Raw genomic sequence first — 115,343 nt, 5'->3', positions numbered from 1 at the left:
AAGACGAAGCCTTCACCGTGGCCGGCGTCCCGGTGGAGACGGTGGTTGATACCGTCGGCGCCGGGGATGGCTTCGCCGTGGGCTTCGTCAGCGCCATGCTCGATGGTCTCGATCCACGCCAGGCCCTCAAGCGCGCCAACCTTATCGGCGCCGAGCAGGTCCAGGTACCGGGCGACATGGAAGGACTCCCCGACCGCAGCCGCCTGAGCCAGCTCGAAGACGCCTGATCCGTAGACGCAACGATGGCCCACCGAAGGAAAGCCTGCGGTGGGCTCCGATCCTGGCCAGCCTCCTGCGCTGGCACTCCCACCTCCCTGGGCAGGTCAACAAGACAGACTCCCCCCTGTTGTGCGACAAAGGTCCATTCTCGTTACGACAATAGCGACAACGACAGATACAACGACAGCTACACCAACAAGAGCTCCCCATGACCAAACGCATCCTGGTATTTCGCGAGATCAACCAAGAGCAGCTCGACGCCCTGCGCGAGGAGTTCCACGTGGACTACCTGCCGGGCGTCTCGCATACCGAGGACCCGGCCTTTGTCGACGCCCTGTCACGGGCTCATGGCCTGGTTGGTTCAAGCCTCAAGATCACCTCTTCGCTGCTCGACAGGGCGCCGAACCTCGAGGCTATCGCCAGCATCTCGGTGGGCTACGACAACTATCCCGTCGACGAGCTGACCCGCCGCGGCATCCTGTTGTGCAACACCCCTGACGTCTTGACCGAGACCACCGCCGATACGGGCTTTCTGCTGATCATGAGCACCGCTCGGCGGGCCGTCGAACTGGCCGAGCTGGTCAAGCAGGGCAACTGGAAGGAAAGCATCGGCAAGCCGCTCTATGGCAGCGACGTCCACGGCAAGACCCTGGGCATGGTCGGCATGGGCCGTATCGGCGCCGCCATCGCCCGCCGCGGCGCCCTGGGCTTCGGCATGAAGATCCTCTATACCAAGGCCTCACCCAAGCCTGAGCTCGAGCGAGAACTCGGCGCCCAGCGCCGCGAGCTGGAAGAGCTGCTCGAGCAGGCCGATTTCGTCTGCGTCACGGTGCCGCTCTCCCGCGAGACCGAAAAGCTCTTTGGCGCCGCCGAGTTCCAGCGCATGAAGCCCGGCGCCATCTTCGTCAACCTGGCCCGCGGCAAGGTGGTAGACGAAGCCGCCATGATCGCGGCGCTGCAAGACGGCACCCTGCACGCCGCCGGCCTCGACGTCTACGAGCAGGAACCGCTGGCGGCGGACTCACCGTTGCCGCACATGGCCAATGTGGTCGCCCTGCCCCATATCGGCTCGGCCACCCACGAGACCCGCACCGCCATGGCCCAGCGCGCGGTGGACAATATCCGCCTGGCGCTCCAGGGTGAACGCCCGCTGAGCCCGGTCAATGACGAAGTGCTGAAGCGCTGATTTCCCCCTCTTCCCGCGAGGTATCCATGTCCGACACCACCGCCCCCCTCTGCCTGCTGTTCGACTCCGACGGCACCCTGGTCGACAGCGAGCCGCTGCTCGCCCGGGCAATGGCCGAGACCTTCCCCGACTTCGGCCTGCCGTTCACGCCCGAGCAGTACATGGAGGAGTTTCGCGGCGTGCGCTTTCTCGACATCGTGCTCGAACTCGAGCAACGCTTCGGCGTCCTCGATGACGCCCGGCGCGACGTCATGGAGGATCGCCTGCGGGACAACATGGCCGCGCGCATGAAGGCCGAGCTGACCCCGGTCCCGGGCATCCCGGAAGCCCTTGCAGCGCTTTCCGACCACCCCAAGGCGGTGGCCTCCAACGGCCCGCTGGCCAAGATCCGCCTGGCCATGGCAACCAGTGGACTGGCGCCGCACTTCGGCGACAACCTCTACAGCGCCTACGAGTTGCAGGTGTGGAAGCCGGACCCCGGGTTGTACCTCGCCGCCGCCGAAGGCATGGGCGCCGAACCGGAGAACTGCGTGGTGATCGACGACGCTGCGGTAGGGGTGGAAGCCGGACTCAAGGCCGGCATGCAGGTCATCCACATCAACCACTTTCCCGACGAGGAGCACACCCCGGAGGGCGCCATCGCCATCACCCACGCCAGCGAACTGGTGACAGCCATCGAGCGCTTGAATCTGGAGCGGCGAGGTCACCAGCGGGGCGTCGCCGCCACCGAGTAACCGGGCCAGGGCGCTGCGAGACACTCGTCCAGGCCCCCCCAGGCCAACCGGAGGTCTTTTCGCCACTCTTTGCTACTTTAGCGAGCGTCGGTGCTCTATGCGCGATTGACCACAACGGCTCGCGAATTGATCTTGATCGCTATACTAAAGTCCCCCGTCGAAACCGGGCATACAGGGATTGCCGCGTTGCACAAGGCTCCCTATGCTGACGGGACAGCCCCTTAAAGTCAGGAGACACTCCATGCAAGAAGTGGTGATCGTTGCTGCACGCCGTACCGCCGTTGGCGCCTTCGGTGGCTCCCTCGCCGGCATTCCCGCCAGCGACCTTGGCGCCGCCGTGATCAAGGACGTGCTGGCACAGACCGGCGTCAAGCCGGAACAGGTCGACGAGGTCCTGCTGGGGCAGGTGCTGACCGCAGGTGTCGGCCAGAACCCCGCCCGTCAGGCGTCCATCAAGGCAGGCCTGCCCGACGCCGTGCCCGCCATGACCATCAACAAGGTCTGCGGCTCCGGCCTCAAGGCCCTGCATCTGGGCGCCCAGGCGATCATGCTCGGCGACGCCGAGGTGATCATCGCCGGCGGTCAGGAAAACATGTCGGCTTCCCCGCACGTGCTGCCCAATTCACGCAACGGCCAGCGCATGGGTGACTGGAAGGCCATCGATACCATGGTCCATGACGGCCTGTGGGACGCCTTCAACAACTACCATATGGGCATCACCGCCGAGAACCTCGGCGAGAAGTACGGTGTCACCCGAGAGGAGATGGACGCCTTCGCCGCCGCCTCCCAGCAGAAGGCCGCCGCCGCGATCAAGGAAGGCCGCTTCAAGGGCCAGATCGTGCCGATCGAGATTCCCCAGCGCAAGGGCGACCCGGTGGTCTTCGACACCGACGAGAACCCGCGCGAAGTGTCCGCAGAAAAACTCGGCACCATGCGTCCTGCGTTCAAGAAGGACGGCAGCGTGACCGCCGGCAACGCCTCCTCGCTCAACGATGGCGCCGCCGTGGTCATGCTGTGTTCCGCCGAAAAGGCCAAGGAGCTCGGCCTGGAGCCGCTGGCACGCATCAAGGCCTACTCCAACGCCGGCGTCGACCCGGCGATCATGGGCATCGGCCCGGCCCCGGCCACCCGCCGCTGCCTCGAGAAGGCCGGCTGGAGCATCGATGAGCTGGATCTGGTCGAGGCCAACGAGGCCTTCGCCGCCCAGGCCATCTCGGTCAACAAGGAACTCGGCTGGGATACCGACAAGATCAACGTCAACGGCGGTGCCATCGCCCTTGGCCACCCGATCGGCGCCTCCGGCTGCCGCGTGCTGGTGACCCTGGTCCACGAGATGATCGCCCGCGACGCCAAGAAGGGCCTTGCTACCCTGTGTATCGGTGGCGGTCAGGGCGTGGCGCTCGCCATCGAGCGCTGATCGGCGCCTCGACGCCTCGACGCCTCGACGCCAGAGGGCGCTGACCGACAGGCCCTCGTCAATCAAGCACTTGCGAAGTAAGCACTGCCCAGGTAGGCCCCTGCCCAGCAGGGGCCTTTTTCATGCCACGTTGAGCGCCCCCCCATGACGCGCTCGCTGTCGCCTCGGGCGCCAGGGTTCATACCCCGTTGTCTACCGCCCTACCTCTTGTCCCTCGACCCTGACGCTCTTCCCGGTGGGCTCCCCACCGCTTTTCCGCCCAGACCGGCGCCGCCAGTCGGAAGAAGCGCTCGACCACGGCACGATCGGTGGGGGCGCTTGCAAGACTCGTCACGACGAACACCGGCAGGTTGACCAACAGCCCCCAGAAGCCGGCATGGATGCCCAACGGGTGCGGCCACAGGGTGATGCAGGCCACCGTCACCACAAAGCCCGCCAGGATGCCGGCGGTCACGCCGCGAGCGTTGGCCCGGGGCCAGAAGAACATGCCGATGAAGGCTGGCAGCACCTGGGAGGCGAAGCCGAGACCGATCAGCAGGATCATCACCAGGCTCCCCGGCTCGGCGATCGCCAGCGGCGCAATCACCAACGCCATCAAGGGCACGATCAAGCGCTTGGCCCAGCGCCCGGCACGCTCATCGCTGAAGCCTGCCCAGGGCCCGATCACGTCGCGGCTGAGGCTCAGCGCCACCGAGTGGATAAAGGGCTCGGACGAGGACATCGAGGCGGCCAGGGTGCCGGCGCCGAGCAGCCCTACCAGCAGCACCGGCAAGTTGGCCATGGCGTACTCGAGCACCACGGTATCGGCACGCTCGAGCCCCGGCAGGGCGAAGACGCCGATAAAGCCCACCGTGACCAGCGGCAGGATCACCAGATAGTAGCTGGGCAGCCAGGTGGCGGAGAGGCGCAGGGTGCGCGCCGAGGTAGCGCTCATCCACTGGGTCCACACCGGCGGCATGAACGACAGCATCGAGACGATGATCGAGGTGGTCCAGAAGGCAAAGCTCATGTCGCCACCGGCGCCGGGAAGGGTCAGAAACGCCGGGCGCTCGGCGAGGGCCTGACGGTACACCTCGTCAAAGCCCCACTGACCGGTGGCGCTGTGGGTGGCCCACAGACCGACGGACCAGGCCACCGCGAACATCAATATGCCCTGGAAGACATTGGTACGACCGATGGCCCGCTGTCCGCGCAGGGTGAGATAGACCGCAATGGCGCCCAGCACGATCACCACACCGAGCCAGATCGGGATGCGCCCACCACTCATTACATTGAGGATGTAGGCCGAGCCGATGGTCTGCAGCACCGCGTAGGCCAAGGAGCCGATCGCCATCACCAGCGCCGCCAGCGCACCGAGCCCCGGGCTCTGGTAACGGTCGGCGATGGCACTGGCCTGGGTAACATGGCCGAAGTGGGCACCGAAGGCCCACACCCGGGGGCCGAAGTACCAGGCCACCAGTGCCAGATAGCCCAGGTAGACCACCACGTAGAACACCGGCACGCCCTTGGCGTAGGCCCAGCCCGGCGCCCCCATGAAGGTGTAGGCACTGACGCTGCCGGCGGCGATCAACAGATACAGCGTCACCGGGCCCATGCTGCGCCCGGCCACGCCCCACTCCTCCAGCGCGTTCGACGAGCGCCCGGCGCGACCGCCCAGGCCGATGACCAGGGCCAGCAGGACGTAGCCCAGGGTCAGACTCAGCGGCAACCACTCACTCATCGTTGACCTCGCCCTCTCCCACCTTTCCGATCCTTGCGTGCGTATCGCCATTGCCAGCTTGCTCGCAGGCTTCGTCCCGGCGCCGATGGAGCAGACGATTGCCCAGCAGCATCGTCAGCGTACAGCCGACCAGGATCAGGTAGCTCCAGGCCACCAGCGCCGGCAGGCCCAGCACCAGTCGCGCCTGATTGACCAGCGCGATCACGGGCCAGATACCCGCAGCAAAGACGGCGACGGCCGCCACCAGCACCAGCCAGCCACGCAGGCTCGCTGGCACAACAAGGGAAGAAGACATCGAGGCTCCTCGACTCACGGTAAGTCCATCATCAAACAACAAGAACGAAAGCGAGCCGAGGTTACCCTCTGCCACGACTCGCCATAAGGGCTGACGCCCTGCGTCATGCCCGGGATCAAGTCCGCGGCGTCGACCCGGGCGGCCTGGTTTCCTGCCGGCTGACCACCCGCGCAGGGGTCACTGCGATCAGCAGCGCCGCTGCCACGAACAGCCCTCCCGCCGCCAGCAGCACCGCCGACAGTCCGAGCGCATCCACCACCTGGCCGCCGGACAAGGCGCCGAGGCCGATCGACAGGTTGAACACGAAGGCCATCATGGCGGTGGCCGCCTCGGGATTGGTGGCCGAGCGCAGGATCCAGGTCTGCAGGCTGACCGAGATACCGCCGAACACCAGCCCCCACAGCATCAGCAACACCGTGGCGCTGAACGGGCGGGTACCCAGCCAGGGAAAGGCCAGGGTCGTGGCCGCCAGCACCAAGGGTATCAGCAGCACCGTGAGGTAGGGCCGGCCACCGGCGAGGCTACCGGCAATGAAGTTGCCGGCGAGCCCCGCCGCGCCAAACAGCAGCAGCAGGCGAGAGACATCGCCCAGCGCTACCCCGCCAAGACGCTGCAGGATCGGGCTGACGAAGGTGTAGGCGCCAAAATGGCCGACCACGATAAGCGCGGTCGCCAGGGCGCCGATGCACACGCCGGGCACCCTGAGCTGGCCACCAAGACTCGCCAGCCGTACCGGCTTGCGGGCGGGCAGGCTCGGCAACAGGTGCCACAGGCCGATGCACACCACCACACTCAGGCCGCCGAGGGCGGCGAAGGCGGTGCGCCAGTCACTGACATCGCCCAGCCAGGTCCCCGCCGGCACCCCCAGCACCGTGGCAGCAGCGACACCGCTGAAGATCAGCGACATCGCCCGCGGCACCTGCTCGAGCGCCACCAGTCTGCCGGCGAGTCCGCCGGCGATGGCCCAGAAGCCACCGATGCAGCAGCCGATCAGCACCCGGGTGGCCAGCAGCCAGCCAAAGCTGTCCATCAATGCACCGAGGACACTGGCCAGGGCCATCAAGGCCATCAGCCCGGTCAGCAGGTAGCGGCGATCGAGGCGCCCCACCGCCACCGGCAACAGCGGCGCGGCGAACGCCGCCACGACGCCGGGCACGGTGATCATCAAACCCGCCTTGCCCTCGCTGACGTCCAGCGAGGAAGCGAGCTGGGACAACAGCCCGATGGGGAGCTGCTCGGCGGTCACCAGCAGAAAGATGCCGGCCATCACACTGACCACGGCCCACCAGTCGCGGCGACGGGTGGTGGCCTTGGCGGGCGCGGCCGAAGAGGAATCGAGTTGCGTCATGTCCATCTCATTACCGCCCGGTGATCGCGCCGACAGGCCGAGATCAGCGGGACACACACAAAAACGCCCCCGTGGCGTCAGCGACGGGGGCGTCAGACACCGAGTGCGATCAGATCTCGGTTTCGGCTTCCTCGGCTTCGAAGGCAGCCTTCTCTTCTTCGGTCATTTCCTTGATCGTCAGCTTGACGCGATTGCGGTTGTCGATGTCGAGCACCTTGACCACGATCTCGTCACCCTCATTGAGGTAGTCACGCACGTCATTGACGCGCTCGGGCACGATCTGGGAGATGTGCACCAGGCCGTCGGTACCCGGCATGATGTTGACGAAGGCGCCGAAGTCGGCGATACGCACCACCTTGCCACGGTACAGCTTGCCGATTTCCGCCTCGGCGGTGATCGCCAGCACGGTATCGATGGCCTTCTTGGCGGCCTTCTTGTCCTCGGCGTAGATGCGCACGGTGCCGTCGTCGTCCAGATCGATGGAGGCGCCGGTGTCGTCGCAGATCTTGCGGATGGTGGCGCCACCCTTGCCGATGACGTCGCGGATCTTGTCCGGGTCGATCTTGATGGTGGCCATGGAGGGCGCGTTGTCGGAGACCTCGGCACGGCTTTCGGCGATCACGGTGTTCATCTGCTCGAGGATGCTGATGCGCGCCTCATGGGCCTGGTTCAGGGCCGTTTCCATGATCTGCTCATCGATACCCTCGATCTTGATGTCCATCTGCAGGGCGGTGACACCCTCGGCGCTGCCGGCCACCTTGAAGTCCATGTCGCCGAGGTGATCCTCGTCGCCGAGGATGTCGGTCAGCACGGCGTAGCCGTCAGCGTCCTTGACCAGGCCCATGGCGATACCCGCTACCGGTGCCTTGATCGGCACGCCGGCGTCCATCAGTGCCAGCGAGGTGCCGCAGACAGAGGCCATGGAGCTGGAGCCGTTGGACTCGGTGATCTCGGAGACCACGCGAATGGTGTAGGGGAAGTCCTCTTCCGCCGGCAGCATGGCCTGGACACCACGACGGGCCAGACGACCGTGGCCGATCTCGCGACGCTTGGGACCGCCCATGAAGCCAGCCTCGCCCACCGAGTACGGAGGGAAGTTGTAGTGCAGCAGGAAGCGGTCCTTGCGCTCACCTTCCAGCGACTCGATCAGCTGGGAGTCACGCAGGGTGCCCAAGGTCGCGACGACCACCGCCTGGGTCTCGCCACGGGTGAAGATGGCGCTGCCGTGGGTCTTGGGCAGGGTGCCGGCCTCGATGGCCAGCGGACGCACGGTCTTGTGGTCACGGCCGTCGATACGCGGCTCGCCCTTGATCACGCGGGCACGTACCACGCGCTTCTCGAGACCGGCGAAGGCGCCTTCGACCTCGGAGGCCTCGAACTTGCCGTCTTCTTCACCGGCCAGCTTCTCGACGGCCTCGGCCTTGAGTGCGGACAGGGCATCCTGGCGCTGCATCTTGTCGGTGATGCGGTAGGCTTCGCCGACCTTGGCTTCGAAGCCCTGGGCCAGGGCTTCCTTGAGCGCGGTGTTCTCGGCGGCGGGCTGCCACTCCCACTTGGCCTTGCCGGCCTCGGCGGTCAGCTCGTTGATCGCCTGGATGACGGTCTGCATTTCCTGGTGGCCGAACAGCACGGCGCCCAGCATCTCGTCCTCGAGCAGCTCTTCGGCCTCGGACTCGACCATCAGCACGGCCTTCTCGGTACCGGCCACGACCATGTTCAGCTCGGAGCCGCCGAGCTCCTCGACGGTCGGGTTGAGGAAGTAGCCACGCTCTTCATTGAAGCCCACACGAGCGGCGCCGATGGGACCATTGAAGGGCACGCCGGAAATCGCCAGCGCCGCCGAGGTGCCGATCATCGCGGCGATGTCCGGATCGTGGTTGCGATCGGTGGACAGCACGGTACAGATGACCTGGACTTCGTTCATGAAGCCCTTGGGGAACAGCGGACGGATCGGACGGTCGATCAGTCGCGAGGTGAGGGTTTCCTTCTCGGTGGGACGCCCTTCACGCTTGAAGAAGCCGCCGGGAATCTTGCCGACCGCGTAGGTCTTTTCCTGGTAGTGGACAGACAACGGGAAGAAAGGCTGGCTCGGGTTGGCCTCCTTTCTGGCCACCACGGTGCACAGCACCACGGTGTCGTCCATGGTGACCATCACGGCACCGGTGGCCTGGCGGGCGATGCGCCCGGTTTCCAGGGTGACGGTGCTGCGACCGTACTGAAACGTCTTCTTGACCGGATTCACGGCGACTTCCTTTACTTTTCGATGTTTGGGTCGTTTTTGACTCGGCGACTATTTTAGGGGGTCAAGCCCGTGAGGGCCACCACAAAGGTCAAGGGAGTTTCAAGTGGCCGCCGCTGCCTGCCGCGACCGCGCACAACGCTGTACCACCAACGACAACGGGCAGCCCCGTGGGGCTGCCCGTTATCTGACGCCGCTTCCCGAAGGAAGCCTTGTCGCGCTTGCGTCTTAGCGACGCAGACCCAGACGCTGGATCAGGGACTGATAGCGCTCGAAGTCCTTGCGCTTGAGGTAGTCAAGCAGCTTGCGGCGCTGGTTGACCATGCGGATCAGGCCACGACGGGAGTGGTGATCCTGCTTGTTGGTCTTGAAGTGATCCTGCAGGCCGTTGATGTTGGCGCTGAGCAGGGCCACCTGAACCTCGGGGGAACCGGTGTCGCTGTCACCACGGCCGTATTCGTTGACGATTTCGGCCTTCTGTTCGGCGGTAAGTGCCATCTGTCTCTCCAGTAAGCAATATGCCTGAATGATGAATGTCGGAGACCACGCATATTTGCAGTCTCCAGCTGCCGCAACCCCTTGAGGGGGTCAGTCTTGCCCTGAGCCCGCGACGAACGTGCTCAGAAGGCGCCGGGGCACGATATCCCCGGTAGGCTCGACCAGACCGAGACCGATAAAGGACTCACCCTGATAGAGGCGATACAACGACTCCTCGGCCATGGCCGAATCGCCGCCCTCGAGCTCACCGCGTGCCGGGCGTCCAAAGCGCAGGGCCTGGACACCTGCCTCACTGAGGCGATGAGCCGGGAGGTGTTGAAGCAGACTGTCGATCGGTGCCAGGCGCGCCTGGCGCTGGCCGTCGTCCTGGGCCTCGAGCGTGTCGAAATCGACCATGCCATCGGCATCGAAGGGGCCGGTCTTCAGCCGTCTGAGCTGCGAGATATGCCCTTCGCAACCCAGCGCCTTGGCCATGTCCTCGGCCAGCGTACGCACATAGGTGCCTTTGCTGACCCGGACCTCCAGGTCGAATCCTGGGGACTCGCCCTCGAGGCTGGCGGAAAGTAGCCGAGCATCATACACCCTTATCCGCCGGGTTGCACGATCTACGCTTTTGCCCTCTCGCGCCAGTTCGTAGAGCTTGCGCCCCTGGTGCTTGAGCGCGGAATACATCGGCGGCAGTTGATCCTGCTCGCCGATGAAATCCGCCACTACCGACGCGACGTCGCTGCGCACCAGCGCCGGCACCGGCGCCTCGGCGATGACCTCGCCTTCGGCGTCACCGGTATCGGTGCTCTGCCCGAGCTCGACCCGGGTGCGGTACACCTTGTCGGCCTCGAGCAGCTGGTTGGAAAACTTGGTAGCCTCGCCGAACAGCACCGGCAGAAGCCCTGTCGCCATGGGGTCCAGGGTACCGGTATGACCGGCCTTCTGGGCCTGGTACAGGCGCCTCGCCCGCTGCAGTGCAAAGTTGCTGGACATGCCCTTGGGCTTGTCCAGCAGCAGTACACCATCGATCGGCAGTCCTCGACGACGACGGGCCATCAGTCCTTGGCCCCGTCCTCGCCGCTGTCGTTCTCGTCATCCCCCTCGGGGTGGCGAGAGCGATCGCTGGCCACCGCCTCTTCGATCAGCGATGACAGGTGCTGACCACGCACCACGCTTTCGTCATAGTGAAAGCGCAGTTCCGGCACGTGACGTAGTTTGATGCGACGCGCCACCTGGCTACGCAGGAAACCGCCGGCGCGCTTGAGCACCTTGAGGTTTTCCTTGATCCGTTCCGGGTCCTGCTCACCCAGCAGGGTGATGTGGACATCGGCGTAGCCGAGGTCACGACTGACCTCGACCCCGCTCACGGTGACCATCCCCAGGCGCGGGTCCTTGACCTCGCGCTGGATCAGGACCGCCAGCTCCTTCTGGAGCTGGTCGGCCACTCGGTCGGTACGCTTGAATTCGCGCATGGATGACGACTCCTCGAACGCTTACAGCGTGCGCTCGACCTTGACCTGGTCAAAGACCTCGATCTTGTCGTTGACCTGGACATCGTTGTAGTTCTTCACCCCGATGCCACACTCCATGCCGTTGCGCACTTCCTGGACGTCGTCCTTGAAGCGGCGCAGCGACTCGAGCTCGCCTTCGTAGATGACCACGTTGTCGCGCAGCACGCGGATCTTCTTGTTACGGAAGACCGTACCCTCGACCACCATGCAGCCAGCCACGGCACCGATCTTGGGCGCGCGGAAGACGTCACGGACCTCGGCAATACCGACGATCTCTTCCTTCCACTCGGGCTCGAGCATGCCGCTCATGGCCTGCTTGACCTCGTCGATCAGGTGGTAGATGACGCTGTAGTAGCGCAGCTCCAGACCTTCACGCTCGATGATCTCGCGGGCGGCCGCATCGGCACGCACGTTGAAGCCGACCACGATGGCCTCACTGGCCAGCGCCAGGTTGGCATCGGTACCGGTGATACCGCCAACGCCGGAGGACACCACGGACACCTGCACCTCGTCGGTGGACAGCTCCTCGAGGGCGCCCTTGATCGCTTCCAGGGAACCCTGGACGTCGGCCTTGAGCACGATGTTGACCTTGGCGGCCTCGCTCTGGCCCATCTGGGAGAACATGTTCTCCAGCTTGGCCTTCTGCTGGCGTGCCAGGCGAATCTCGCGGTACTTGCCCTGGCGGAAGTTGGCGACTTCACGCGCCTTCTTCTCGTCGGCCACGACCATGAAGTCGTCACCGGCTTCCGGGGTGCCATCGAGACCCTGGATCTCCACCGGCATGGCGGGACCCACGGCGTCGACCTGCTTGCCGAGTTCGTTGGTCAGGGCACGCACACGGCCGTAGTGCAGACCGGCCAGCACGATGTCGCCCTTCTTCAGGGTACCGTTCTGGACCAGCACGGTGGCCACCGGGCCGCGACCCTTGTCGAGGCGAGACTCGACCACCACACCCTTGCCGGGTGCGCTCGGGACCGCCTTGAGCTCGAGCACCTCGGAGACCAGGTGAACGGCTTCCAGCAGCTCCTCGATGCCTTCACCAGACTTGGCGGAGACGTGGACGAACTGGGTGTCGCCACCCCACTCCTCGGAGATCACGCCGTGCTGGGACAGCTCGTTCTTGACCCGGTCGGGATCGGCTTCCGGCTTGTCGATCTTGTTGACCGCGACCACCATCGGCACTTCGGCAGCCTTGGAGTGCTCCACCGCCTCGATGGTCTGGGGCATGACGCCGTCGTCGGCCGCCACCACCAGGATGACCACGTCGGTGGCCTTGGCACCACGGGCACGCATGGCGGTAAACGCCGCGTGACCAGGGGTGTCGAGGAAGGTCACACCGTCGCTGTCGTCCTCGACGTGATAGGCACCGATGTGCTGGGTGATACCGCCGGCTTCACCGGTGGCCACCTTGGCACGACGAATGTAGTCGAGCAGCGAGGTCTTGCCGTGGTCGACGTGACCCATGACCGTGACCACCGGAGAGCGGGTGATTTCCTCGCCCTCGTAGGAGATGGCTTCGAGCACTTCGGTCTCGAGGGCATCGTCCTTGACCAGCTTGGGCGTGTGGCCCATTTCTTCCACCACGATAGCCGCAGTGTCCTGGTCGATGGTCTGGTTGATGGTCACCGCAGCGCCCATGGTGAACATGGCCTTGATGACCTCGTTGGCCTTGATCGACATCTTGTCGGCCAGTTCGGCCACCGAGATGGACTCGGGAATCGAGACCTCACGCACGATCGGCTGGGTCGGCTTCTGGAAGCCATGCTTGCCGTTGCCCTGGCTGCCGCCACGACGGCTGCCACGGCGCTCGGCGCGCTTGGCCTTCTTGCCACCGCCACGACGACGCTCTTCGCGGTCGCTGCGATCGTCGTCGTCACGCTCGCCACGGCCTTTCTTGCCGGTCTTGGCGGCGGCCTTCTTGACGGCGGCACGACGCACGTCGCCACGACCTTCCTTGGGCGGCGCCGGCGGCTCGTCGCCAGCCGGGGCAGAGGTGTCGAGCTCGGGCACCGGAATGTCGGGCACGACGGCGGCCTCTTCGGCCTCGCGCTTGGCCTTGGCGGCCTGCTCGGCGTCCTGGCTCGCCTTCTGCTCGGCGCGCTGCTTGGCTTCTTCGGCCTCCTGAGCCTCGCGACGTGCACGGGAATCGGCCATGTCGCCGACCAGCTGACGCGGACCGTGGTCCTCGACCGGCGCCGGGGCCTCTTCCTGGGCCTCGTCACGCTTGACGTAGGTGCGCTTCTTGCGGACCTGGACCTCGATGGTCTTGCCGCGCTCGCTGGTCTTGATCTTGCTGCGCGTCTTGCGGGTCAGGGTGATGCGATTGCGCGCAGCCGCGCCCACACCGCTGCCACCGCCATGGCTCTTGGTCAGAAAGTCCAACAGCTTGCGCTTGTCTTCCTCGGACACGGCGTCGGCTTCCGACTTGTGCTCGAGTCCGGCTTCTTTCATCTGTTCCAGCAGACGGGGCACTTCACGCCCCACCTTCGCTGCAAAATCCTTAACGGTCATCTCTGACATTACGACCCTCCTCAGCCCGTGACCCTGTTACTGTTCGCTCTCGAACCAAGGCGCACGGGCGGTCATGATCAATGCCGCGGCGCGCTCTTCGTCCACCTCTTCGATGTCCACCAGATCATCGACAGACTGTTCAGCCAGATCTTCCATGGTCTTGATGCCACGGCTGGCCAGGATGAAGGCCAGATGGCGCTCCATTCCGTCCATCTCCAGCAGATCATCCGCCGGCTGGGCTCCGTCCAGTTCCTCCTCGGAGGCAATGGCCAGGTTCAAGAGCTCGTCCTTGGCGCGAGCTCGAAGCTCCTCGATGAGGTCTTCGTCGAACTCTTCGATTTCCAGCATTTCCTCGACCGGTACGTAGGCCACCTCTTCAAGCGAGGTGAAACCTTCCTCGACCAGCAGCCGAGCGACATCATCATCGATGTCCAGGTGCTGAACGAAGTGCTCGACCAGACTGTCGATTTCCTGGTCGCGCTTGGCCTCGGCGTCGGCTTCGGTCATGACGTTGATACGCCAGCCGGTCAGCTCGGACGCGAGACGCACGTTCTGGCCACTACGGCCGATGGCCTGGGCCAGGTTGTCCTCGGCGACGGCCACGTCCATGGCGTGGGCATCCTCATCCACCAGGATGGAGGCGACGTCGGCCGGGGCCATGGCGTTGATCACCAGCTGTGCGGGATTGTCGTCCCACAGCACGATGTCGACGCGTTCGTTCTGCAGCTCGGAGGACACCGCCTGCACGCGCGAACCGCGCATGCCGACGCAGGCGCCCACCGGGTCGATGCGACGGTCGTTGGTCTTGACCGCGATCTTGGCCCGGGAGCCCGGATCACGCGCCGCACCCTTGATCTCGATAAGCTGCTCGGCGATCTCGGGAACCTCGATCTTGAACAGCTCAATGATCATCTGCGGGTTGGTGCGCGACAGGATCAACTGGGCGCCACGCGCCTCGGCGTCGACCTTGACCAGCAGTGCGCGCACCCGCTCGTTCATGCGGTAGCGCTCACCGGGGATCATCTCGCTGCGTGGCAGGAAGGCCTCGGCGTTGTCGCCCAGGTCAATGATCAGGCCGTCACGTGTCGTCTTCTTGACGATACCCGCGACCAGTTCACCTTCACGCTCGGCATAGATGCGCACGACCTCGGCACGCTCGGCCTCGCGCACCTTCTGCACGATGACCTGCTTGGCGGTCTGGGCGGCGATACGACCGAAGGCCGCATTCTCGATGCGCTCCTCGACCACGTCACCCAGGCCCAGCGGCGGTTCCCGCTTTTCGGCGAAGGTCAGCTTGATCTCGGCGTCGGGTCCGTCGAAGTCATCGTCCTCGACCACCACCCAGCGGCGGAAGGTCTCGTACTCGCCGGTCATCCGGTCGATATGTACGCGGACGCTGGCCTCCTCATCCTCGAAGCGCTTGCGCGAGGCACTGGCCAGCGCCGCCTCGACGGCTTCGAAGATGACCTCGCGGGGGACACCCTTCTCGTTGGAGATCGCGTCAACGACCGCCAGAATTTCTTTACTCATGCCTTAAAGCCTCGCCAAAAAACCGATCCTTGTTCTCTCTTGTCGCGCATCAGTCGTCGCGCATCAGTGAGCGTCACTCGTCAAACTGAGGAACCACCCGCGCCTGATCGATGCCGTCGATCGGAAAGCAGTATTCCTCACCGTCGATCTGCACCAGCACCTCGTCACCCTCGGTTCCGGCGAGCACGCCCTGGAACTTGCGCCGACCCTCGAAGGGAGCGCGCAGCTTCAGAGCCACGTGATGGCCAGCGTAACGGGAGAACTGATCGAGACGGAACAGCGGACGATCCATCCCGGGCGAAGACACCTCGAGACGGTACTCCCCTGCGATGGGATCCTCGACATCCATGATGGCGCTGACCTGTCGACTGATATCGGCACAGTTGTCGACACTGACGCCATCGGCGTGATCGATGTAAATCACCAGACGGGAATGTTTTCCCTGGGACAGATAGTCGATACCCCAGAGCTCGAACCCCATGGCCGTTACCACCGGTTCGATCAACGCATTGAGCGCAGCATCTTTGGTCGCCACGAATGAAAGCTCCTACAGCCGTTGCATCAGCACCTGGCCGGGAGTGAACAGGAAAGTCAGGTGGCTGATTGGCGTTCGCGCCGCCGGGCGAGCCCCGGCAAGCTGCTAACAAAAAGCCCCTTCACAGGAAGGGGCTTTTTCCAAGAAACCTGTCACCATCTGGCAGAAGTTCGCATGCCCCTTGAGGATACCTGCATGCCTGCCAAGAAGATGGTAGCGGGGACCGGATTTGAACCGATGACCTTCGGGTTATGAGCCCGACGAGCTACCAGACTGCTCCACCCCGCATCAATCTAGGCCGGTGAGTATACTGCGCCTTGACCAGGGCGTCAAGGCATTTCACCGAACCGCCAACCCTGAGAGAAGATCACCGGTCATCACCGGGAGAGCTTGTCATCCACGCCGTCATTGCAGAAGACGAGGATGGTGCCGAAGGCGGGACTTGAACCCGCACGACCGTAAGGTCACTACCCCCTCAAGATAGCGTGTCTACCAATTCCACCACTTCGGCTAGGGGAGTTCCGGAGATCAGCCTTGACTGTCCTCCAGCACTGGCGCTGCATTATCCACGTCGCTTGAACCTTCGTCAAGCGTAGGCGCAGAATTTTCCTGACTTTCTTCCTCAAGCGCAGGCGCACTGTTCTGGGTGCTTTCGTCATCCAGGGTCGGCGCGCTGTTCTGCTGCTCGATCACCTCGGCGTCGGGAATACCCGCTTCTGGCGCGGAATTGCCCGCCTCGGAGGCGAAGTAGGCCAGGGTCAGGGAAGTGGCGAAGAAACACGCCGCCAGCGCCCCGGTCGCCTTGGACAGGAAACTGCCGCTGCCACGGGAACCGAAGACGGTCTGGGAGGCACCGCCACCGAAGGAGGCGCCGGCATCGGCGCCCTTGCCCTGCTGCAGCAGGATAAGAACGACCAGGGCGATGGCGATCGCCACATGGATCATGAGAATGGCAACTTGCATGGATTCAACCTGCTGACTGACAAATGGCTAGAAAATCGTCGACCTTCAGCGATGCTCCGCCGATCAGGCCGCCGTCGATGTCCGGTTGGGCCAGCAATTCCGCCGCGTTGTCGGGCTTCATGCTGCCGCCGTAGAGAACCTGCATGGACGCCGCCAGGGCGCCATCGTAACGTTCGAGTCGTGCACGAATCGCCGCATGCACCTGCTGCGCCTGCTCAGGCGTTGCGGTACGACCGGTGCCGATCGCCCAGACCGGCTCGTAGGCCAATACCAGGCGCGCGCGCTCGTCACCGTCGAGGGCTTCCATCACCGCCTCGAGCTGACCGAGCACCACCGCCTCGGTACGCTCGGCGTCGCGCTCTTCCAGGGTTTCCCCCAGGCACAGCACCGGCGTCAGCCCCTGACCCAGCGCGGCCTGCACCCGTGCCAGCACCGCCGCGTCGTCTTCTCCGAACAGGGTACGCCGTTCGGAGTGTCCGACCAGCACCATGTCGGCGCCGACGTCAGCAAGCATGGCGCCGCTCACCTCGCCGGTGAAGGCTCCGCTCGGCTGGTCGCTCAGGGTCTGGCCGGCCAGCCTGACGCTCTGCGGCAACCGTTCCCTGGCCACCCCGACATAGGGAAAGGGTACCGCCAGGGCCAGCGTCACCGCCTGCGGCAATTCGGCGCCGGACAGCGCCTCGGCGAAGGTATCGATCAGGCTCAGCGAGCCATTCATCTTCCAGTTGCCGGCGATCAGCGGTGCACGCATGGAACATCCTCTTTCAAGGTGGGCCGAAATGGTATAGGAGCGGCCCTGTCAAGACAAGATTTGCCGCGGGATCGAAGCCTTCGGTCCCGCGCTGGAGCAAGCCGACAAGGCGCTCTCGCCGGCATCAGGGTCCACCAGGCCTCGCGTCATGGCACCGCGAAACCGGGCGGTGAGATCAGGGTTCAGCCGACCAGCTCACGCACGTCATCGGCCAGACGCCTGGCCAGCCCTTCGACATCCAGATGAGGGCGCCCCTCGACCATGACGCGAATCAGCGGCTCGGTACCCGAGGGGCGCAGCAGCACGCGGCCCTCATCGCCAAGCTCGGCCTCGACCGCACGGGTGGCCTGTTCGAGACTCGGGTCGGCCATCACCGCCTTGGCGTCGACGCCCGCCGACAAGCGCACGTTGACCAGCGACTGGGGCGCCTTCTCGAAGCCGTGCAGCAGACGTGACAGCGGCTTTTCCTCACGCACCATGTAGGACAGCACCTGCAGCGCCGAGACGATACCGTCGCCGGTGGTCTGCACGTGGCGACAGACGATATGCCCCGAGGACTCGCCACCCAGCTGCCAGTCGTTGGCGGCCAGGCGCTCCATCACGTAGCGATCGCCGACCTTGGCACGCTCGAAGGGCACGCCCATGGACTCCAGCGCTGCAGCCAGCCCGAAGTTGCTCATCAGGGTACCGACCACCCCACCACCCAACTCGCCACGCTCGTGACGGTCCTTGGCGATCAGGTAGAGCATGTCGTCACCGTCGATCTCGTGACCGTCGGCGTCCACCATCAGTACTCGATCGCCGTCGCCATCGAAGGCGATACCCAGATCGGCGCCTTGCTGGATCACCGCCGCGCGCAGCGCCGCGGGATGGGTCGAGCCCACCTCCTGGTTGATATTGAGGCCGTCGGGCTCGGCCCCGACCAGGCTGACCTTGGCCCCGAGCTCCTTGAACACCGCCGGCGCGATGTGATACGTCGCGCCATGGGCGCAGTCCAGCACGATACGCAGGCCGTGCAGGTTGACCCGGTCGGGGATCGTCGACTTGCAGAACTCGATATAGCGCCCGGCGGCGTCGTCGACCCGGCTGGCCTTGCCCAACTCCCTCGGTGACACCGTGGTCAGGGTCTCATCCAGTGCGCGCTCGATGCGCTCCTCGATCTCATCGCCCAGCTTGGCGCCCTCGGCCGAGAAGAACTTGATGCCGTTGTCCTGGTAGGCGTTGTGGGAAGCGGAGATGACGATCCCCGCATCCGCGCGAAAGGTCCGCGTCAGGTAGGCGATACCCGGTGTCGGCATCGGACCGAGCAGCATCACGTCAACGCCCGCCGCCGACAGTCCCGCCTCGAGGGCCGACTCGAACATGTAGCCGGAGATCCGGGTGTCCTTGCCGATCAGTACCCGCGCCCGCTGACGGCGTGGCTCGAGCACGCGGCCGGTAGCCCAGCCCAGCTTGAGCATGAAGTCCGGCGTGATCGGCGCCTGACCGACAGTACCGCGAATGCCATCCGTGCCAAAATAGCGTCTAGCCATGGTGTTCTCCTTCCTCGAGAACGGCCCAGGTCATGTTCACCGCGTCCACATGGGGCCCCACATCGTGAACGCGTAGTATCCGTGCGCCTCGCTCCACCGCCAGTGCCGACAAGGCCAGACCGCCCGACAGGCGCTCCTCGACTGCCCGGTCAAGCACCTTGCCGATCATGCTCTTGCGCGACATCCCCACCAGCAGCGGAAGCCCCAGGGCTTCCAGGCGCTCCAGGCGATGCAACAGGCGAAGATTATGCTCCACGGTCTTGGCGAAGCCAAAACCTGGGTCAAGCAACAGGCGTTCTCGCTTGAGACCCGCCGCCTCGCACTCGGCGATGCGCCTTTCGAGAAAGTCTGCGACCTCTTCCTCCACCGGCCTGTCATAGCTGGGCGCATCCTGCATGTCGCCCGGCTCACCGAGCATGTGCATCAGCACCACCGGCAGCCCGGTACCGGTCGCCGCCGCGACGGCGCCCTCACGGCGCAGGTTGCGTACATCATTGATCATGCCAGCCCCGGCCTGGGCGCTCTCGCGCATGACCTCCGGCGTCGAGGTGTCCACCGACACCAGGGCATCCAGCTCCCGTACCAGCGCCTCGACCACCGGGATCACCCGGTCGAGCTCCTGCTGCGCGGTGACCGGCGTCGCACCAGGTCGCGTGGACTCGCCACCCACGTCGATGATGGCAGCACCCTCGGCGAGCATCTGTTCGGCATGGCGCAGGGCGTCGTCGATGACCACGTGATGGCCACCATCGGAAAAGGAGTCGGGAGTGACGTTGAGGATCCCCATGATGCGGGGAAAGGTCAGATCGAGGCGGTGTCGACCACAGGGCAGTACAGCGGGGTAACGAGCGTCCATCGAAGAGGATGTCCTGGGAAAATCTGGGTATTCACCAAAGAATACTAATACGAGAGGCGGGTCATGCAACGCCAGAGGCGCCCCGCGGGGCGCCTCTGTGAGCGGGCGGGCCGTCAGCTACCGGCGGGGCCGCCAAGGGGGTCGGAGGGGCGACGGCCGGAGCCTTTGTCATCCTCTTCCTCGTCCCCGTCGCTGGTGTCGGCGCTGGACTCCGGCTCCTTCGACGGCTCGGGATCACCGGTGACCGGGGAACCTCCGCCGGAACCGGGCTCATCCCAGTCCTTGGGCGGACGTGGATCGCGTCCGTCCATGATGTCCTTGAGCTGATCCGCGTCGATGGTCTCGTACTGCATCAGCGCTTCGGCCATGGCGTCGAGCTTGTCGCGATTGTCCTCGAGGATCTGACGCGCCTGCTCGTAGCAGCCGTCGATGATCTTGCGCACTTCCTTGTCCAGACGCGAGGTGGTTTCGCCCGACTTCAGCTTGCCACCGCCCTGGCCCGGGCCGCCGAGGAACTGGTGAGACTCGTCCTCGTCGTACATGATCGGCCCCATCTCCTCGGACAGGCCCCACTTCGCCACCATGTTGTGGGCAAGCTCGGTGGCACGCTTGATGTCGTTGGAGGCGCCGGTGGTGACACCGTTCGGCCCCAGCGTCATCTCCTCGGCGATGCGGCCGCCGAACAGCGAACAGATCTGACTGATGATCTGCTGGCGCGACAGGCTGTAACGATCCTGCTCCGGCAGGAACATGGTCACACCCAGGGCGCGGCCACGCGGAATGATGGTCACCTTGTAGACCGGGTCATGCTCCGGCATCACCAGACCGATGATGGCGTGGCCCGACTCGTGGTAGGCGGTGTTGAGCTTTTCCTTCTCGGTCATGACCATGGAGCGGCGCTCGGCCCCCATCATGATCTTGTCCTTGGCCAGCTCAAGCTCTTCCATGCCCACCAGACGCTTGTTACGACGAGCGGCGAACAACGCAGCCTCGTTGACCAGGTTGGCCAGGTCGGCACCAGAGAAGCCAGGGGTACCACGGGCGATAAAGGTCGGCTTGACGTCATCGGCCAGCGGCACCTTGCGCAGGTGCACGTTGAGGATATGCTCGCGACCACGGATATCGGGAAGCGGCACCACCACCTGACGGTCGAAGCGGCCCGGGCGCAGCAGCGCAGGGTCGAGCACGTCGGGACGGTTGGTGGCAGCGATGACGATGATGCCTTCATTGGCCTCGAAGCCGTCCATCTCGACCAGCAGCTGGTTCAACGTCTGCTCGCGCTCGTCGTTGCCGCCGCCCATGCCGGCGCCGCGCGAACGACCCACGGCGTCGATCTCGTCGATGAAGATGATGCAGGGTGCCTGCTTCTTGGCCTGCTCGAACATGTCGCGCACACGGGAAGCACCCACACCGACGAACATCTCGACGAAATCAGAGCCTGAGATCGAGAAGAACGGCACCTTGGCCTCGCCGGCGATGGACTTCGCCAGCAGGGTCTTGCCGGTACCGGGAGGCCCGACCATCAAGACACCGCGGGGGATGGTGCCACCCAGCCGCTGGAACTTGGTCGGATCACGCAGGAAGTCGACCAGTTCCTCGACTTCCTCCTTGGCCTCGTCACACCCCGCCACGTCGGCAAAGGTGGTCTTGATCTGATCCTGGGACAGCAGTTTGGCCTTGGACTTGCCGAAGCTCATGGGGCCGCCCTTGCCGGCACCACCGCCCTGCATCTGACGCATGAAGAACATGAAGATGGCCAGGATCAGCAGAATCGGGAAACTCGCGATCAATAGTCGCGTCCACAGACTCTGCTGTTCCGGCTTCTTGCCCACCACGGTGACATTGTTGGACAACAGATCGTCCATCAGCTTCGGGTCCTCCGCCGAGGGGCGGATGGTCTGGAAGCTGGAGCCATCGTTGCGCTCACCGCTGATCGTGTAACCGTCGATGGTTACACTGCGTACCTGCTCGTTTTGCACCTGCTCGACGAACTGGGAGTAGTTCATCTGGTTGGGTGCGTTCTCGACGCTGAAGTTGTTGAACACCGTCAGCAGCACCGCCGCGATGACCAACCACAGAATCAGGTTCTTCGCCATGTCGTTCAAGGGACCACCCTCAATTGCAAGAATCTGTCGGCCTAGGTGCCTAAGGGTTCGACACTACATGACCCGGCCTGGTTCAGCCAGCCTGATCGGATCCAACGAAGCGGCGCAAGCGCCCCTTCCGCCGGGACTCACCCTCGGAAAATGCCGAAAAAATGTCGATGCGATGACTGCCTGGCAGGCCATCGCACGCCATCATGTGTCCTTTCCTGCCTGTACCATGCCTCAAGACTGCCACAGCCAGGCCACTTTTGCCGGTATCGCTCCGGTAGGCGCGGTCTATCAGACGTCGACCGGCGCCGATGCTCAGCCCTTGAATCCCTGGGCCAGCAGGTAGACCTCGCGGGAGCGTGCCCGCGATGCCCCCGGCTTGCGCGTCACCACCTTTTGAAAGGCGCCGCGCAGCTCCTTGAGATATTCGTCGAAGCCTTCGCCCTGGAACACCTTGGCCAGGAAGGTACCCCCGGGACGCAGCGTCTGACGAGCCAGGTCGAGCGCCAGCTCCACCAGGTACATTGCCTGAGGCTGATCGATGGCCGCCATACCACTCATATTGGGGGCCATGTCCGACATCACAAGGTCCACCGGGCGATCACCGAGCCTTGCCAGCACCTCTTCCAGCACGCTTTCCTCGGTAAAGTCACCCTGTACGAAGTCGACCCCGGCCAGGGCGTCCATCTCGAGGATGTCCGAGGCGATGACCACGCCGGCGTCACCGACACGCTCTGCGGCGATCTGGCTCCAGCCGCCTGGCGCCGCACCCAGATCGATGACGGTCATGCCCGGCTTGAACAGCTTGTCCTTGTCGTCCAGCTCCACCAGCTTATAGCTGGCCCGGGAACGGTAGCCGTCCTGCCAGCTCTGCTGAACGTAGCGATCATCGAAGTGTTCCTTCAACCAGCTGGCGCTGGTCTTGCTCGCGCTGCTCTTGCCGGATGAGGGTTTTTTACCGGAGGGGGGACGGGATGCTGCCACTGAGCCACCTGAAAGAAGATTTCCTGAACAATTGCCGGACGGGCGTTGCTCGAAGTGCATTTGCTGCGGACACCCGGCATGGCCGCCGGAGCCGAACCGCGTGGCGGGGAGGCTCGCCGCAGGAACCGATGGGTGGGCTGCACGACGCATCGAGCACCTTTGCCACCGCCGACGAACGGCTGCCTGGAGATTGTCATGCACAAGCGCTTTCACCGCACGGGGAATCCCCGTACCATGTGCTGTCACGCGCCCTACGGCCAAAACGGAATGAAGCAAGATACCATGAGCTTGTCACAGGCACAAAAGAAAGCAATGCGCAGCATCGGCCACCACCTTGACCCGGTGGTGACGGCCTCGGAGAACGGTATTTCCGAGGGTATGCTGGCCGAGCTCGAACGAGCCCTGAACGACCACGAACTGGTCAAGGTGAAGCTCGCGATCCCCGATCGCGACGACCGCACCGCAGTGCTCGACGAACTCGTCGCCCAGAGCCGCTCCGAGCTGATCCAGAAGATCGGCAAGGTGGCCCTGCTGTACCGCAAGAACCCCAAGGCCAACCCGAAGCTGTCCAACATCACGCGCTTCGAGAACCACCACGGCCGCCACTGACGCACCGGCGTCGCTGCGCTACCACCGGGCGCCGACGAGCCTGTCGCCAGAAAAGACACCGCCCCGCCAGGAATCCTGGCGGGGCGGTGTCGTCTGGATCGACGGATCCGGGTCTAGATGTGCTCGACGCCGGTGATCTCGTACTCGACCTCACCACCTGGGGTGCGGACCAGCACGACCTCACCCTCTTCCTTGCCGATCAAGGCACGGGCGATGGGCGAGGTGACCGAGATGCGACGCTGCTTGATGTCGGCCTCGTCCTCACCGACGATGCGGTAGGTCACCTCTTCGTCGGTATCCAGATTCAGAAGCTCGACGGTCACGCCGAAGATCACCTTGCCGGTCTTGGGCAGCTTGGTGACGTCGATGACCTGGGCGTTGGACAGCTTGCCCTCGATCTCCTGGATACGCCCCTCGATGAAGCCCTGCTGCTCGCGCGCGGCGTGGTACTCGGCGTTCTCCTTGAGGTCGCCGTGCTCACGCGCTTCGGCGATGGCAGCGATCACTGTCGGGCGAGCCTCGCTCTTGAGCTGTTCGAGCTCTTCACGCAGGCGTTGCTCACCGGCGACGGTCATCGGGACCTTGTTCATGTATTCGCTCCTGCATGCAGTTCCTGTAGCCGCCGCACGGTCACGGCATTGCCGTACTCGAGCGCCAAACAAACGGCACTGGCCCCTGCCAGCGTCGTGGCATAGGGAACCTTGCGGGCGAGTGCGGTGCGGCGGATCACCGAGGAGTCATTGATGGCCTGGCGGCCCTCGGTGGTATTGACGATATAGGCGATCTCGTCGTTCTTGATGGAATCGACGATGTGTGGCCGGCCTTCGTAAACCTTGTTGACGACCTCGACGGGCAGACCAGCCTGTTCAAGGGCTGCCGCCGTTCCTCGGGTCGCACAGAGTGTGAAGCCCAATGTTACCAGAGAACGCGCCACTTCGATAACACCCGCCTTGTCCGGCTCGCGAACCGACAGGAACGCCTTGCGATCGCCGGTCAGCGCCGGAATCGCCTCACCTGCACCGAGCTGGGCCTTGTAGAAGGCCTCGGCGAAGGTGTCGCCGGACCCCATTACCTCGCCGGTGGACTTCATCTCCGGCGACAGGATCGGGTCGACGCCAGGGAACTTGTTGAACGGGAACACCGCCTCCTTGACGCTGTAGAAGTGCGGCACGATCTCGCGCTCGAAGCCCTGCTCCTTGAGGCTGACGCCGGCCATGCAACGGGCCGCCACCTGGGCCAGCGAGGTACCGATGCACTTGGACACGAAGGGCACGGTGCGCGAGGCGCGCGGGTTGACCTCGATGACGTAGATCTCGCCGTCCTGCCAGGCCAGCTGGACGTTCATCAGGCCCTTCACGCCAAGCTCCACGGCCATGCGCTTGACCTGCTCGCGCATCTCGTCCTGCACTTCCGCCGGCAGCGAGTACGGCGGCAGCGCACAGGCGGAGTCGCCTGAGTGCACACCAGCCTGTTCGACGTGCTGCATGATACCGCCGATCACCACCTGCTCACCGTCGGACACCGCGTCGATGTCGATCTCGATGGCGGCGCTCAGGAAGTGATCGAGCAGCACCGGCGAGTCGTTGGAGACCTTGACCGCGTGGGTCATGTAGTTCTCCAGCTCGCTGGCGTCATAGACGATTTCCATGGCGCGCCCACCGAGCACGTAGCTCGGGCGCACCACCAGCGGGTAGCCGATCGCCTCGGCCTTGCTGAAGGCCTCGTCAAAGCTTCTGGCGGTGGCGTTGGGCGGCTGTTTGAGGCCCAGCTTGTCGATCATCTGCTGGAAGCGCTCGCGATCCTCGGCGCGGTCGATGGCGTCCGGGGTGGTACCGATGATCGGCACACCGGCGGCCTCGAGCGCACGTGCAAGCTTCAGCGGCGTCTGACCGCCGAACTGCACGATCACCCCGACCGGCTTCTCCTTGTCGGCGATCTCGAGCACGTCCTCCAGGGTCACCGGCTCGAAGTACAGACGATCGGAGGTGTCGTAGTCGGTGGACACGGTCTCCGGGTTGCAGTTGACCATGATGGTCTCGTAGCCGTCGTCGCGCATGGCGAAGGCGGCGTGGACGCAGCAGTAGTCGAACTCGATGCCCTGACCGATACGGTTGGGGCCACCGCCCAGCACCATGATCTTCTTACGATCGCTGACCTCGGCCTCGCACTCCTCCTCGTAGGTGGAGTACATGTAGGCGGTGTCGGAGGCGAACTCGGCGGCGCAGGTGTCGACGCGCTTGTAGACCGGACGGATACCGGCGTCATGGCGCGCCCTGCGCACATCGTCCTCGGACACGCCCAGCACCTTGGCCAGGCGAGCATCGCCAAAGCCCTTGCGCTTGAGACGATAGAGTTCGCGCGCGTCCAGCGACGACAGCGGACGGCTGGACAGATCCTGCTCGATCTTGACCAGATCCTCGAGCTGCACCAGGAACCAGGGGTCGATGTTGGTCAGCTCGAACACTTCTGCCACCGACATGCCGGAGCGCATGGCATCGGCGATGAAGAAGATACGCTCGGCGCCGGCGGCCTGCAGCTCGCCCTTGATCAGCGCCATGTTCTCGTCGCTGAACTCGGTGACGATGGGATCGAGACCGTCGTTGCCGGTCTCCATGCCACGCAGCGCCTTCTGCAGCGACTCCTGGAAGGTGCGGCCGATGGCCATGACCTCGCCCACCGACTTCATCTGGGTGGTCAGACGGTCGTTGGCCTGGGGGAACTTCTCGAAGGTGAAGCGCGGAATCTTGGTGACGACGTAGTCGATGGACGGCTCGAAGGACGCCGGGGTGCGACCGCCGGTGATGTCGTTCTGCAGCTCGTCCAGGGTGTAGCCCACCGCCAGCTTGGCGGCGATCTTGGCGATCGGGAAGCCGGTGGCCTTGGAGGCCAGGGCGGAGGAACGCGACACCCGCGGGTTCATCTCGATGACCACCATGCGGCCGGTCTCGGGGTCCACGCCGAACTGGACGTTGGAGCCACCGGTCTCGACGCCGATCTCGCGCAGCACCGCAAGGGATGCGTCGCGCATGATCTGGTATTCCTTGTCGGTCAGCGTCTGGGCCGGCGCCACGGTGATGGAGTCACCGGTGTGCACGCCCATGGGGTCGAAGTTCTCGATGGCACAGACGATGATGCAGTTGTCGTTCTTGTCACGAACGACCTCCATCTCGTATTCCTTCCAGCCCAGCAACGACTCGTCGATCAGCAGCTCGTGGGTCGGCGAAAGCTCGAAGCCGCGCCCACAGATCTCCTTGAACTCTTCCTTGTTGTAGGCCACGCCACCACCGGAGCCACCCATGGTGAAGGACGGCCGGATGATCACCGGGAAGCCCAGCTCTCCCTGGATCTCCCAGGCCTCATCCATGCTGTGGGCGACCTTGGCCTTGGGGCACTCGAGACCGATGTTCTTCATCGCCTTGTCGAAGCGATCGCGGTCCTCGGCCTTGTCGATGGTGTCGGCGTTGGCGCCGATCATCTCCACGCCGTACTTTTCCAGTACGCCGTGGCGATCGAGATCCAGCGCGCAGTTCAGCGCGGTCTGGCCGCCCATGGTCGGCAGCACGGCGTCGGGACGCTCGGCCTCGATGATCTTCTCCACCGCCTGCCAGGTGATCGGCTCGATGTAGGTGGCATCCGCCATGGCCGGATCGGTCATGATGGTGGCCGGGTTGGAGTTGACCAGGATGACGCGAAAACCCTCTTCGCGCAGCGCCTTGCAGGCCTGGGCGCCGGAATAGTCGAACTCGCAGGCCTGGCCGATGACGATGGGGCCAGCGCCGATGATAAGGATGCTTTTCAGGTCTGTACGCTTGGGCATGGTGCTTCCCGCAAGAAAATTGGACGATGAACCGGAGTCTGTGTCGGCGCCTTAGCGACGGCTGCGCATCATGTCGATGAAGCGGTCGAACAGCGGCGCCACATCGCGGGGACCGGGGCTCGCTTCGGGGTGGCCCTGGAAGCTGAACGCCGGACGGTCGGTACGCTCGATCCCCTGCAGGGTGCCGTCGAACAGCGAGCGGTGGGTGGCGCGCAGGTTATCCGGCAGCGTGGTCTCGTCGGCGGCAAAGCCGTGGTTCTGGCTGGTGATCATCACGTGGCCGCTGTCCAGATCCTGCACCGGATGGTTGGCGCCGTGGTGGCCGTGACTCATCTTGACCGTAGTGGCACCGCTGGCCAGCGCCAGCAACTGGTGGCCCAGGCAGATGCCGAACACCGGCACTTCCGTCTCGAGGATCTCGCGGATGGCGTCGATGGCGTAGTCACACGGCTCGGGGTCGCCGGGTCCGTTGGACAGAAAGACGCCGTCGGGGTCGAGCGCCAGCACCTCGGACGCCGGGGTCTGGGCCGGCACCACGGTCAGCTTGCAGCCGCGACTCGCCAACATGCGCAGGATGTTGAACTTGACGCCGTAGTCGTAGGCCACCACATGGAAGGGCCGCTCGGCCCCTTCGGTATCGGCGTAGCCCTTGCCCAGCGTCCACTCGCCCTCGTTCCAGACGTAGCGCTCGCTGCAGGACACCACCTTGGCCAGATCCATGCCCTTGAGCCCGGGGAAGGCGCGGGCGGCTTCCAGGGCACGCGCTTCGGCGTCGTCACCCAGGGCCTCGTCGCCGGCCACGATGGCACCGTTCTGGGCACCCTTGTCGCGCAGGATACGGGTCAGCCGACGGGTATCGATGTCGGCGATGCCCACCACGTTCTGGCTGGCGAGATAGTCCGAGAGGCTCTGGGTAGATCGGAAGTTGCTGGCGACGAGCGGCAGATCGCGGATGACGAGGCCCGCGGCGGCGATGCTGGCGGACTCAACGTCCTCGGGATTGATGCCGGTATTGCCGATATGGGGATAGGTGAGGGTGACGATCTGTCGGGAATAGGAGGGGTCGGTCAAAATTTCCTGATAGCCGGTCATGGCCGTATTGAACACTACCTCACCACTGGTCTGCCCATCAGCGCCAATGGCCGTGCCGTGGAATACGCTGCCATCTTCCAGGGCCAAGATTGCGGGTTTGTTCAACGCTACGTCCTCCCAAAGCTCGTCAAGGTATCTACGACCGCCGCCATCCGCTCGCCGGCGTCGGCGACCTGTCGCCAGGCCATTCGGCACCGACCCGGCCCATCGTGCGTCAAGCACACAAGGAGCCGGGCCGTAAAAAAGCGGGACGAAACCCGGTGTTTGACCGGTTTCATCCCGCTTGTTGTCATTCGCTCGGAATGCAGAGCCGGCACCTATGCTGCGAGAGACGTACTGAACGCTCTCGACGCGACACTTTCATGCCCGGCCCGGCCAAAATTTTTGGAATGTTACAGCATCTGGGCCGGGCTGACTACCCCGGAACAAGCACTTTGCCATGGGCAACACCACCCCCGACGTCGCCAGAGGCCCACAAAACTCAGTCCAGGCCCAGCACGTCGGACATGCCGTAGCGTCCTGCCTCGCGCTCGGCGACCCAGCGCGCAGCACGCACCGCGCCCCGGGCGAAGGTCATGCGGCTGGACGCCTTGTGGGTGATCTCGATGCGCTCGCCTTCGGTAGCGAACATCACGGTGTGCTCCCCGACGATATCGCCGGCACGCACCGTGGCGAAGCCGATTTCCTTGGGATCGCGAGGACCGCACTGGCCTACCCGCTCGAACACCCCGTGCTCCTTGAGGTTGCGATCCAGCGCCCCGGCGACCACCTCGCCCATGCGCAGGGCGGTACCGGACGGCGCATCGACCTTGTGACGATGGTGGGACTCGATGACCTCGATATCATAGCCCTCGTCGCCCAGCGCCTTCGCTGCAGTCTCCAGAAGCTTCAGGGTCAGATTGACGCCGACGCTCATGTTGGGCGCAAACACCGTGGGCACTCGCTCGGCATAACCGTCGAGCTCGGCCTGCTCGTCATCGGACAGGCCGGTGGTGCCGATGACGATGGCCTTGCCATGCTCGGCACAGAAGGCCAGGTTGGCCAGGGTCACCTTGGGTGCGGTGAAATCGATCAGCACGTCGAAGTCATCGACGATGGCCTCAAGGGAGTCCACCGCCGCCACGCCCTGGCGGCCGACGCCGGCCAGCTCGCCCAGATCGGCGCCAGCCAGCGAACTGCCCGGCTCGACGATGCCGCCGGCGAGGACGGCGTCGTCGTCCTGCATCACGGCGTTGACCAGGGTGCGGCCCATGCGGCCGGCGACGCCGACGATGGCGATACGGGGGGCGGTACGGCTCATGCAATCTCCTGGAGAATCGAGAGTTCGAACAGACAGGCGGATCAACGTAGATACGCCAAAATGTAAAGGGATTCGGCGCAGTATACCAACGTCGCTCTCTCTTGCCTCGCCCTGGCCATCACGCTGACATTCCCGCCCGACAGGACCGCCCCATGCCGTTCAGAAAAATGCTCCGATTGCCCCTTATCAGCACGCTGGCAGCGACCCTGTGGCTTGGCGGCTGCACCGCCCAGGTCAAGCCGACCAGTTTGCAGGGCGAGGCCCCCGCCCAGCCGGGGCTGAGCATGTGCGGCACCCTGGCACTGCCGAGCCAGTGGCGCCCCACCGAAAACGATACCAGCGTTCCCCTGGGTGGTCTCTCGGCCATGGCCTGGGACCAAGACGACAACCTGCTGCACCTGGTATCCGATCGCGGGCGCGTGCACCAGGCAAGGCCGGTGCTTGAAGACGGCCGCCTGGTGGACCTGCGCCCTATCACCAGCCACCGATTGAAGGCGCAGGACGGTACGCTGCTGGAAGGCAAGGCCGCAGACGCCGAGTCGCTGGTGCTGGCGCGGGCCGATGATGGAGTCATCGGCAACACCGAACTACTGATCGGCTTCGAGCAGGACCATCGGCTACAGCGCTTCTCCGTCGACGGCACGCCGAAAGGAGAACCACTGCGCTCCACGGCCAGCCACAACGCCGGTGATAACGAAAGCCTGGAAGCGCTGGCCCGGGTGCCGGGCATCGGGCTGGTAGCGGGCCTGGAGTCACCCTCCGCCGACATGACCGCGCAAGATGGCGTCAGACACACCCTTCTGTTCAGCCTGGCAGAGGACGGTAGCGACACGCGCCGGTGGCATTACCCACTGGCCTCACCGGTCGACAGCGCCCTGACCGACCTGCTGGCGCTGGAGGACACTGTAACCGAGACGCCACCGCGACTGCTGGCGCTGGAACGGGCCTTTTCCCCGCCACGTCCGCTGACCATCAGCTTAAGCCTGGTGGAGCTGCTGCCACCGCCGCAGGTACGGGTGACACGCCTGGCCAGCCTGTCCGCCGGAGAAGGCTGGCGCGTCGACAATATGGAGGGGCTGGCGCGATTGCCCGGTGGTGAGTTGCTGATGGTCAGCGACGACAACTTCAGCGCCCTGCAGCGCAACCTGCTCGCCTGCTTTCGACTGCCTGATAAGGCGCTCTCTCTCGACACTGGATCTGCCCGTGCCAACGGCCGGTGATGTCACTGCCCGCTGATCAGCGGCGGGCCACCAACAGGTGGTGATTGAACCCGTCGGGGCCCCACAGCCAGGCCGACTCAGCATCGGTGAAGCGCAGCGGCTCGCGCCGGACCTGGGAGAAGCCGACCGACCGCAGCGTCTTGACCACGGTACGCCCGGGGATCGCCACGTGGTCCACCGGCAAGACGTCGTCACCGGCGCGCACCTGACCAGGCACCAGACTCCAGGGCCGGGGCCGCTCACCCGGCGCCACACCCGGGTCGTAGCGATAGCTGGTCAACGCCTCGAGGCGATCCATACGCGCCGGGTCAAGCACATAGTCGTGGGTGATATCGAGCCACACCAGCAGACCACCAGGCTTGAGCGCCTCGAACAGGTTACGGCAGGCACGGGTGAGCATGGCCTGGTGCTGGATGAAGTGGAAGGCGAAGACACTGACCAGGGTATCGAAGGGCGCCTCCGGCAGAACAAGCTTGCGATAGGCGTCCTCGACCCGAAAGCCGAGGCCCGGTGCCTGGTGGCGCCGGCTGGCCAGCGCGACCTGGGAGGGGCTGATGTCGATACCCAGCACCTCTTGCGCCCCCTTGCTCTTGAGCTCGGCCGCCAGCGCTCCGTTGCCACAGCCCACATCAAGAAGACGCTTGCCGACCAGATCTTCTTCCAGATTGAGATAGTGAAGAACGGAACCGGTGAAGGTGCCGTAGCGCTCGTCGCGGGCCAGCTGGTCGTAGCGCTCGCTCAGCGCCTCGGAGAAGACGTCGTTGGCAAGGCCGCGGTCGCCAGGCTGCTGACAAGGGGAAACGGCTTGTGCGCCGAGAAGGGGGCTGGCTGACGGCATGGGAGGCTCCTTGGCATTGATGCGCCTTTGCCCCACCTTTACAGCTTCATATAACCACCACCACACCGCACTAGGCTAAATCCGTACACCGCCCACCTCTTTGCCCAATGATGCAAAGATGTCTGAGTAAAACTCGCCTGTTCACACCTGGCTGCGCAGCTTGACGTCCCGCCGCAGCAGCAGCGCGATGGCCAGCACGACCAGCAGACTGCCCGGCAGCCATTCGAGTGCAAGGCGTTCAGGCGCCTGGGCAAACAGCAACAGCATCGACACAAAGGGCACCAGATAGCCGTAGGCGGTAACCGCCGCCGGGGTCAGGATGGCGGTCGCCCGCTGCTGCAGCCAGAAGGTCATTCCGCTGGAGAAGAGCCCGAGATAGGCCACCACCGCCAGATCGAACAGCGTCATGCGGCCCAGCGCGGCCGGATCCCCGAAGACCAGACCCGAACACCCGATCAGCAGTGCCCCCATCACCAGGCTCCACAAGGTACGCACCCCCGCGTGCTCGGATAGCCAGCCCTTCGCCAACCCCAACTTGGACAACACCGGATACATCGCCGAGGCGATGCAACCAGCGAAGAAGGCGGCTTCGCCCACGCCGAACTGCATGCGGGCAAAGGAGCCACCGGCCTCGGCCCAGGCCAGCCCCACGGCGCCGACGGCGCCAAGTACCAGCAAGGCCAGCAGCGCCAAAGCACGGTGCTCGACCCCCACCAGCCGGCCCAGGCCGTAGGCCAGCAGCGGCACGCTGACGAACAGCGTGGCCATGGACAGCGCCGTGGTCAGGTGCGCTGCCCAGAACATGGTGCCGAAGAAGCTCGCCAGACAGAGCCCCATCAACCCATAGAGCCCGAGCCCGGCCAGACTCGGCCGGAGACCAGGCGCACCCCACACCAGCGGCAACACCGCCAGAGCGGCAATCACGAAGCGCAGTGCGGTCAGCGACAGTGGCGGAAGCCCTTCACTCAACATCCCCACCGCCGGAAAGGACAGCCCCACCAGCGTCGCCCACACCAGCATCCCGGCGTGGGCCCACCACACACTGCTATCGCTGGACACCCGGCAATCAGTCGTCATCACGGCTGACCTCCCCTTCCAGCGCCAACAGCAACTGGCGTAGACCAGCCGCCAGGCCTGCCGCCTCATCATCTGCCAGGGTGGCGCGCATCGAAGCGAGTTCAGCCAGGTAGGCGTCCAGCAGCGCCGGCATCATGGCCTTTCCCGACTCACTGAGACGAATCAGTACACTGCGACGATCTTCAGGGTTGGCAACACGCTCCACCAGGCCACGACTGGCGAGCCGATCGAGGCGGTGGGTCATGGCCCCTGAACTCAGCACCACCGCCTCGCACAGGGCGTTCGGTGTCAGCCCCTCGTGCACGTCGCGCCGGTAGAGGGTCGCCAGCAGGTCAAACTCGCCTTCCTTCAAGCCGTGCTGCCGGAATACCGCCTGAACCCGACGGTCGACATGCTTCAGCACGCGATACAGCCGGGTAAAGATGCCCATGTCGCCAGGGTCGCGATCCGGGAGAACCCTGCACCACTCCGCCATCAGTCGATCGATGGCATCGTTCGGCCCGGTGGACGGAACCTGCATATCACTTATCTCCAAGAAAAGTATCTTCACTTGAAGATAGTTATTCCGACGCAAAATGCCAAGCCCCTCATGCCCACAACGCCGAACAGCGATGGTCGCCTGGGCGCAACATGCAGCCGGCAACCGCGACGTAGCGTCTACCTTTTCCTCAGAACCACGATAACAACCGCAAGGGGACAACGATGATCGTCAACTGCGTGGCGTATGAAGAAGGACGGCGTCTTTGCAACATCGACAGAGGCGAGATCGATGACTACCGCTCGCGCTCGAACTGCTTTGTCTGGGTGGCGCTGCACGACCCGGATGCCGAGGAGCTGTCCACCTTTCAGGACATCTTCGAGCTGCATGAACTGGCCGTGGAGGATGCCCTGGTCGGCGAACAGCGCCCCAAGGTGGAGGAATACGGCGACGCTCTGTTCGTCGTCACCCAGGTGATCAGCGTCAGCCAGGGCGAGGTGCAGCATGGCCAGCTAGCCATCTTTGCCGGCCCCGGCTATGTGTTGTCGGTACGTCAGCACTCCGGGCGTGGTTTCGCCGATGTACGCGCCCGCTGCGAGCGCGAGCCCGAGCTGCTCAAGCAAGGGCCGGCCTTCGTGCTCTATGCGCTGATGGATGTCGTAGTGGACCGCTACTTTCCGGTACTCGAAGAACTCGAGGCAGAACTGGAAAGCATCGAGGACCAGATCTTCGTGCGCGGCAGCGCCCGCGCCAGCCTGGAGCGGCTGTATCAGCTCAAGCGCCGCACCATGTGCGTCAAGCACGCGGTGACCCCACTGGCCGAAGCCAGCTCCCATCTGTTCGGCGGACGCGTCCCGGCGCTGTGCTACGAGACCCAGGACTACTTCCGCGACGTCTACGACCACCTGCATCGTATCGAGGCGGCCATCGACACCATTCGCGAAACCATCATTACCGCCATCCAGGTCAACCTGTCGATGGTGGCCATCGACGAGAGCGAGGTGCACAAGCGCCTGGCCTCCTGGGCGGCGATCTTCGCGGTGGCGACCATCCTCGCCGGCATCTGGGGGATGAACTTCACCCATATGCCCGAACTGGACTGGCGGCTGGGCTATCCGCTGGCGCTGGGAATGATGGTCCTGTGCTGCGGCGCGCTCTACCGACGCTTCCGTCGCACCGGCTGGCTATAGCGCCAATCGCGTCCAGCCAAACTCACTGCCAGACGACGCTGAGCGGCTCCTTGCCCGCCATCCGCTCCAGGTGGCTGGCCACCACGTCCTTGAGGCGCTCCAGCCGCTCGGCGTCCTCGGCCTGGAGATCGACGCTGAGCTGCGAGTCGGACGCCTTCATCCAGCACTCGCCGCCGGGGAACACCACGTGACCGCTCTCGGCATCCACCTCGAGCTTGTGGGCCCAGTGCTTGCACAGGCGATTGATCAAGCGTTGCCCTGATGCGGTCTCGACGAAGGCTCGGGATTCCACCATGCTTTCCACCGTTTCTGAGAATACGAATATATCGCAGAATCATATCCCCCATGTCATCTCGGCGTCAGGCAACGGCGTGTTGCTGTTCATCGTACCCACGCATGTCTAGCCGTTCTCGGGCGGCGAGCGCCGGCGCGGCCACCCCAGGCGACGGCCTTCCATGGCGGCCAGGGCGGCACCGCCGAGCAACAGCGGCAGCGCCAGCAGAAAGCCGCTCGACAACGGCTGGCCAAACAGCCAGAGATCGGCCAGCACCGGCCACACCAGGGCGATGTACTCGAAGGGGGCAAGCCTCGACACCTCGGCGAAGCGCAGCGCCAACGTCATGCAGATGTGCGCCGCGCCCCCCAGCAACCCGGCCAGGATCAGCAGCGTCAGCGTCTGGGTCGGCAGTGCTACCCAGCCCAGCGGCAGGGTCGCCAGCCCCGCCAGGGTGCAGGCCAGCACGAAGTAGAAGGCGATGGCACCGGCCCCCTCTGTGCGCGAGATGCGCCGCACCGTGACCAGCGCTGCGGCGGTCAACGACGCCCCCAGCACACCGAGCGCGTAGCCCGACAATTGGCCGGCCTTGTCGGCGTTGCCGATATCCGGCACCACCAGCACCGCCACCCCGCCCAAGGCGAGCACAAGTGCCAGCGCCCGCGACGGGGTAAGGCGCTCGCCCAGCAACACCACGCCGCCGATCGCCATCAGTACCGGTGCCAGCTGCGCCAGCAGGGTGGCTTCGGCTACGGGCAGACGCGCCAGGGCCGCAAAGGTGGCAAACATCGAAGCGGCGCCGAGGCTCGAGCGCAACAGATGGCCCAAGGGGCGACGGGTCGCCAGCCCCGCCGGAAACTCTCGACGCCAGGCCAGAAACAGCACGATCGGCAACAGCGCAAAGGCGGAGCGATAGAATACTACCTGGCCCAGCGGCACCTCGTCGCTCACCCACTTCACGCAGACCAGCATGGCGGCGAACAGCACCCCGGAGGCGATGCGCAGCACGATACCCGCCAGGGGCCTATCCCTATCACTCATGATCATCGTCCCTGTTCAGAAGAGCCGCGCCGTCCACAAGCCCTGCCCCACCCAATCAAGCCGCCCAGCAGAAGCGCCCACGAGAACCGCCCGAGCGCGACGCCCCGCTGACGGCCCTTGTGCTGCCGACAAAAAAAACCGACCCCCGGCGCCAGGCGTCGGGGGTCGATCATCGTCACTAAGCCCTGGTCGGCGCAGGATCACTCCTGGCCCGAGGGTACGCGACTTACAGCTTCATATCTTCGAAGAACTTCTTCACCCCGTCGAAGAAGCTCGACTTCTTCGGCGAGTGCTGGGCGTTGCTGCCACCCAGGCTGTCCTGGAACTTGCGCAGCAGATCCTTCTGTTCCTCGCTGAGCTTGACCGGGGTTTCCACCACCACCCGGCACAACAGATCGCCGGCGGGGCCGCCGCGCACCGGCTTGACACCCTTGCCGCGCAGCCGGAACAGCTTGCCGGTCTGGGTTTCCGCCGGAATCTTCAGCTTCACCCGACCATCCAGCGTCGGCACTTCGAGCTCACCGCCAAGGGCGGCGTCGACGAAGTTGATCGGTACCTCACACTGCAGGTGACGCCCTTCGCGCTCGAAGATATGGTGCGGCTTGATCGCGACCTGCACATACAGGTCCCCGGGCGGACCGCCGTTGATACCGGCTTCGCCCTCGCCATTGAGACGAATGCGATCGCCGGAATCGACGCCGGCCGGAATCTTCACCGACAGGGTGCGGGTCTCGCGCACGCGACCTTCGCCATGACAGGCGTGGCACGGCACCTTGATGTGCTGGCCGCTGCCGTGACAGGTCGGGCAGGTCTGCTGCACGGCAAAGAAGCCCTGCTGCATGCGCACCTGACCGTGTCCGTGACAGGTCGGGCAGGTTTCCTTGGTGGAACCCGGCTCGGCACCTTCGCCGTCGCAGCGCTCACATTCGATGTGACGCGGCACACGGATGTCGACACTGGTGCCGGCCACCGCGCTCTCGAGGTCAAGCTCGAGGTTGTAGCGCAGGTCGCTGCCCCGCTGGGGCGCATTGGGGTTACGACGTCCGCCGCCACCGCCGAAGATGTCACCGAAGACATCACCGAAGATGTCACTGAAGCCGCCAGCCCCGGCGCCGCCAAAGCCACCACCGCCCTGGCCGTCGACGCCGGCATGGCCAAACTGGTCGTAGGCCGCACGCTTCTCGCTGTCGGTCAGGACCTCGTAGGCCTCGGACACTTCACGGAATTTTTCCGCTGAGGTGTCATCGTCCGGGTTACGGTCCGGGTGGTACTTCTGTGCCAGGCGCCGATAGGCCTTCTTGATGTCCTTCTGATCGGCACCGCGCTCGACACCTAGTACCTCGTAGTAGTCTCTCTTGGACATGGGTCTGTCCGCCTCCGTCGCGACGCTCAGCAACACCAACGCGGGAGTCCGGCTCCCGCGTTGGCGTCATCCGAGGTTCAGATGTCGTGGTTACTGCTTTTTCTGGTCGTCGTTGACTTCTTCATACTCGGCGTCGACCACGTCATCTTCCTTCTTGGCGCCAGCGTCGGCGTCACCCGCCTGCTGGCCAGCGTCCGCCTGTTCGGCGTACATCTTCTGCGCCAGGTTGCCGGAGGCCTCGGTCAGGGCGTCGAGCTTGGCCTGGATGGCATCCTTGTCGTCGCCCTGCAGCGCTTCCTCGAGCTCCTTGATGGCGCTCTCGATGGCCTGCTTCTCGTCTTCGGAGGCCTTGTCGCCGGCTTCCTCGAGGGTCTTGCGAGAGGCGTGGATCATGCCGTCGGCCTGGTTGCGCAGCGCCACCAGTTCCTCGAACTTCTTGTCCTCGTCGGCGTGGGCCTCGGCGTCGCGGACCATCTGCTCGATCTCATCGTCGGACAGGCCGCTGGAGGCCTTGATGACGATGGACTGTTCCTTGCCGGTGGCCTTGTCCTTGGCGGACACGTTGAGGATACCGTTGGCGTCCAGGTCGAAGGCGACCTCGATCTGCGGCACACCGCGCGGCGCCGGCGGAATGTCCGACAGGTCGAAGCGACCGAGCGACTTGTTGCCGCTGGACTGCTTGCGCTCACCCTGCAGCACGTGAATGGTCACGGCGGTCTGGTTGTCGTCCGCGGTGGAGAACACCTGGGTCTTCTTGGTCGGGATGGTGGTGTTCTTCTCGATCAGCGGCGTCATCACGCCACCCAGGGTCTCGATACCCAGTGTCAGCGGAGTCACGTCCAGCAGCAGCACGTCCTTGACGTCACCGCCGAGCACGCCGCCCTGGATCGCAGCACCCACGGCCACGGCTTCGTCCGGGTTGACGTCCTTGCGGGCGTCCTTGCCGAAGAACTCGGCGACCTTGGCCTGAACCATCGGCATACGGGTCTGGCCACCGACCAGGATGACGTCGTCGATCTCGGAGGCGGACAGGCCGGCGTCGGACAGTGCGGTCTTGCACGGCGCCAGTGAACGGCTCACCAGCTCTTCCACCAGCGACTCCAGCTTGGCCCGGGTCACCTTGACGTTGAGGTGCTTGGGACCGGTGTTGTCGGCGGTGATGTAAGGCAGGTTGACGTCGGTCTGCTGGGCGCTGGACAGCTCGATCTTGGCCTTCTCGGCGGCTTCCTTCAGGCGCTGCATGGCCAGGTTGTCGCCGGACAGGTCGATACCGCTGTCGGCCTTGAACTGGTCGACCAGGTAGTTGATCAGCTTGAGGTCGAAGTCCTCACCACCCAGGAAGGTGTCGCCGTTGGTGGCCAGCACCTCGAACTGCGTCTCGCCGTCGACGTCGGCCACTTCGATGATGGAGATATCGAAGGTACCGCCACCCAGGTCATAGACCGCGATGGTCTTGTCACCGCGCGACTTGTCCATGCCATAGGCAAGGGCAGCCGCGGTCGGCTCGTTGATGATGCGCTTGACCTCGAGACCGGCGATGCGACCCGCGTCCTTGGTGGCCTGACGCTGGCTGTCGTTGAAGTAGGCCGGCACGGTGATGACCGCCTCGGTCACTTCTTCGCCCAGGTAGTCCTCGGCGGTCTTCTTCATCTTCTTCAGCACTTCCGCGCTGACCTGGGGCGGTGCCAGCTTCTTGCCCTTGACCTCGACCCAGGCGTCGCCGTTGTCGGCTTCGGTGATGGTGTAGGGCACCATCTTGATGTCCTTCTGGACGACGTCGTCCTTGAAGCGACGGCCGATCAGGCGCTTGATCGCGTACAGGGTGTTTTCCGGGTTGGTCACCGCCTGACGCTTGGCCGCCTGACCCACCAGGGTCTCGCCATCATCGGTGTAGGCGATGATGGACGGGGTGGTACGTGCGCCTTCTGCGTTCTCGATCACCTTGGCGCTGTCGCCGTCGAGCACGGCCAGACAGGAGTTGGTGGTACCAAGGTCAATGCCGATGATGCGTCCCATAGGAAATCCTCGAATTCGTGTCTTGCGTAACTGAAGTTTGGCTTGCGGCGTTCGCCGCGGGGTTGCCGACTATCTGGGGGGCGTCTCCGCCGATTTCAAGGCCCCATGTTCAACTCCTGTCGACAACCCGTATCGGTCAGGCCCCGTGGGCCGGATGTTTCAGCCGGCCGCCTGGCTCACTACCACCATCGCCGGGCGCACCAGGCGTCCGTTGAGCACGTAGCCCTTCTGCATCACGTCGATGACGGTGTTGGGGTCGACCTCGGGGTTCGGCACCATGGCCATGGCCTCGTGGTACTGCGGGTCGAACGGCTCGCCCTGGGGCTCGACGATCTCGACGCCGAACTTGGCCAGTACGTCGAGCTGCATCTTCAGGGTCATGGAGACACCCTCGCGATGCACCTCGGAGGCGTCCTCACCCATGGCCTCAAGCGCCTTTTCCAGGCTGTCGACCACCGGAAGCAGGTCCTTGATGAACTTCTCCAGCGCAAACTTGCGCGCCTTCTCGGCCTCGGCTTCCGCCCGCCTGCGCACGTTCTGCGCCTCGGCGGCGGCACGCAGGGCCTGGTCCTTGGCCTCGGTCACGCTCTGCTCGAGCTCCTCGACGCGGGCCGCCAGCACCTCGGCCTCGGGGTTGTCACCGCCTTCCACGGCCTCGGCCTGTGCCTCATCCTCAGCCTGATCGACGATGTCCTCGAGTTCGCCCTCGACGGCCTCGGCAGCATCGACCGCCTGCTCCGGCTCGCCTTCCTGCTCCTGGCGAGCGAGTTCGTCATCCAACGGGGTCTGGGGATCTTTGGCCATGTGCAGCCTCCTGAAGAAGTCCAACAATTGCGGTAGCACCGCCTGTACAGTGGCTGGTCCGGGGACCAGAGGTTGCAGAGGTATATGGGGTTGGCCACAACAATCTCAAGGGGAAAGACGCAGATCCTGATCAGACTTTCCCCGGCAGGCCCAGGATTTGCCGCAGCGCTGACCCGCAACCACTGAAGTTGCTGCGCAAGGATGCATTGAGGGCGCGCCTGGACTACTGTATAAACAGACACCACATGGATGGATAAACAGTAATGCCACCCCCCATCCATTGCGCCATATCGATGCTCTAGCGATTGCGCGAGCGATTGCCGCACCCATCGCCCTGTACGACCGCCACCCTTGCACTGACCGTCGCACCGCTCGGTGACGCCACCAGGAGGCACGCATGCTGACCGAACTCTCGATCCAGGACTTCGCCATCGTCGACCACCTCGAACTCGAGCTCGAGGGCGGCATGACTGCCATCACCGGCGAGACCGGCGCCGGCAAGTCGATCCTGCTTGGCGCCCTGGGCCTGTGTCTCGGCGAACGCGCCGACGCCGGCAGCGTGCGCCACGGCCAGTCCAGAGCCGACCTGAGCGCGCGCTTCGACATTGCCAACCTGCCCAACGCCCGGGCCTGGCTTGCCAACCGAGAACTGCCCGATGACGACTGCCTGCTGCGTCGCGTGGTCACTAAAAGCGGTCGCTCCAAGGCCTGGATCAACGGCCAGCCGGCCACCATCGCCGACCTCAAGTCGCTGGGCGAGACCCTGATCGAGATCCACGGCCAGCACGCCCACCAGGCCCTGCTGGCCGAGGACACCCACCTGCGCCTGCTCGACGACCTGGCCGGCCACCGTGAATCGGTGAGTCGGCTGGCCGAGCTCTACCGTGAGTGGCAGTCCACCCGGCGACAACTGAAACGGCTGGCCGACGACGGCGATGAAATCCGCGCCCGTCGCCAGCTGTTGCGCTATCAGGTGGAAGAACTCGACCAACTCGGCCTGGGCGAAGACGAGCTCGAACAGCTCGAACGTGAACAGGAGCTGCTGGCCCACGCCGAGTCGCGCCTGGCGGAGACCCAGTTCGCGCTCGACTGCTGCGATGGCGAGGAAGGCGGTGCCCTACCCCTGCTCCACCAGGCAAGCCAACACCTGGCCGCCCTGCCCGGCAGCGACAAGGGAGCCCTGGCCAACGCCATCGCCTTGCTGGGTGACGCCAGCATTCAGCTCGAGGAAGCCGGCCGCGAACTGCATCAGGTGGTCGCCGACGTGGAGCTGGACCCGGAGCGCCTGGCCTGGGTAGAGCAGCGCCTGGGCGAGGCTCACCGCATCGCTCGCAAGCACCATGTACTGCCGGACGAGATCGTCGCCCTGCACCAGCGCCTGACGGCAGAACTTCAGGGGCTGGAGGGCGGTGACGAGGACCTCGAGGCGCTGACCGAGAAGGCCGACGCCCTCAAGGCAGAATGGCGTGCCCTGGCAGAGACCGTCAGCGCCGCTCGCCACAAGGCCGCCAAGCGTTTCGGCAAGGAAGTCCAGCAGCAACTGGCGTTTCTGGCCATGGGCAAGGCCCGCTTCGAGGTCGACGTCAGTCGGCGCGATGCCGCTACCCCAGAGGGCATGGACCGGGTGCGCTTCCTGATCGCCGCCAACCCCGGCCAGCCGCCACGCCCGCTGGCCAAGGTAGCCTCCGGTGGCGAGCTGTCGCGTATCAGCCTGGCCATCCAGGTGATCGCCGCCCAGCACTCCACCATCCCCAGCCTGGTGTTCGATGAGGTCGACGTCGGGGTATCCGGTGCCACCGCCGAGATCGTCGGCCAGTTGCTCAAGCGACTGGGCCAGGGCGGCCAGGTACTGACGGTGACCCACCTGCCCCAGGTCGCCGCCCAGGCCCACCACCATCTGCACATCGAGAAGAAGGCACGCAAGGATTCCACCCGCACCCGCATGGCACACCTCGACGAAGCCGGGCGGGTCGGCGAGCTGGCACGCATGCTCGGCGGCGTCAAACTCTCGGACCAGACCCTGGCCCATGCCCGCGAGATGCTCGACGCAAGCCAAAGGGCGCACCACTAGGCCCGGCGAACCCAGGCAGCACAGAAAAGCGCTACTGAAGAGCAGTACGCAAGAAAAAGCAGCATTTTACAGTGAGCCCACAACGCAAGCGCCACGCCCCCAACTGACGGGGACGTGGCGCTTTTGTGTACCCACTGACCGCACAGCGCTGATCACATCTTCCAGACACGAGAAAGCCTCCGCCCGGGGGCAGAGACTCTTGCTCAGCGCTACGCGCAGAGGGATCCGTTACTTCTTGGCGATGCCTTCCTGACGCGTCGCCTTGGAACCCTTGGGTCTGACGTAGAGGACCAGCGCGTGATCGACGAGTTCGAAGCCGTGCTCCTCGGCGATCTCCTGCTGCCGACGCTCGATGGTCTCGTCGAAGAACTCGATGATCTCACCGCTTTCCAGGCACACCATATGGTCGTGATGCTCTTCCTGGGAGAGCTCGAAGACCGCATGGCCACCGTCGAAATTGTGTCGGATCACCAGGCCCGCCGACTCGAACTGAGTCAGCACGCGATACACCGTCGCCAGGCCCACATCTTCACCGGCTTCGAGAAGCGTCTTGTACACGTCCTCGGCGCTGAGGTGGTGCTGATCGGTGGCAGATTCGAGGATCTGCAGGATCTTTACGCGCGGCAGAGTGACTTTCAGTCCAGCCTTGCGCAATTCATGGTTCTTGTCGGCCATGGTTGCTCTTCGCAGTATCAGGTAGGGTCGGGTATGATCGACCGACCCCACGATAGTGAAGAACAGGCGCAAATGCAAAAGTTGACCGGAATTGTCACCCTTTCACTGGCCCTGGCGCTGACCAGCGGCTGCACCTACTTCAGCGTGTACAAGCGCGACCTGGCACAGGGCAACCTGGTGACCAACAGCATGGTCGAACAGCTGCGCCCCGGCATGTCCCGACAGGAGGTCATCAACCTCATGGGCTCGCCGCTGCTGGAGGCCCCGTTCAGCGCCGACCAGTGGGACTACGTCTACCGTCTCGACGAAGCTTACGGCGACGTGATGCAAAGACGCGTCACCCTGACCTTCGCCGGCAACAACCTGGTCAATATCGACCGGGAAGGCGACTTCAGCATGAACCCGGACGTGGCAGGCAAGCATAGCTACGGCGTAGGCCCCACCAGCGGCGGCGGCGACGATAACCCCGAGGGCGAAGCCAATATCGAGCCGATCTACAACCGCACCGTGGACCCCGAGCGCGAGTAAGCCGTTGGCGCCAGCGAGAACACGCATCAGGGTGGCCACAACGGCCACCCTGGTTGGTTCTACGCCTGGTTGGTTCTACACCTAGGTGCTTCCATGCGCAGCGCCTTCGCTCAGACGGCGACGCACCTGCCCCGGCCGCCCAGGGTCGCTAGGAGGAAGAGCGGCTACGAGCCGCCCTCTCTGCCCTCGCCGCCTTGGGATCGATCTTCAACGGTCGATAGACCTCTACGCGATCACCGTCACGCAGTATCTGCCGTGAGGGTTCTTTCAACGCCTTGCCGAAGATACCGAGACTGGCCTCGCTGAAGGTTTCCACAGGCAGTTCGGGAAACAGCGACGGCAGGTCGGCCAACGCCAGCGCTTCGCTGGCGGTCGTGCCCTTGGCGACGCGCAGCGCGACAAGACGTTGCTTGTGCGGCAAGGCAAAGGCCACTTCCACGCGAAGCACCTCGTCGCTTGCGTCTTCCTTTATATCTGGCCCCGCCGAGTGATCGGCGGGTGCCGGCTCGACGCGAGGAGTCGAGGGTCTTGCGCTGTCAGCGCCCATAGAGCTCATCGGCACGCCGCGTGAAGGCATCCACCTGCTGGCCCGCGATCTGCTGGAAGACCTTGCCAAAGGCCATGCCGAGCAGCCGGCTGGAGAACTCGAAGTCCATCTCCAGGCTGACCTTGCACACGTTCTCGCCCATGGTGATGAATTTCCAGCGTCCGTCCAGTCGCTTGAACGGCCCCTTTACCAGCGACAGCTCGATACGGTCAGGTTCGTGCAGGTCATTTCGGGTGACGATGGTCTGCTCGATGCCGGCCCGCCCCAGGGTCATTTCGCCGATCAGGTGCGATTCGTCCTTCTCCAGCAGCCGCGCGCGACGACAGCCCGGCAGAAACTCCGGATAGCGCTCGAAATCGTTGACCAGATCGAACATCTGCTTGGGGGTGTGCCGCACCATGGCGGACCGATTGACGGTTGGCATTGACCTCTCCGCTGACTTCCAGAAGCCCAGGGCGTATCATGAGCGGTTATTTCGGCCTCAAATGGTAGCACGCTTCCCCGGCAGAACTGGAGACAGCCGAAAGGGGGACCGACGGGCAGCGCCGCCGTGGCAACCGCCTGGCGTCGACCCGGAAGGCTACACATCGGGCCACATCGGTTACGACACCGCTTCCACGACCGATTCAGACATCAAGAGGTTCCATGGCCAGCAAGAAGGGAAAGGACAAGGGTCCCGGCAACAACACCATCGCTCAGAACAAGAAGGCGCGCTTCGAATACCATATCGACGAGTCCTTCGAGGCCGGGCTGGTGCTGGCGGGATGGGAGGTCAAGAGCCTGCGTGCCGGCAAGGCCCAGCTCACCGACACCTACATTCTAGTGAAGAACGGCGAGGCCTGGTTGCTCGGCAGCCATATCATGCCGCTCAACACCACCAGCACCCACGAGGTGGCGGACCCCACGCGCACGCGCAAGCTGCTGCTTCATCGCAAGGAGATCGCCAAGATCTTCTCGCGCACCCAGGACAAGGGGCACACCTGTGTGCCGCTGAAGCTGTACTGGAAAGGCAGCCGGGTGAAGTGTGAGCTGGCGCTGGTGACGGGCAAGAAGCTCCACGACAAGCGCGCCACCGAGAAGGATCGCGACTGGCAGCGTCAGAAGGGCCGCGTCATGCGGGAACAAAACCGCGCCTGAGCCGTCAGATGTAGTACAGACCGCCGGATCTTTGGTACACTGGCGGGGCGTTACGGGGGCGACATGGTTTCGACGCCGATGACAACCCCTGAGGTGCATGCCGAGAGCGTGATGTATCTCGTAAATCCAACATCACGACTAAATAGTCGCAAACGACGAAAACTACGCTCAGGGCGCGCTGGCAGCGTAAAAACTGCTAGCTTCTAGTCCTACCCGGCGGCGACGTGCTCATCCGTTGCCAATGGGCTACGAGCCAAGATAGGTGAGATCGCGGTTGGCGCTGTCCTCTCGTCAATCGCTAAACTTTGGAGGAATCGCGTTTCGGGATCCTGCCCGTCGGAGCCCGAGGCGTTAAATCAAATGACGGAACTAAGCATGTAGAGCCAATGGGCGAGTGTCGGCGGACGCGGGTTCGATTCCCGCCGCCTCCACCAACACCGACGAAAGAACCTCCCTTGTGGAGGTTTTTTTGTGCCCGACAGTTTCCAAAGGCAAAGAAGACCCAAGGGCGAGGTCGGCGCTCTCTACAGACCCAGGGGTTCGATTCCCGCCGCCTCTACCAACACCGACGAAAAGGCCACCTCATCTGAAGGTGGCTTTTTTGTACCCGGAAGATACGGTGAGCCAAGGGCGAGGTCGGCGCTCTCTACAGACCCAGGGGGTTCGATTCCCGCCGACTCCACCAACACCAGAAAGATGCCACCTTCCCAAAGGTGGCATTTTTCGTTTCAGGGCACACCCCCAGAAAAGCAGAGCCAAGGGCAAAGTCGGCGCTCTCTACAGACCCAGGGGTTCGATTCCCGCTGCCTCCATCAACACCGACGAAAATGCCACCTTGTGTATCAAGGTGGCGTTTGCTGCTGGAAGATCTCGAGCCCCAGCGACGATGGCCAGGTAAGCGCGTGACAGTGCCTGTGATGGCGGAGAGGTAGGTGGCGTCGGCTCTCACTCTTCCTGACGCTTTCCTTCGACAGGTGTGAGCGGGCTGTAGTCCTTGCGCGTGGCCAGGAACTCGGGGCGAGGCTTGTTGCCGCAGTAGGGATCGTGGAGGGTATTCTCGACACTGTTATAGACGAAGAACAGATTGCTCCTCGGCCAGCAGGACATATTGATATTGGAGCCGTGCAGCGTATTGCACTCGAACATCACCAATGAGCCAGAATCGCCTTTCGGCGCCTCTATATCGTTCTCCAGCATCAGTTTCTTCAGGCTGGCGGCATCAGGAACACCGATGTCCTGGCTCTTCAATGACTCCTTGTAGTTGTCCTCCGGGGTGCGTCCGACACAAGGAACGAACTGCTTGTGGGACCCGGGAATCAGCATCAATGGGCCGTTGAATTCACCGTTATCCGTCAGGATGATCGAGCAGCTCAGTGACCGCATCCGAGGCATGCCGTCTTCGCTATGCCAGGTCTCGAAGTCCGAGTGCCAGTCAAAACCTTTCCCCTTGAAGCCGGGCTTGTAGTTGATACGCGACTGATGGATGTAGACGTCGCTACCGAGTATCTGCTGCACCATGGCCAATAGCCTCGGGTCCCGTGTCAGACGGCTGAAACGATCCGAGACTTGATGTATGCCGAAGATCGACCGGATCTCCTGTTTTCCGGGCTCCAGCACCGTCCCTTCGGACAATTTGAGGTCCTCGTCTTCCTCGTACTCCCGCAATTCCTGGATAAAGGCATCCATCTCCTCCTTGTCGAAGAAGTTCTCGAAAGAGAGAAAGCCTTTTCTATCAAACTCATCAAGCTCTTCTTCGCTGAGGGGGCCGTTCGCTCGCTGCTGTTCATCGTAATGAACGACCGGGTCGATGCGCTCGAACATGCCCAGCTTGCGCTCCAGGCGTGTCGGAAAAAGATCCTGTGTATCTCGCATGGTGGCTTGCTCCCTTGTCATGGCAGAATCGCTGAACGAAAGACGAAGACGCCACGCCTGCCCGAGTCACCAATAAACCGTCGCGGACAAGACTCGATGGGCGCTTTATGTCAAAGCTGTTGCAATAGCGTCTAAACAACGTCAATTCGAAAGTCATCAAGGTAATCCTTTACGTCGCCATCAGACGCTGCCAGAGCAGGGCGCTGTTTCGTACTTCTTATTGAAAAGAGTTGTAACGCCGTGTGACTTCACTTCTTCACATTACTTCGAATCTCGACGGTCAGATTCAGCGGCGGCCAAGGTAGCACCGCTGTGCCCAGGCAAAAGCGCAAAAACCTCCAGCGAAAGGACACCTCCACGAAAGAACACAGGCCGACACACTCCCTGGCGAACGTCGCTCTTCCTTTCATATGATTTCGCCCACTCGCCTCTGGATACGTTTCGGTATTCAGGCAACTGGCGTTGAAGACGTAAATGGCAAGTGATTATGCTGGGACTGATCCGGGTCGAACCTGGCGGAGTCTGGCTTTTCGTCGTTGGGTCTGTCGAGCCTGCCAGGCAGCAAACTATTAACGCCGGTACGACAATCTTCTTTCCCTTCAAGGAGGTAACCATGCCAGCGAAATCGAAAGCCCAGCAGATGGCGGCAGGAGCGGCCCTCGCTGCCAAGCGCGGAGAACAGAAGGTGAGCGAACTCGACGGTGCCGCCCGGTCGATGTACGACTCGATGAGCGAAGACGAACTGGAAAAGATGGCGTCGGCCGAGCGTACCGGCAAGCCCAGGCACGATTCGCAGTCCTAGGGCTTGTCTGAAAAGTGCCTGCGCTCGGTAATACGGCGTTAAAAATCGGATCAAAATGCTCATTTACACCCCGTAAACTGCGCTTTCTCACCGATTTTTGCCTTGTCTAACCTTCGATCGTCGACTTTTCGGACAGCGCCTAGCCAGAGAACAGCGCCGGATCAAGGCTCCCGTCGATCCTTAAGCGTAGATTAAGGTTTTGCGCCCCATACTGCCTGAGAGACAGTTGGGTAGATCGACGGAGAAGACGCCATGCGGGCACTACTGGTGGAGGATGACCCTCTGTTGGGGGACGGTATCAAGGTCGCACTTGAACGAGAGGGCTATGCAGTCGACTGGTTCACCTGCGGCAAGCCGGCCCTCGAGGCGCTGACCCTGGAGGCGTTCTCGGTGGTGATCCTCGACCTTGGCCTGCCCGACTGCGATGGACTGGAGGTCCTGAGACGCCTGCGCCAGCAAACTGCCCTGCCGGTCCTGATCCTGACCGCCCGTGACGCCGTGGAAGAACGTATCCAGGGCTTGGACGCCGGGGCAGACGACTATGTACTGAAGCCCTTCGACCTCCAGGAACTGCTGGCGCGCCTGCGCGTGGTGATTCGACGAGCGGCCGGTCGCGCCAGTTCCACCATCGACGTCGGCACACTGTGCATCGATGAGGCTCGCCATTGTGTCGACTGGGAGGGACGCGGTATCGCCCTGAGTCGTCGCGAGTTCGCCCTGCTGATCGAGCTCGCCCGTCATCCCGGCCAGGTACTGTCGCGTCCCCGCCTGGAGAGCCTGCTCTACGGCTGGGGCGAAGAACTCGAGTCCAACGCGCTGGAAGTTCACGTACATCATCTTCGCAAGAAGCTGCACAAGGAGATGATCACCACGGTGCGTGGCATCGGCTATCGCCTCAATACCGACTTCCTGGCCATCACCCCGTGATGTCGATCCATCGCTATCTTTTCCGCACCCTGGCCCTATCCCTGGCCATGGTGGCGCTATTGTCGGTGGTGGCCGCCTGGCTGATCTCGCAAAACGAGCTGGAGGAGATCCTCGATGCCCAGCTCGCCTTCACCGGCAGGGGGCTGATGAGCATGCTCCCCGAGGCACCCGAGGCAGACGACTATCAACGTCTGGCCCGATGGATGGACCAGCGCAAGGCCAGCGCCCACCTGTACACCGACAGCGGCACGTCCGATGACCTGCCGGTGGCACCCGGCCAGACCTATCACCACGAAGAGCGCAAGATGGGCTTCGGACTGTGGACCGAGACCGGCCAGCCGGTGGTGATTGGCCCTGGATGGCAAGACGTCGATCGCCAGCCCCAGATGCCGCCACCTGGTGAGCAGGGTTTCGAGTGGCGATCGCTGGGCGAGTCTCGCTGGCGGGTCTTTGCCCTGCATGACCCGGGTCGTGGTCTGTGGCTACAGATCGGTATCGAGCAGGACTTCTTTCTCGACATCATCGAGCGCATCGCGCTCAATCACCTCTGGCCCATGCTACTGCTGATGCCGCTGTGCCTGCTGCTGGCGCTGCGTCATATCCGGCGCGGCCTGCGCCCCATCGAGCGACTATCGCAGCAGGTGGAGCATCGCGACTCCGCCGACCTCAGCCGCATAGCACTGGACGTACCGACGGAACTGGCTGGCCTCAGAGGGTCGCTCAATGACTTTATCGGGCGACTCAAGGCGACCCTGGAAAAGGAGAGACGTTTTACCGCCGATGCCGCCCACGAGCTGCGCACTCCGCTGGCAGCCCTCAAGATCCACCTGGACAACGCCCTGGCGGGCGAAGGCGACGCCCTGCCCAAGGCTCGTCAGGGTGTCGAACGACTCCAGCGCGTGGTAGAGCAGCTTCTGGTACTCGCACGGGTCGATCGCCACACCGCCGCGGCACCGGAAAGCGTAGACCTGCGCTCCCTGCTGCTGGACCTCGCGGCCGAGCTCTGGCCGCTGGCCGACGCCCGTGGCCAGCAACTCCGCCTGGAAGACGTCGACCCGACCACGGTCATGGGCAATGCCACGGAGCTCGGCATCATGATCCGCAATCTGCTGGACAACGCGCTGCGCTACACACCCGACGGTGGCACCATCGAAGCCATCCTCCAGGCAGAGCCCCAGGGTGTTCGCCTAAGCATCCTCGATAGCGGCCCCGGCATTCCCGATACGCACATGGAGCGTGTCGCCGAGCGCTTCCATCGCGCCAGCGACGCCACCATCACCGGTAGCGGTCTGGGCCTTTCCATCGTGCTTGCACTGGCTCATCAGCAAGAGGTCGAAGTCAGCCTGAACAACCGTGAGTCTGGAGGGTTGAACGCCACGCTCCGCTGGCGTCAGCACGCCAGCGCCGCGAGGTGAAGCGCTTTCACTGGCCGTCACCGGCCCACCCGGAGGAAAACGTCACAGCTGTCCGCCCATTTGCTCCAAAGCTCATCGTGAAGAGGCACGGAAATACCAGAATGCTTTCCTGATGTAACAGGGGGCCACGTAAAGCTTTGCCCGAATCGGCAACCAAGGTCGACTCGACTAAAGACAACGGCACTTTATCAGCGCTGTCTCAGCGCCTGACAACGCCTGCCTACTATGATTTTCTTCTCTGAGCCAGACGCCGGCATTTACACTTTTTTCACCGCCAGGACAACAATATAGCGCCCTGTATCACGCAAGCATTGACCGACAATTCTATACTCAAACGCGGATCCATCATGCTGGCGTGGCGACCACTCAGCCCGGCAGGAGCCTTTGCTCTACGCGCCAGGTCATGCTAATCAATGAAGAGGTTGTCTTAAGGCCTTACTACAAGGGACCCACCCCGACCCATGCCGCCCATCTTTATTACCTACCCGCAGGTCGCCCAGGCCATACAAGGAGTACACACGCCCTGGCTCGTCGTCCTGTCGTGTCTGGTGGCACTGGTATCGGTGTATTCGGCCATGGCCGTCGGCGAACGCGTTCACTCTGCGCGATGGCAACATCGACGCAGGGCCTGGTGGCTGGCCGGTGGCACCATGATGGGGCTAGGCATCTGGAGCATGCACTTCACCGGCATGCTCGCCTATCGTCTGCCCTTTCCCGCCCATCATGGTCTGTGGCTGACCCTGGCTTCTTTGCTGCCGGCGGTGGTCGCCGGCCTGATCGCCGTGGCGGCGATGGCTCGCAGGGGACTGTCCACCACGCGCAAGATCATCGCGGGATGCCTGCTGGGGCTGGGTATCGCCACCATGCACTACACCGGCATGGCAGCCATGGAGGCGCCTGCCAGCATGCGCTTCGCTCCCATTCCCTTGCTGCTGTCACTGGTGATCTCGCTGCCCTTTGGTATCGCCAGCATCTACAGCTTCCATGCGTCCAGACATTTGCCCCGCGTGCAGGGCATTCGCCTGGGCAGCCTGCTGGCAGCAGTTTTCGCCGCCCTGGCCATCTGCAGCATGCACTATTCGGCCATGATGGCGGTGTACTTTCTGCCGGACCCAGGCTGGCAGGCGACGGCACCAATGGCCCATCACGGCTCGCTACTGGCCACCGCCGTCGCCGTGCTGTCATTTCTGTTTGCGGTGGCCACCCTGGTCACGGTGCTTGTCGACAGGCGACTACAGGACAGCGCCATGCGCATGCAGGTCTCACGCCGCCAGTTGGTGGATGTCATCGAATCGATGCACGATGGCGTCGTACTGCTGGATCAGCGTGCCCGCATGATCATGTGCAACCACGCCTTCGAGACCCTGACAGGAGTGCCCCACACCGACCTCCAGGGCCACTCGATGCTCAAGCTCAACACCCTGCTGCGGCTCGATCAGCATCGCAGCCAGGTACTGCGCTCGCTGCGAGAAAATGGCGCCTGGATCGGCGATGTCGAGGTCCGACACCGCCAAGGTCGCCGCTTCCCTGCGCGCCTGAGCATCAATCGTGTACGCGCCGACGAGGAAGGAAGTGGGCATTTTGTCGCCACCCTCAGCGATACCTCCGCCCACCATGACGCCCAGCAGCATATCCGTTACCAGGCCTATCACGACGGTCTGACCACCTTGCCCAATCGCAGCTCGCTGCAGGAGCGCATCCACGCCCTGCAACTGGCCAGCGACATCAGTGGCCGGCACATCATGTTGCTGCTGGTGGATATCGACAACTTCAAGGGCATCAATGATGCCCTCGGTCAGGCCACCGGGGATCGCCTGCTCAAGGCGCTGGCGGCCCGTCTCAGGCCCTGGGCCAGGCAAGCCAACGATCTGGCGCGGCTGAGCAGCAATGAATTTGCGCTGCTCTACGACGGTCTCTCGGTCTCCCCTGAGAATGCCATGGGGCAGGCCAGGGAAAAGGCACGCAGCGTACTGGAATCCTTGAACGGCGACTATTCGCTGGCCGGCGAGCGCCACAGCTGCCGCGTCAGCGGCGGCTACCTGTTGTTTCGTGGCGGTGACCTCGGCGTCAGCGAACTGCTCAAGCGCGCTGGCCTGGCCCTGCTCGAGAGCAAGAGCGAGGCCGCCCAGCGTCCTTGCGCCTTTGAAGCCAGCATGGTCGAGCGCCTGAATGCTCGACTCAGGCTCGAGCGACAGCTCAAGGACGCGGTCGTCGGCGAGCAATTGCGCCAGTACCTGCAGCCTCAGGTCGATCACCAGGGCACGATTACCGGCGCAGAGGTACTGCTGCGCTGGGAGCATCCGGAGCTGGGGCTGGTCTCGCCGAGTGCCTTCATCAGCCTGGCCGAGGACACCGGCCAGATCATCGAACTGGGCAACTGGGTGCTGCGCAAGACCTGTGAGCTGCTGGCCGACTGGCAACACGACCCCCACAGAAGCGCCTGGACCCTGTCGGTCAACGTCAGCGCCCGGGAATTCCAGCGCGCCGACTTCGTCACCGGCGTGGAGAGGGCCCTGACGGATACCGGGGCGCCTGCAAGCCAGCTGACCCTGGAGCTCACCGAGTCCTTGATGCTGGGTGAGGCCTATCCGGTCATCGATACCCTGACCCACCTGCGCACCCTCGGGGTGCGCTTCGCCATCGATGACTTCGGTACCGGCTACTCCTCTCTGGCCTACCTCAAGCGCCTCCCGCTGGACAGCCTGAAGATCGATGTGGCCTTCGTCCGCGATCTGACCGATGACCCCACTGCGGCTCCCATCGCCCAGACCATCATCGCCCTCGCCCAGACCCTGCAACTCGGTGTCATCGCCGAGGGTGTCGAAACCGTGGAGCAGCAAAAGCGGCTGCTGGAGCTGGGCTGTCGTTCATTCCAGGGTTACCTGTACTCGAAGCCCCTTCCCCTCCATCAATTCCTGGCCCTGTCGTCGCGCCGCCGACTGCCGGCAGGTGGATCGGCGATGCCACTGCTTCAGGGCTGACGATTTCTCTGACATGGGCATATGCGAGAAGGTCTCGACGCGGGTACGCCTCTTCCCGCGGAACACCTCTACGTGAGGTATCACCTTTGCTGAACTTGCATTACCGCCACCAATTGGCAAGATGGACACCCTGACCCGAGGCGACTCCATCCCCCATGAACGACCCCCTCAACCACGACGAACGCGCATCGCTGATTTCCCCGGAAAGCCACGTCGAGGGGTTTCGCAAGGCACGAGACGCCCGCCGCACCGAACTGATCGAAGACTACGTCGAGCTGATCTCGGATCTGATCACCGACGGCGGTGAAGCGCGCCAGACCGATATCGCCCGCCGCCTGGGCGTCGCCCAGCCCACCGTCGCCAAGATGCTAAAGCGTCTCGATGACGAGGGCCTGATCATCAAGCGCCCCTACCGCGGCATCTTCCTGACCGACAAGGGCAAGGCCCTGGCCGATGCCAGCCGCGAACGACACCAGATCGTCGAAGCCTTCCTGATCAAGCTGGGCATCAATCCCGAAACCGCGCGGGTCGACGCCGAAGGCATCGAGCACCATGTCAGCGCCGAGACCCTGGCCGCCTTCGAACGCTTTCTGAAACGCTGACGCCATCGCCGGAGCCCATCAGGCTCCGTGCCCCCCCTCTGCCAACACTATGCCAGCCCTCAGCCAGCCCCTGGCCACCTCCAGGCTAGTGGGCCTGTCGGTGCGCTCCAACGCGCGAATAGCCTGACTCGATCACCTCGATTAGCGCTCTACGCTTGACGCGAGGGGCCTTAGGCGCCAAAACTTAGCCACGTCTATAAATGATAGCCAAATAGCACTTCGGTGCTGCTTGCGCGTCGTTCTTGCCCCGAGGAGCCCTGTTCATGCGTCGTTCAGCCCCGGCTTCGGCCCTGCTGACCCTGGCCTCGCTGGCCGCTCTGACCACCACCCAGGTTCACGCCCAATCCGACGCCGCGAAGACGCAGGCGCCGCTGGATGTGGTCGTCACCGTCGGCATGCTCGGCGATCTGGTCGAGCAGGTGGGCGGCGACTGCGTCGCGGTCAACACCATGATGGGGCCGGGGATCGATCCCCACCTGTACCAGGCCAGCGCCCGCGACGTGCACGATCTCGATAAGGCCGAGCTGATCCTCTACAGCGGCTTTTCACTGGAGGGCCAGCTCGGCAAGGTGTTCGATCGATTTTCCCGGATCAAGCCCACCGCCGCGGTAAGTGAACAGGCCGTCGGCGACGACCAACTTATCCACACCCAGGACGCCTATGGCGTCGACCCCCACCTGTGGATGGATGCAGGACTCTGGGCCCGGAACGTTCCGGTCATCGCTGAACTGCTGGGAGAGCAGCGTCCGCACTGTGCCGAGGCCATGCAGCAGCGCGCCGAGGCCTACCAGGCGTCACTGGCCGAACTCGATGACTGGATTCAGGCCAGCATCGACAGCATCCCGGCCGAGCAGCGCATCCTGGTGACCGCCCACGACGCCTTCGGCTACTACGGACGCGCCTACAGCATCGAGGTGGCCGGCATCCAGGGGCTATCCACCGCCACCGAGACCGGCGTGGCCGATATTCGCCGCATGGCCGAGCTGGTGGTCGAGCGTGGCGTTCCCGCCATGTTCGTCGAGAGCACCATCAATCCGCGCACCGTCCAGGCGGTGATCGACGCCGCCGCCGATCAGGACCACCGGGTCGAGATCGGCGGTCAGCTCTATTCCGACGCCATGGGCGCCAAGGGCACCCTGGAGGGCACCTACATCGGCATGCTCAAGAGCAACACCGAGCATATCGTCAGCGCCCTGGGCGGTCAGCCCGCTCCCTTGCCTGAGGCCCTCGCGGCGCAGATCGCCTCCGCCAGCCAGGACGCCGACCAGTGAACACCACCACCCCGCAGCGCTTGAACGCCACCGCGAGGTCGACAGGAGCCACACCATGAGCGAGCAGCTCCACGAACCCGACCTGGCCCTCCACGTGGAGGACCTGACGGTCAGCTACCATGGCAAGCCGGTGCTGTGGGACATCGATTTCGACGTACCGCCCGGTGTCATGGCCGCCATCGTCGGCCCCAACGGCGCCGGCAAGAGCACTTTGATCAAGAGCATCCTCGGCCTGGTGCCCAGCGTCGCCGGCCACGTCACCCTGCATGGGCGCCCCTACCGCCAGGCGCGGCGGCGGGTCGGCTACGTGCCCCAGCGCTCCACGGTGGACTGGGACTTTCCCACCACCGCACAGGACGTGGTCGGCATGGGCCTCTACGGCCGGCTGGGCTGGCTCAGGCGGCCCGGCCGCCGCGAGCGACACGAGGCCATGCAGGCGCTGGAGATGGTCGGCATGGACGGCTTTGCCGATCGCCAGATCAGCCAGCTGTCCGGCGGCCAGCAGCAGCGGGTGTTCCTGGCCCGGGCGCTGGTTCAGAAGGCCGACGTCTACTTCCTCGATGAGCCCATGGCCGGTGTCGACGCCACCACCGAACGCGCCATCGTCGACATCCTGCGCAGGCTGCGGGACCAGGGCAAGACGGTGATCGTGGTCCACCACGACCTGCAGACGGTGCGCAGCTACTTCGACTGGATGCTGATGCTCAACGTGCGAGTGATCGCCCAGGGGCCGGTCAACGACGTCTATACCGCCGACAACCTGCGCCGCGCCTACGGCGGCCAGATCGCCCTGCTCGACGATGTCACCGGCGCCATTCCCGCCGAGCGCGAGCTCGCCGGCCAGCGCCCCGAGGCGCGCCCGCAGGAAAGTCGCGAAGAGGTGCCGAGATGAGCCTGAACGCCCTGCTCGGCGACTACACCCTGCAAAACGTGGTGATGGGCGCGGCGATGCTGGGTCTGGTCAGCGGCGTGCTCGGCTGTTTCGCGGTGCTGCGCAAGCAGAGCCTGCTCGGCGATACCCTGTCCCACGCGGCGCTACCCGGTGTCTGCCTGGGCTTCATCATCGCCGGGGGCCGCGAGATGGGCAGCATCCTTGCCGGCGCGCTGTTCACAGGCTCCTTGGCGGCGCTGGTGATGCTGCTGCTGACCCGCATGAGCCGGCTCAAGACCGACGCTGCCCTGGGCATCTCGCTCAGCGTGTTCTTCGCCATAGGGGTGGTGCTGTTGACCTATATCCAGGGCACCGGCAACGCATCCCAGGGGGGGCTCGACGCCTTCCTGTTCGGCCAGGCCGCCGCCACCCTGCGCAGCGACCTGTGGATCATGGCCGGCGTCAGCGGCGTGGCGCTGGTGCTGGTCGGTGGGCTGTGGAAGGAATTCAAGCTGGTGTCCTTCGACGCCGAATTCGCTGCCACCCAGGGCCTGCCGGTCACACTGCTCGAGGCCTTGATGACAGTGATGATCGCCCTGGCCGTGGTGGTCGGCCTGCAGATGGTCGGCGTGGTGCTGATGGCTGCCATGGTCATCGCCCCGGCGGTGGCGGCGCGTCAGTGGGCCAACAAACTGGAGACCATGGTCATGCTGTCGGCGCTGTTCGGTATCGTCGGTGGCGTCACCGGCGCCTTGATCAGTGCCCTCGGTCCGGGGCTCGCCACCGGGCCGCTGATCATCCTGAGCCTGTCCAGCGTGGTGCTGGTATCGCTGCTGTTTGCGCCTCACCGGGGCTTTGTGTGGGAAATCCTCAAGCTTCAGCGTGATCGGCGCCAGCTACGTCACCAGAGGGTGCTCACCACCCTCTACCAGCTCGCCAGCCACCACGCCGATCGCCAGTATCGCTCCGAGAAACGCATGGTGGACGCCTACCTGGGCACCGACAGCCGGCGCGCGCTGGAGCGCTTGACCGCCCGTGGCCTGATCACCCAGCAGACCCCGCCGTCCCACGAACCCGGTGACCACAAGCGCTGGGTACTGACGCCGGAAGGCTGTCGCGAGGCCGAACGCATCCTCGATGACCTGGGCCGGGGAGGCCGCGCATGATGGCATCGCTGTTCAACAATATTCCGCTGATGATCATGCTGGTCGGCGCCCTCGTCGGCATCGCCTCCAGCCTGGTCGGGACCTTTCTGGTACTGCGCGGCACCAGCATGCTGTCCGACGCCATCGGACACTCCATCGTCTTCGGCATCGTGGTGGTGTGGTTGCTGACCCACCAGGCCAGCGGCCCGCTGCAGATCATCGGTGCGGCGCTCACCGGCATCTTCACGGTGTTTCTTACCGAGCTGCTGGTGTCGACCCAGAAGGTCAAGAAGGACGCCGCCATCGGTCTGGTGTTCCCGGTGCTGTTTTCCCTCGGGGTCCTGCTGATCAACCTCTACGCCAGCGACGTGCACATCGATGCCCACACCGTGCTGCTCGGCGAGATCGGCTTCGTGTGGCTCGACACCCTGCCTATCGGCGGTGTCGAGGTGCCCCGGGCGCTGGTCTCCATGGGGGCCATGACGGCGCTGAACCTGGCCTTCGTGGCGGCCTTCTACAAGGAGCTGAAGCTCGCCACCTTCGACAGCGCCCTGGCCAAGGCGCTGGGCTTCGCTCCTACCGCGCTGTTCTATGCGCTGCTGCTGTTGACCAGCGGCACCGCGGTGGCCGCCTTCGACGCTGTGGGCGCGGTGCTGTTCGTGGCCTTTGTCATCGTGCCGCCCTCGGCGGCCTACCTGCTCACCGACCGGCTGTGGAAGATCTTCGTCTACGCCTCGCTGATCGCCGCCGCCTCCAGCGTCTCGGGCTACTACCTGGCGGTGGCCTGGGACGTCTCCATCGGCGGAATGATGGCGGTGATGACCGGCGTCTTCCTCGCCCTGGCCTTCCTCCTCGGCCCGCGCTACGGCGTCTTCGCTCAATGGCTCGAACGTCGCCGCCAGCGCGAGCTGAACGAGAGCCGTACCCTGATGGTGCACCTCTATCACCACGAGGACGGCCCGGAGAAGGCGGTGGAAAACGTCACCATGGCGCTGCGTGATCACCTGATGTGGGACCCCGCCCGTGCCGAGCGGGTGGTGGAGCGCTCGCGCCAGCGCCATCTGGTCGTCCAGGAGGGCGAGCGCCTGCACCTGACCCAGGCCGGACGCAACCTGGCCCGGGAGATACTCGAGCCCGGCGCCAAGGCCGAGACCGGGGCCTGAGCCTGAGCACCGCGCGGACCCGGATACGCCTCTGGCAGCGACATAAGCCCAGCTAGCGCAACAAAAAGGGCGGCCAATGGCCGCCCTTTTCGTGTTCCAACTACCGGTAGCAAAATCGCTTACTGGGCCTGGCGAGGGTCCGGCCAGGCCAGACCATCCTCAGATCTTGATGTCGTAGTCCACGTACTTGTGCATCAGCTCGTCGTAGGTGCCGTCTTCCTTGATCTCGGCCAGGGCCTGGTTGAACTGCTCGGCGAGCTCCTTGTCGCGGGGACGGAAGGCCACCGCCACACCATGGCCGAAGTACGACTTGGGCTCACGGATCAACTCGGAGCTGACCACCACCTCGCTGTCGGCCTCGTCCACCTGCAGATTGGCCAGCGCCAGCGGGTAGTACATGAAGGCGCTGTCCAGGCGTCCGGTCTTGACGTCCAGCGCCAGGTCCTCGGCGGTGGCGTAGCGACGAACCTCCATGATGTCGCCATAGGTGTCGGTGATGAAGCGGTCGCGGATGGTGCCGCGCTGCACGCCCACCGTCAGGCCTTCGAGGCTGTCGCGATCGTCGGGGTCGATCTGCTGGTCGCGAAGGGTCACCCACACGCTGGGGTTGGAGTAGTAGGGTTCGGAGAACAGCACCTGCTGCCTGCGCTCCTCGGTGATCGCCATCGATGACATGATGGCGTCGTACTTGCGCGCCATCAGCCCCGGGATGATGCCGTCCCAGCTCTGCTCCACCCACTCGCACTGACGCTGGATGCGCCGGCACACCTCTTCCCCGAGCTCTACCTCGAAACCGGCAAGGGTGCCATCGGGAAGACGATACTCGAAGGGCTCGAACGGGATATCCACCCCCAGCTTGAGTGGCTCATCCGCCTGAACGGTGGTGGTGGCAAGGGCGGAGAGCCCGATCAGGGCGCCAAGCAGCAGGGGGCGGGAAAACGATCGCATCCGTGAGATTCCTTTTTTGCGTTATGGTTATTGATCTATGCCTTTTGGGCCTGATGAGTCTGCCACTCTCCGCCTGCGCCGCCAAGCCACTTACAGGACAATGACAGACACCGCCCCACCACGACCAAGGAATTCCGATGCTCAACGGCCGTGCCCTGGCCTATCTGTGTGAAGTGCAGCGCCGTGGCTCGCTGCGCGCCGCCGCCGTCCACCTCAATGTGGACGTTTCGGCCATCAGCCGACTGATCCGGCGCCAGGAAGAAGAGCTGGCGACGCCCCTGCTGACCCGCCACCCCGACGGCGTCTCGCTGACCGAAGCCGGGCGCCTGCTGGTCGACCACCATCGCGCCCAGTGCGACGCCGAAAGCGCCACCCTGTCGCGGCTCAACGCCCTGCAGAGCCTGAACAGCGGGGAGGTTCGTCTGGCGGTGGGCGAAGGCTTTATCGCTGATCTGATCAACGCCCCGCTGCAGACCTTCATGACCGCCCACCCGGGCATCGACATCGTGGTGGTGATGGCCGGCGTCAACGAGGCCATGGCCCTGATCCGCGATCGCGAGGTGGACCTGGCGCTGCTGTATGCCCCACCGGTGGACCCGACGCTGCACTGCCATGTCGAGCGCCGCCACCCGCTGGACCTGATCGTACCCGCCGACCACCCGCTGACGCGGCGCCAGACGCCGCTGACCCTCTACGAGATCAGCGACTGGCCGCTGGCGCTGATGGACAACCCCTTCGGCATGCGCCAGATGGTCGACCAGGTGGCCCACCAGGAGCGCCTGCATCTGACCTCACGGCTGCACACCAACTCGGTGGCGGTGCTGAAGAACTTCGTGCGCTCCGGGATCGGTGTCACCTTCATGCCGGAACTGACCGTTGCCGACGATATCGAGCAGGGGCTGATCCGGGTGTTGCCGCTGGCCCATCCGGTGCTCAATGGTGCCCGCGCCCAGATCGTCAGCCGCCAGGATCGACCGCTCTCGGTGGCCGCCGAGGCGTGCCTGTCCCATCTCAGACGAGGCATGCGCTTCTTTCAGGATGACGCCCCTCGCGTCAAGGCAGCTTGCCGCTACTGAGGCGTTGCCTGAAGATCAACGCCATAGGGTTTGATTAGTCAACGCGACAACGCCTAGTCTCGATATCGACTTGCAACGATGCCGTTTTACAACAACACGACAACACCGGAGAGTCCCATGAGCCTGTTTCGCCCCCTTCCCCTGGTCGCCGCCCTGTCCACCGCCGCGGCGCTGAGCCTGTCGGCCGCTTCGGCGTTGGCCGCCACCACCGTCAACCTGAGCTACAACGGCGCCCCGGATCCGGACAAGAACGCCGTCCACGTCTTCGCCACCAACCTCAAGGAACTGGTGGAAGAAAAGACTGGCGGTGAGCTCGAGCTCAAGCTCTACCCCAACAGCATGCTGGGTGAAGAGCAGGAGCGCATGGAGCAGACCATGGCCTCGCCGAGCCTGAACATCGCCTCCTTCGCCGGCATGTCGCCGATCGTTCCCGAGGTATTCGTCAGCGCAATCCCCTTCCTGTTCAAGGATTTCGATGACGCCCGCAGCTTCTTCGACGAAGGCGCCTACTGGCAGGCGGTGAAGGACGATCTCGAGGGACGCGCCGGGCTTGAGCTGCTGGCGGTGGTCGAGGAAGGCGGCTTCCTGGCCTTCACCAACGACAAGACACCGATCGCCGAGCCGGCTGACTTCGAGGGCCTGCGCTTCCGCGCCATGGACCCGAGCCAGGTGGCCCTGTACGAAGCCTTTGGCGCCTCCGGCACCCCGATCCCCTGGACCGAGGTCTACATGGCGCTGAAGACCGGTGTCGCCGACGGCCAGATGAACCCGCCGATGTACATCATCCTGGGCAGCCTGTACGAGGTGCAGGACTACCTGACGCTGGCCAACATCCAGTACTCCGACCAGTTCCTGGTGGGCAACGCCAGCATGATCAACGGCTGGGATGAAGAAACCCAGGCGGCCTTCCGCGAGGCGGTGGCCGAGGCCAACCAGCTGGCCCGTGAGCACAACCAGGCCAAGGTCGACGAGCGTATCGCCTACCTCGAGGAGCAGGGCATGGAGGTCATCCGTCCCAGCGCCGAGCAGCTCGAGGCCTTCCGCCAGCAGGGCCAGCCGGCCTATCTGGAGTGGCTCAAGGACCAGAACATCGAGCAGCGCTACATCGACATGGCCCTGGATGACGCTGGCGTCGAGCTCAGCGGCGAATAACCGCTAGACCGTGCTCAGGCCCTGGCGGGCCTGAGCCAGACAGCCCAAGCAAGCGCCTGGTGGCCATACCCGTCAACCAGGCGCTGCCCAGAGCGCGGCTGCCTTGAGCCCCTCTACACTGGGACTTTTCACTAAAGCCCAGTCGCTGGAAAGCCTCAATCTCCGGATAATCCTCGATTGGATGCTGCCCGAGGGCGCTCCGCCGATCTTCACCCCTGCCGTGGAAGCCTTTGCCCATGTCCTGGTCACTTGCCCACTCTCCGCCGCTGATGGCCCTGCGGCGACTATCGCTATGGGTCGCCAGCGCTCTGCTGGTGATCGACCTGCTCGCCATGCTCTACGGCGTGCTCGCGCGCTACCTGGCCGGCGGCGCGCCGATCTGGACCGATGAGCTGGCCCGCTACCTGATCATCGGCGCGGTGATGCTGGCGCTTGGCAGCGTCTGGATCGAGGGCGGCCATATGCGTGTCGCTCTGATCGAGCGACTGATTCCGCGCCTGGCCAGCAGGCTACTGTCCTGGTACCAGTGGCTGTTGACCCTGGTGCTGGCCATCGGCGGTGCCTGGTTCAGCTTCCAGTACGCCCAGTCGGTGGCCATCTTCCAGAGCCAGGGGCTTGGCATCAGCCGCGCGGTACCGGTGATGTCCGTGCCTATCGGGTTCGCCCTGCTGGCGCTGATGGCGCTGTGCCACGGGCCTCACCCGCTGCCCACCCTGGACACCGAGGAGCCGCACTCATGACCCTCGCCATGCTGGCGGTGTTTATCATCCACGTGCTGCTCGGCCTGCCGCTGTTCATCTCGCTGCTGGCCACCGCGGTGGTCGGCTTCGCCTTCGTCGACCTGTCGATGATCCCGCGCATGATGCCCCAGCAGTTCTTCGGCGGCATCGACGCCTTCTCGCTGATGGCCATCCCGCTGTTTATCCTCGCCGGCAACCTGATGAACGCCTCGAAACTGACCGACCGGCTGATGGCGCTGGCGCGTCTGCTGGTGGGCCACCTGCGCGGCGGCATGGGCCACGTCAATGTGGTCTCCAGCGTGTTCTTCGCTGGCGTCAATGGCTCGGCGGTCGCCGACACCTCGGCGCTGGGCTCGCTGCTGGTACCGGCCATGCGCAAGGAAGGCTACTCCACCGCCTTTGCCGCCGGCCTCACCGCCGGCAGCTCGCTGATCGGACCGATCATCCCTCCCAGCATCTTCATGATTCTGTACGCCTCTCTGACCAATACCTCGGTGGGTGACCTGTTTCTGGCAGGCGTCATCCCCGGGCTGCTGCTGGGCGCCGCCTTCATGGGCATGAACGCCGTCTACGCCAGGCGCAAGGGCCTGCCCAGGGGCGACGGCTGGCCCGGGGCACGCCAGCTGGGCATCGCCGCCCTGGGGGCGCTGCCCGCGCTGATGGCGCCCTTCCTGATCGTCGCCGGCATCGTCATGGGCCTGGTCACACCGACCGAATCGGGTGCGCTGACCGTCGCCTATGTGGCGCTCTACGGCGTGCTTGCCGGCAACCTGAGCCTGGCCGGGCTATGGCGGGCCTGCGTGGACACCACCCGCCTGACGGCGGCGATCTTCGTGATCATGGCCGCTTCCAGTACGGTGAGCTGGCTGTTGTCCTACGCCCAGGTACCCAACCAGTTCGTCGAACTGCTGACCCCCTACGTCGACAACCCGGTGGTCATCCTGCTGCTGCTGAGCCTGATCACCTTCATCACCGGCATGTTCATGGAGGAGGTCTCGGCACTGATGCTGCTGACGCCGATCTTTGCCCCGGTGGCGATGATGGCGGGTATCGATCCGGTTCATCTCGGCATCATCATCACCCTCAATATCACCATCGCGCTGATCACGCCGCCCATGGGCGCCTGCGTCTTTGTCGCCGCCGCCGTCAGCCGGCTCGAGATCACCGCGCTGTTTCGCACCATCTGGCCCTTCGTGGTCATCGCCCTGCTGGTCCTGGTGGCACTGATCCTGGTGCCGTCACTGACCCTGTGGCTCCCGACCACCCTGGGATGAGGCAACCATGACCCAAGATCGCTCTTCTCGTGATGCCTGCCGCGATCCGCGCCACACACCGATCCCCCTCGCGTCGGAACCGGCCTGGTCGCAGCTGCGCCAGATTGCCATCCAGGGGCTCGACGAGCCGCTGGTGCCGATGAGCCTGGCACCGGTGCCGGTGAAGGTATTTCCGGCCTACGCCCGCCTCGGCATCCCCGGGGCGATCAACGAGTGCTATGTGCGCGAGGGCGTCTACCGCCGGGTGCTCGCCGCGGCCCGCTCGCTGCCCCAGGGCGTCGGTTTGATCGTGCTCGACGGCTGGCGCCCCTGGCGGGTCCAGCAGTACCTGTTCGAGACCTTGATGGAGGCGATTCGCGGCAATCACCCCGACATCGCCGAGGATGAACTGCTCGAGCGCACCCGGGAGTTCGTCGCCGAGCCGAGCACCAGCCCGACCGGCCCCAGCCCGCACTTGAGCGGTGGCGCAGTCGACGTCACCCTGTGCGACGAAGACGGCCTGCCGCTGCCCATGGGTACGCTGTTCGACGAGGCGATTCCGGCCTCCCACACGGCCTTCTATGAAGCCAAGGAGGCCCCCAGCACGACCGAACGCGAGGTCCGCGACAATCGCCGCCTGCTCTACCACACCATGGCCGCCCAGGGCTTCACCAACCTGCCCAGCGAATGGTGGCACTTCGACTTCGGCGACCAGCTATGGGCGCACTACGGCGGCCACCCCCAGGCGCTGTACGGCCCGGCGGAACTGGACACCATCGAGAATCGCTGGCGGCGCCAGCTTTAGGGAACTGACTCAGCGCAGCGCCACGGCCTCGAGGGGGCCAGCGAACCACTGCTGGCGCAGGCCGCGCTGCTGATCGAGGATCAGCGCGAGGTAGTCGCGCAGGGGATGGGCGGCGGGCAGACGCGCGCAGTGGCGTTCGAGTGCTTTCTTGTACGGTAGCTGCTCCGCGCGTTGGTGCTGTGAGTCGGCCTCGTGCGCTAGCCAGGAAAGGCGTGGCAGCAACATCCCGTCAGCGCCGCTGGAAAGCGCTTCGCGAACACCGGCAGCGTCGAAGTCGCCCAGATACAGGTGCGGTCGCTGGTCGCGAAAGCGCCGCCCCCAGGCCACCACCAAGTCATCGAAGCCCTTGCGATAGATTTTATCACCGCGATAGACCACCAGCGGATTGGCGAAACCACCCAGCTCCGCCTGCGTCACTTTCAACTCATGGACGCTATCCAGATTCTCCACCTGTACCAGGGCGTCGAAGGCGGCAAGCTCAAGCGTTCGCCCATCTACCTCAAGGGTCTCTCTCACAACTGCCGGAAACCCGGGGCGATGCTGGGTGCTTGGTGCGCTCACCAGCACCCGATAGCGTCGGGGTGGCTCGCGCACGTTCTTGTCTTCCCGGATCCCGAGCTTCGCCTGTTCGACCGTGGACAAGCCACTCAGCGACTGCCCCAACCCCGGCTGCTTGAGGCTGTCGAGCATGGCATCAATGTCGGCCAACAGACGCCGGTCAAAGCGCAGCGTCTTCCCCCAGCGATAGCCATCCAGCCAAATATCGTGGGCGTCGCACCAGGCCTCGATATTGGCAATAGCTGCAGTCTCGCGCTTGCGCTCGGTGCGGGGGGAGATATCCAGTTCTCCCTGAATGTTCTTCAGGACATTGCGCGCACGGTTACTCAGTTCGATCACGTATCACCTCTGCCTAGACCACCAACGCCAGGCTGACGTCGTGAATCAGCTGGACGTCGTTGAAGGGCCCGGCCGGGCTCTCGTCGGGGATCAGCCGAAAGGCGCGCTGCTCCTCGCGGGGCAGGCCCTGGTACTCGGCGATGACCTGAAACAGCCAGATCTCCGGGTCCCACTCGAGCTCGCTCTCACTCAGGTACGCCAGAGCGCTGGTGCCCGACGAGGCGCCAGCGGCGGGCGTCTGCTGGTCGACCACGTCCAGGTAGAAGCGCTCGACGTCCTGCTTGAGCGCCTGCTGGCGGGCCTCCACCATGCTCTGCGCGTCGACCATCGCAGGGCCTGCCACCTCGGCCTGCTCCGGCCGGTGGACCGCCACCGGCAACTGGTGCAGCAGCCCCGTGAGCACCTCGGCGTCGCGATGGTGATCCAGCGCCGGGGCGGCGGCGGCGTGCAGCGGGCTTGCGTGGTTGAACAGCTCCGGCACCTCGCTGCGCCGGGTGTAGTTGCCCGGCACAAAGCCCGGATGCTCGCGCAGGAAGGCGGCCATGCCGGCCACCAGCCGGCTCTGCTTCTGCTGCTGACGAAAGCGCGCCATCAGCTCGATCAGTCGTCCCTGGACCTCGCGCAGGTTGGTGTAGTGCTGGCTCAACTGCTGCTGAAGCTGGCTGATCAGCAGCTTGCGCAGGGCGCCGTCGCTGCCGACCAGATCGATCAGCTCGTCGAAGTCGATCAGCGCCATGCCGTCGAGCAGGCGCACGATCTGCTTCTGGGCGCGGTCGTTCTCGCGGATCTTGTCGTTGAGTCGGCTGACGAAACCGAAGTCACTGTTGAGCCGCTGCCACAGGCTGTCGATGGCGTCGGCGAAGCGGCCGTTGAGGTCGTCCACCTCCTGGCGCAGACGCAGCATCAGCGGCCCCTGCTGCCAGTGCTCGCCCAGGCTGACCGCCTCGCGGTAGCTCTGCACCAGGTTGCGGATCTGCTCCAGGGTCTCGCCGACGTCGGCGTTGACGTGGCGGCGGGTCTCGTCGGCCAGCATCTCGGCGATCAGCTCGCGCACCTTGGGGGTCAGCTTGACCGCGCCGTGCTCGTCGGGCCGCCACAGAATCCGCGCCGCCAACAGCTTGCGCAGAGCGCCTTCGGTCAGAGTCTCCAGCGGCACCTCGTCGCGGGTATAGCCCTGCATCAGCACGTCGGCGTAGCGCCCCAGCAGCGACAGCCGCTCGGTGCCGGTGGCGACCAGCCGGCTCTCGAGCGAGTGTTCCTCGCTCATAGCAGCGTCTCCTGGCGGGCCGGTGCCTCGTCATCCACCGGCAGGTTCTCCTCGTCGCGGATAAAGCGCACCAGCTCCACCAGGTAGTCGATCTTGGCGGTCACCAGAAAGACCTGGCGGTCGGCGTGGGGCTGCAGCAGGTAGCCGTGCTCCTTCAGACGCTTGAACACCTGCTTCATCTGGGCGTCGAGCTGCTCGCTCTGGGAGCCGAAGAAGGGATCGGTGGCCAGCCGCTCCAGGCGCTCGCGCAGGCTCTGGTTGTCCTCGCACTTGGCGCTGAACTCGGCGGGCTTGAGCACATCGCCAGGGGCCGCCAGGGAGTCCTGGCCCAGCGCCTCCTGCACCAGCTGCAGCCATTCGAGCAGCGGCAACAGGCTGTTGACGGTCTCGCCGAGCTGGCGCGACAACTGCTCGCGGGCGTCTTCGTTGAGCTGACGCCAGGCCAGAAAGTGGACGCTGCGATCCTCGTTGGTGGCCAGGCGGCGGTTGAGCGGGCGCAGGTAGATGTCGATCTGCTCGCGCACCTCCTCGTCCTGGAGCTTGCGAAAGGCGCTCTCGTCGCTGACGGCGCAGATGAACTCGCCGGCCAGCAGCCGTTCGAGCAGGGGACCATGTTCGATCATTGGGTGACCTCCTCGGCGCTGCGCTGCTTGAGACGCTGAGCCAGCTTGCTCAGGCGGGGTTCGATGCGCTTGAGCCGGCGCCGGCCCGGCTGGGCGGCGTCACGGTCGATCAGGTAGCGGTTGTGGAACAGCAGCAGCACGTCGGACTCCGGGTTGGGGAAGGCGCCGACGATGTGGATATGGTTGCTGTCGCAGGCCTCGAACAGCTTCTCGACGTTGTGGTAGGCCAAGGTGCCGATCTCGTCGATGGGCCAGTGCACGCTGATCTCGGCCTGACCGCGCAGCAGTCGGGTAAAGGCCAGCAGGAACTTGCACAGGATCAGGTAGGCCATGCCGTGGCTCGAGGATTCGAGCAGCTGGCGATCGTTCTTGATCACCAGGTCAGTGCCGCCCTCGTTGAGGTGCAATTCCAGGCGCAGCAGGCTCTCGAAGCTGTACTGCTGGTCGCTGCGCAGCAGGTCGACCACGTCGGCCAGGGCGTTGAGGTAGTCGTCCCCCGGCAGTCCGCCGGTCTCCTGCCAGTCGCGATAGTCCTGGGCGAAGCGCTTGAGCGGCTCCCAGAAGCCCAGCTCGTCGATGGTCGACTGAATGCGCACTTCGGCCTTGGTGATGCCCTCCAGGCGCAGGTCGTCGGCGACCTCTTCGGACAGCCGCCGACTCTGGGCACTGATGCGCCGGTTGAGGTCACGAAAGACGGTAAAGAACTTGTCCAGATCGGCGCCGAGATTGCGCCCCTGCTGGACCAGCTGCTGCTGCTGGTCCTCGAGCAGCTTGAGCATCCCGCGCAGCAGCGGCAGCAGCCGGCGCGGGCTGGGCTCTGCACCCTCGGCGGCGTCATCCTCGCGCAGCTTGGCGCGCTCGGCGCTCATGGTATCGACAAAGCCGGTGCTGGCGCCCTTGATCAGCTCGCTTTCGACCTGCTCGCAGCCCTTGCGCAGGGCGTCCATCTCTCGCGCGCGCTCCGACAGCGCCTGGCGGGTGCGCTCGATGCGCTCGTGGACGTCGCCGGGGGCATCGTGCCGGGGCGCCGGCGAGGGGTCCAGCGGCAGTTGCTCGACCTGCACCAGCAGTGGCTTCAAGGCATCGATCACCTCGGCCTCGGCGCTGCGTCGGGCCTTCAGTTCACCCAGCGCCTGCTGGTGGGCGGCGCGGTCGGACTGGAATTCGGCCTTGCGCTGCTCGCGTTCGCGCTCGGCACCCTCCTTGTCGCGTACCAGCCGGGTTTCCTTGTCGACCAGCTCGGGCTTGCGCTGGCCCCAGTCCAGGCGCATGAAGCGGCGATAGTCTTCCAGCTGCTCCTGGCGCGAAGCGGTCAGCCGGATACGCTCGTCCAGCGAGGCCAGTCGCGCCTTGGTGTCCTTCAGCGAGGCCAGGTCCACGCCCTGCTCCTGTAGCTCACGGTCGAAGGCGGCCTCGAGCTCCTGGCGCTGGCGCTGATGCTCGCTCTTCTGGTCGCTCTGGTACTGCTTCAACTCGCGGATCTGGTCGTCGACGCCGTCGAGGCGGCTCTGGCCGTCGGCCTTCACCTCCAGCATCTGCGCCTGGTGGGTCTTGGCCAGGGTATCCAGGGCGGCGCGCTTCTCCTCCTTCAGCCCATCGTGGCTGGCGCGCTGGGCGGCCAGCGCCTCCTCCAGGCCCTGACGCCGCGCCTTCTGCTGGCGGGCGTGACGCTCCTGCAGCTGGCTACGCGCGTCGCGGGCGTAGTCGACCTCGGACTCGGCGCGCTTGAGCTCCATGCGCGCGCGACGTAGCGCTTCCTCGGCGGACTGTACCCGCTCGTTGGCCGCCTTCATCTGGCGCTCGGCCGCCTGCACCGCGCTCTCTGCACGCACCTGGGCGGCCTCGGCCTGCTCGATGGCGGCCAGCAGGCTGGCCTCCTCCTGGGCGTACTCGGGCACCTCGACCGCGGCCAGATCCAGGCCCACCCCGAACAGCTCATCGTGGTCCTGCTCACCGACACGGGGGGACAGGTCGCGGCGCTCCAGCAGCTCCGGCGCGATCACCTTGCCCAGACGCTGCTCCCAGCCGGGACGATGGAAGCGCAGGAAGTGGCGCAGGGTGCCCTGGGCCGGATCACGTTGCTGGTGCAGGCCATAGGTGTGAGCCTCGGCCCTGGCAAGCTGATGGCGGGCCTCGTCGAGTTCCTTTTCGGACTGATCACGGGCGCGCTTGAGGGTGTCGAGCTCCTCGCGCAGCGCCCCCAGCGTCTCGCTCGCCGCCTCGCGGTCGGTCTGGGCCTGGTCGAGGCGAGCCTGGGCCAGCTCCGCCTCCTGGATTTCCTCGGCGCTGGCAGCGCTGGCGGCCAACTGGGCCTTGAGCTCGGCCAGCCGCTCGACGCCGCTTTCCAGGCGCTCACGGTAGCTCTCGTCGAGCTCCTGGCGCTGCTGCTGGTAGCGCTGTTCGAGCTCGCTTTCCTGACGCCACTGCTGGTCACGCAGCTCTTCGCGGGTCTCGCCCAGCTCGTCGATGCGCGCCTGGGTCTCCTCGGTCTGGCGGGCCAGCTCATCGCCCAGCTCACGCAGGCGTCCTTCAAGGCGTGACTGGCTTTCCTGGAAGGCGTTCTGCATCACCGCCAGGTGCTCGCGCAGCTGCTGGCTCTGGTCGCGCCACTGGGGCAGCGCCTGGACGTCACGCTCCAGCGCCGGCATGTCGGCCTCTTCGTAGGCCTCGAAGGTCGCCTGCAGGTCAGAAAGCTCGCGCTGGGTCTGCTCCAGCTCGCTGGTCATCTCGCTCAAGCGGTCGTTGAGGGCATCGCGGGCCTGTTCGTAGGCGGCTTCACGCTCCTGGAACTCGCGCTGGCGGTTGCCGATCTCGGCCTCGGCGTCGGCCAGGGTGCGCTCGGCGCGGTGGCGGTCGGCCTCGAGCTGGGGCTTCAACTGCCACAGGGTCGTCTCGCGCTCGGCGATCTCCTGATCGAGCTCATCGAGCTTGCCAAGCGATCGCTCCAGCGGTTCCAGTCGCTTGGACTGGCGCATCTGGGCGATCCACTCCCGCGCCTTGGTATTGCGGATGCGGGTCACCGGCAGTTCGACGCCGTCCTCCTCGAAGATCGCCGCCAGCATGGTCTTGAGGGTATCCATCTTGCCCTCCTTGGCGTGCACCGCGCTGATCAGCTTCTCCATATGACGGATGCGATGCTCCGGCTTGACCAGGCTGAACTGGGCAGCCATCTGGCGAAGACGCAGGCTTTCCTTGCGGTTGCCCTGCTGGTGGGTGAAGTCGTTCTGGATCACCGAACGAAACTCCGAGGTGGCGCCCAGCTTGGGCGACACTGGAATTCCCTCACGACGCAGCTGGCTGGCCCAGTCGCTGTAGTCCAGCGCCGCCACCCCGGCCTCGCTCTCCACCAGATAGTGCCCGGGCTGGTAGGGCGCACCGACAAAGCGATACTCGACGCCACCGTCGCTCTTGCGGGTCAGCACCGCCTGGCAGACGTTGCCCGCCTCGCGTCGGTACTCGTAGATCAGGTAGCTGTTGCGGTTGGGCAGGTAGAAGGCGTCGAACTTCTTGCGAGTCTTGGGCACCACCTTGTTGGGCAGCTCACCGTAGAACACCGGGACCAGACGCTGCAGCGTGGTCTTGCCCGAGGCGTTGGTGCCGCAGATGTTGGTATGGCCGTCGACGTCCAGCTCGACCACCCCCTCGAGGTGGCCGTGGATCATCACGATGCGCAACAGGTGAGCCATTGGGATTCCTTGATCGCTTGCCCGGTAGGAGGGCTATTCTGCCAGAGACGAAGCGCCCTGACAGTGCGACCAGAGTTGCCCGACAGCAAGCTTTCGCCTACAAGATTTCTGCGACAGCGTGAGTTCGGACGCAACCCCGGCGCCCCGTAAGCTCGCCCTAGCGCGACCCTCCGCCCGCTATCCACGCACCACACCACAGGGAAAGACCGCCATGCACTTCGCCACCCTCGGCCCCGAGGACAGCAACCACGCCCTGGTGCTCGCCCGCTATCTCGACGATCGCAGGCTCAAGGAGCCTGACATTTCCGACATCGAGCCCCGGATCAGCCTGGTGGATGACTTCATCGGCGCCTTCGAAAAGCTGGTCGCCGGGGGCTACGACTATGTGCTGCAGGTCAGCGCCCACCCCAGCCACGCCGACTGCGTCGGGCGCTTCATGCATCGCGCCTTTCCGGTGGACGCCTTCATCGCCCCCAGCCGCCCGTTGGCGCTGGTAGCCCGCGCTGACGTGGCCCTGCCGAAAAGCGTGCTGCGACAGCCCGCCACCCGCCACTACACCGACCTTTCGGCCTTCGCGGAACACGACGCCCCCACTATAGTCGCCGCCCTCGAGCGACTGCTGGACGGCCAGGCCGACGCCGCCATCGTCGCCGAGGACGCCATCGAGCGTCATCCCGACCGGCTGCGGCTGATTCAGCCCCTGGGGCCCGCCCTGGATACCTGGATCCTTTACGCCAATCGGCCCCTGTTCCCGGACAGGGAGCAGGGGCCGATGCTGGGCGCCAACGACGCCATGGCAGAGCACTTCAGGGAGACGAGTCGTCGCGCGGATCGAGGCTAAACCTGACGGAGCGACGCGATACTTGCCACCACGCTTTTACACCGGCCAGGGCACGAAGATGACGCCGAGCCCGAGCGCCACCAGCGCAGCCCTTAGCCACCAGGCGAAACGCCCGATCAGCCCGTAGGACACCAGACCGAGGCCGATCAGCACGCCCAGGGTGGTGGCCAGGGCGGCGAAGACGCCGGAGTCAAGGTCGAGCAGCGCCGGGTGCGCGACCATCGCCAGCGGAATGACGTAGAGCCCGACCCCCAGCGCCATGGCCTTGCCCGCCACCTTCAGCCAGTTCTCGTCGGCCATGCCGGCGGCGATGAATACCGCACCACATACCGGTGGGGTGATGGTGGACAGCAGCGCGAACCAGAACACGAACAGATGGGCGGTCAACAGCGGCAGGCCCAGTTCGGTCAGCGCCGGCCCAGCCACCGAGACGCAGATGACGTAGGCGGCGGTAGTCGGCACCTCCATGCCCAGCACCAGGCAGGCCAGAGCGGTAAGCAGCAGCGCCGGCCACAGCTGCCCACCGGACAGCGACAGGATCGCCGAGGTGACCTTGACCCCGAGCCCGGTCAGCGACAGCACCCCGATGACCAGGGAGGCGCACAGGATGATCGCGCCGATGACCGCGATCTGGCGCCCGGCGGTCAGCGCTGCCTGGGCCAGGCGGGCGCGGAACTCCGTCCCCGACACCTTCAGCTCGGCGTTCATGGCCAACAGCGCAAGGCCTGCGAAGATCGCCACGCTGGCGGCGTACTGGGGTGTATTGCCGGCGTGGAAGATGCGCTCAAGCAGGATCGCAAAGGGCACCGCGAAGAACAGTGCGGTGGTGATCACCTCGCGCGCTGCCGGGCGGTCCTCGGCAGCCACCGGCTTGAGATCGAAACGGGTGGCGAAGGCGTTGATGCCGAGCCACACCGTGGCGAAGTAGAGGAAAGCCGGCAGCAGCGCCGCGGCCATGATCTCGGTGTAGGGGGTGCCGGTCAGCTCGACCATGACGAAGGCCCCGGCGCCCATCAGCGGCGGCATGATCTGGCCCCCGGACGAGGCCACCGCCTCCACCGCCGCCGCCAGCGAGCGCGGATAGCCAAGCCGCGCCATGGACGGGATGGTGATGGCTCCGGTGGAGGCCACGTTGGCCGATGCCGAGCCCGAGATCGAGCCCATCAGCGCACTGGAAATCACCGATACCTTGGCACCACCACCGGTCAGGCGGCCCGCCGCGGCGCCGGCCAGGTTCATGAAGCCACGCCCCGCCTCGCCCGCGTTGAGCACCGCACCGAAGATCACGAAGATCGCCACCACCGAGACACTGACCCCGGTCAGCTTGCCCCACAGCCCGCCCTCGGCGATGGTCAGCGAACCGACCAGGCTGGCCATGGGCAGGCCAGGATGACCAAACTCGCCGGGCACGTACTGGCCCAGGGCCGCATAGCCCAGCGCGATCGCGGTCACCAGCGGCAGCGGCCAGCCGATGGCACGCCGGGCGGCCTCCAGCGCCACCACAATCAGCAGCAAGCCCACCGCCATCTGCAGGGGGGTGTCGATAAAGCCGTACTGGCCGCTCAGGGCGTCCTCGTTCAAGGCGATATAACCGCAGGCGGCGATACCGAGGGCGGTCAGCCCCAGGCCGCTGATGCGCTGCCACGGCGTGCGGGCGGCAAACACCAGCACCCAGGGCAACACCAGCGCCATGTGCAGTGGCCGACTGATCAGTGCCGGCGTCAGGCCGTGGAAGATCAACCCCAGGTGAAACACCACCGACAGGGCACCGAGCGCGATCCACAACGGGGCACCCGGCCACGGCGAACGCACAGGGTCACGCGCGTCGGCCGCTGCGGCCGACGATGAAGCGTCGCTTGAGTTCATGAATTCAGCACATCATCGATGAAACGGAGCGGGCCCACAGGGGCCCGCCGGGTCGAGATCTGGACAGGATCGTCTCAGCGCAGGGCCTCAGGCACCTTCACGTCGACCTCGTCGTAATAGCGCAGGGCGCCGGGGTGCAGCGGACCCTCGAGGTTGGTCAGCATCTGCGGCGAGATCGCCTGCCACCAGGGCGAGGTCTCGGCCATGGCCTCGCGGCGCTCCCAGAAGGTCCTGGTCAGGGTGTAGGCGGTGTCCTCGTCCATCGCGCTGGTGGTGTAGGCCACCACCGGCAGCGAGGTGGTCAGCACGTCCTCGTCGATACCGGCGTAGGTGCCGGCGGGGATGGTCTGGGGCGCGGCGCCGGTGGCCTCGACCTGTGCTTCGGTGAACGACACCAGGCCGACATCATGGCTCGCGGCGGTCTCGATCACGTTGGGTGCGGGAAAGGAACTGGCGGTGGCGAAGGCGTCGATCTGGCCGTTCTTGAGCGCGTCGGGGGCGCTGCCCAAGTCGGCGTCGTCGACCTCGACCTGGTCGGCGAGGTCGAACAGCTCGAGATAGCGTGCGGCCTCGCGGGCACCGAAGGAGCCCTGGCCGATCAGCAGGTGCTTGCCGGCCAGTTCATCGATGCCGAGGGTGTCCTGCTCGCCCGCCACCACGAAGTGCATGGTCAGCGAGGGAATCGGGAAGAGTGCACGAATGTCCTGCAAGCGCGGATGGTTGCGACTCTCGAAGGGGCCGGTACCCTCGCGGGCGCGGGTCACCAGGCCGGGCGGCGAGGTGAAGACGTAGTTGCCGGGACGCGCCATCACCTCCATGACGTTCTGCACCGAGCCTTGGCTCTCTTCCAGGGTCAGGGTCATGTCACCCTCTGTGCCGGCCTTGATCGCCTCGGACAGCTCCACTCCCATCTGGTAGTAGGCGGTACCGGCGGAGGCGGACTTGTAGGTCAGGCGGGTCTGGGCGTGGGCGCTTGCGGCGGTCAGCACCATGCTACCGGCGAGCACAGCCGTCAGGGCCTTGAGGCCACGGCTTCGAAGATGACGCATTGAGGGAGTCTCCAGTCGACAGCGGGCGTGGCCAGTGCCTCGTTTTGCTTATGCTCCCGCCAGGCTTCAGGACCTGGCGGAAATGGCCGGCCAACAGCATATTCGACTGGCGTGATTCGTGCCACGGCGCCAAGACACTCGTGGCCCCGTGAAAAAGTCGCGGGCGCCGAGCATAGCGACGCCCGTGGCCAACGATGCCAGCCGCCTGCGCCATCAGGGCAAGCAGCGTGACACCAGTTTCAGCGGTAGAAGGCGGGACGCTCGGCCAGCGCGATCGGCTCGACCTGCTGCGAATGCCGCGCCTTGACGCAGGCGTCACTGGTCACCGCCGCCACATAGCCATCCCAGGCGGTAGGGCCATGACGCTCGCCCTTGGCGGTGGCATCAACCCACTCCTGAAACTCCACATCGAAGGCGTCGATAAAGCGATCCTTCCAGTGGGTGATCACGCCCAGGGAATCCCGTGCGCTGTGACGCAGCGGCACGCTCGCCGGTTGCGGCAGATCGGCAACGCCGCTCTCCCCCACCAGTTCGCAGCGAATGTCATAGCCGTACTGGCAGTTGAGGAAGCTCTCGATGGTGATGACCATGCCCTTGCGGGTGCGCAGGATGATCAGCGAGGGGTCCTGCAGATCACCCTCCACCAGGCTGGAAACCCGCGGCTGGATGACCTGGGCGCTGACGTAGTCGTCCTCCAGCAGCCAGCGCATCACGTCGAACTCGTGGACGCAGGAATCGATCAGGCCCGCATCGCCGGAGAAGTTGGCCTGGGCATTGCGATGCGCACACTTGGCGATCAGCGGCTGGCCGATGCCACCCTCGTCGAGCAGCGCCTTCAGCTGGCGGTATGCCCAGTCGAAACGGCGCATGAAGCCTACCTGGACCAGCGCACGACCCGAGGCAATCTCGGCCTCGACGATACGCAGGCAGCCCTCGGCGGTGGTGGCCAGGGGTTTTTCGCAGAATACCGGCTTGCCCGCCTCGATGGCGGCCAGCACGAATTCCTCGTGGGTCGGTCCCCAGGAGGTCACCACCACGGCGTCGACCTCGGCGGCGTTGATGACGTCGTGGCCGCTGGCATAGGCCCTGGCCTCGATGCCGACCTCGTCGATGGCGGCCTGCGCCTGCTCAAGGCCGACATCACTGGCGGCCACCACCCTCGCACCCTTGAGGGTATGGTTCAGCCGGCGCATATGTTCCTTGCCGATGGCTCCGGTACCGATGATGCCGATAGATAGCGTCATGTCTGGCTCCTTTCTGTTATTGACCACTTGTTGAAATCGCACCTGCTGCCCTCCCATGGGTCGAAAACGTCATATGGGCAGCGTCGAGGCTCGACCAGCGTCGTGGCGCTGGTGCCAGAGCCAGGTGGCATGGCCGCCCGATCGCTCGGGCGGCCATGTCACTTATCCTTGTTGAGGGTTGGGGTCATCACACATGGGGATCGTCTGCGGCAAGCGCCGCCGCCGGGCGACGACGATGAATCCAGATCGAGGCGCACACGAAGTACACCAGCGACAGCGGAATCACCAGCCACTTGAAGGTTTCCACGTAGTCGACGACAGCGGCGTTGTCACCGGTCCAGGACCATAGCGCCACGGCGATGATGGTCACCAGACAGGCAAACGAGATCAGGTACAGCGGATCACGACGATTGACCGCGGGCTGCGCCTGGGGCGACTCGCCGGGCAGTTCCGGCGGATCCACCGGACCATAGGCCTCTTCGTAGTAGTCGATACCGGACTCGGTGTTCGCGCCCATCCGGCGGCACAGCAGCGGGTAGAGCAGAAAGCTCAGGGTCCACACCGGGAGAAACACGACAAACAGATGCACCTGGGGCAGGGCAATGAGCACGACGCCGAGGATCACCCCGATGGCCCAGGTCAGCATGGCCGGACGATTGTCCTCGAGTCCCTGATGTTCGCGCCACAGCGGGCGGATCGACAGGCGCGGCAGCAGGAAATGCTCGGCGGCGATGATCGCGCCGATGGGGGCCATCATCATCACGAAGTAGGACAGGACGTTGAGCAGCGAACCGAAGACGAACGGGAAGCAGGCGACGACCGTGGTGGCAGCCCCCACCACCAGGGCAACGTTGAACGGCTTGTGACGATGGAACACCGCCTGAAACGCCAGCCCGGAGCGATAGAGGCTGGGGATCGAAGTGGTCCAGCCGGCGATCACTACCGCCACCAGCCCCATGGCGCCGAGCAGACGGAAGGCGATGGCGCCCGGATCAAGATCGACCATGGCTTCCTTGAGCAGCATCGCCGAGGTGGCGCCAAGGATGCCCGCACAGACCCAGGCCATGAAGTGGCCGATGTACATGCCAGAGGCTGAAAAGTAGCCGTAGGAGGACTTGCGCGCGAAGCGCAGGATGCTCATGTCGCTCATGCCGAGGTGCATCGGCAGGTTGATGCCCCAGGCCCAGGCGGCGATGACCCACATGTTGATGCCAGGCTCGCCTTCGGGAGTAACGCCGGTCCACACCAGTGCACCGAGCACGTTGCCCAGGCCATCGATGCCTTGCTCGGCGCCCAGGTGGGTGACGATGGGGATCGACAGGATACCGCTGACCAGGAACATGATCGCCATCCAGGGCGCGCATACGGTGGAAAAGTTGGCGATGCGCTTGAAGCCCTTGAGGGTCAGCCAGACGGTAAAGGCGCCGACCAGCAGCGCCAGGATCACGAAGCTGGCACTGGTGGGATAGAGTCCCACCTGGGGCGGAATATCGGTCAGCACCCGGAAGGCCGAGGCCGAGACCGTGATCATGGCGCCGGCGATGACGGCGTAGAAGACACCATTGAGGATGTTGTAGACGGTGGAGATCTTCTTGCCGGCAAGCCGGGCCAGGAACCAGTACACCGTCATGCGGGTGCGGGTAGCCACCGGACTGCAGATCCAGGCCCAGGACAGCACCGCCATGAAATTACCGAGAATCAGGCCCCAGATCAGATCACCGGTGGAAACACCTAAGGTGACCAGCGCTGCGCCGATGACGAATTCGGTGCCGGCCACGTGCTCACCGGAGTAGGCCCCGAGAAAGTACTTGCCGCTCAACTGCCGGCTGGGGGGAATGCGTTGATATTCGAGCTCTTCGCTCTGGGCGTTGTCGTCCGCTGTCGCGGTCGCCTGCGCCCCTGCCGCTTCTGTGCTCATAACGTTGTCCACTTGTTATTGGAGGATCGATGGCCCTTGTGACCGGTTGCAAACGGTCAGGACTCCAACCTCGGCGGTCCATGCTTTTCCAGGGCCCGCACCAAATGAAACATACATTCCGAAAGAAAAAAACAACAAACCAAACGTTCTATACTTTAGTCGACTCGAACGCCTGATCCGACAAAATTGTAAATAACGTAATCCATGACGACACCTTTAACTGAATTGGCGCACACAAACATCATCTATCCGCCTTAACCACTCGCTCCAGTCCCACGCTTCAACACCTGCCGCGATAGCCAAAAAGAAGGCGCCGGATTCGGCGCCTTGGCAAGCGTGAAACGGCGCAACCGGATAGCATCCGCCCCCGGTACGCCGCAGCATCGCCGACGGGACAGGGCACCAACGCCGAAGCGGGACGCTTGATGCATCGCCAAGGCGACACACGCACCGCTACGGCGTCATACGCAGTCACAGGACCACAGGTACAGCTACAGCTACAGCGTCGGCATGGTGAAGTGACCGCCGCTATCACGGACCTCGCTGGGCCAGCGCTGGGTGATGGTCTTCATGCGGGTGTAGAAGCGCACGCCGTCGGGGCCATGCATATGCAGCGGGCCGAACAGCGAGCGCTTCCAGCCGCCAAAGCTGTGAAAGGCCATGGGCACCGGGATCGGCACGTTGACGCCGACCATACCGACCTGAATGCGCTCGCAGTACTGGCGAGCGGCGGCGCCGTCACGGGTGAAGATGGCGGTACCATTGCCGTATTCGTGGTCGTTGACCATGGCCAGGGCGTCTTCGAAGCTGTCGACGCGGGCGATCGCCAGCACCGGGCCGAAGATTTCCTCACGGTGGATGCGCATGCCCGGCGTGACGTGGTCGAACAGCGAACCACCGACGAAGAAGCCATTGCCGGCGTTGTCGATAGTCGCCTCGCGTCCGTCCACCACCAGCTCGGCGCCCTCGTCGACGCCGGCCTGGATATAGCCGACCACCTTGTCCAGGTGAGCGCGGGTGACCAGCGGCCCCATGTCGTGGTCCGGCCCATCCTTGATGCCGGGGCCGACGCTCAGCGTCCGCAGCCGTTCGACCAGCTTGGCGCGCAACCGCTCGGCGGTCTCCTCGCCCACCGGCACCGCCACCGAGATTGCCATGCAGCGCTCGCCAGCGCTGCCGTAGGCCGCGCCCATCAACGCATCCACCGCCTGGTCGAGGTCGGCATCGGGCATCACCACCATGTGGTTCTTGGCGCCGCCCAGCGCCTGAACCCGCTTGCCGTGGGCAGACGCCGTGGCGTAGATGTATTCGGCGATGGGCGTCGAGCCGACGAAGCTGACCGCCTGCACCCGCTCATCGGTGAGCAGCACGTCCACGCTCTCCTTGTCGCCATTGACTACGTTGAACACGCCGTCCGGCAGGCCGGCTTGCTTGAGCAGCTCAGCCAGGCGCATCGGCGTGGACGGATCCTTCTCCGATGGCTTCATCACGAAGGTGTTACCGCAGGCCAGCGCCACCGGGAACATCCACATCGGTACCATGGCCGGGAAGTTGAACGGCGAGATGCCGGCGCACACGCCCAGCGGCTGCATCAGCGAGAAGCTGTCGACACCGGTGCCGACGTTGAGGGAATGTTCACCCTTCTGCAGGTGCGGTATGCCGCAGGCGAATTCCACCACCTCGAGCCCGCGTGTCAGCTCGCCCTTGGCGTCGGAGAACACCTTGCCGTGCTCGGAGGAAATCAGTCGCGCGATCTCGTCGGCGTGCTCTTCCACCAGCGCCTTGAACTTGAACAGAATGCGTGAACGCTTGAGCGGTGACATCTTGGCCCAGCCGGGGAAGGCCTCGTCAGCGACGCGGATGGCGTCGCGGGTCTCGTCGGCGCTGGACAGTGCTACCTGACGTGTCACCTCGCCGCTGGCCGGGTCGAAGACCTCGGCAGTGCGGCCACTGTGGCTGGCCTGGGGCTGGCCAGCGATAAAGTTGCCCAGAATGGTCATGCGGTGCTCCTGATACAAAGAGTTATCGAACAGATGGCTGAAGACATCGGCACGGGGGGCGCCGTCACGAGGCCAGGGCCAGCCCGGCCTCGTCGCAGCAGCGTGCAAGATGGTCATAGCCCTTGCGGGCATAGGTCAGTGGATGGGCCACGGCGGGATCCTGCTCGGCCTCCACCACCACCCAGCCCTGGTAGTCGTGCGCGACCAGCCCCTGGAACAACCGGCCATAGTCGATGAAGCCATCACCGGGCACGGTGAACATGCCGTCCAGTACCCCTTCCAGGAAGCTCCGGTTGCGGTTGCGCACATCGGCCAGCACCTCGGCACGGATATCCTTGCAGTGCACATGGTTGACGCGTGCAGCGTGACGCTCGAGCACGCCGAACGGATCGCCACCGGCGGCCACCAGGTGGCCGGTGTCCAGCAGCAGGCCCAGCGCCGGTCCGGTGTTCGCCATCAGCCGGTCGATGTCGGCCTCGGATTCCACCAGCGTTCCCAGATGGTGGTGATAGGCGATCTGCACGCCCTCGCGCTGGCAGTGTTCGGCCACCTGGTCAAGGCGCTCGGTAAACAGCGTCCATTCCTCGTCGCTCATGGTGGGGCGATGGCTCAGCGGTACCCCCATCTGTCCATGCACGCAGCGCGAGACCTCGCAGAACACCATGACCCTGGCGCCGAGCGCCTTGAGCAGTTCCAGATGGGGCGTCAGCGCTGCGATTTCTTCCTCGGCGCTGCGGGTCAAAAGCTCGGCGCTGTACCAGCCTGACACCAGCGACAGTTGGTGACGCTCGAGGATCGGCCCCAGGGTGGCGGCGTCGCGGGGGAACTTGTGGCCCAGCTCGAAGCCGTCGAAACCGGCCTCTCGTCCCTCGGCGAGGCAGGTCTCCAGCGGGGTGTCTCCGCCCAGCGAGGGCAGGTCATCATTGGTCCAGGTCAGGGGGTTGATGCCCAGTCTTATGCTCATGGCGTCCTCCGGCGTTCGGTGCTCCAGGCGCCGGCGCGCCTGGAATATCTGGTTGTTATGGCAGGGCGGATTCGGGCCTAGAGATTTCTGGCCTGACGCGCCTTGTGGGACTGATAGCGCTCGCGGGCGTCCACCACTTCCTGACGCGGCGAGACTTCAGGCACCGCCACGTCCCACCAGGCACCACCTTCCTTGGTGTCGTTGAGGCCATCGGTGTCGATGGCGATCACATAGCTGATGTCGGACGCCCTGGCGCGCACGAGCGCCTGCTCAAGCTCGGCGATATTGGCGACCTTCTCGCTATTGGCGCCCAGGGCGGCGGCGTGGGCGGCGAAGTCGGTCTTGGGCGCGCCGGCCTCGACGCTCAGGCAGTCCTCCAGCCGGTTGTTGAAGCCGGGGCCGCCGCAGAATTGCTGAAGTCGATGGATGCAGCCATAGCCGCGATTGTCGAGCACCACCGCGATGATCTTGTGCCCCAGCATTACCGAGGTGGCGATCTCCGAGTTCATCATCAGGTAGGAGCCGTCACCGACCATCACGAACACCTCTGAATCGGGCAGCGCCATCTTGGTGCCGAGGCCTCCGGCAAGTTCGTAGCCCATGCAGGAGTAGCCGTATTCCATGTGGTAGCCGCGATCGAAGCGAGTACGCCACAGTTTCTGCAGCTCGCCCGGCAGGCCACCCGCGGCACACACCACGATGTCGCGTTCGCCGGCAGCGCGGTTGACCGCCCCCACCACCTCGGCGTCACAGGGCAGCCCGGTGCCGCGATCCTGGGTCACCCGTTCCACGGTGGCATTCCAGTCGTCGCGCAGCGCGGCCGCCCGCTCGCTCCAGGACGAGGCCGGCCGCCACGGGTCGGTGCCCTGCTCGAGCCCGTCCTTCAGGCTGACAAGGCTCAAGCGGGCATCGCCCACCAGCGGCTGGGCGTAGTGCTTGACCGCATCGAAGGAGGCCACGTTGAGACACAGTATCTTCGCCTCGGGGTTGATCAGCGCCCGGGAGCCAGAGGCGAAATCGCCAAGCCGGGTGCCCACGGCGATGATCAGATCCGCTTCCTGGGCCAAGCTGTTGGCGGCGGCTGAACCGGTCACACCCAGGGTGCCGACGTTGCTGGCATGGTCCCAGGGCAGCGCGCCCTTGCCCGCCTGGGTCTCGGTCACTGGCACCTGGTAGCGGCTGACGAAGGCGTCGAGCTCAGCCAGCGCCTCGGCGTAGTGGACGCCGCCACCGGCCACCAGCAGCGGTCGCTCGGCCGAGCGGATCAAGGCGATGGCATCGTCGAGCTCGCGCGGGTCGGCGGCCTGACGGCGCAGGTGGTGTACCTTCTCGGCAAAGAAATGCTCGGGATAGTCGTAGGCCTCGGTCTGGATGTCCTGGGGCAGCGCCAGGGTCACCGGACCACACTCCACCGGGTCAGTCAGCACTCGCATCGCCTGGGGCAGCGACGTCAGCAGTTGCTCCGGCCGGGTGATGCGATCGAAGAAGCGACTCACCGGCTTGAAGCAGTCGTTGGAGGTCAGGGTGTGGTCGTGGAAGTTCTCGACCTGCTGCAGCACCGGATCGGGCTTGCGCGTGGCGAAGGTGTCGCCCGGCAGCAGCAGTAGCGGCAGTCGATTGACGTGGGCCACCGCCGCCGCGGTTACCATGTTCACCGAACCAGGACCGGCGGAGGCGGTACAGGCCATCACCTGGCGCCGATTGAGCGTCTTGGTGAAGGCAATGGCGGCGTGGCACATGGCCTGCTCGTTGTGGGCGCGGTAGGTCGGCAGCGTCTCACGGGCCTGATACAGCGCCTCGCCGAGGCCGGCCACGTTGCCGTGGCCGAAGATCGCCCAGACGCCGGGAAACAGCGGCTTGATCTGGCCGGCGACGTTCACCTTCTGGGCCTGCATGTAGCGGATCACCGCCTGGGACATGGTCAGTCGAATCGTGGACATGGCAATGCTCTCGGAGATGGCTACCGGGTCCTGAGGGGACCCGGATTATCGTTATCTTGGTCATGGTCTGGGAGCGCTACCACGCTCACCCCCATTTCGCTCATTCTCGTTCAGACGCTCTGGCGTTCTTTCCAGCAGTCCACCAGTTCGCGGTAATTGGCGACGACATCGTCGATCAGCGCCTGGTCGTCGGCCTCGCCGGCGAGCCAGCGACGGCTGGGCTCGGCAAAGATCGAGCGCCCCACCGCGAAGCCCTTGCACACGTCGAACCCGGCGCTGTCCATGAAGCCCTTCTTGAGCGTCTCGAGGGGCGCATCGAGCCCCAGCATCACCACGCCGCGACAGTGAGGGGCGCGTCGAGCCAGCAGCACGCTGATGCGCTCCCAGGCCGCGGGGGTCTGCGGCGGCAGCTTCCACCAGTCGGGATAGACGCCGAGGTTGTAAAAGCGCTGCATGGCGTTGAGAAAGGTATCGTCATCGCTTTGCTGATCCTTGGGCGGAATGATCTCGAGCAGCAGCTCGTGCCCGGTCCTGAGGCAGGCGTCATACAGCTCCACCACCTGGCGCTCCTGGGTGCGGCGCAGGTCGAGCTGGTCCTCCGGGTGGTAGAACACCAGGCACTTGACGATGTGCTCGCGTGGCCAGGCGGCCAGTCGGGCACCGATATTGCGCCCGCCTTCCAGCTCGATGGGACGCGAGCTCGGCAACTCCACCGGGCGGCCAATCCACCAGCCGCGCCCGGTCACGTCATTGAGTGCATCCTGACCGTAGGTGTCGTCGATCAGCACGCCCATCTGGCTGTCACCGATATGTCCGGCGCCCTGCTCCGCCGCCTGCACCAGCAGCCGTTTCAACGTCTTGATCCTTCCGGGGTCGGCGCCAACCTCCCGGGCCATGTCGTAGAATTGCTTGCGATGGTCGAAGGCCAGCACGCACAGATCCGACCACTGCGTCGGGCTACGCTGGGTGGTGACCCGGTGCAGGTGGTTGAGCCGCGTGTCCAGGTCGGGACGCGGGATATCCTCGGCGCGACTCAGGTAGTCGTCGAGTTCCTCGCTGCTGGGAATCGCCGGGGCACAGCCGTGGCGGGAGACCACCAGGGCCCCGCAGGCGTTGGCGTAGGCACAGCTTTGCTCATGACTTTCACCGTTGAGCCAGCCGCGCAGAAAACCGCTGAGGAAGGCGTCACCGGCACCCAGCACATTGAGCACCTCGACACGCACCCCGGTGAATACCTCGAACTCGGACTCGCTGTCGGGAATCTCACCGTCGAGCACGGTGCAGCCCTGCGCGCCCAGCTTGAGCACGATGGTGGCATCGCTCAGCTCGCGAATACGCTTGAGCGCGGTGATGGTGTCGGTGCTGCCACCGGCGATGTGGACCTCTTCCTCGGTGCCGACCACCAGGTCCAGGTCCGGCAGAATGGTCTGCAGGTGGGCGCTGACACCATCATCGGAGATAAAGCGGGTCTCGCCGTCACCCAGCGAGGTCAGGCCCCACAGCACCGGACGATAGTCGATATCGAGAATCACCTTGGTGCCGGCCGCCTTGGCGTATTCGATGGCGGTCTTGCTGGCCTGATAGGTGCCGTCGGTGGAGAAATGGGTACCGGTGATCAACAGCGCCCGACTGGAGGCGATGAACTCGGGATCCATGTCATCGGCACTGATCGCCATGTCGGCGCAATTGTCGCGATAGAAGATCAGCGGAAAGGTGTCCTGATCCTTGATGCCCAGGATCACCAGACCGGTGAGTCGTTCCTGGTCGGTGATGACCTGACTGACGTCCACGCCCACCCGGGCCAGTTCCTCGCGTACGAAGCGCCCCATGTGCTCGTCGCCGACCCGCGTCAACATGGAAGACTTCAGCCCCATGCGAGCGGTACCGTAGGCGATATTGGCCGACGAGCCGCCGAGGTACTTGTTGAAGGACGACATGTCCTCAAGCCGGCTGCCGATCTGTTCGCCGTAGAAATCCACGGCCGCTCGGCCCAGGCAGATTAGGTCCAGCGTCTTGTTGGTGGTCATGGCGTCACCCTGGTGTGGTCACGATAAGCCGTGCTCTGCCCGTGACGGGCGTCCCGACGACTTTGGATTGTTCGTTCTATTTGAATCCATGATAGAACTGATATTCCACTCGTTCAATCTCTGGAACAACCGATTCAGTTCATCTTTGGTCGTAGCAGTGTCCGGGAAGCACGGGAGCCTGCCGTCACGCTCCCGGGGGGCAAGTCGCCCCACCCGGTGGCGCCGGACAGGGCGTGGAGGTAGCGCGGCCAGGACGAGCCTCAGCGTGGGTTGAAGTAGGTATCGACGTAGCGCTGGATCTCCTGGCGCATAAAGCGCGAGGAGTCTTCGGCGCGCTCTTCCCAGGCGAACACACAGGCGGTCATGATGCCGTCGAAGCCGACCTCGGCCAGCGTCTTGAAGAACAGATCCCAGTCGATCTCGCCCTGGCCGATATCCAGATGCTGGTGGATGCGGGCGGTGGAGCCCGGCGGATTGATGATGTAGCGCAGCCCCGACGATCCCCTGTGATTGAAGGTATCCGCCACGTGGACGTGGGCCAGCACCGGGGCGCTGTCACGGATCATCTGCGCCATGTCATCGCCAAAGTGGAAGGTATGGGGTGCGCAGTAGAGAAACTTCACGTTGTCCGAGTCGATAGTACGAATCATGTCCACCGCCGGGTGCAGCGTCTCGACAAAGTCATCCGGGTGTGGCTCGACGTTGAGCTGGATGCCTTCGCGCTCGAAGATCGGTACCAGCTCCTCCATCGAGCGCCACCAGGCGGCCTCGCTGGATTCGGTGGTGGCGCCGCCATGGCAGCAGGCTGAGCAACTGCCACGCTCGGGGTGCGGGCCACGACCGAACTCGGAGTTCATGGTGTCCACCCCCATTTCCACCGCCACCTCGATGGCCTTCTTCCAGTACTTCACCGCCGCCTGGCGCTCGTCCTCGTGGGGACTGGCCCAGCGGAACATCGGCAGCAGCGAGGCGATCTCGACCTCGCTGTCCTTGAGCGCCTGCTTGAAGGAGCGCAGGCGGGACGGGAACACCCGGGGGTGGACGAACCAGTCGAAGAAGTCATCCCGGGGCGACAGCTCGAGATAGTCGTATCCCAGGTCCTTGGCCAGGCGCGGCAGCTTTTCCAGGGGCACGTGGCGATGCATGAAGGGGTCGAGGGCGATTTTCATGGAAGTCTCCTTATCATTGTTCACGCTCAGGTTCAGGACGTTGTCACTGAACCAGGTGGGTGGCGTTCAGCTCGACGCTGGAGGATCGCAGCGTGGTCAACCTAGATGGATGTAGCGGTCACGGCGGCGATTCAGGCCACTCCATCGCGGATGACGTCAATGCTGCGCGCGAGGGCATCCGCCGGATCCTGAAGCGCGTGTACCGACTCGGCGAAGGGCTCGAAGGACAGGTAACCGCGATAACCATCGGCGAGCAGGCGACGCACCTGTTCGACGTTGTCGAGGCGATCGCTCTCACCCACCAGCACCCGGTCGCCGTCGAGCATGGCGTCGAAGGTCAGCGTCGGATCCTCGACGCCGGACAGGTGAACCAGGCCGGTGCGCGCGACGAACAGTGCCGCTTCACCGGCCCCTCGGTGGTGAAAGGTGTCGTGCACCAGCGAAAAGCGCGCCGGCTCCGATGGCCCCAGGATGGCGACGGCCTCGTCGATGGCGGCCAAAGCGTCAGCCTTGAGTCGCAACGACGAGCGAGGAAAGCCCAGTGGCTCGACGAACCCCACGAGCCCGTGACGACCAAGGATTGGCCCCAGCTCCACCAGCGCCTTGGTCACATCGGTGGCTGTTGGTGCCTCGTCGGGCGCGGCGACCAGCGGACACAGCACCAGACCCCGGGCGCCCGCCGCCGCTGCCCGTTCGGCCAGGTGCTCGGCCTGAACGGCGCGCTCCTTGTCCCACACATTGAACGGATACAGCGCATTGACGCTGAGCACGCTCAGACGCAGCTCCCGGGCCAGCTCTCCGGCGGCAACGGCCTGCTCGAGGGTCGCCAGGCTGTTGTCGCCGACGTCGTTGCGCAGCTCCACCGCGTCGATGCCGAGCTCGGCGGCCAGGCGCATCAGCTGCTCGATGGAGTAGCGAGGACAGACCATATGGTTAAGGGCAAAGTGCAGTGATCGAGATGGCATGGGGCGCTCCCTGAGCCGAGGAGAAGGTGCCGGAAACGTCACATCAGAACTGTTTGCAACCGGTTAGGTCGCACTTTAGAACAAAAATTCCCAAGGTCAAATAGAGGGAATGTTTCCTCCTTAGATGCCTTGGCATTCAGCTGATTGTGGCTTTTTCCCGCTAATCAATCATCTGGGCTCGGCTTCGAGCCCACGAAGACCGACGGCGTGGCCGCAACTTGTCGACCAAAGTACAAGGCGACCCTCCCCCTCCAGGGGAACAATGATAGCCTTGGCACTGAATGAAACGTTCCATTCGGACGTTCTATACTAAAGCATAAATGGAATTTTTATTCCCAATTGACTAGGGTGATCCCAGACGACGGCCAACGCTGGGCAACACCCTGCAACCGAGTGAACCGCCATGGCAGAGCTACCTCAGGATTTCAGCGCGCTGGAAGCGCAGATCACCGAGCAGTACCCCGACCTCAGCCGTCGCCTGCAGCAGACGGCGCGTTTTCTGCTCGATCACCCGCAGGAAGTAGCCTTTTCCACCGTGGCGAGGCTGGCCGAGCAGGCGGGCGTCACGCCGTCCACGCTGATTCGCTTTGCCAACAGCCTTGGGTTCAAGGGCTTCTCGGACATGCAGAAGCTGTTTCGCTCACGCCTGGTGGATGAGTTGCCCAACTACTCAGAGCGCATCCACGCGGTGCGCTCCGCCACCGGCGAGACCCCCAGCGGCTCTCAACTGCTGTGGGAATTTGCCGAAGCCAACCGGGAAATGCTCGAGCAACTCCCCGGGCGTACCGACCCGCGCCAGCTGGAGAGCGCGCTGGACCTTCTGGAAGGCGCCGAGGCGGTGCACCTGATGGGCATGCGCCGCACCTTCCCGGTGGCAAGCTACCTGCAGTACGCACTCAACCACGTCGACAAACGCTGCTTCTTGATCAATGCCCTGGGCGGTATGCATCAGGAACAGGCACGGGCCATCGGTCCCCGCGACGCCCTGCTGGCGGTGAGCTTCTCGCCCTACGCATCGGAAACCCGCGAAGTAGCCGAACAGACCCGTGATAAAGGCGTGCCGGTGGTTGCCATCACCGATTCCACCCTGAGCCCGCTGGCCCGCGTCGCCGACGTGACCCTGGTGGTACAGGAAGCGGAAGTGAAGAGCTTCCGCGGCCTCACCGCCACCCTGTGCCTGGCCCAGAGCATGGCCATCGCCCTGGGCGTGCGCCAGGACAGCGCCGCCGACAAGGGCTCGTCTCCCGAGGCCCCCGCCTCGGGCTAGCCGCCAGCTCGCCCCTCGACACTCTGGCCCGCCCACGCCCCGCGCCCTGCGCGACCGGGCAGGCCACCAACAGGAGATCCTGTCCATGACATCGCTTCTTGTACGCCCCCAGAGCCCCGACGCCGACGGCAAGGTGCTGGAAGTCACCCCGCAATCCGCTGGCTGGGACCACGTCGGCTTTCGTGTCCACCGGCTGCAAAAGGGCCAGCGTCTGAGCGGCGAGACCGGCTCACGCGAACACTGCCTGGTGCTGTTGAGCGGACGCGCCACCGTCGCCGGCGCCGGCGAACGCTGGGAGGACATCGGCGAGCGCATGGACATCTTCGACAAGGTGCCACCCTACTCGGTCTACCTGCCCGATGGAGCGGACTTCGAGGTCGAGGCACTGACCGATCTCGAGATCGCGGTGTGCAGCGCACCGGGCCACGGCAACCACAAGGCCAGGCTGATCGCGCCACAGCAGGTCAAGTGCTCCACCCGCGGCGGCGGCACCAACACTCGCCATATCCATGACATCCTGCCGGAGACCGAACCCGCCGACGGCCTGCTGGTGGTCGAGGTCTACACACCGCCAGGCAACTGGTCGAGCTATCCGCCCCACAAGCACGACGTCGACAATCTGCCCGAGGAGTCGATCCTCGAGGAAACCTACTACCACCGGCTGAATCCGAGCCAGGGCTTCGCCTTTCAGCGGGTCTACACCGATGACCGCTCGCTGGACGAGACCATGGCGGTAGACAATGGCTGCTGCGTGATGGTGCCTCGGGGCTACCACCCGGTGGGTGCTCCTCACGGCTACGAGCTTTACTACCTCAACGTGATGGCCGGTCCCAAGCGCGAATGGAAGTTCAAGAACGACCCTGAACACGAGTGGATCGTGCAGCAACAGTAACCGTACAAACTCCGCCGATTCCGGCAGCCCAGGTAAGGGGCTGGCGTCATCGGCGGACCAAGGAACGTCTCTCTCTTTGCCCCGCCACCGGCGGGGCTTTTTTATGGTGCATCGCTTCCCTTTTCCGCCAGCCGCAGGCATGTCAGCCGCGGACAGGCCATCTTGGCAGCACCCTTGACCAGCATATTCATATCGCTAACGACTGATGGTCTGCTTCAGTGCATCGATCGACGACTGGATACCGGCCTCGGTGGACATGGTGAAGTCCTCCATCTCGAGGCTGACCCAGTCGTTGTAGCCCTGCATCCGCACCACCGAGAAGAACTCCTTCCACCACTGAAGGTCATGTCCCGCCCCCACCGCCACATAGTTCCAGGCGCGATTGGCGACGTCGGTGACCTCGGCGAGCTCGAGCAGACCGTTGACATCGGCCAGCCCCCGCTCGATGCGGGTATCCTTGCCGTGGCAGTGGTGGATGGCATCGCCCAGTGCCCTGGCCGCGGCGATCGGGCAGGCCCCCATCCAGAACAGGTGCGAAGGGTCCAGGTTCATGCCGACCTTGGGCCCGACCTCGTCACGCAGGCGAAACAGGGTCTGGGGGTTCCACACCAGCATCGCCGAAAAATTTTCCAGCGCGAATCGCTCGACACCGACCTCATCGGCCAGCCTCACCAGGCCGTGCCAGTAAGGAAAGGCGCAGTCTTCCCACTGGTACCGATCGCGCTCGGGCATCTCATCGGGCCAGCTCCTGGTGTAGACGAGCCAATTGGGCACGCTGTCCCCCGGCGCCGCCGCCGGCAGGCCCGACATGGTGACGATGCGCTTGACCCCGATCTCACCGGCGAGCCGGATGGTCTTTTCGATCTCACCTCGGTGGCGCTCGCCGAGTTCCCCCGGGTCGAGCGGATTGCCGGAACAGTTCAAGGTGGCGATCTTCAGTCCCCGGGCGTCGATCTCCTTCAGGCGTGAGGCCAGCAGGCTTCTATCGGCGAGCAGTTCGTCGGCACGAAAATGCGGCGCCGGCGACCAGCCACCACCGGTCATCTCGATACCTTCCACCCCGAGCGCCACGCACTTGTCGAGCATCTCGGTAAAGCTGAGGTCCGCCATCACATCGGTACAGATGGAGAGCTTCATGGCGTTGTCCTTGTCATATGGCTGTGTGGTTTCGCCGTTGCTCGGGTGGACGCATCGGCGGCGGCGCGGGCACAAAGGGCTCTTCCGACGGCGACCTATGCCAACACCTCAAGAGGGTCAACACCGTCATCCGACCCGATGCAACCGGTTGCAAACAGGCCAGCACGAGCCTAGTATGGAATGAAAAATTCCGTCAAGGATCATCGATGAATATTCGTTCCGATCGCGACCAAGGTCGCAAGGTGACCTCCGCCCAGGTGGCCGAACGGGCCGGTGTCTCCAAGTGGACGGTGTCGCGGGCCTTCACTCCCGGCGCCTCGATCTCAGAGAATGCCCGACAGCGCGTGATGGAGGCCGCCGAAGCCCTGGGCTATCGCCCCAACCTGCTGGCACGAAGCCTGACCACAAGACGCACTCAACTGATCGGCGTCGTCGTCGATCAATTCGCCAATCCGCATACCCAGGCGATGCTGAATGCCGCCACCCTGGCGCTGCAACAGCGGGGCCAGCTGTCGATACTCTTGAATATTTCGCCACCAGTGCGCTCCGGTGAGCTGCTCGATATCGCCGAGCGCTTCCAGGTCGACGGGCTGTTGTTTCTCGGCACGGTGCTGAGCGAGGACATCGTGCGTTTTGCTACCGAGCGCCAGCACGTGCCACTGGTGCAGCTGTTTCGTACCACCGAGGTGGATGGGGTGCAGATCGTGGCAATTCAGGAGCATGCGGCTGGCGCGGAAATCGCCCGGCTGCTGCTCGGCGAAGGTCATCGACGGCTGGGCTATCTGGCCGGCCCCGACAGCGGCAGATCACGACTGCCCCGTCTCGACGGCTATCGCCAGACGCTTGAGGATCACGGCCTGACCCTGGCAGCCACGCTGGCTGCCACGGATTATCGCCACGCTCTGGGGTATCAGGCGATGCACGACTACCTGCAAAGGACACCGGCAGAACAGCGCCTGGATGCGCTGTTCTGCGAAAACGACATCCTTGCCATCGGCGCCCTCGATGCCCTGCACCAGGCCGGCCTCGACGGACAGCTGGCGATCGTCGGCTTCGACGATATCGAGCTGGCCGCCTCACCGCGCTACCGTCTGACCAGCTACCAGCCGAACCTCGATGCGGTGGTGGACAGCGCCATCACACACCTGCTCGATCGACGTATCCCTGGTGACCCAACGCTGCTCCCAGGCCGGCTGGTGGTGCGTGACTCTCATCGCTTTGCTGGAAAAGATTGAGTCACTAGCCCAGAGCCCCGGGGCTCACACCTCCTCGACGTAGACCGTGCGCCCCTCGCGACGTGAGATATCCGCCGCCTCGGCCAACCGCAACGCCTCGACGCCATCGGTGATACCGGCGCGGGGCGCGCGGCCTTCCCGCCAGCTCTGGTAGAAGTCGTCAAGCTCGCGGCGATAGGCCTCGGCGTAGCGCTCGAGGAAGAACCAGCGCGGCGCTTCCTCCAGTTGGCCCTGCTTGCCGACGAACTTGAGTCGGGTGTCGCACTCGTTCTGGGCCTGCAACATGCCGTCACTGCCGAAGGCCTCGATGCGCTGGTCGTAGCCGTATACCGCACGCCGAGAATTGCTGATGGTGCACAAGCGCCCCGAGGCCGTCTTCATCACCACCACCGCGCTGTCCACGTCGCCGGCCTCGCCGATGGCCGGGTCCACCAGACAACTGCCGCTGGCGTGGACGCTGACGATGGGCTCATCGAGCAGCCAGCGGGCCATATCAAAGTCGTGGATCATCATGTCGCGGAACAGCCCACCTGACCCTTTGACGTACTCGAGGGGTGGCGGCTCGGGATCGCGACTGGTGATCGCCAGCGTCTCCAGCTTGCCGATGCGGCCCTGCCCCAATTGATCCTTGAGCGCCGAGAACTGCGGGTCATGGCGACGATTGAAGGCCAAGGCGCAGAGGCTTTGCGCCACACGCTCGGCGGTCGCCCGTGAAGCCGCCAGGTCCAGGGCGATGGGCTTCTCGCACAGCATTGCCTTGCCCGCCGATGCGGCGCGCTCCAGGTAGTCGATATGGGTCGCGGTGCTGGAAGCGATCAGCACGGCGTCGATCTCAGGGTCCTCGAACACGTCATCGATGTCCCGAGCCCGGGAGCCGAAGTCCCGCGCCAGGGTCTCGGCGGCCTCGGGGTAGGCATCCACTACCGCCGCCAACGTGACCTCGGGATGGGCGGCGATGGACAGTGCGTGCACCCTGCCGATCCTTCCTGCTCCGATCAATGCCAGTTTCATCGTCTGCTCCTTGTATCCATGTGCATTGCCGCTAAGGGGTATGCCTTGGTGGCTTTCAGGCGAACGGGATTACCACGATCAATCGTCGATCGACAGTGAGACCCCGGCAGCCCCCAAGCCTGTTGCCCAGCCTACGCAAAAAGGAACAAACATTCCGCATAGACCAAAGTATAGAATTTTTGAATTGTTAATTTCTCCCTTGGAATCTACATTTCATAACACGACGAATCGAAACATCCGTCCGCGAGTTCGAAACACGTCCATCAACACCGCGGACGTCTCCGCCCCTACAACAAGACGACCCTCACAAGGAGTCACCATGAGCACCACCGCCTCTCCCACCAGCCAAGATAAGGACGAGCGTCTTGCCCACGTCAGTCCGCTGAAGAAAGCCCTGCACCGACCGGAGTTCGGCTCCGTCGCCGGCGCCCTGCTGGTCATCGTGTTCTTCGCCCTGGTTGCCTCGGGCACCGGCATGTTCTCCGGCGCCGGGGTGATCAACTTCCTCGAAGTCTCTGCCCAGCTCGGCATCCTGGCCGTGGCGGCGGCGCTGTTGATGATCGGTGGCGAGTTCGACCTGTCGATCGGTTCGATGATCGGCTTCGCCGGCATGTTGATCGCCATCCCCGCGGTGCAGTACGGCTGGCCCATCTGGGCGGCGCTGTCCTTCGCCTTCGGCTGCGCCCTGGCGATCGGCGCCCTGAACGGCTGGCTGGTGGTCAAGACCGGACTGCCATCCTTTATCGTCACCCTGGGCTTTCTGTTCATCCTGCGCGGGGTGGCTATCGGCATTCCCCGTCTGATGGCGGATCGCACCCAGATCGGCGGGGTCCATGACGTCATCGGCAACGACTGGTTCGCGGCGCTGTTCAGCGGAGAGGTCGGCGAGGGCTTCTTCCTCTGGCTGTCCGAGATCGGCGTGATCGGTACCAACTTCGCCGGCAATCCCACCGTCAGCGGCATCCCGGTCTCCATCGTGTGGTGGCTCGGCCTGACCGCGCTGGCCACCTGGGTGTTGCTGTTCACCCGCTTCGGCAACTGGATCTTCGCCTGCGGCGGCGACAAGGAAGCGGCACGCAACGTCGGTGTGCCGGTCAATCTGGTCAAGATCGTGCTGTTCATGTTCACCGCCTTCGCCGCCTGCGTGTTCGCCGCCCTGCAGGTGATGGACACCGGCTCGGCCGACTCCATCCGCGGCATCCTCAAGGAGCTCGAGGCGATCATCGCGGTGGTCATCGGCGGCGCCCTGCTCACCGGTGGCTATGGCTCCGCCATCGGCGCCAGCTTCGGTGCGCTGATCTTCGGCATGGTGCAGATGGGCATCTTCTACACCGGCGTCAACACCGACTGGTTCCAGGTATTCCTCGGCGCGATGCTGCTGATCGCGGTGCTGTTCAACAACTACGTGCGTCGCAAGGCGCTGGAGGCCAAGTAATGAACGCTCCCGTCCCGATGATCGAAATGCGCGACGTAGCCAAGCACTTCGGCAGCGTGATCGCCCTGAGCGGCATCTCCATGAAGGTTCACTCCGGCGAGGTCATGTGCCTGCTCGGTGACAACGGCGCCGGCAAGTCGACCCTGATCAAGACCCTCTCGGGGGTCCACGTACCGACCCACGGCGAGTTCTTGGTCGACGGCAAGGAGGCCCACTTCAGCTCGCCCTCGGATGCCCTCGACGCCGGCATCGCCACGGTCTTCCAGGATCTGGCGATGATCCCGCTGATGTCGATCACCCGGAACTTCTTCATGGGCCGCGAGCCCACCAGGGGCTGGGGACCGACCCGTCGCGTCGACTGGACGTTCGCCGATCGCGTCGCCAAGGAAGAGATGGCCAAGATCGGTATCGATGTGCGCGATCCGGCTCAGCCGGTCGGCACCCTTTCCGGTGGCGAGCGCCAGTGCGTGGCCATCGCCCGGGCGGTGTACTTCGGCGCCAAGGTGCTGATCCTCGACGAGCCCACCTCGGCGCTCGGGGTCAAGCAGGCCTCGGTGGTGCTGCGCTACATCGCCAAGGCCCGCGCCGATGGCCTGGCGGTCATCTTCATCACCCACAACGTGCACCACGCCTATCCGGTGGGTGACGCCTTCACCATCCTCAAGCGCGGCTCCAGCTTCGGCACCTTCCGCAAGGACGAGGTCAGCCGTGAGGAAGTGCTCAACATGATGGCCGGTGGCGCCGAGCTCGAGAGCCTGGACGCCGAGCTTGCAGAATTTCAGCGCGCCGACGGCAACGCGAGCGGCAACGGCCAGGCGGCCTGAACAGGGAGAGTTTCCATGCAAGATCGTTCATTCAAAGGTCAGGTGGCCATCGTCACCGGTTCCACCCAGGGACTGGGCGAGGCGGTGGCTCGCCACCTGCTGGGTCGTGGCCTGTCCGGCCTGGTCATCTGCGGGCGCCAGCGGGACAAGGGTGAAGCCCTGGCTCGCGAGCTCGAGGGTCTGGGTGAGGACGCCAAGGTGCTGTTCGTGCCCACCGACATGACCCGGGTCGACGACTGCCGCCGGCTGGTGGCCCAAGCCGACGAGGCCTTCGGGCGCATCGACATGCTGATCAACTGCGCCGGCAACACCGAGCGCGGCACCCTGCTCGACACCGACGAGGCCGCCTACGACCGACTGTTCGCGGTCAACACCAAGGCGCCCTTCTTCCTGATGCAGGAAGCTGCGCGGCGAATGATCCGCGACGGTATCGAAGGCCGCGTGGTCAATATCCTCAGCATGTCCGGCCACGGCGGCCAGCCCTTCATCTGCGCCTACAGCGGCAGCAAGGGGGCGCTGGCCACCCTGACCCGCAACGCCGCCTACTCGCTGCTGCGCAATCGCATCCGCGTCAATGGCCTCAACATCGGCTGGATGAACACCCCGGGCGAACACCGCATCCAGACGGATACCCACGGTGCCGAGGATAACTGGCTGGAAGCGGCCGCCCGCGCGCAGCCCATGGGGCGCCTGCTGGAACCGGAAGAGGTCGCCAGCGCGGTGGCCTTCCTGGCCAGCGACGCCTCGGGAATGATGACCGGGACCATCGTCGACATGGACCAGAGCGTGCTGGGCTGTCACGACAGCGCGCCGCAGCCGCCCGCCGCCATGCGCTGGCCTGACTGAGGAGGACAGACGATGGAGCATTTCATCGATCGAACCCAGCTTGATGTGGCCGCCTTCGAGGCCCTGGTCCAATCGACGACCAATGCCGAAGAACTGCCCCAGGCCGAGCGCATCGTCTCCGGCATCCCGCTCTACCGCGCAAGCCATGCCCGTGACTGTCTCGCCGACCCGCAGCGGCGGCGCACGCTGCTTGACGAGTGGCATCACTGCCTGCTGGACGGTCCCGGGGTGCTGGCGATCACCGGAATGATGGAGCGGACCACGGTGGACCGCGCCAGCGAGAGCTTTCTTGCGCTGATCGAAGCTGAACGGGGACACGGCCAGCAGGGCGACCATTTTGCTGCGCCGGGTGCCAATGATCGCCTGTGGAATGCCTTCCAGAAGCACGGCGAGGCCGACCCGGACGGTTTCGTCGACTACTACGCCAACCCGGTGCTGGCCCTGGTGGCCGAAGCCTGGCTTGGCCCGGGCTACCAGATCACCTCCCAGGTCAATGTGGTTAAACCGGGCGGGCGCGCTCAGTTGCCTCATCGCGACTATCACCTGGGTTTTCTGAGCGAGGCACAGGCGCTGGGCTACCCGCTGTCATTGCAGGTCGCCTCACAACACCTGACGCTGCAGGGCGCCGTGGCCCACGACGACATGCCGCTGGAAAGCGGGCCAACCCAGTTGTTGCCTCACTCCCAGCGCTACCCCGAAGGCTATCTGGCCTACCGCGACCCGGCCTTCCAGCAAGTGTTCGCCCGCCATCGCGTTCAGCTTCCGCTGACCAGGGGCGACGGCCTGTTCTTCAACCCGGCGCTGTTTCACGCCGCTGGCGACAACGACAGCCAGGACCTGCGGCGCATGGCCAACCTGCTGCAGATCTCCTCGGCCTTTGGCCGTGCCATGGAGAGCGTCGACAACACACGCCTGGTGCGCGCCGGCTTTCCCGCGCTAAAGGCCCGCTTTCAGCGCGATGGCTGGACAGCGGCGATCCGCGCAGGTGTGACCGCCCTGGCCGAGGCCTACCCGTTCCCGGCCAATCTTGATCGCACCCCACCCCAGGGCGGGTTGGCCCCCCAGAGCCAATGCGAGTTGCTGACACAGGCCCTGGACGAAGACTGGGACGCCGACCGCCTGGACCGGGCACTCGACCGGATGGCGCAGGACCGACGCGCCTGAATCGCTGCATCAACGTGACACCCCTGAGCACGATCACCCGCAACACCAACAACAATCGGAGTACAGCCATGAGCAAGACCACCGACAAGACCAGCGCAACACACACCGGGATCAAGCGCCCCAATCCGTTCTCCAGAGCCATCACCGGCGCCCTGGTCGCTGGCGCCATGGCGCTGTCGGCGAGCCAGGCGGCCGTTGCCCAGGACGCCGACCCGCTGAAGTTCGTGGCGATCACCCATATCGTCGCGGCGGACCCCTTCGGCAACGTTCTCAAGCGCGGTTTCGAGGATGCCGCCGAGGAGATGGGAGTGGAGCTTCTCTATAACTCTCCGGCCCAGTACGACACCTCCCAGATGCTGAGGATGATCGAGCAGGCGATTGCCACCCAACCCGATGGCCTGGCGCTGACCATGCCCGATGCCAGCGCCTTCGCCGAGCCGGTGCGCGAGGCCATCGCCGCCGGCATTCCGGTGGTGGTGCTCAACACCGGCGAAGAGATCGCCGGTGAGATCGGCGCACTCAACTATGTCGGTCAGAGCGAGTACCGCGCGGGCAAGATGGCCGGTGAGCGCATGAAGGAAGCCGGCGTCGAGAGCCCCATCTGTATCAACTTCGCCCCCGGCCAGTCGCAGCTTGATGCCCGCTGCAAGGGCTTTACCGACGCCTTCGACGGCAGTGCCGAACAGATCTCCACCACCCAGGATCCCACCGCCATCACCAATGCCGTGCTTGCCCACCTCAACTCGAGCCCGGACACCGACGGCGTGCTGAGCCTGGGATCGCTGGCCACCGACCCGCTGATCAACGAATTCCGTAGTCAGGGCGCCATGGGCCAGATCGCCTTCGCCACCTTCGACCTGTCCGCAGAGACACTGGAAGCGGTTCGCGATGGCGAGATGCTGTTCGCCATGGATCAGCAGCAGTACCTTCAGGGCTACCTGCCGATCATCTCGCTGGCGCTGTACAACCGCTACGGCCTCAAGCCCACCAACAATATCCAGACCGGGCCAAACTTCATCACCCAGGAAAACGCCGAACAGGTCATCGAGCTGACTCAGCAGGGCTATCGCTAAGCGGCCACCTCATCCAATGGCCATCCGCCACCATGGCAAGGCCGGCGACTCACCGAGCAGGCCTTGTCGGTACTGACCATCCACACCTCGCCCGCCCTTCATGGGCGGGTTCGCTTGACAGGAGCATCATATGAAAATCGGCCTCGTCACCGACAGCCTGGCCAATATGTCACTGGACGACCTGCTCGCCTTCTGCGCCGAACAGGGCATCGAGTGCGTGGAATTTTCCATCGGCAACTGGTCGGACTCGCCCCACCTCGACGCCGCTGCACTGCTCGACAGCGACGCCGCGCGCAAGGACCTCAAGGCCAGGCTCGCCCACCATGGCGTCACGATTTCCGCCTTCAACGCCAACGGCAACTCGCTGCACCCCACCGACGGCGAGCGCCAGCACAGGGTGGTCGAGCAGGCCATCGCGCTGTCCCGTCACTTCGAGGTGCCCCGGGTCAATCTGATGTCGGGCCTGCCTGGCGGTGGCCCGGATGACCGTTTCCCCAACTGGGTGACCGCCGCCTGGCCACCGGAAACCGCCCAGATGCTCGACTACCAGTGGAACGAGGTCGCGCTGCCCTACTGGCGCAAGCTGGCCGACCACGCCCGCGGCGAAGGCATTCGTGAACTATGCCTGGAGATGCATGGCAACCAGCTGGTCTACAACCTGCCGGGCTTCCTGCGCCTGCATGGCGAGATCGGCGACATCGTCGGCCTCAACTTCGATCCCAGCCACCTTCTGTGGATGGGCGCCGATCCCATCGAGGTGGTCCAGCGCTACGCCCGCCACATCTACCATGTTCACGCCAAGGACACCGCGCTCAACCCGGCGGCGGTGGGCCTGACCTCCCGTCTGGACAATCAGCCAATGGGCGATTTCCGTGATCGCGGCTGGTCCTACGTGACCCTAGGGTACGGCCAGAAACTCGAGTGGTGGAAGGACTTCTGCTACTGGCTGCAGGCCGGGGGCTACCAGGACGGCGTGCTGAGCATCGAGCACGAGGATATCAACCTGTCGCGCCGGGAGGGCGTGGTGCGCTCGGTGGAACTGCTGCGCGCCTGCATGCCCAGCGAAAAGCCCGACTACGAGCTGCCCAACGCCAACTAGGCCACGCCGGTGATCGCCCGGCTCGACCAGCCTCACCATCCCCGGGCGACGTGACCGACGTGGCCCACCAGCGGAGACAAGCGAATGCCCAAGGCGCTCAACATTGGCCTGATCGGTAGCGGCTTCATGGGTCAGGCCCACGCCGATGCCTACCGCCGTGCCCGCACGCTCTACCATGATCTGCCGCTGCGTCCTCGCCTGGTCGCCATCGCCGACCAGGGCGATCAGGCCGCCAGGGCCGCCGCCGAACGGCTGGACGTCGAGCGCGCCTACGGCGACTGGCGGGAGCTGGTCGCCGACCCGCAGGTGGAAGTGGTGGACATCACCTCGCCCAACGCCCTGCACTTCGACATGGCGATGGCCGCCATCGACCATGGCAAGCACGTCTACTGCGAAAAGCCCCTGGCCATGAACGATGACCAGGCGGCGAAGATGGCCGAGGCGGCCCGCGCCCGCGGGGTCAAGACCATGGTCGCCTTCAACAACATCAAGACGCCGGCGGCCCTGCTCGCCAGGCGGCTGATCGACGAGGGTGCCATCGGCACACCGATACGCTTTCGCGGCACCTTCGACCAGGGCTTCTTCAACGATCCCGAGCTGCCCTGGTCCTGGCGCTGTTCGCGCCAGCAGGCCGGCACCGGGTCACTGGGCGACCTGGGCGCCCACACCATCAGCGTCGCCCAGTTCCTGATGGGCGATATCGAGGAGGTCTGCGCCCAGAGCCAGATCCTGTTTGCGACCCGGCCCGTGGTGGATGGAGCCGGCGAGGGCGCCGGCTACGCCAGCAAGGCGACCGCAGGCGCCGAGCGTCGTGAGGTCGAGAACGACGACCAGACCCAGGCGCTGGTGCGTTTCGCCAACGGTGCCGGCGGCGTGATCGAAAGCTCTCGGGTGGCCGCCGGCAAGGTCTTCGGCATCGGCTGGGAGGTCAGCGGCAGCGAGGGCACCCTGGTGATGGACGGCGAGCGCTTCAACGAGCTCAAGCTCTTTCGCTATGCCGACCGGCGTGAGGATCGTGGCTTCAAGACCCTGCTGGCGGGCTCCCAGGTGCCGCAGTTCCGCGCCTTCTTTCCGTTCGACTACGGTGGTGGCGGCATCGGCTACTTCGACGTCAAGGTGATCGAGGTCCACGACCTGGTCCAGGGCATCGCCTCATCTGCCGGCTGCTTCCCCGACTTCGCCTTCGGCCGCCACAACCAGAATATCCTCACCGCCATCGACGTCTCCTGCCAGCAGCGTCGCTGGGTATCGGTGCCCGCCCCCCAGCAGCGCTCATCCGCACAACTCACACCCTGACCGCAAGGAACCCGACCATGATCGACGCACCGGTACGCTGGGGCATACTCTCCACCGCCAATATTGCGCGCATCAAGCTGATACCGGCGATGCGGGCGAGCGCCCACGCCGAGGTTCTGGCGGTGGGCTCACGCAACCAGGAATCGGCCCAGGCGTTCGCCGACGAGATGGATATTCCGCGCGCCTACGCAAGCTACGAAGCGGTGCTCGACGACCCGGAGGTGGAGGCGGTCTACATCCCGCTGCCCAACCATCTGCATATCGAGCTGGCCCAGAAGGCGCTGGACAAGGGCAAGCACGTGCTGTGCGAAAAACCCCTGGCGCTTACCGCCGCACAGGCGGCGAGCCTCAGAGTACCGCCGGGACTGCTGTTCTGCGAGGCCTTCATGGTGCGCCACCAGCCGCGCTGGCTGGCGGTAAAGGAGCGCATCGAGGCCGGCGACTACGGCGACATCCGCATGGTCCAGGCCATGCTCACCTTCGGTCTCGACGACCCCGGCAACTACCGCATGCGCCCGGAGTTCGGCGGTGGCGCGCTCTATGATGTCGGCTGCTACGCGGCCATGGCGACTCGCTTCGCCTTCGGCTGCGAACCCCGGCGGGTGATGGCCCACGCCAGCCGCGACCCGGAACATGGCGTGGACGTCGTCGCCAGCGTGCTGCTCGACTACGGCGAGGGGCGCCACGCCAGCCTGATGGTCTCCACCGCCACCAGTGCCGCACAGCACCTGCACATCGTCGGCAGCCAAGGTGCCATCGATCTGCCAGAGCCCTTTATCGCTCCGGTCGAGCGCCCGACCCGGGTGGTTCACGACAACGTCTTCGACCTCTATCAGAGCGACCCCAAGACGGAAACCTTCCCGCCCATGGACCAGTACGAACAGGAGGTCAGTCGTTTCTGCCGCGCCCTGCGCGGTGAGGAGGTCGGGCTCTATGGGCTGGAAGATTCCATCGCCAATCTCAGGGTGATCGACGCCATCTTCGCCTCGGTCGACAGCGGCGGCTGGGCCGCAGTAGCGCAGTAGCGATATTCGTGAGGCATTTCCCCGCTACGGCGGGGCTTTTTTTGGTTCATCGCACCTTGCCTGGAGCAAGGCCCGACAAGAGCCCGGGCGGGGCGCGCGCACCCCTTCCCCGGCCTCACGCGTGACGCGGGCTGTGCAGACGCCTTTGCCACGCCCACAGGGCGCTACTGGTGCCCAGCGAGGCAGCCAGGGCGAGGCCAAAGGACAGCGCGGGGGAAAGGTGCGCGGCGGTTGCCGCAAGGACGGCGCTGAAGGCCACCAGGCTGAGCATGCCAAGCTGGGTGTCGGCCAGGGTGGCCCGGGCGACCTCGGCGCCGTAGCGCTGGTGCAGGGTCAGGGCGATGGTCAGCATGCCGATGGGGAAGCTCAGGGCGACGCCGGACAGCGCCGGGGCGATATCCGCCAGCACCACGGTCGCCAGACATACGATGCCCCCGGCCAGGGTGCCGCGTATCAGCAGGTCGGCCCAGACTAGCGGCGCCGACACCGCCGCCCGCGACAAGCCCAGCGCGCGCATCAGCCGCATCGCCAGGGCCAGGCAAGCGATGAACAGCACCAGCGCGAGACCCGTGCCGCCTGGCAAGACGGCAGCCAGCGCCGCCACCGGCAGCCATAGCACGGCGGCCAGGGCGACAGCCGCCAGCGCGCCCTGCCGCCCCGCCAGCAGCACATACGCCAGACAGAACGCCAGGGTCGCGAACATCGCGTGCAGCGAGCCCAGCGCCGCCTCGGCAACGAAGGCGCCGGGCTGCTCGCCCAGCATGAAGAAGTAGCCGGGCCCCAGCACGATCGGGGTGCCGGCCAGCACCCCGCCCAGGCGTGGCCCCAGGCGCACCACCGCCACCGACACGCCGATCACTACCAGGGCGGTGGACAGCCACTTGACCAGCAGCAGGGTGAGCATTCACGGACTCCTGTCTGGCCGCTACATCACGTCGCCGCTATTGGGACCGAGGGTCTGGCCCAGGTACAGATCGCCATCCGGAGACGCCGCCAGCATCAGCGCCGAAGGCGCCACTTCCTCGGCCCTGCCGAAGCGTCCGAGCGGCAATTCCGCCTCCTTGTCGGCGATCCATTCCGGGCTCAGTCCCTCGAGCATCGGGGTCAGGATGGGGCCAGGCGCGATGGCATTGGTCAGCACGTTGAAGGGTGCCAGCTCCCGCGCCATGGACTTGGTCAGGCCCAGCACACCGGCCTTGGCGGCGCAGTAGTGGGACAGCCCCATGCCGCCCTTGAGCGCCAGCTGCGAGGCAACATTGATGATCCGCCCGGCCTTGCGCTCGACCATATGCGGGGCCACCGCGCGGCTGACCAGAAAGACCCCGCGCAGGTTGATGCCGATCATGCGGTCGAAGGTCTCGCTGGTCATCTCGAGAAACGGCGTCTCGTCGAGGATGCCCGCGCTGTTGACCAGCACGTCGATCACCTGGTGGGTGCTGATCACCTCATCGACCATGGCCTTCACCGAGGCTTCGTCGGAAACATCGACCCGATGGGTGCTGACCCGGGCGCGCAGCGCGCGGGCCACCTGATCACAGGCATCGGCGTTGAGGTCGGCCACCGCAACGGTGGCACCTTCGGCGTGGAACAGGTTGGCGATGGCACGGCCGATACCGCTGGCGCCGCCTACCACCAGGGCAACCTTGCCCTGAAGTTTCTGTGACATGGGATTCTCTCCACTCGCTGGGGGCACGAGGCGAGGGCCGCCGCCCTCGCCTCGCGTCGCTGGCTTGGATGCGCCTTGGCCGGCGCCTTGACGGCTGGCCTCAGCTCGGCCAGCGCACGGTCAAGCCGCCGTCCACGATCAGTTGCTGGCCGGTCACGTAGGAGGCGTCGTCACTGGTCAGAAAACGTATCGTGCGAGCGACCTCATCGGCGTGGCCGACCCGGCCGGCGGGGATCACCTTGCCTGCGGCGGCAAGGCCATCCGGGCCCAGGGAGTTGACCGGGTCCAGTGACTGCGGGGTCTCGATCAGCCCGGGGATCAAGGTGTTGACGCGGATGCCCCGAGGGGCAAGCTCCACCGCCAGCGACCTGACCAGGCCCATCAGACCGCTCTTGGCGGTGGCGTAGTGGGCGTGCTCGTCCCAGCCATAGACGCCGCCGGCGATGGACGACACCGCGACCATGGCGCCAGGCCCCGTCATCACCCGCGCCGCGCTGCGAAATATCCGCATCACGCCGGTCAGGTCCACCGACAGCATGTCGTTCCAGGCATCGTCGGTCAGATCCTCGAGCGCTGCCTGACGCAGGATGCCGGCGCCGGCCACCGCGATATCGAGCCTGCCGAAGCGGTCGATGGCGGCCTGGGCCAGGGCGTCGCACTGGGCGCCATCGCGCACGTCCAGCGCCACCGCCACACACTCGCCGCCGGCATCGGCAACCGCCGAGACGGTCGCCTCGACGTCATGGGGATCACCGGGGTAGTAGCCGGCAACCACCTTGGCGCCTGCCCTGGCGTAGCTGACCGCCAGCGCATGGCCGATGCCACTGGCGGCACCGGAGATGATGGCGACCTTGCCGGCCAGACCATCGTCGCGTGTCAGAGCACTCATGCCACCGCCTCCTCGAGGGTGTCGTGTTCACGATGGTCCACATGACGGGTGCCGAACATCAAAAGTCCACTGAGCACCAGCGGCAGCGAGCCCGCCAGGATCGCCGACCAGGTCATGCTGACACCCGCAGTCAGCAGCACCGACACCAGACCGGAGCCGACGATGGCCCCCACCGGCGCCATGACGTGGGCCACGTTGGCCCCGGTGCCGCGCACATGGGGCGGGAAGGATTCACCCATGTAGAACAGGATGGCGGCGAACGGACCGAGCAGGAAGAACAGGGTGACGGCGTACATCAGGTAGACGAAACCGTCGCTGGCCGGCCCCAGCAGCATCAGGATGCTGGCGACACCGCCGAGCAGAAAGCCCATCAGCACGGTGTTGCGCCGACCGATGCGGTCGCCCAGCCAGCCGTGGCTGAGGTAACCGACAAAGCCCACCGCGTTGGCCAGGATCAGCACGTACAGCGAGCTTTCGAAGCTGACGCCCTTGGCCTCCACCAGCACCGTGGTGCCCAGCACCGCGAACACCTGGATCGCCATCCAGCTGAACAGCCAGACCAGCGACAGCGAGATGGTGTGACGACGCAGTTCCGGCGTGAACACGCCCTTGAGGCCCAGGTTGCTGCCGGTGTTGACCTCGACGTCGTGCTCGGCGGCAAGCTGGGCCGCGCCCTCGGCGTCACCCGCCTTGCGCCGCCGCTCGACCTCCTTGATCGCGGCGAAGACCGGCGACTCGGGCAGCCGGACCGCCATCACGATGACGATGATCGAGGCGCAGGCGGCGACGAAGAAGCTGCCGCGCCAGCCGACGATCGGCAGCAGCAGCGAGGTCATGCCGGCGGCCAGCAGGGCACCGACCGGCCAGCCACTCTGCACCAGGCTGTACATGAAGCCGCGGCCCTTGGCCTTCTTGTAGATCTCATTGAGGTAGACGGCGTTGACCACCTCTTCGGAGACCGCAAAGCCGGAGAAGGCGCGAATGATCACCATGGAAGCGGCACCGATGGCGATACCGGACAGGCCGGAACTGACGGCGCCGCCGATCACCAGCAGGATCAGGGTCTTCTTGCGGCCGAAGCGATCGAGCATGGTGCCGACCACCAGCGACACCAGGAACACCCCGATGGTGGCCCAAGTGTTGACCGCGGTGGCCTTGGCGGTGGTCCAGCCGAAGTCCTCGGCGATGACCGGCAACAGGGTGCCGAACAGGGTGTAGTCGTAGACCGACGCCACCCAGGCGATAAAGCAGACCAGCGAGGCGTAGCCGATCTGTTTCTTGGTGATGACAGCGTTCCAGGGCTCGTCCGCGTCGGGACGGGCCCCGGAGGGCGCGGTTTGGGTTGGCTCGGTCATTGACGTCACCCTCTTTCGTTATCGTTGTGGTGTGGTTGTCAGGGGAGGCGCGATGGCGCGTTCAGCCGCGAGGATGGCGGCTGGCGAAATCGTCGGCGATCTCGTCGAAGGTGCAGAAACGCACGCCTTCGTGGCTCTGCATATGCTCGATCAGTCGCTCGAGCATCATCAGCACCTGAGGACGGCCGGAGACGTCGGGGTGGATGGTCATGGTGAACACCGCGTAGTCGTTCTCGCGGTAGACCCAGTCGAACTGGTCCTGCCACATCTCGCCCAGCTGGCGCGGGCTGACGAAGCCATGACTGTTGGGGGACTTCTTGATGAACATCATCGGCGGCAGGTCGTCGAGGTACCAGTTGGCCGGGATCTCGATCAGGTCGGTCTCTTCGCCACGTACCAGCGGCTTCATCCACTCCTTGGCCGGCTTGGAGTAGTCGATCTTGGTCCAGGAGTCACCGACGCGCACATAGTAGGGGTGGAAGTCGTTGTGCATCAGGCTGTGGTCGTACTTGATGCCACGCTCGAGCAGCAGCTCGTTGGTCACCGGGCTGAATTCCCACCAGGGCGCCACATAGCCGGTCGGCCGCTTGCCCGACAGCTGGGTCACCAGCTCGATGTTGTAGTCGAGCACGTCGCGTTCCTGCTCGCGGGTCATGGCGATGGGGTTCTCGTGGCTGTAGCCGTGGACCCCGACCTCGTGACCGGCGTCGACCACCGCCTTCATCTGCTCGGGAAAGGTCTCGATGCTGTGCCCGGGAATGAACCAGGTGGTCTTCAGGTTGTAGCGCTCGAACAGCTTGAGCAGGCGCGGTGCACCGACCTCACCGGCGAACAGGCCGCGGGAGATATCGTCGGGGGAGTCCTCGCCACCGTAGGAACCGAGCCAGCCGGCCACGGCGTCCACGTCGACACCAAATGCACAGAGAATCTCTTTCTTCGCCATCTTGAACACCTCGTCTTGTTGCTTGGTCTTGTTGGGGCTTGCGGTGGCGCCACTGGCCCTGGTGTCGGTCGTGCGCTTGCTGGACTACCGACGTGCCATCGATCCCGCGGCGTCAGCGGTTGTGTCGACCGCCATCAATTGAAGACTGGATACAAAGGTCATTTTTGTCAAGACGGAGATTTCAGGCGTAGAGCAGCGCGTCACGACGCTCGCCAATGACCAAAACCTGCGGCTAAAGCCCGGTTACAGGCAGAACTGGCGATAACAGGCCGACCATTCAGGCTTTCAGCAACAGCCAAAAGTGCAAACCTTCTTCGACCAATAGGTGAGAACAGACGAGCCCCAAAAATGCCGATCGAATAAAACGTCATTTTTTATGGGCACGGTATCCAACTGACATTTTTTATTTCCAGACCAGGGGGGGGGGGTGACAGGACAGCACGCCGGCCTGGGGCAGGCCGACCGCTAGACTTGAGGAAAGGCCGCAAAAGGCAAGAGACCGGAAACAAAGGAACATGCAGAGGACGGAGCGCAAAGCGGCGCCGACGCACGCCTTGCGCCCTGCGCTTGCGTCAGACGATACGCTGGAGGTAGGGGGGAAGGTCGGGTTCGGGGAACACCGACAGCACCTTGAGCCGACGGCGGGTGCGCTCGGCAGCCGCCTGGAGGTGGGACTGCAGACTCGAGGCGGCGGCGTCGAAGGCGCCAAACAGCAGGTGATCGATCACCAGCTTGTGCTCCATCAACAGGGGCTCGTCCCGAGGAACCCCCAGCGTCTGGAAGAACATGCGATTGACGATGACCGGCAACTGGCTCTGGGCGATCATCTCGCCGGCCTTGCGATTGCGGTAGTGGCGCAGGCAACCCTGGTGCAGGTCGCGTTCCAGTCGAGCGATGGTCGCGGCAGACTGCTGCTCGGGGTGGTCGATCAGTCGCTGCACCCGGTCGCGCATCAGCTCGAGCTCCTCACGTTCGACCAGCGGGCCAGAGGCCTTGAGCGCCGCCGGCTCCAGCAGCACTCGAATCTCGTAGTCCTCGGCCACCGCCTGGGCGGTCAGCGGCCCCGCCAGCCAATGGGAGTGGCGATCCTTCTCGATCAGCCGCTGGCTGCGCAGCCGTCCCAGCACCTCTCGCGCCACGGTGCGGCTGACGCCGTAGTAGTCGCTGAGGCTGGTCTCGACGATGCGGAAGTGACCAAACGCCAGGCAGGTGGCCACCGCCTCCTCGACCTCGGCGTGGATACGCTCGGCCGCCGGACGGGTATCCACCACCGGTGACTCATCGACGCCGAGGCCAAGACGCTCAGGGGTCAGCGCCTCCCGCGCCGGCTCCACCGCCTCGGGGTCGGGTGTCGCCAGAAAGCCGCGCCCTTCAAAGCGGCTGATCAGGCCCTGCTGGTGCAAAAGCTCCAGCGCCTTGCGCACCGGCCCACGACTGGTGCCGAACAGCCGTGCGATAGGCCCTTCCAGCAACACCTGATTGGGCGGCACCCGCCCCGACTCGATGGCTTCTCGCAGTGAATCCTGGATCAGCGCGTAGCGGGGGGCGCGACTGCCCTCCTGCCTCGACCTAGCTGGCGTACTCAGCACCCGTTCCTCCCTGACGTCCAATCACCTGACCTCTCGCTTACACGCCACCGATGTCCGGTAGCCACGATCCAAGGCCCGGCAGCCGGGCAACAAGCGCCCATCTTGACACCTCTTCAGGACCCTTTCGAGCCACTCGGAAATGACGTTTGTTGCCAACTTCACAAGATCCATGCCCGTCTGCACGAACACAAAAAAGCCTTTTTACCGGAAAACAGCCTATTACAGATTGTCCTCGGCCCCTATGCGGCTTAAGGCGCAGGACGGCCCTTGCCAAAAAATGATTTTTGTATCCATACTGCATTTATGCGAAACGGAGATATCTCTTCGTCCGACGTCGCTATCGCCTCCAACAACAACCAACGACATTCAAGGAGCGCTACCGTGGCCACACCACAAGACGCCCCCACCCCCGCCACTTCGGCGGCAGCCCGCGACAGCGGCGACCACCTGCTGGAAGCGGCGATCCTGCCGGTCTGGCTGAATCAACGCACCATCGGCTTTTTCGGTTTCATCTGGCTATGGATCGGCATGGCGGTGATCATCGCCACCTTCCAACTGGGTGCCGGCGGGGTCGCGGGCCTTCCGCTGATCCAGGTCGTCGCCATCATCTTTCTGGCCAATCTGGTACTCGGCGTGGTGATGAGCCTGACCGCCGACATCGGTACCGAACATGGACTGTCGTTCGCGGTCTACCTGCGCGCGCCCTTCGGCCTCAAGGGCACCCATCTGCCGGCGGTGTCTCGCGGGGTAGTGGCGGCCATCTGGTTCGGCGTACAGACCTATCTGGGTGCGCTGGCCCTGAACGGCATCGTCGAGTACCTGTGGGGCCTGGACAACTGGATCCTGTGGTACGTGCTGTTTGCCGTGGTCCAGATCGTCAACACCGCCCTGGGCATCCGCGCGGTGGAGCTGCTGGCGTCGATCGCCGCCCCCTGCATCGTGGCCATCTCGGTGTGGATGTACTTCACCCTCGACGTGCTTGCCGAGACCCAGGGCATCAATATCTGGACCTTCGTCGGCGACCAGAACGTGGCCGCGCTCGGCCTGTTCTTCGCCAACATGGCGTTCTGGTCAGCGCTGGCGGTGGATATCCCCAACCTGACCCGCTTCCTCAAGACAAAGGGTGGCGAGCGCAGTTTCTTTCAGCGCAACAAGAACGTCTTCGTCGCCCAGTTTCTGGCACTGCCGGCCACCCAGGCCTGGATCGCGCTGATCGGCGGCGTGTCATTCATCGCCGCCGGTGACTGGAATCCGGTCACCGTCATCCAGGGACAGGGCGGCGGCCTCACCCTGATCGCACTGCTGGCGATGGTGATCCTGGCCCAGTGGTCGACCAACAACGCGGCCAACCTGATCCCGGCGGCGCTGACCTTCGTCAACGCCGGCGCGCCAAGGGTCAGCTACCCGGTCGCCCTGGTCATCGCCGGCATCATCGGCACCGCCTCGATGCCCTGGCTGATCCTCAACAACCTGTTCACCTTCCTCAGCTACTACGGCGCCGTGCTGTCGGCGGTGGGCGGCATCATGGTGGCCGACTACTACCTGCTGCGTCGGCGTCGCCTCAACGTTCCGGCGCTGTACGATCCCAACGGCCAGTTCCGCTTCAGCGGCGGCTTCAACCCCGCCGGCCTCATCGCCTGGATCATCGGCGGCGGCCTGGCGCTGATCTTCCTCGAGTACGCCTACGCGGTAGGCTTCGGCTCGGCCCTGGTGGTCTATATCGTACTGATGAAAGCCTGGGTGCTGCGGCGCTATCCTCAGGAGGAGATCACCTCCGGCTACGACGACCGATTCCTCGCCACCTCGGTGGGCCGCAACTGGGTCTACACCGAAAAGGGGCGCTTCGAACGCCTGGAAACCGGTGACATCCCCGACTCCGCGCTCAAGCGCGAGGATCGCTGAGTCGTCGTCTGGCGCCGCCCGCGGCGGCGCCCACCACCCGCTACAGGAGACGTGCATGCCTGCACAACCCTTCACCGCCCTGGCCATCGGCGAGGCAATCCGACGCGGCGAACTCGATCCTGTCGCGTTGACCCGCCAATGCCTGACCCGGGCCACCGACAGTGACGCCGTCTTTATCTCGCTGACCGAACAACGCGCCCTGGTCGAGGCCGAGGCCTGTGCCCAGCGTCAGCGCTCGGGCACCCTGCGCGGGCCGCTGGATGGCGTGCCGCTGGCCTGGAAGGATCTGTTCGACATCGCCGGCACCGCCACCACCGCCGGCGGCAAGGTGCTGGGCAAGACGCCGGCCGAGCGCGACGCCGAGGCGGTACGCCACACAGCCGGCGCGGGCATGGTCTGCATCGGCAAGACCAACCTCACCGAGATCGCCTACTCGGGGCTTGGCCTCAACCCCCACTACGGTACGCCGCACCATACCCCTCCCCCCACCTCGAGCGAGCACGAGCACGAAAGCAGAAACGAGAACGAGCCCAGGGCCCCCGGCGGGTCCAGCTCCGGCTCCGCGGTGGCGGTCGCCCAAGGCATCGTGCCGGCCGCCATCGGCACCGACACCGCCGGCTCGCTGCGCGTCCCCGCGGCCTTCAATGGGCTGGTGTCCTATCGCCCCTCCCAAGCCCGCCACTCGCGCCTGGGAGTGACACCGCTGGCCGACAGCCTGGACACCATCGGCGTCATCGCCAGCACCCTCGAGGACTGCCTGGCCATCGACGACACGATGCGCGGCAGCGCGCCGCTGGTTCGTGCCGCCGCCGTGCCCGAACAGTCGGTGATCGTGCTCGATGCAGGCTGCCTCGACGACCCGAGGGTATCCCGCGCCGTGGGCGACAATCTGGAGGCCTGCGCCAGCCGCCTTAAGGACGCCGGCTTCCACATCGTCCGTCGCCGCGTGGCGAGCGTCGCCGACACCCTGGAAGCCATCACCCGCCACGGCTGGCTGGGCGCGGCGGAGGCCTACACCGAGTACCGCGCCCTGCTGGAAGGCCCCGATGCCGAGGCCATGGACCCCAGGGTACGCAAGCGCCTGGAGGCCGCCCGCCAGATGCCCCCGGACAGCGTGGTCAGCCTGTACCGCCTGCGCCAGGCGCTCAAGACGCGGCTGCGCGAGGAGCTTGCCGGCGCGACCCTGCTGACGCCCACGGTGGCGCATGTGGCGCCCTTGCTCGCGCCGCTGGAAGCCGACCCCGAGCACTTCTCCGAGGTCAATCTGGCGACGCTGCGCCTGAGCATGGTGGCAAGCCTGCTCGACTCGCCGGCGGTGGCGCTGCCCAGCGGGCGCGACGACGACCGCCAGCACACCAGCCTGCAGCTGAGCGGCCCCTGCGGCGAGGACGAAGCGCTGCTGCGGGTGGCCCTTGGCGCCAGCTCGGCGCTGACGGCATAAATCACATTCATTCGGCGCCGACGGCGCCATCGGAGGTTGGCATGTGCGGACTGTGCGGTGCACTCGGCGGCGAAAGCCACTGGAGCACCAACATCGAGGACCCCGAGCAGGCCCACTTCGCGCGCAGGCGCGCCCGCGCCTACCGGGTCACCCTGATCAATCGCGTGCTGAGCCCCCGCCGGATCACCATCGAGGACTTCCAGGCGGCGAGCTTCGTGCTCGCCACCGCCACCGGCAAGCGCGAGATCGTGCAGGATCTGGGCGGCGTATGGCTGCAGGCAGAACGCATGGGCGGTCATGAACTCGACCCGCTCGATCCCGCCTTCCTGGCCTCGCTGCAATGACGCCAGACCGCCACGACGAGGACACCACCATGAACGAGACGACACCCCTGGTGCCGGTGCACGTGATCTCGGGCTTTCTGGGCGCCGGCAAGACCACCCTGCTCAAGTCGGTGCTGGCCAGCGAAGCCTTCGGCGACAGTGCGGTACTGATCAACGAGTTCGGCGACGTCGGTCTCGACGACCGCCTGCTCGGCGAGATCGCCGAGGATGCGGTGCTGCTGTCCAGCGGCTGCGTCTGCTGCACCATCCGCGGCGAACTGTCAGAGGCGCTCAGAAGCCTGCTGTCCCGACGCCAGGACGGCGAGATCCCGGCGTTCAAGCGGATCGTGCTGGAAACCACCGGACTCGCCGATCCGGGCCCGATCGCCTCGACCATCACCGCCGACCCGGTACTGCGCCACCACCTGCGCCCCGGCACCAACCTGACCCTGGTCGACGCACTCAACGCCGTCGACAGTCGCGCCCAGCACCCCGTCTGGGAGGCCCAGGTGGCGGTGGCCGACAAGCTGGTGATCAGCAAGGCTGACCTGGTCGAGGAAGACACCCTGGCAGGGCTCGAGGCCATGCTGGATACGATCAACCCGGCGGCCCAGCGGCTGGGCGCCGAGGCGCTACGCCAGCCCAGTGATGAGCTGTTCGCCAGCGGACCGCACCTGCAGCGTTTCACCCCCGGCCAGGTGAAGTCCTGGCTCGGCCCCTGGCGCAAACCACCTCAGCATGATCCGGACCATCTCGGCGATATTCGCTCCTTCCGTCTCGGCCTCGAGGGCGAGGTCGACTGGACCTGCCTCGGCATCTGGCTGTCGATGCTGCTCAACCGCCATGGCAGCGATATCCTCAGGGTCAAGGGCGTGCTCCACGTCCAGGGCGACGATCGACCGGTGGTACTCCACGGCGTCCAGCACACCATCCACCCGCCGGAGCACGTGGAGGCCTGGCCTTCGGACGACCGCCGCTCGGAGCTGATCTTCATCACTCGGGACATCGACGCCGAGCGCGTGACACAATCGCTTGCGACCTTCATGGACAAGGTCAGCGACCATCCCAGCCCAAGGATCCTGCATGCCTGACATCGCCAAGCCCAGCGCTCCCTTTGTCCAGCGCAGTCCGGTCACCCTGCGGGTGCTGGGCACCTCGGTGACACTGCTGGAGAGCATTCGCCAGCGCGCTCGCGAGGACCTGGGCCTGCGCCTGGAATTCACCGTCATGGACGGGGTGGCGGCACAGCGTGCGGGAGTGCTGGCACCGGACAGCTTCGACATCTACGACCAGTGGTTTCACAACGTCGATTTCGTGTGGCCGGCCGGGGCCATCCAGCCCATCGAGCTTTCGCGCATCCACCACTGGGATGCGATCAACGACCTGCCGAAGACCGGCCGACTGACGCCCCACGCGCCGCTCGGTGCCGGTGGTAATCCGGTCGACCGGCTCTATATCCAGGCCGACGGCAGCTGCGGCGCCCGTCCCAGCGAGCGCATCACCATGCTGCCGGTCAGCCACAACGTGGACAGCTTCGGCTACCGCCTGGACATGCTGCCCCACGGCCTCGACAGCGAGCAGGAAAGCTGGGGCTGGCTTTTGGACCCGCGCTGGCGCGGCATGGTCAGCCTGCAGAACGACAGCGCCATCGGCGCCATCGACGCGGCCCTGGCCGCCAAGGCCGCGGGCCTGGTGCAGTTCGAGGACCTGGGCAACCTGAGCGTCGCTGAGATCGACTGCCTGATCGATTGCCTGATCGAGCTCAAGCGGGCTCAGCACTTCCGCACCTTCTGGAGCAACCAGGACCAGGCCTCTTCGGACATGCTGCGCGGTCGCGTCGGCATCGAGAGCCTGTGGTCACCGGCGATGACCGACCTCAAGCAGCGCCAGCTCAAGGTGCGCATGGCGGCACCCAGGGAAGGCTATCGGGCCTGGTACGGCGGCATGTCGCTGTCACGCAGCATCGAAGGCCGCAGCCTGGACGCCGCCTATGAGTATCTCAACTGGTGGATCTCGGGCTGGCCCGGCGCCGTCATGGCACGACAGGGCTACTACATCTCGACCCCTGAATTGACCCGCCCTCACCTGTCTGCGGCGGAATGGGACTACTGGTACGCCGGCAAGCCCGCGGCGGAGGAACTCGCCGGACCGTCAGGCCCCTGCGGCATGATTCACAAGGGTGAGGTACGCGACGGCGGCGACTACATGACGCGCATGAGCCGCATCGCGGTGTGGAACACGGTGATGGACGAGCACAACTACCTGGTGCGGCGCTGGAACGACTTCATGTCGGCGTGAGCCCGCTACAGCCCGTCGCTCGGCTCTGCCCGAAAAGTCGACGAGCGAAGGTTAGACAAGGCAAAAATCGGTGAGAAAGCGCAGTTTACAGGGTGTAAATGAGTATTTTGACCGGGCTGGCGCACCAGCCGATTTTTAACGCCGTATTACCGAGCGCAGGCACTTTTCAGGCGAGCCCTAGGCGAGCGCCTTGATGATCAACTGCACCCCGACCACCGCCATGGCCAGTATCACCAGCCGGTAGAACAACCGCTCGTTGACCCGGTGCTGCAGCCACAGGCCAGACCTGATGCCGAACCAGGCCACCGGCACCAGCGCCAGCGACGCCCAGATACTGGTCAGGTTGATCTCGCCAAGCCACAGGTAAGGCGGCAGCTTCATGGTATTGACCGCGGCGAACACCAATGTGGTGGTGGCGATGAAGGTGGTCTTGGGCAGGCGCCTGGGCACCAGGTAGAGGTTCATCGGTGGGGCGCCGGCGTGGGCGATAAAGCTGGTGATACCGGTGGCGATACCCGCGGGCCACGCCCAGAAAGAGGCGATCGGCCTAGAGGCCGCCGGCTTCACGATCATGTAGGCGACAAACAACAGCGAGATCACCCCCAGCAGCAGCCTGACGTGGTCCTCGTCGAGGCTGCCCGCCACCAGGGTAGCCACCACCACGCCGATCGCCATGCCGGGGATCAATCGCTTCACCTCAGCCATATCCTGGTGCCCCCACCAGGCCTTGACCGCCAGAACATCCATCACCAGCAGCAAGGGCAATAACAGGCCAGCGGCCGCGATAGGATCTATCGCAAGCGCCATCAGCGGCACCGACAGGGTACCGAAGCCCCCGGCGAAGCCGCCCTTGGAGATGCCGGTCAGGTAGGTGGAGAGGATGATCAGGCCCCAGGCGAGCCAGGAGTATTCGGGCAGCATGGCATTCCTTGCGCGCAAAGACGCCGAAGCAGTGACTGCTTCGGCGTCTGTACCAATGATGAGGGCGGCGAATCGCCCCGACCATCAGAGTGCCACACCAGGCCCGCCGATGGCAGCGGGCGGGGGCTATTGGCTTACTTGGCGGCCTGCATGGCCAGGGCGGTATCCAGCATACGGTTGGAGAAGCCCCACTCGTTGTCGTACCAGGCCATGACCTTGACCAGGCGACCGTTGACGCGGGTGTGGTTGGCGTCGAAGGTCGAGGAGGCCGGATCGTGATTGAAGTCGATGGACACCAGCGGCTGGGCGTTGACGTTGAGCACCGGAGAATTCTCCGCCGCCTTGGCCACGATCTCGTTGATCTCTTCCTTGGTGGTGTCGCGCGAGGCGTTGAACACCAGATCCACCAGCGAGACGTTGATCACCGGCACGCGCACGGCCAGGCCATCCAGCTTGCCGTTGAGCTCCGGCAGCACCTTGCCCACGGCAGCGGCAGCGCCGGTCTTGGTCGGGATCATGGAGTGGGTGGCGCTACGCGCGCGGTACGGGTCCTTGTGGTACACGTCAGACAGGTTCTGGTCGTTGGTGTAGGCATGGACCGTGGTCATCAGGCCATTCTCGATACCGACGGCGTCGTTGAGCGCCTTGGCCACCGGCGCCAGGCAGTTGGTGGTGCAGGAGCCGTTGGAGACGATGGTATCGCTGGCCTTGAGCACGCCGTCGTTGACGCCGAACACGATGGTGGCGTCGCCGTCGGGGCTCGGCGCGGAGACCAGCACCTTGGCGGCACCGGCTTCGACGTGCTTGCCGGCGTCGGCGCGCGTGGTGAACAGGCCCGTGCACTCCATCACGATGTCCACGCCGAGCTTCGCCCAGGGCAGGCTGGCCGGGTCACGCTCGGACAGAATAGCGATACGGTCGCCATCGACGCTCAGACTCTCCTCGTCATGTTCTACCTTGAAGGGAAAGTGACCGTGAGCGGTGTCATGGCGCAGCAGGTGGGCGTTGAGCGAAGGATCACCGAGATCGTTGATGGCAACGACCTCAATCCGGTCCCGGTAACCGTTCTCGTACAGTGCGCGCAGCACGTTGCGACCGATACGTCCGAAACCGTTGATGGCAACCTTGAGCGTCATAGCGAATATCCCCCTGAGCGGCGAAAGCGTTCTTGCGTGAAAGCTGGTGAGTCGACGGTAGGCGGATTCACTAAAGATGCAAATCCCCCGCAAGGACGTCGTCAGTGGGC

General features: G+C 64.9%; 98 protein-coding genes, 2 tRNA genes and 1 other RNA gene (1 of these 101 cut by a window edge). 42 read left to right on the top strand and 59 right to left on the bottom strand.

All coding sequences use genetic code 11. The annotated features are described in order from the left end of the window. From EBB56_RS19355 to EBB56_RS19340, 4 genes are all read left to right on the top strand, one after another. On the top strand, window positions 1-227 hold the end of the coding sequence (locus tag EBB56_RS19355; RefSeq protein ID WP_108450004.1) for a sugar kinase. It extends 736 nt beyond the left edge of the window; only the last 227 of its 963 coding nucleotides appear in the window; the start codon falls outside the window, past its left edge; its stop codon occupies window positions 225-227. A gap of 200 nt (window positions 228-427) precedes the next feature. After that, window positions 428-1,405 (top strand): D-glycerate dehydrogenase, encoded by a 978-nt coding sequence (locus EBB56_RS19350; RefSeq protein ID WP_124805086.1) that lies wholly within the window; start codon window positions 428-430, stop codon window positions 1,403-1,405. Window positions 1,406-1,431: 26 nt separating this feature from the next. Then, on the top strand, window positions 1,432-2,139 hold the full coding sequence (locus tag EBB56_RS19345; protein WP_045992259.1) for an HAD family phosphatase: 708 nt from the start codon (window positions 1,432-1,434) through the stop codon (window positions 2,137-2,139). Window positions 2,140-2,380: 241 nt separating this feature from the next. Further along, window positions 2,381-3,556, top strand: a complete 1,176-nt coding sequence (locus EBB56_RS19340) for an acetyl-CoA C-acetyltransferase (protein WP_045992260.1) — start codon at window positions 2,381-2,383, stop codon at window positions 3,554-3,556. Window positions 3,557-3,734: 178 nt separating this feature from the next. On the opposite strand, the gene EBB56_RS19335 is transcribed toward EBB56_RS19340, so the two are convergent. The 18 genes from EBB56_RS19335 to rlmE form a co-directional block, all read right to left on the bottom strand. Next, complete coding sequence (locus EBB56_RS19335) at window positions 3,735-5,276, bottom strand: sodium:solute symporter (RefSeq protein WP_083970327.1); 1,542 nt, start codon at window positions 5,274-5,276, stop codon at window positions 3,735-3,737. Beyond that, window positions 5,269-5,571, bottom strand: a complete 303-nt coding sequence (locus EBB56_RS19330) for a hypothetical protein (RefSeq protein ID WP_045992261.1) — start codon at window positions 5,569-5,571, stop codon at window positions 5,269-5,271. Before EBB56_RS19330 ends, EBB56_RS19335 begins: the two co-directional genes overlap by 8 nt. Before the next feature lie 115 nt (window positions 5,572-5,686). Further along, a complete protein-coding gene (locus tag EBB56_RS19325) occupies window positions 5,687-6,919 on the bottom strand; it encodes an MFS transporter (RefSeq protein WP_045992262.1) in 1,233 nt (410 codons plus the stop codon). A 109-nt stretch (window positions 6,920-7,028) separates the two neighbouring features. Next, entirely contained in the window at window positions 7,029-9,161 is a 2,133-nt protein-coding gene (pnp, locus tag EBB56_RS19320; RefSeq protein WP_045992263.1) for a polyribonucleotide nucleotidyltransferase, read from the bottom strand. Window positions 9,162-9,386: 225 nt separating this feature from the next. Further along, the gene (rpsO, locus tag EBB56_RS19315; RefSeq protein ID WP_045992264.1) at window positions 9,387-9,656 is read right to left on the bottom strand and encodes a 30S ribosomal protein S15; all 270 of its coding nucleotides are present in this window, start codon (window positions 9,654-9,656) and stop codon (window positions 9,387-9,389) included. A 90-nt stretch (window positions 9,657-9,746) separates the two neighbouring features. After that, window positions 9,747-10,700 (bottom strand): tRNA pseudouridine(55) synthase TruB, encoded by a 954-nt coding sequence (gene truB / locus EBB56_RS19310; RefSeq protein WP_045992265.1) that lies wholly within the window; start codon window positions 10,698-10,700, stop codon window positions 9,747-9,749. Further along, a complete protein-coding gene (rbfA, locus tag EBB56_RS19305) occupies window positions 10,700-11,116 on the bottom strand; it encodes a 30S ribosome-binding factor RbfA (RefSeq protein WP_045992266.1) in 417 nt (138 codons plus the stop codon). The genes truB and rbfA overlap by 1 nt, the downstream gene beginning before the upstream one ends. A gap of 21 nt (window positions 11,117-11,137) precedes the next feature. After that, the gene (gene infB, locus EBB56_RS19300; protein ID WP_045992267.1) at window positions 11,138-13,675 is read right to left on the bottom strand and encodes a translation initiation factor IF-2; all 2,538 of its coding nucleotides are present in this window, start codon (window positions 13,673-13,675) and stop codon (window positions 11,138-11,140) included. 27 nt (window positions 13,676-13,702) lie between these two features. Beyond that, entirely contained in the window at window positions 13,703-15,196 is a 1,494-nt protein-coding gene (gene nusA, locus EBB56_RS19295; protein WP_045992268.1) for a transcription termination factor NusA, read from the bottom strand. Between the two features lie 73 nt (window positions 15,197-15,269). After that, window positions 15,270-15,731: a ribosome maturation factor RimP gene (gene rimP, locus EBB56_RS19290; protein WP_045992269.1), complete on the bottom strand. Its 462-nt coding sequence runs from the start codon at window positions 15,729-15,731 to the stop codon at window positions 15,270-15,272. Window positions 15,732-15,942: 211 nt separating this feature from the next. Further along, window positions 15,943-16,019 (bottom strand) — tRNA-Met (locus EBB56_RS19285). A 136-nt stretch (window positions 16,020-16,155) separates the two neighbouring features. Then, a tRNA-Leu gene (locus EBB56_RS19280) sits at window positions 16,156-16,242 on the bottom strand. Between the two features lie 17 nt (window positions 16,243-16,259). Beyond that, on the bottom strand, window positions 16,260-16,694 hold the full coding sequence (secG, locus tag EBB56_RS19275) for a preprotein translocase subunit SecG (RefSeq protein WP_045992270.1): 435 nt from the start codon (window positions 16,692-16,694) through the stop codon (window positions 16,260-16,262). 4 nt (window positions 16,695-16,698) lie between these two features. Further along, a complete protein-coding gene (gene tpiA, locus EBB56_RS19270) occupies window positions 16,699-17,445 on the bottom strand; it encodes a triose-phosphate isomerase (protein WP_045992271.1) in 747 nt (248 codons plus the stop codon). A gap of 182 nt (window positions 17,446-17,627) precedes the next feature. Further along, window positions 17,628-18,977: a phosphoglucosamine mutase gene (gene glmM / locus EBB56_RS19265; protein WP_045992272.1), complete on the bottom strand. Its 1,350-nt coding sequence runs from the start codon at window positions 18,975-18,977 to the stop codon at window positions 17,628-17,630. Next, entirely contained in the window at window positions 18,970-19,833 is an 864-nt protein-coding gene (gene folP / locus EBB56_RS19260) for a dihydropteroate synthase (RefSeq protein ID WP_045992273.1), read from the bottom strand. The genes glmM and folP overlap by 8 nt, the downstream gene beginning before the upstream one ends. Before the next feature lie 113 nt (window positions 19,834-19,946). After that, complete coding sequence (ftsH, locus tag EBB56_RS19255) at window positions 19,947-21,938, bottom strand: ATP-dependent zinc metalloprotease FtsH (RefSeq protein WP_045992274.1); 1,992 nt, start codon at window positions 21,936-21,938, stop codon at window positions 19,947-19,949. A gap of 303 nt (window positions 21,939-22,241) precedes the next feature. Continuing rightward, window positions 22,242-22,910 (bottom strand): 23S rRNA (uridine(2552)-2'-O)-methyltransferase RlmE, encoded by a 669-nt coding sequence (gene rlmE / locus EBB56_RS19250; RefSeq protein WP_260425397.1) that lies wholly within the window; start codon window positions 22,908-22,910, stop codon window positions 22,242-22,244. 282 nt (window positions 22,911-23,192) lie between these two features. Here rlmE and yhbY point away from each other — a divergent pair, with 282 nt between their 5' ends. Then, window positions 23,193-23,519 carry a ribosome assembly RNA-binding protein YhbY gene (gene yhbY, locus EBB56_RS19245; RefSeq protein ID WP_045992299.1) on the top strand — a complete coding sequence of 109 codons (327 nt, stop codon included), beginning with the start codon at window positions 23,193-23,195 and terminating at the stop codon, window positions 23,517-23,519. Between the two features lie 113 nt (window positions 23,520-23,632). Here yhbY and greA read toward each other — a convergent pair whose 3' ends face one another. The 4 genes from greA to dapB all read right to left on the bottom strand — a co-directional run bounded on the left by greA (window position 23,633) and on the right by dapB (window position 29,728). Continuing rightward, window positions 23,633-24,109: a transcription elongation factor GreA gene (greA, locus tag EBB56_RS19240; protein WP_108131792.1), complete on the bottom strand. Its 477-nt coding sequence runs from the start codon at window positions 24,107-24,109 to the stop codon at window positions 23,633-23,635. Beyond that, entirely contained in the window at window positions 24,106-27,336 is a 3,231-nt protein-coding gene (carB, locus tag EBB56_RS19235; RefSeq protein WP_108131793.1) for a carbamoyl-phosphate synthase large subunit, read from the bottom strand. Before carB ends, greA begins: the two co-directional genes overlap by 4 nt. Before the next feature lie 51 nt (window positions 27,337-27,387). Then, window positions 27,388-28,533 (bottom strand): glutamine-hydrolyzing carbamoyl-phosphate synthase small subunit, encoded by a 1,146-nt coding sequence (gene carA / locus EBB56_RS19230; RefSeq protein WP_124805084.1) that lies wholly within the window; start codon window positions 28,531-28,533, stop codon window positions 27,388-27,390. 376 nt (window positions 28,534-28,909) lie between these two features. Further along, complete coding sequence (gene dapB / locus EBB56_RS19225; RefSeq protein WP_045992279.1) at window positions 28,910-29,728, bottom strand: 4-hydroxy-tetrahydrodipicolinate reductase; 819 nt, start codon at window positions 29,726-29,728, stop codon at window positions 28,910-28,912. Window positions 29,729-29,880: 152 nt separating this feature from the next. On the opposite strand from dapB, the gene EBB56_RS19220 reads away from it, so the two are divergent. Next, window positions 29,881-30,948 (top strand): esterase-like activity of phytase family protein, encoded by a 1,068-nt coding sequence (locus tag EBB56_RS19220; protein ID WP_124805083.1) that lies wholly within the window; start codon window positions 29,881-29,883, stop codon window positions 30,946-30,948. A gap of 16 nt (window positions 30,949-30,964) precedes the next feature. On the opposite strand, the gene EBB56_RS19215 is transcribed toward EBB56_RS19220, so the two are convergent. The 3 genes from EBB56_RS19215 to EBB56_RS19205 form a co-directional block, all read right to left on the bottom strand. Further along, window positions 30,965-31,786, bottom strand: a complete 822-nt coding sequence (locus EBB56_RS19215) for a bifunctional 2-polyprenyl-6-hydroxyphenol methylase/3-demethylubiquinol 3-O-methyltransferase UbiG (RefSeq protein WP_124805082.1) — start codon at window positions 31,784-31,786, stop codon at window positions 30,965-30,967. 141 nt (window positions 31,787-31,927) lie between these two features. Then, window positions 31,928-32,863: a DMT family transporter gene (locus tag EBB56_RS19210; protein ID WP_260425398.1), complete on the bottom strand. Its 936-nt coding sequence runs from the start codon at window positions 32,861-32,863 to the stop codon at window positions 31,928-31,930. Then, a complete protein-coding gene (locus EBB56_RS19205; RefSeq protein ID WP_124805081.1) occupies window positions 32,853-33,383 on the bottom strand; it encodes a MarR family winged helix-turn-helix transcriptional regulator in 531 nt (176 codons plus the stop codon). Before EBB56_RS19205 ends, EBB56_RS19210 begins: the two co-directional genes overlap by 11 nt. 182 nt (window positions 33,384-33,565) lie before the next feature. Here EBB56_RS19205 and corA point away from each other — a divergent pair, with 182 nt between their 5' ends. Next, on the top strand, window positions 33,566-34,531 hold the full coding sequence (corA, locus tag EBB56_RS19200; RefSeq protein ID WP_124805080.1) for a magnesium/cobalt transporter CorA: 966 nt from the start codon (window positions 33,566-33,568) through the stop codon (window positions 34,529-34,531). A gap of 22 nt (window positions 34,532-34,553) precedes the next feature. On the opposite strand, the gene EBB56_RS19195 is transcribed toward corA, so the two are convergent. The 5 genes from EBB56_RS19195 to grpE all read right to left on the bottom strand — a co-directional run bounded on the left by EBB56_RS19195 (window position 34,554) and on the right by grpE (window position 40,029). Beyond that, on the bottom strand, window positions 34,554-34,826 hold the full coding sequence (locus EBB56_RS19195) for a DUF2218 domain-containing protein (RefSeq protein ID WP_045992284.1): 273 nt from the start codon (window positions 34,824-34,826) through the stop codon (window positions 34,554-34,556). 105 nt (window positions 34,827-34,931) lie between these two features. Next, window positions 34,932-35,846: a DMT family transporter gene (locus EBB56_RS19190; protein ID WP_124805079.1), complete on the bottom strand. Its 915-nt coding sequence runs from the start codon at window positions 35,844-35,846 to the stop codon at window positions 34,932-34,934. 226 nt (window positions 35,847-36,072) lie between these two features. After that, a complete protein-coding gene (gene dnaJ, locus EBB56_RS19185) occupies window positions 36,073-37,209 on the bottom strand; it encodes a molecular chaperone DnaJ (protein WP_045992286.1) in 1,137 nt (378 codons plus the stop codon). A gap of 90 nt (window positions 37,210-37,299) precedes the next feature. Then, on the bottom strand, window positions 37,300-39,225 hold the full coding sequence (gene dnaK / locus EBB56_RS19180) for a molecular chaperone DnaK (RefSeq protein WP_045992287.1): 1,926 nt from the start codon (window positions 39,223-39,225) through the stop codon (window positions 37,300-37,302). 159 nt (window positions 39,226-39,384) lie between these two features. Next, window positions 39,385-40,029: a nucleotide exchange factor GrpE gene (grpE, locus tag EBB56_RS19175; RefSeq protein ID WP_045992288.1), complete on the bottom strand. Its 645-nt coding sequence runs from the start codon at window positions 40,027-40,029 to the stop codon at window positions 39,385-39,387. A 397-nt stretch (window positions 40,030-40,426) separates the two neighbouring features. On the opposite strand from grpE, the gene recN reads away from it, so the two are divergent. Then, on the top strand, window positions 40,427-42,100 hold the full coding sequence (gene recN, locus EBB56_RS19170) for a DNA repair protein RecN (protein WP_045992289.1): 1,674 nt from the start codon (window positions 40,427-40,429) through the stop codon (window positions 42,098-42,100). Between the two features lie 228 nt (window positions 42,101-42,328). On the opposite strand, the gene fur is transcribed toward recN, so the two are convergent. Continuing rightward, entirely contained in the window at window positions 42,329-42,775 is a 447-nt protein-coding gene (fur, locus tag EBB56_RS19165) for a ferric iron uptake transcriptional regulator (protein WP_045992290.1), read from the bottom strand. Window positions 42,776-42,847: 72 nt separating this feature from the next. Here fur and EBB56_RS19160 point away from each other — a divergent pair, with 72 nt between their 5' ends. Beyond that, a complete protein-coding gene (locus EBB56_RS19160; RefSeq protein ID WP_045992301.1) occupies window positions 42,848-43,303 on the top strand; it encodes an outer membrane protein assembly factor BamE in 456 nt (151 codons plus the stop codon). Window positions 43,304-43,451: 148 nt separating this feature from the next. On the opposite strand, the gene EBB56_RS19155 is transcribed toward EBB56_RS19160, so the two are convergent. Continuing rightward, window positions 43,452-43,751 carry an RnfH family protein gene (locus EBB56_RS19155; protein WP_045992291.1) on the bottom strand — a complete coding sequence of 100 codons (300 nt, stop codon included), beginning with the start codon at window positions 43,749-43,751 and terminating at the stop codon, window positions 43,452-43,454. A gap of 88 nt (window positions 43,752-43,839) precedes the next feature. Continuing rightward, a complete protein-coding gene (locus EBB56_RS19150) occupies window positions 43,840-44,274 on the bottom strand; it encodes a type II toxin-antitoxin system RatA family toxin (RefSeq protein ID WP_045992292.1) in 435 nt (144 codons plus the stop codon). A gap of 221 nt (window positions 44,275-44,495) precedes the next feature. Between EBB56_RS19150 and smpB the strand changes: the two genes are divergently transcribed. Together smpB and ssrA are read left to right on the top strand one after the other, a co-directional pair. Next, window positions 44,496-44,987, top strand: a complete 492-nt coding sequence (gene smpB, locus EBB56_RS19145; protein ID WP_045992293.1) for an SsrA-binding protein SmpB — start codon at window positions 44,496-44,498, stop codon at window positions 44,985-44,987. A 54-nt stretch (window positions 44,988-45,041) separates the two neighbouring features. Beyond that, window positions 45,042-45,421: a transfer-messenger RNA gene (gene ssrA / locus EBB56_RS19140) on the top strand. A 511-nt stretch (window positions 45,422-45,932) separates the two neighbouring features. On the opposite strand, the gene thpD is transcribed toward ssrA, so the two are convergent. Continuing rightward, on the bottom strand, window positions 45,933-46,880 hold the full coding sequence (thpD, locus tag EBB56_RS19135) for an ectoine hydroxylase (RefSeq protein ID WP_260425396.1): 948 nt from the start codon (window positions 46,878-46,880) through the stop codon (window positions 45,933-45,935). A gap of 592 nt (window positions 46,881-47,472) precedes the next feature. Between thpD and EBB56_RS19130 the strand changes: the two genes are divergently transcribed. The 9 genes from EBB56_RS19130 to EBB56_RS19090 all read left to right on the top strand — a co-directional run bounded on the left by EBB56_RS19130 (window position 47,473) and on the right by EBB56_RS19090 (window position 58,036). Continuing rightward, window positions 47,473-47,661 (top strand): DUF3008 family protein, encoded by a 189-nt coding sequence (locus EBB56_RS19130; RefSeq protein WP_045992303.1) that lies wholly within the window; start codon window positions 47,473-47,475, stop codon window positions 47,659-47,661. A gap of 252 nt (window positions 47,662-47,913) precedes the next feature. Next, a complete protein-coding gene (locus EBB56_RS19125) occupies window positions 47,914-48,588 on the top strand; it encodes a response regulator transcription factor (RefSeq protein WP_045993176.1) in 675 nt (224 codons plus the stop codon). Beyond that, window positions 48,588-50,003, top strand: a complete 1,416-nt coding sequence (locus EBB56_RS19120) for an ATP-binding protein (protein ID WP_239452562.1) — start codon at window positions 48,588-48,590, stop codon at window positions 50,001-50,003. The genes EBB56_RS19125 and EBB56_RS19120 overlap by 1 nt, the downstream gene beginning before the upstream one ends. A 461-nt stretch (window positions 50,004-50,464) precedes the next feature. Beyond that, window positions 50,465-52,984 carry an EAL domain-containing protein gene (locus EBB56_RS19115; RefSeq protein WP_045993174.1) on the top strand — a complete coding sequence of 840 codons (2,520 nt, stop codon included), beginning with the start codon at window positions 50,465-50,467 and terminating at the stop codon, window positions 52,982-52,984. A 155-nt stretch (window positions 52,985-53,139) separates the two neighbouring features. After that, the gene (gene mntR, locus EBB56_RS19110; protein WP_045993173.1) at window positions 53,140-53,586 is read left to right on the top strand and encodes a manganese-binding transcriptional regulator MntR; all 447 of its coding nucleotides are present in this window, start codon (window positions 53,140-53,142) and stop codon (window positions 53,584-53,586) included. Between the two features lie 263 nt (window positions 53,587-53,849). Then, complete coding sequence (locus tag EBB56_RS19105) at window positions 53,850-54,857, top strand: metal ABC transporter solute-binding protein, Zn/Mn family (protein WP_052704379.1); 1,008 nt, start codon at window positions 53,850-53,852, stop codon at window positions 54,855-54,857. Window positions 54,858-54,912: 55 nt separating this feature from the next. After that, entirely contained in the window at window positions 54,913-55,749 is an 837-nt protein-coding gene (locus EBB56_RS19100; protein ID WP_045993172.1) for a metal ABC transporter ATP-binding protein, read from the top strand. Further along, window positions 55,746-56,894: a metal ABC transporter permease gene (locus EBB56_RS19095; protein ID WP_045993171.1), complete on the top strand. Its 1,149-nt coding sequence runs from the start codon at window positions 55,746-55,748 to the stop codon at window positions 56,892-56,894. Before EBB56_RS19100 ends, EBB56_RS19095 begins: the two co-directional genes overlap by 4 nt. Continuing rightward, complete coding sequence (locus tag EBB56_RS19090; protein WP_045993170.1) at window positions 56,891-58,036, top strand: metal ABC transporter permease; 1,146 nt, start codon at window positions 56,891-56,893, stop codon at window positions 58,034-58,036. Before EBB56_RS19095 ends, EBB56_RS19090 begins: the two co-directional genes overlap by 4 nt. A gap of 159 nt (window positions 58,037-58,195) precedes the next feature. On the opposite strand, the gene EBB56_RS19085 is transcribed toward EBB56_RS19090, so the two are convergent. Continuing rightward, entirely contained in the window at window positions 58,196-58,984 is a 789-nt protein-coding gene (locus tag EBB56_RS19085; RefSeq protein ID WP_108131830.1) for a transporter substrate-binding domain-containing protein, read from the bottom strand. A 137-nt stretch (window positions 58,985-59,121) separates the two neighbouring features. Between EBB56_RS19085 and EBB56_RS19080 the strand changes: the two genes are divergently transcribed. The 5 genes from EBB56_RS19080 (at window position 59,122) to EBB56_RS19060 (ending at window position 64,010) form a co-directional block, all read left to right on the top strand. Beyond that, window positions 59,122-60,060, top strand: a complete 939-nt coding sequence (locus EBB56_RS19080) for a LysR family transcriptional regulator (RefSeq protein ID WP_045993168.1) — start codon at window positions 59,122-59,124, stop codon at window positions 60,058-60,060. 117 nt (window positions 60,061-60,177) lie between these two features. Next, window positions 60,178-61,212: a TRAP transporter substrate-binding protein DctP gene (dctP, locus tag EBB56_RS19075; RefSeq protein WP_124805077.1), complete on the top strand. Its 1,035-nt coding sequence runs from the start codon at window positions 60,178-60,180 to the stop codon at window positions 61,210-61,212. Between the two features lie 236 nt (window positions 61,213-61,448). Beyond that, window positions 61,449-61,952, top strand: a complete 504-nt coding sequence (locus EBB56_RS19070) for a TRAP transporter small permease (protein WP_045993166.1) — start codon at window positions 61,449-61,451, stop codon at window positions 61,950-61,952. Beyond that, a complete protein-coding gene (locus tag EBB56_RS19065; protein WP_045993165.1) occupies window positions 61,949-63,226 on the top strand; it encodes a TRAP transporter large permease in 1,278 nt (425 codons plus the stop codon). The genes EBB56_RS19070 and EBB56_RS19065 overlap by 4 nt, the downstream gene beginning before the upstream one ends. Window positions 63,227-63,233: 7 nt before the next feature. Beyond that, window positions 63,234-64,010: a M15 family metallopeptidase gene (locus EBB56_RS19060; RefSeq protein WP_185696478.1), complete on the top strand. Its 777-nt coding sequence runs from the start codon at window positions 63,234-63,236 to the stop codon at window positions 64,008-64,010. A 9-nt stretch (window positions 64,011-64,019) separates the two neighbouring features. On the opposite strand, the gene EBB56_RS19055 is transcribed toward EBB56_RS19060, so the two are convergent. Genes EBB56_RS19055 through EBB56_RS19040 form a run of 4 tightly spaced genes read right to left on the bottom strand, consistent with a single transcriptional unit; the run spans window position 64,020 to window position 70,483 of the window. Continuing rightward, window positions 64,020-64,907, bottom strand: a complete 888-nt coding sequence (locus tag EBB56_RS19055) for a hypothetical protein (RefSeq protein ID WP_052704378.1) — start codon at window positions 64,905-64,907, stop codon at window positions 64,020-64,022. A gap of 13 nt (window positions 64,908-64,920) precedes the next feature. After that, on the bottom strand, window positions 64,921-66,174 hold the full coding sequence (locus EBB56_RS19050) for a hypothetical protein (protein WP_124805076.1): 1,254 nt from the start codon (window positions 66,172-66,174) through the stop codon (window positions 64,921-64,923). Then, complete coding sequence (locus EBB56_RS19045; protein WP_045993163.1) at window positions 66,171-66,797, bottom strand: condensin complex protein MksE; 627 nt, start codon at window positions 66,795-66,797, stop codon at window positions 66,171-66,173. Before EBB56_RS19045 ends, EBB56_RS19050 begins: the two co-directional genes overlap by 4 nt. Then, window positions 66,794-70,483, bottom strand: coding sequence for an ATP-binding protein (locus tag EBB56_RS19040; protein WP_124805075.1), 3,690 nt, complete (start codon window positions 70,481-70,483; stop codon window positions 66,794-66,796). The genes EBB56_RS19045 and EBB56_RS19040 overlap by 4 nt, the downstream gene beginning before the upstream one ends. A gap of 211 nt (window positions 70,484-70,694) precedes the next feature. On the opposite strand from EBB56_RS19040, the gene EBB56_RS19035 reads away from it, so the two are divergent. Continuing rightward, complete coding sequence (locus EBB56_RS19035; protein ID WP_185696477.1) at window positions 70,695-71,324, top strand: hypothetical protein; 630 nt, start codon at window positions 70,695-70,697, stop codon at window positions 71,322-71,324. 36 nt (window positions 71,325-71,360) lie between these two features. Here EBB56_RS19035 and EBB56_RS19030 read toward each other — a convergent pair whose 3' ends face one another. The 10 genes from EBB56_RS19030 to EBB56_RS18985 form a co-directional block, all read right to left on the bottom strand. After that, window positions 71,361-73,190 carry a TRAP transporter fused permease subunit gene (locus EBB56_RS19030; RefSeq protein ID WP_124805074.1) on the bottom strand — a complete coding sequence of 610 codons (1,830 nt, stop codon included), beginning with the start codon at window positions 73,188-73,190 and terminating at the stop codon, window positions 71,361-71,363. A 74-nt stretch (window positions 73,191-73,264) separates the two neighbouring features. Then, window positions 73,265-74,239, bottom strand: a complete 975-nt coding sequence (locus tag EBB56_RS19025) for a TAXI family TRAP transporter solute-binding subunit (RefSeq protein WP_124805073.1) — start codon at window positions 74,237-74,239, stop codon at window positions 73,265-73,267. A gap of 239 nt (window positions 74,240-74,478) precedes the next feature. Then, the gene (locus EBB56_RS19020) at window positions 74,479-75,483 is read right to left on the bottom strand and encodes a Gfo/Idh/MocA family protein (RefSeq protein ID WP_045993160.1); all 1,005 of its coding nucleotides are present in this window, start codon (window positions 75,481-75,483) and stop codon (window positions 74,479-74,481) included. A gap of 187 nt (window positions 75,484-75,670) precedes the next feature. Then, window positions 75,671-77,401: a cytosine permease gene (locus EBB56_RS19015; RefSeq protein WP_108449519.1), complete on the bottom strand. Its 1,731-nt coding sequence runs from the start codon at window positions 77,399-77,401 to the stop codon at window positions 75,671-75,673. A 497-nt stretch (window positions 77,402-77,898) separates the two neighbouring features. After that, complete coding sequence (locus tag EBB56_RS19010) at window positions 77,899-79,401, bottom strand: CoA-acylating methylmalonate-semialdehyde dehydrogenase (protein WP_124805072.1); 1,503 nt, start codon at window positions 79,399-79,401, stop codon at window positions 77,899-77,901. 64 nt (window positions 79,402-79,465) lie between these two features. Further along, entirely contained in the window at window positions 79,466-80,365 is a 900-nt protein-coding gene (gene iolE, locus EBB56_RS19005) for a myo-inosose-2 dehydratase (protein WP_124805071.1), read from the bottom strand. A 77-nt stretch (window positions 80,366-80,442) separates the two neighbouring features. Further along, window positions 80,443-82,305 carry a 3D-(3,5/4)-trihydroxycyclohexane-1,2-dione acylhydrolase (decyclizing) gene (gene iolD / locus EBB56_RS19000; protein ID WP_124805070.1) on the bottom strand — a complete coding sequence of 621 codons (1,863 nt, stop codon included), beginning with the start codon at window positions 82,303-82,305 and terminating at the stop codon, window positions 80,443-80,445. A 110-nt stretch (window positions 82,306-82,415) separates the two neighbouring features. Further along, window positions 82,416-84,332 carry a bifunctional 5-dehydro-2-deoxygluconokinase/5-dehydro-2-deoxyphosphogluconate aldolase gene (iolC, locus tag EBB56_RS18995; RefSeq protein WP_124805069.1) on the bottom strand — a complete coding sequence of 639 codons (1,917 nt, stop codon included), beginning with the start codon at window positions 84,330-84,332 and terminating at the stop codon, window positions 82,416-82,418. 260 nt (window positions 84,333-84,592) lie between these two features. Continuing rightward, window positions 84,593-85,501 (bottom strand): sugar phosphate isomerase/epimerase family protein, encoded by a 909-nt coding sequence (locus tag EBB56_RS18990; RefSeq protein ID WP_124805068.1) that lies wholly within the window; start codon window positions 85,499-85,501, stop codon window positions 84,593-84,595. Window positions 85,502-85,632: 131 nt separating this feature from the next. Then, window positions 85,633-86,466 (bottom strand): TIM barrel protein, encoded by an 834-nt coding sequence (locus EBB56_RS18985; protein WP_124805067.1) that lies wholly within the window; start codon window positions 86,464-86,466, stop codon window positions 85,633-85,635. Between the two features lie 403 nt (window positions 86,467-86,869). Between EBB56_RS18985 and EBB56_RS18980 the strand changes: the two genes are divergently transcribed. Both EBB56_RS18980 and iolB read left to right on the top strand, forming a co-directional pair. Then, the gene (locus EBB56_RS18980; RefSeq protein ID WP_124805066.1) at window positions 86,870-87,733 is read left to right on the top strand and encodes a MurR/RpiR family transcriptional regulator; all 864 of its coding nucleotides are present in this window, start codon (window positions 86,870-86,872) and stop codon (window positions 87,731-87,733) included. A gap of 85 nt (window positions 87,734-87,818) precedes the next feature. Next, the gene (iolB, locus tag EBB56_RS18975) at window positions 87,819-88,625 is read left to right on the top strand and encodes a 5-deoxy-glucuronate isomerase (RefSeq protein ID WP_045993151.1); all 807 of its coding nucleotides are present in this window, start codon (window positions 87,819-87,821) and stop codon (window positions 88,623-88,625) included. A 195-nt stretch (window positions 88,626-88,820) separates the two neighbouring features. On the opposite strand, the gene EBB56_RS18970 is transcribed toward iolB, so the two are convergent. Next, window positions 88,821-89,762, bottom strand: a complete 942-nt coding sequence (locus EBB56_RS18970) for a sugar phosphate isomerase/epimerase (protein WP_124805065.1) — start codon at window positions 89,760-89,762, stop codon at window positions 88,821-88,823. 206 nt (window positions 89,763-89,968) lie between these two features. Between EBB56_RS18970 and EBB56_RS18965 the strand changes: the two genes are divergently transcribed. Beyond that, window positions 89,969-90,997, top strand: coding sequence for a LacI family DNA-binding transcriptional regulator (locus EBB56_RS18965; RefSeq protein WP_124805064.1), 1,029 nt, complete (start codon window positions 89,969-89,971; stop codon window positions 90,995-90,997). A gap of 24 nt (window positions 90,998-91,021) precedes the next feature. Here EBB56_RS18965 and iolG read toward each other — a convergent pair whose 3' ends face one another. Next, complete coding sequence (gene iolG / locus EBB56_RS18960) at window positions 91,022-92,008, bottom strand: inositol 2-dehydrogenase (protein WP_045993148.1); 987 nt, start codon at window positions 92,006-92,008, stop codon at window positions 91,022-91,024. Window positions 92,009-92,327: 319 nt separating this feature from the next. Between iolG and EBB56_RS18955 the strand changes: the two genes are divergently transcribed. The 8 genes from EBB56_RS18955 (at window position 92,328) to EBB56_RS18920 (ending at window position 100,770) form a co-directional block, all read left to right on the top strand. After that, window positions 92,328-93,443 carry an ABC transporter permease gene (locus EBB56_RS18955; protein ID WP_045993147.1) on the top strand — a complete coding sequence of 372 codons (1,116 nt, stop codon included), beginning with the start codon at window positions 92,328-92,330 and terminating at the stop codon, window positions 93,441-93,443. Next, on the top strand, window positions 93,443-94,267 hold the full coding sequence (locus tag EBB56_RS18950; RefSeq protein WP_108131847.1) for an ATP-binding cassette domain-containing protein: 825 nt from the start codon (window positions 93,443-93,445) through the stop codon (window positions 94,265-94,267). Before EBB56_RS18955 ends, EBB56_RS18950 begins: the two co-directional genes overlap by 1 nt. A gap of 15 nt (window positions 94,268-94,282) precedes the next feature. Continuing rightward, complete coding sequence (locus EBB56_RS18945) at window positions 94,283-95,113, top strand: SDR family oxidoreductase (protein WP_045993145.1); 831 nt, start codon at window positions 94,283-94,285, stop codon at window positions 95,111-95,113. 12 nt (window positions 95,114-95,125) lie between these two features. Next, window positions 95,126-96,277, top strand: coding sequence for a phytanoyl-CoA dioxygenase family protein (locus tag EBB56_RS18940; protein WP_124805063.1), 1,152 nt, complete (start codon window positions 95,126-95,128; stop codon window positions 96,275-96,277). Between the two features lie 68 nt (window positions 96,278-96,345). Then, window positions 96,346-97,350, top strand: a complete 1,005-nt coding sequence (locus EBB56_RS18935) for a sugar ABC transporter substrate-binding protein (protein WP_124805062.1) — start codon at window positions 96,346-96,348, stop codon at window positions 97,348-97,350. A 130-nt stretch (window positions 97,351-97,480) separates the two neighbouring features. After that, window positions 97,481-98,449 (top strand): sugar phosphate isomerase/epimerase, encoded by a 969-nt coding sequence (locus EBB56_RS18930; RefSeq protein ID WP_124805061.1) that lies wholly within the window; start codon window positions 97,481-97,483, stop codon window positions 98,447-98,449. 84 nt (window positions 98,450-98,533) lie between these two features. After that, the gene (locus EBB56_RS18925; RefSeq protein WP_124805060.1) at window positions 98,534-99,745 is read left to right on the top strand and encodes a Gfo/Idh/MocA family protein; all 1,212 of its coding nucleotides are present in this window, start codon (window positions 98,534-98,536) and stop codon (window positions 99,743-99,745) included. Between the two features lie 17 nt (window positions 99,746-99,762). Continuing rightward, complete coding sequence (locus tag EBB56_RS18920) at window positions 99,763-100,770, top strand: Gfo/Idh/MocA family protein (protein WP_045993141.1); 1,008 nt, start codon at window positions 99,763-99,765, stop codon at window positions 100,768-100,770. A gap of 115 nt (window positions 100,771-100,885) precedes the next feature. On the opposite strand, the gene EBB56_RS18915 is transcribed toward EBB56_RS18920, so the two are convergent. The 6 genes from EBB56_RS18915 to EBB56_RS18890 form a co-directional block, all read right to left on the bottom strand. Next, complete coding sequence (locus EBB56_RS18915) at window positions 100,886-101,674, bottom strand: hypothetical protein (RefSeq protein ID WP_045993140.1); 789 nt, start codon at window positions 101,672-101,674, stop codon at window positions 100,886-100,888. A 21-nt stretch (window positions 101,675-101,695) separates the two neighbouring features. Next, entirely contained in the window at window positions 101,696-102,436 is a 741-nt protein-coding gene (locus EBB56_RS18910; protein ID WP_045993139.1) for an SDR family NAD(P)-dependent oxidoreductase, read from the bottom strand. Window positions 102,437-102,536: 100 nt separating this feature from the next. Continuing rightward, entirely contained in the window at window positions 102,537-103,325 is a 789-nt protein-coding gene (locus EBB56_RS18905) for an SDR family NAD(P)-dependent oxidoreductase (RefSeq protein WP_124805059.1), read from the bottom strand. Beyond that, window positions 103,322-104,680, bottom strand: a complete 1,359-nt coding sequence (locus EBB56_RS18900; protein WP_108449503.1) for an MFS transporter — start codon at window positions 104,678-104,680, stop codon at window positions 103,322-103,324. Before EBB56_RS18900 ends, EBB56_RS18905 begins: the two co-directional genes overlap by 4 nt. A gap of 61 nt (window positions 104,681-104,741) precedes the next feature. Beyond that, complete coding sequence (locus tag EBB56_RS18895) at window positions 104,742-105,623, bottom strand: polysaccharide deacetylase (RefSeq protein ID WP_045993136.1); 882 nt, start codon at window positions 105,621-105,623, stop codon at window positions 104,742-104,744. 572 nt (window positions 105,624-106,195) lie between these two features. Then, a complete protein-coding gene (locus EBB56_RS18890; protein ID WP_221621211.1) occupies window positions 106,196-107,212 on the bottom strand; it encodes a GntR family transcriptional regulator in 1,017 nt (338 codons plus the stop codon). Between the two features lie 381 nt (window positions 107,213-107,593). On the opposite strand from EBB56_RS18890, the gene EBB56_RS18885 reads away from it, so the two are divergent. Genes EBB56_RS18885 through EBB56_RS18865 form a run of 5 tightly spaced genes read left to right on the top strand, consistent with a single transcriptional unit; the run spans window position 107,594 to window position 113,176 of the window. Beyond that, window positions 107,594-109,114 carry an NCS1 family transporter gene (locus EBB56_RS18885; protein WP_231498543.1) on the top strand — a complete coding sequence of 507 codons (1,521 nt, stop codon included), beginning with the start codon at window positions 107,594-107,596 and terminating at the stop codon, window positions 109,112-109,114. 55 nt (window positions 109,115-109,169) lie between these two features. Next, the gene (locus EBB56_RS18880) at window positions 109,170-110,555 is read left to right on the top strand and encodes an amidase family protein (protein ID WP_124805057.1); all 1,386 of its coding nucleotides are present in this window, start codon (window positions 109,170-109,172) and stop codon (window positions 110,553-110,555) included. A gap of 41 nt (window positions 110,556-110,596) precedes the next feature. Continuing rightward, window positions 110,597-110,899: a hypothetical protein gene (locus EBB56_RS18875; protein ID WP_045993133.1), complete on the top strand. Its 303-nt coding sequence runs from the start codon at window positions 110,597-110,599 to the stop codon at window positions 110,897-110,899. Between the two features lie 29 nt (window positions 110,900-110,928). Beyond that, window positions 110,929-111,969, top strand: a complete 1,041-nt coding sequence (locus EBB56_RS18870; RefSeq protein ID WP_124805056.1) for a GTP-binding protein — start codon at window positions 110,929-110,931, stop codon at window positions 111,967-111,969. Continuing rightward, window positions 111,962-113,176, top strand: a complete 1,215-nt coding sequence (locus tag EBB56_RS18865) for a PotD/PotF family extracellular solute-binding protein (RefSeq protein WP_124805055.1) — start codon at window positions 111,962-111,964, stop codon at window positions 113,174-113,176. The genes EBB56_RS18870 and EBB56_RS18865 overlap by 8 nt, the downstream gene beginning before the upstream one ends. A gap of 177 nt (window positions 113,177-113,353) precedes the next feature. On the opposite strand, the gene EBB56_RS18860 is transcribed toward EBB56_RS18865, so the two are convergent. Beyond that, window positions 113,354-114,097: a sulfite exporter TauE/SafE family protein gene (locus EBB56_RS18860; RefSeq protein ID WP_045993130.1), complete on the bottom strand. Its 744-nt coding sequence runs from the start codon at window positions 114,095-114,097 to the stop codon at window positions 113,354-113,356. A gap of 134 nt (window positions 114,098-114,231) precedes the next feature. After that, window positions 114,232-115,233, bottom strand: a complete 1,002-nt coding sequence (gap, locus tag EBB56_RS18855) for a type I glyceraldehyde-3-phosphate dehydrogenase (protein WP_045993129.1) — start codon at window positions 115,231-115,233, stop codon at window positions 114,232-114,234. Window positions 115,234-115,343 lie beyond the last annotated feature (110 nt).

It is taken from the genome of Halomonas sp. YLB-10 (assembly GCF_003856855.1).
Classification (GTDB): domain Bacteria; phylum Pseudomonadota; class Gammaproteobacteria; order Pseudomonadales; family Halomonadaceae; genus Halomonas; species Halomonas litopenaei.
Note: the sequence above shows the minus strand (reverse complement) of the source record. Positions and strands in the feature narration are given on the sequence as shown.

What these genes read in the sequence shown, in the direction of transcription:
- EBB56_RS19350 (WP_124805086.1), top strand. Translation starts at nt 428, where the DNA reads ATGACCAAACGCATCCTGGTATTTCGCGAGATCAACCAAGAGCAGCTC.
- EBB56_RS19345 (WP_045992259.1), top strand. Translation starts at nt 1,432, where the DNA reads ATGTCCGACACCACCGCCCCCCTCTGCCTGCTGTTCGACTCCGACGGC.
- EBB56_RS19340 (WP_045992260.1), top strand. Translation starts at nt 2,381, where the DNA reads ATGCAAGAAGTGGTGATCGTTGCTGCACGCCGTACCGCCGTTGGCGCC.
- EBB56_RS19335 (WP_083970327.1), bottom strand. Translation starts at nt 5,276, where the DNA reads ATGAGTGAGTGGTTGCCGCTGAGTCTGACCCTGGGCTACGTCCTGCTG.
- EBB56_RS19330 (WP_045992261.1), bottom strand. Translation starts at nt 5,571, where the DNA reads ATGTCTTCTTCCCTTGTTGTGCCAGCGAGCCTGCGTGGCTGGCTGGTG.
- EBB56_RS19325 (WP_045992262.1), bottom strand. Translation starts at nt 6,919, where the DNA reads ATGACGCAACTCGATTCCTCTTCGGCCGCGCCCGCCAAGGCCACCACC.
- rpsO (WP_045992264.1), bottom strand. Translation starts at nt 9,656, where the DNA reads ATGGCACTTACCGCCGAACAGAAGGCCGAAATCGTCAACGAATACGGC.
- truB (WP_045992265.1), bottom strand. Translation starts at nt 10,700, where the DNA reads ATGGCCCGTCGTCGTCGAGGACTGCCGATCGATGGTGTACTGCTGCTG.
- rbfA (WP_045992266.1), bottom strand. Translation starts at nt 11,116, where the DNA reads ATGCGCGAATTCAAGCGTACCGACCGAGTGGCCGACCAGCTCCAGAAG.
- infB (WP_045992267.1), bottom strand. Translation starts at nt 13,675, where the DNA reads ATGTCAGAGATGACCGTTAAGGATTTTGCAGCGAAGGTGGGGCGTGAA.
- nusA (WP_045992268.1), bottom strand. Translation starts at nt 15,196, where the DNA reads ATGAGTAAAGAAATTCTGGCGGTCGTTGACGCGATCTCCAACGAGAAG.
- secG (WP_045992270.1), bottom strand. Translation starts at nt 16,694, where the DNA reads ATGCAAGTTGCCATTCTCATGATCCATGTGGCGATCGCCATCGCCCTG.
- tpiA (WP_045992271.1), bottom strand. Translation starts at nt 17,445, where the DNA reads ATGCGTGCACCGCTGATCGCCGGCAACTGGAAGATGAATGGCTCGCTG.
- glmM (WP_045992272.1), bottom strand. Translation starts at nt 18,977, where the DNA reads ATGGCTAGACGCTATTTTGGCACGGATGGCATTCGCGGTACTGTCGGT.
- folP (WP_045992273.1), bottom strand. Translation starts at nt 19,833, where the DNA reads ATGGACGCTCGTTACCCCGCTGTACTGCCCTGTGGTCGACACCGCCTC.
- yhbY (WP_045992299.1), top strand. Translation starts at nt 23,193, where the DNA reads ATGAGCTTGTCACAGGCACAAAAGAAAGCAATGCGCAGCATCGGCCAC.
- greA (WP_108131792.1), bottom strand. Translation starts at nt 24,109, where the DNA reads ATGAACAAGGTCCCGATGACCGTCGCCGGTGAGCAACGCCTGCGTGAA.
- carB (WP_108131793.1), bottom strand. Translation starts at nt 27,336, where the DNA reads ATGCCCAAGCGTACAGACCTGAAAAGCATCCTTATCATCGGCGCTGGC.
- dapB (WP_045992279.1), bottom strand. Translation starts at nt 29,728, where the DNA reads ATGAGCCGTACCGCCCCCCGTATCGCCATCGTCGGCGTCGCCGGCCGC.
- EBB56_RS19220 (WP_124805083.1), top strand. Translation starts at nt 29,881, where the DNA reads ATGCCGTTCAGAAAAATGCTCCGATTGCCCCTTATCAGCACGCTGGCA.
- EBB56_RS19215 (WP_124805082.1), bottom strand. Translation starts at nt 31,786, where the DNA reads ATGCCGTCAGCCAGCCCCCTTCTCGGCGCACAAGCCGTTTCCCCTTGT.
- EBB56_RS19210 (WP_260425398.1), bottom strand. Translation starts at nt 32,863, where the DNA reads ATGACGACTGATTGCCGGGTGTCCAGCGATAGCAGTGTGTGGTGGGCC.
- EBB56_RS19205 (WP_124805081.1), bottom strand. Translation starts at nt 33,383, where the DNA reads ATGCAGGTTCCGTCCACCGGGCCGAACGATGCCATCGATCGACTGATG.
- corA (WP_124805080.1), top strand. Translation starts at nt 33,566, where the DNA reads ATGATCGTCAACTGCGTGGCGTATGAAGAAGGACGGCGTCTTTGCAAC.
- EBB56_RS19195 (WP_045992284.1), bottom strand. Translation starts at nt 34,826, where the DNA reads ATGGTGGAATCCCGAGCCTTCGTCGAGACCGCATCAGGGCAACGCTTG.
- EBB56_RS19190 (WP_124805079.1), bottom strand. Translation starts at nt 35,846, where the DNA reads ATGAGTGATAGGGATAGGCCCCTGGCGGGTATCGTGCTGCGCATCGCC.
- dnaJ (WP_045992286.1), bottom strand. Translation starts at nt 37,209, where the DNA reads ATGTCCAAGAGAGACTACTACGAGGTACTAGGTGTCGAGCGCGGTGCC.
- dnaK (WP_045992287.1), bottom strand. Translation starts at nt 39,225, where the DNA reads ATGGGACGCATCATCGGCATTGACCTTGGTACCACCAACTCCTGTCTG.
- grpE (WP_045992288.1), bottom strand. Translation starts at nt 40,029, where the DNA reads ATGGCCAAAGATCCCCAGACCCCGTTGGATGACGAACTCGCTCGCCAG.
- recN (WP_045992289.1), top strand. Translation starts at nt 40,427, where the DNA reads ATGCTGACCGAACTCTCGATCCAGGACTTCGCCATCGTCGACCACCTC.
- fur (WP_045992290.1), bottom strand. Translation starts at nt 42,775, where the DNA reads ATGGCCGACAAGAACCATGAATTGCGCAAGGCTGGACTGAAAGTCACT.
- EBB56_RS19160 (WP_045992301.1), top strand. Translation starts at nt 42,848, where the DNA reads ATGCAAAAGTTGACCGGAATTGTCACCCTTTCACTGGCCCTGGCGCTG.
- EBB56_RS19150 (WP_045992292.1), bottom strand. Translation starts at nt 44,274, where the DNA reads ATGCCAACCGTCAATCGGTCCGCCATGGTGCGGCACACCCCCAAGCAG.
- smpB (WP_045992293.1), top strand. Translation starts at nt 44,496, where the DNA reads ATGGCCAGCAAGAAGGGAAAGGACAAGGGTCCCGGCAACAACACCATC.
- thpD (WP_260425396.1), bottom strand. Translation starts at nt 46,880, where the DNA reads ATGACAAGGGAGCAAGCCACCATGCGAGATACACAGGATCTTTTTCCG.
- EBB56_RS19130 (WP_045992303.1), top strand. Translation starts at nt 47,473, where the DNA reads ATGCCAGCGAAATCGAAAGCCCAGCAGATGGCGGCAGGAGCGGCCCTC.
- EBB56_RS19125 (WP_045993176.1), top strand. Translation starts at nt 47,914, where the DNA reads ATGCGGGCACTACTGGTGGAGGATGACCCTCTGTTGGGGGACGGTATC.
- EBB56_RS19120 (WP_239452562.1), top strand. Translation starts at nt 48,588, where the DNA reads ATGTCGATCCATCGCTATCTTTTCCGCACCCTGGCCCTATCCCTGGCC.
- EBB56_RS19115 (WP_045993174.1), top strand. Translation starts at nt 50,465, where the DNA reads ATGCCGCCCATCTTTATTACCTACCCGCAGGTCGCCCAGGCCATACAA.
- mntR (WP_045993173.1), top strand. Translation starts at nt 53,140, where the DNA reads ATGAACGACCCCCTCAACCACGACGAACGCGCATCGCTGATTTCCCCG.
- EBB56_RS19105 (WP_052704379.1), top strand. Translation starts at nt 53,850, where the DNA reads ATGCGTCGTTCAGCCCCGGCTTCGGCCCTGCTGACCCTGGCCTCGCTG.
- EBB56_RS19100 (WP_045993172.1), top strand. Translation starts at nt 54,913, where the DNA reads ATGAGCGAGCAGCTCCACGAACCCGACCTGGCCCTCCACGTGGAGGAC.
- EBB56_RS19095 (WP_045993171.1), top strand. Translation starts at nt 55,746, where the DNA reads ATGAGCCTGAACGCCCTGCTCGGCGACTACACCCTGCAAAACGTGGTG.
- EBB56_RS19090 (WP_045993170.1), top strand. Translation starts at nt 56,891, where the DNA reads ATGATGGCATCGCTGTTCAACAATATTCCGCTGATGATCATGCTGGTC.
- EBB56_RS19085 (WP_108131830.1), bottom strand. Translation starts at nt 58,984, where the DNA reads ATGCGATCGTTTTCCCGCCCCCTGCTGCTTGGCGCCCTGATCGGGCTC.
- EBB56_RS19080 (WP_045993168.1), top strand. Translation starts at nt 59,122, where the DNA reads ATGCTCAACGGCCGTGCCCTGGCCTATCTGTGTGAAGTGCAGCGCCGT.
- dctP (WP_124805077.1), top strand. Translation starts at nt 60,178, where the DNA reads ATGAGCCTGTTTCGCCCCCTTCCCCTGGTCGCCGCCCTGTCCACCGCC.
- EBB56_RS19070 (WP_045993166.1), top strand. Translation starts at nt 61,449, where the DNA reads ATGTCCTGGTCACTTGCCCACTCTCCGCCGCTGATGGCCCTGCGGCGA.
- EBB56_RS19065 (WP_045993165.1), top strand. Translation starts at nt 61,949, where the DNA reads ATGACCCTCGCCATGCTGGCGGTGTTTATCATCCACGTGCTGCTCGGC.
- EBB56_RS19060 (WP_185696478.1), top strand. Translation starts at nt 63,234, where the DNA reads ATGACCCAAGATCGCTCTTCTCGTGATGCCTGCCGCGATCCGCGCCAC.
- EBB56_RS19050 (WP_124805076.1), bottom strand. Translation starts at nt 66,174, where the DNA reads ATGAGCGAGGAACACTCGCTCGAGAGCCGGCTGGTCGCCACCGGCACC.
- EBB56_RS19045 (WP_045993163.1), bottom strand. Translation starts at nt 66,797, where the DNA reads ATGATCGAACATGGTCCCCTGCTCGAACGGCTGCTGGCCGGCGAGTTC.
- EBB56_RS19040 (WP_124805075.1), bottom strand. Translation starts at nt 70,483, where the DNA reads ATGGCTCACCTGTTGCGCATCGTGATGATCCACGGCCACCTCGAGGGG.
- EBB56_RS19035 (WP_185696477.1), top strand. Translation starts at nt 70,695, where the DNA reads ATGCACTTCGCCACCCTCGGCCCCGAGGACAGCAACCACGCCCTGGTG.
- EBB56_RS19030 (WP_124805074.1), bottom strand. Translation starts at nt 73,190, where the DNA reads ATGAACTCAAGCGACGCTTCATCGTCGGCCGCAGCGGCCGACGCGCGT.
- EBB56_RS19025 (WP_124805073.1), bottom strand. Translation starts at nt 74,239, where the DNA reads ATGCGTCATCTTCGAAGCCGTGGCCTCAAGGCCCTGACGGCTGTGCTC.
- EBB56_RS19020 (WP_045993160.1), bottom strand. Translation starts at nt 75,483, where the DNA reads ATGACGCTATCTATCGGCATCATCGGTACCGGAGCCATCGGCAAGGAA.
- EBB56_RS19015 (WP_108449519.1), bottom strand. Translation starts at nt 77,401, where the DNA reads ATGAGCACAGAAGCGGCAGGGGCGCAGGCGACCGCGACAGCGGACGAC.
- EBB56_RS19010 (WP_124805072.1), bottom strand. Translation starts at nt 79,401, where the DNA reads ATGACCATTCTGGGCAACTTTATCGCTGGCCAGCCCCAGGCCAGCCAC.
- iolE (WP_124805071.1), bottom strand. Translation starts at nt 80,365, where the DNA reads ATGAGCATAAGACTGGGCATCAACCCCCTGACCTGGACCAATGATGAC.
- iolD (WP_124805070.1), bottom strand. Translation starts at nt 82,305, where the DNA reads ATGTCCACGATTCGACTGACCATGTCCCAGGCGGTGATCCGCTACATG.
- iolC (WP_124805069.1), bottom strand. Translation starts at nt 84,332, where the DNA reads ATGACCACCAACAAGACGCTGGACCTAATCTGCCTGGGCCGAGCGGCC.
- EBB56_RS18990 (WP_124805068.1), bottom strand. Translation starts at nt 85,501, where the DNA reads ATGAAAATCGCCCTCGACCCCTTCATGCATCGCCACGTGCCCCTGGAA.
- EBB56_RS18985 (WP_124805067.1), bottom strand. Translation starts at nt 86,466, where the DNA reads ATGCCATCTCGATCACTGCACTTTGCCCTTAACCATATGGTCTGTCCT.
- EBB56_RS18980 (WP_124805066.1), top strand. Translation starts at nt 86,870, where the DNA reads ATGGCAGAGCTACCTCAGGATTTCAGCGCGCTGGAAGCGCAGATCACC.
- iolB (WP_045993151.1), top strand. Translation starts at nt 87,819, where the DNA reads ATGACATCGCTTCTTGTACGCCCCCAGAGCCCCGACGCCGACGGCAAG.
- EBB56_RS18970 (WP_124805065.1), bottom strand. Translation starts at nt 89,762, where the DNA reads ATGAAGCTCTCCATCTGTACCGATGTGATGGCGGACCTCAGCTTTACC.
- EBB56_RS18965 (WP_124805064.1), top strand. Translation starts at nt 89,969, where the DNA reads ATGAATATTCGTTCCGATCGCGACCAAGGTCGCAAGGTGACCTCCGCC.
- iolG (WP_045993148.1), bottom strand. Translation starts at nt 92,008, where the DNA reads ATGAAACTGGCATTGATCGGAGCAGGAAGGATCGGCAGGGTGCACGCA.
- EBB56_RS18955 (WP_045993147.1), top strand. Translation starts at nt 92,328, where the DNA reads ATGAGCACCACCGCCTCTCCCACCAGCCAAGATAAGGACGAGCGTCTT.
- EBB56_RS18950 (WP_108131847.1), top strand. Translation starts at nt 93,443, where the DNA reads ATGAACGCTCCCGTCCCGATGATCGAAATGCGCGACGTAGCCAAGCAC.
- EBB56_RS18945 (WP_045993145.1), top strand. Translation starts at nt 94,283, where the DNA reads ATGCAAGATCGTTCATTCAAAGGTCAGGTGGCCATCGTCACCGGTTCC.
- EBB56_RS18940 (WP_124805063.1), top strand. Translation starts at nt 95,126, where the DNA reads ATGGAGCATTTCATCGATCGAACCCAGCTTGATGTGGCCGCCTTCGAG.
- EBB56_RS18935 (WP_124805062.1), top strand. Translation starts at nt 96,346, where the DNA reads ATGAGCAAGACCACCGACAAGACCAGCGCAACACACACCGGGATCAAG.
- EBB56_RS18930 (WP_124805061.1), top strand. Translation starts at nt 97,481, where the DNA reads ATGAAAATCGGCCTCGTCACCGACAGCCTGGCCAATATGTCACTGGAC.
- EBB56_RS18925 (WP_124805060.1), top strand. Translation starts at nt 98,534, where the DNA reads ATGCCCAAGGCGCTCAACATTGGCCTGATCGGTAGCGGCTTCATGGGT.
- EBB56_RS18920 (WP_045993141.1), top strand. Translation starts at nt 99,763, where the DNA reads ATGATCGACGCACCGGTACGCTGGGGCATACTCTCCACCGCCAATATT.
- EBB56_RS18915 (WP_045993140.1), bottom strand. Translation starts at nt 101,674, where the DNA reads ATGCTCACCCTGCTGCTGGTCAAGTGGCTGTCCACCGCCCTGGTAGTG.
- EBB56_RS18910 (WP_045993139.1), bottom strand. Translation starts at nt 102,436, where the DNA reads ATGTCACAGAAACTTCAGGGCAAGGTTGCCCTGGTGGTAGGCGGCGCC.
- EBB56_RS18905 (WP_124805059.1), bottom strand. Translation starts at nt 103,325, where the DNA reads ATGAGTGCTCTGACACGCGACGATGGTCTGGCCGGCAAGGTCGCCATC.
- EBB56_RS18900 (WP_108449503.1), bottom strand. Translation starts at nt 104,680, where the DNA reads ATGACCGAGCCAACCCAAACCGCGCCCTCCGGGGCCCGTCCCGACGCG.
- EBB56_RS18895 (WP_045993136.1), bottom strand. Translation starts at nt 105,623, where the DNA reads ATGGCGAAGAAAGAGATTCTCTGTGCATTTGGTGTCGACGTGGACGCC.
- EBB56_RS18880 (WP_124805057.1), top strand. Translation starts at nt 109,170, where the DNA reads ATGCCTGCACAACCCTTCACCGCCCTGGCCATCGGCGAGGCAATCCGA.
- EBB56_RS18875 (WP_045993133.1), top strand. Translation starts at nt 110,597, where the DNA reads ATGTGCGGACTGTGCGGTGCACTCGGCGGCGAAAGCCACTGGAGCACC.
- EBB56_RS18870 (WP_124805056.1), top strand. Translation starts at nt 110,929, where the DNA reads ATGAACGAGACGACACCCCTGGTGCCGGTGCACGTGATCTCGGGCTTT.
- EBB56_RS18865 (WP_124805055.1), top strand. Translation starts at nt 111,962, where the DNA reads ATGCCTGACATCGCCAAGCCCAGCGCTCCCTTTGTCCAGCGCAGTCCG.
- EBB56_RS18860 (WP_045993130.1), bottom strand. Translation starts at nt 114,097, where the DNA reads ATGCTGCCCGAATACTCCTGGCTCGCCTGGGGCCTGATCATCCTCTCC.
- gap (WP_045993129.1), bottom strand. Translation starts at nt 115,233, where the DNA reads ATGACGCTCAAGGTTGCCATCAACGGTTTCGGACGTATCGGTCGCAAC.